Consider the following 115,343-nt stretch of genomic DNA (forward strand, 5'->3'; position numbering starts at 1 on the left):
CTCAGAGGTGAAACGCTGCTGCGGCCACGATAGTTTAGGGGTAGCCCTACGCAAAAATAGCTCGATGCCAGGTTTATTTTTACAAACTAAAACCCTTCTCAAATTATGAGGAGGGTTTTGTCATTTGAGAGATTTTTTGAGAACCTGCCAAAGCCTCTCAAACTCTCATTCCTATTCCTCCGTGGACTCTGTGGTTTGTTTTTCGTTACCTTTGCATATAGTCCTAATATTAAAGAAGATTGTAGCCAAATCTTAGCGCGACTAACTTTTTGAATTGAAATTGTAAAAGAATCCACTCAAATCAAATCTTGTAAGATTAAATAAATTTCTCATTTTTGATTTTCTGAAATGCCACTCGAATTACAAAACCTCACAGGTGGTTACACCTTAGTGCCAATTGTCCAAGATATTAACCTAACTCTGCAAACAGGAGAATGGTTAAGTTTAGTTGGTGCTAATGGCTCAGGTAAATCTACTTTACTCAAATTACTGAGTCGTATTCTCTCGCCACAACATGGAACAGTGCTACTGGATGGTAAAGCAATTCACTCTCAACCTCCAAATTTAGTTGCACAGAAGCTAGCATTATTACCGCAACAACAAACAGTTCCCGTTGGCTTAACAGTGCGACAATTAGTAAGTTTAGGACGCACACCCCATCAATCTTGGTGGCAATGGGAATTAAATGCCCAAGATTGGGTAAAAGTTGAAGCTGCAATTAAAAAGACGCAATTAGAAAAATTAAGCGATCGCTTAGTCGAACAACTCTCAGGTGGTGAAAGACAACGGGCTTTTTTAGCTCTGGCGCTGGCACAAGAACCGAAAGTTCTATTATTAGATGAACCGACAACTTTTTTAGATATCAACTATCAATTGCAATTATTGGAACTGCTCAAAGGACTAAATCAGCAGCAGGAATTAACTATTGTTACAGTTTTACACGAACTGAATTTAGCAGCCCGGTATAGTTCACGCATTGCATTATTAAAACAGGGTCATATTTGGCAAGTTGGTACACCTAAAGAAGTTCTGACACCAAATGCGATCGCACAAGTCTTCGGTGTAGAATCAGTGATTATTCACACACCTGTTGGATTACAAGTTTGTGCTATTTCTGCTGTTTAAGATTCTAGTCCTAAAGTTTTGATCGTAAAAAAGCCTTGAATACCCTGTTCTGTAAAGATATGGGATATCCAAGTGGGGAAATAACAAGATGACTGAACACTCATTCTAAGACTTGGTTTCTTGTGTTTGTGCGTCGATAATTACACTCCAGTCATCGTTTTTCACAGCACCTTCAAGTTGACGCTGACGTTCGGCTTGACTTGCATCTGTTGTTTCTAACTCTTTAGAAAGAGTTGTATCAGCCATTGCTTTCCGCAGTTTTAGCTTTTTATCCTCGTAGGCTTGACGTTCAGCCTCCGACATTACCGCCTTAGTCGCTTCGCCTACTGTACTAGCCCACATTGCGCCATCAGTTGCATTACCAGGTGGTGTACTTTCGAGTTCTGCTATCCATGCATCTCGTAAATCTTCCATTTCTTGACGCTTGGGGAACTTGAATGATTGCACACGCACAAAAGCACACTTTTCCTTACCATTTTGGCGAAGATGACTGTTTAGGGAAAGCAACACATTTCGAGAATAGCCAATGTACTGGCTGCGGCGTTCTGCATCCAATACTGCGTAAACACCAGCAATTTTTGCGTTCTGAGTAGCTGCACTCCAAGCTTCAAGGTCAATGATTTCAGTACCATTGTTTGCCAGTTCAGGAGTTATACTCACCTCAAGAGCAGCGTGTTCGTCTTCAGAACTGTACAAAAATTCATGTAGTCCACGGTGGTTTATGGGGACATTTTGATGTTCAATTGGTGGATTGTGCTGAGTTTCCATCGCAGTTTATCTCTGAATTATTAATTAGCAATGCATACGGCAAGCGCGAAGCGCTACGCAAGCAAATATATGCTCTTAAAATATTGAAGCTTAAATCTACTCACATCTCCGAATTCTTGTTCTGAAAAAGCAAAAAATAACTATTAAACTTCCGATGAATCAATTAACACCTAAGAATTGGATGTTCATCAAACAGCGTCTAACGCCTTATTTATTTTTACTACCCGCCTTGATTATTTTAGGGCTAACTGTCTTTTGGCCTGCATTGCAAGCGTTTTACCTCAGCTTTACCAGCTATGAAGATATTGCCCAGCCGCCAAAATGGATAGGTTTCGCCAACTTCCTCAAGCTTTGGAAGGATGCAGTTTTTTGGAAAACCTTGGAAAACACTTTTTTATATCTTGTGGGTGTAGTACCAATTTTAGTAATTGCTCCCTTAGTGCTAGCAATTTTGGTAAATCAAAAACTGCGGGGGATGAATTGGTTTAGAGCAGCATACTATACCCCAGTGGTAATTTCAATGGTGGTTGCGGGAATAGCTTGGAAATGGCTGTATGCAGAAAACGGATTACTTAATCAGTTATTTAAAGCTTTAGGTATTTTTCCAGAAGGTATTCCTTGGCTAACTAGCCCAGCAAAAATTTTTGGCATCGTACCAATTTCTCTTGCCAGCGTGATGGCTGTTACCGTTTGGAAAGGATTAGGCTACTACATGGTGATTTATTTAGCGGGGTTGCAATCAATTCCTGCTGATGTGTACGAAGCCGCAGCCATCGATGGCTCTGATGGTATCAGCAAACATTGGGATATTACCATACCTTTGATGAAGCCGTATTTAGCACTAGTGGCGGTGATTTCGGCTATTTCTGCGACCAAAGTGTTTGAAGAAGTCTACATTATGACTCAAGGAGGGCCACTCAATAGCTCAAAAACAATTGTTTATTATCTATATGAGCAAGCCTTTAACAACTTGGAAATTAGCTATGCTTGCACGATTGGGTTAGTGTTATTTTTGATAATTTTAGGGTTATCGATTTTGCGATTAGTTATTAATCAGCAAGGGGATGATAATATTACAATTTGATATTGCCTTAATTTAAGCTGAAATCTAAGCTTTTGCCAAAAAGCTAGGGTTTTGCCGTATAGAGGGAACCAGGTTCTTAATTTTGCATAAAGTGGAGCTTAGAAGAAAATGCAGTATTGAGATTAAGTCCATTATTTCCTATAATTAATACTAACCTTGAGAAATTTTTGTTAACTTAAACAATAAATATTAACTATGAAGCATAAGTACAAGCAGATGATCAAAAAGCCATTGGACAAGCTTTTAATTAAGCTGTTTGTTGATAACATACTTCTTTACAAATTTGTACGCTGCCATAGATTGAGTTCTAGGTCTTTCTTTGTGAAAAATAGGCAGTTTCATGTATGTGCAAGATGTACTGGACTATTAGTTGGTTATGCAATATCTCCTGCATTCCTACTAATAAAAAATTATCCTTCTACATTGTTCATATTATTTTTTTTAGCTCTAGTTTTAGATGGTACAACTCAGCTAATTGGATTAAGAGAGTCTAATAACACCCTTCGATTTGTTACAGGTATTGGTACGGGTGCAACATCTCTGTCCTTTCTCTGGTCAATTATTTACCACGTTCTAAGGTTAGGTTAATTTCTCCGTCTGTTGATCCTGCACAAAAAGCAAGGGGCAAACATATAACTGCTAAACAACAAGCATTGCCACCCTTGAAATTTCCAGGCGTTATAGTTTCACTGGCAACTCTCCAACCTTGTGCGCCATAGGTTTGCAAAGCTTCAAGCTTCATTCTCTGTCCTGTCGCATTATTGCGGAATTTCAGAGTAATATACTCTTTCATACTGCTATTCTCTACTTCAAGTAATTATGTTAGTCTAGCATTAAATATAACTTAAAACTGTAGTGTAATTACTGAAGTATTGTGGAAATTCAACACGAGGTAATAAATCTAGCAATTAAGAGATATTACAATTACTTGGCAATATTTAATGTGAGTCGTAGGGGCACAACATTGCTCATTGGTGTCAACTGAACGTGAAAACTAGTAGTCTGTCCCAAAAGTTTTGAGAGGTTAGTGGTGTTCAGATCCCCGACTTCGCAGAAGTTGTCGGGGATCTAGCAGCCGCACAAAAGTTATGGTTTTTTAGCAGAGAATTAACTTTTTGAGATTCCCTAAATATCTAACCCAACTACCATTAAATCAGGCGAATGTTCAACATTAAACTGATAATATATTTCTCGCCGCTCTTGGGGTGGAAGAGTTAATAGCCATTCTAAAATACCCATTTCACCAAGTTGAATTTGTGGGTTGCTGCGACTAAGACGCACTTTAATTTGCTCGTTGCGGCTAACTGGCAATTGTTCAGTTAATTTCAGATTTAGTTCTTTGTGGAGTAAGTTAGTAATTATCAACCGATAACTGTAAGTAGTCCGGCGCTGGCTGCTAATTAATCTTTTATCTACCAAACGCTCAACTAAGTCGCGCTCTATTTTTAAACCTTCATCAATTCCTAAATTCAGTTTGAATTCTTGCCCTGGTGCAATATTGTCTAACCCAGTAGTGCCCACAAAAACGTTGTCGCGAAAAATATTTGCTTTACCTGGTAACAAAGTCGCACCGTTGGGATTATTTTTTACATTCGCTTGTAGATAAGCAAAGCTTACCAAGCGTGGCATTGCTACATAATCGAAGCTACAAGGATAATCATCGTTGAAAATCGTAGTTTTATGAGGTGCGCCATCACTGGGAATGTTGCCGCCACTATTCAATTTAAAGGTAACTACATTCCCTTGTTTGGATACTTCTCCTATAACGGTTTCTGCTGGAATGAGACTATCCTCGGTAGCTTCGTCTTGTTCTTGCCAATCTGCTCTGGCGGCAGCAGCAGGCGGCTCTGGTATGCTAGGCAGCAGTGGTGGCTGGGCATCAAATTGTCGTCGGCGTAACATTTGGGGACGTGGTGCATCAATATACCAGGGTTCAAGTTTGGGTGGAAGTGTACCTAATCCTGGTTTAGCGGTAGAAAGGGTGAGATTTGCACCAATCCAATCTTCACCAGTGCTTTGAGTGATTTCTGCAAGGTAACTCAGATGTACAATATCGCTGGTAGTGCTAAACCGTAAGTCATAAAGCGGATTCCAGCTAGCGCGATTTACTATGTAGGATACCTCTAATTCAAATTCGCCTTCGCCTGCTACTTCAACTGCGACAACTAAGCTAAAACTCTCTTTCGGATGGGGTGTTTGGATTTTTTGCAATGAGGTGTGGAGTGCTTGCAGTTGTTTGTCTAATTCCTGCTGTTGAGTTTTGCACTCTCCAGATGCGATCGCATATTCACTATACTGGCTTCCGAGAAAGTTCAGGAAATCCAAAGTTTCGCTGAGGCTGAGATTTTTCCGAGACAAACTCTGGGAAAAGGGTTCTTCTGTTTTTTCACGTAAGCCGGCGATAAAACTAGATTGCAATGCTAAAGCATCCACTTGGGCTTGCAGGTGGCGTTTTTCTGCTTCTAGTTGCTGAATTTGCCTTGTTAAATGTGCTACTCGTTCTGCTATTGGTTCAGTAGTGTAAATGCGATCGCTACTAACTCCCAGTAAGCGTACCCCTACCGTACCTGTACCGCTAACCCTGACAGACTCAGTTTCTAGAGTTATTGGCACTGGGGTAATTACTAATTCCTGTTCAATTCCTGTTAAATCAACTACACCCCGCCGTGTAACCAATGCTCTATCAGCATACACGGTAACAGCGACAATCTCGCTTTGTACTGTTTTGCGCCAAGACGGTAGTTCCGGGTTAACCATTGCCAGTTTTCCCCCATTTTTAATGATTCTGCTGGTTAATTGTCAATGTTTCCCGGTCTAAGAGTCAACCCCCCTTTAGGTAATTCGTAATTAGGGTTTGCTGAAAAAGTCTTTTCGTGGGGGCTAAGAGGCAGGAGGCATAAGGGAAGTTACAAACTACCCCTAAATCTCTTGAATCCGAAAAAGTGATTGATTTTTTGTGACATCAAGTCTTTTTCCTTGCACCTTATTCACCTTTTATCCCACTCAAGGCATTGATTTATCAAGGCTTTCTGTTTATTCAGCAACCTCTAATTAGGGACTGACAAATAAAAAATATCCAATTAACTTTTGTGGGGTGGGCGTCTCGCCCGCCCTATAAACTGGGCGGGCAAGATGCCCACCCCACAAAATTGGATAATTTATTTCTTGAAGTTCCCTTACGAATTACGAATTACGAATTACCTATGAATTGGTTCGAGCGTACTAGAAGCAGTATCAGTATTTTGCTCGACAAAATTCTTTGCCGCAGCTAGTAGATACTCATAATAGGCACGAGCGACGATAGAGAGCTGCTTGCCAGATGGGTAAACCATGTACCAATGTCGCTGAATGGGGAAGTGTTGTACATCTAAAATGCTAAACTCTGAAGTGTCTGATAGTAAGGTATGACGAGATAAAACAGAAATACCTAAACCACCTGCGATCGCTTGTTTAATTGCTTCATTACTTCCCAATTCTAGCTTGACTTTTACCGTTACCCCTTGTTCTTCAAATAGCTTTTGGACGGCGCGGCGTGTTCCTGAACCAGGTTCCCGCATAATAAAAGGTTCGTGAGACAGGCGTTGGATAGGAATATTTTTTTCTTTGCATAACGGATGATTAGTTGGTGCAAATACTATCAAAGGGTTTTCTAGAAATGGTTCACAAGTTACATCTATATTGTCTGGAATTTGACTCATAATATATAAGTCATCCAAATTCTGACTCATCCGTTCTAAAATTTGTTCGTGATTTGTTACTTGTAGCGAGATATCAATCCCTGGATAAAGTTCGCAAAACGGCCCTAACAGACGTGGGATAAAATATTTTGCTGTTGTAATCACTGCCAAGCGTAATTGTCCCTGTTTTAGCCCTTTTAAATCTGCCACCTTCATTTCATACTGGGCTATATTGTGAAAAATCTGCCGACAAGTGGCAAATAACTCCCGTCCAGCTTCCGTCAGATACAATCGCTTCCCTACTTGCTCAAATAATGGCAGCCCTACCGTTTTTGTAAGTTGCTTGATCTGCATAGAAACAGTAGGTTGGGTGAGAAACAATTCCTCAGCAGCACGAGTAAAGCTACTGTGCCGTGCCGCCGCCTCGAACACCTTTAACTGGTGCAGCGTCGCTTGGTTCAAGGGTGATTCTCCTAATATATAGCGATTAATAGATATAAGACTAGTATTGCTGAACACTGGCAAATGATGTAGTGATGCTCACAGAAAGTTACGAGTTTCATCATAGATAAAACTCTATTGTTTATATTATAATAAGGGTATTTTATTTATGGATTCAAGAAGCTATTATCAGAACAGCTAAAGCGTAAGATGCCTTCCATCTCCTGATGAATGATGAATAAGGATTTTCCCAAATTCATCTATCATCATTCATCATTCCATAATTCTTCTGTAACTTTTGTCGGTAGCTTGGTTAAGTCTGGTAATCTTAATACTTCGATTTCAGCAACTTGTTCTTTAATATTCACTGGCAAGTTTAACGGTTCCCGTTCTTCTATCCAGCAGCTTGCTAAGGGCAAAGTTAACTCCATTTCATCAAGGGGTCGAGGAATTACCATCACAGCATTCAATTCCCCAATGCGTTCTGCTTCAAACATTCCCGCTTCCACTGCTACCGCCACATTTGCTACGGAACCACGGATAATGGCTGTACACAAACCCGCACCAATTTTTTCATAAGCTGCTAAATGAACATCAGCAGCTTTGAGCATGGCATCACACGCTCCCACCATCGCGGGAAATCCTCGCGTTTCTACCAAACCAATTGCTTGATTACTCAGACGGCTGTAATTGCCCTCTTGCATCAATTTCGTAAAACGGGTTGTGATGGGAAGTACTATATCTAGGTTGGCATAAGGTCGGGGAATCACCAAACTAGAAACTAACTGACCAAACTGTTCAGCCGTTTGCACACCCGATTCTACCGCCAGACGCACGTCAGCAATTCCACCCCGGACGATCGCAGTACAATGACCACTACCAGTTTTTTCATACCCAACGAGGTGAACTCCTGCCGATTTCAGCATCATATCTGCTGTCCCCACGATCGCGGGAAAGCTGCGGGTAGAAACTAAACCCAAGGCGGTATCCTGAAAGGTTTCTTGACTACTCGCCCCTTGGTTGCTGCGAGTAGACCGTTGATTATATGTTTCCATGATGAATTCTCCAAAATACGGAAAAAGCCGACACCTTACAATTAACACTTACTCGAACTAATCGTCAGAGTTTGGGTTGCTCAAGGATTGTCTATGAGGAAACAATGTAGTCAACAGTCTGCTGATGCTCCCTTGTCCATAAATTTGAGTCCCAAAACCATTAGGGGATTCTGTAGTTGGCTGACTGGGGTCTGAATGATATTCTGTAGACTCTTGGGCGGCTGACTCCAAGGTGGAGTTAGCATCATTGGTAGGTTCCTCCACCGGAGGAGACTGATTTTCGGGAGTGGCGGGAGATTTAAAATAAGAAATCGATTTGTTTTGTTTGAAATCTACAAAAGCCGCAGCTGAGAAGTTAGTTGAGGAAATTACCTTTTCCTTAACTTCACCTGAGCCATTTTCCTCTTCCTTTGGCGGTACTGCATTTGTAGAAGTAGGGTTATTTGTAGATGGTTCTGGTTCCTTGATTTCGCTAATCTGCCGACTGGTGTCTCCTAAAATTGAACCAGGTGGTACTACTTGTCCAGGTTCAACCGAATAGTTAAAAACTGTTGTTGCTGAACCAATACAAGCATTTGTTCCAATTTTGCCCTTGCCAACCATCAAAAAACCGGCTCCCAGGTTTGCACCTGCTTCTACCTCTAGAGTGCCTTCATGGACTTGGAGAATTGCTCCCATACCAATGCAGACCCCTGGCCCAATGATGATCTTGCTATTTACAGCCGCTTGGAGAATCACCCCAGGTGCAAGTACTGCGCTTGGATGAATAGTCACCTCACCACTAATGTAAGAATCAAAGTTATTGCTGAGGCGCAGTGGCGGCACAGACATGGAAATTTTAACCTCAGGTGGGGAGTGGGGAGTGGGGAGTGGGGAGTGGGGATAAGGGGTAATGGGGAGTCGGGGGTGGGTAGTGGGGAGTGGGGAAAGACTTGCTGCAACTTCTCCCCTACCTCCTCATCTCCCTCATCTCCCTCATCTCCCTCATCTCCCCCACTCCCTATTCCCTACTCCCTACTCCCTATTTCCTTTTACTACGGACGTTGAATAATCGTTTCTAATACTCGACGCTTGGCTTTGGGGTCAACACCAATTAAGCGTACATATTCCCCTGGATATTCGCCGAGTTGTCCTTCTACGGCTGCGATCGCTTCTCTTTCTGAGGAGGCTTGAATTTGACCTGTACTAGTCCAGGAACCTGTACGGAATCGCCGTTGATCTACATGCTCAACGCTAATTTTATACCCACCAGCTAATAGTTGCCGGAGTTGTTCTACTACTTCAGTACTCAAGCGGGTAGCGGTAGCTGTTGCTGTTGCTGTTGCAGAGGGTGTTGCACTAGTGGTAAATGATTTCTGACTGCCAGAGGAGGCTACTTGACCGTTTGGACGTTGGATAATAGTCTCTAATACTCGGCGTTTGGCTTTCGGGTCAATACCAATTAAGCGCACATACTCCCCTGGATATTCGCCGAGTTGTTTTTCTACGGCTGCGATGGCTTCTCTTTCTGAGGAGGCTTGAATTTGACCGGTACTAGTCCAGGAACCTGTACGGAAGCGGCGCTCATCTACGTGTTCTATGCTAATTTTAGAGCCGCCAGCCAATAATTGCCGGAGTTGGTCTACTACTTCTTTACTTAAGTGGCTACTGGTAGCTGTTGCTGTCGCAGAGCTAGCACTGGTATTAAATGATTTCTGACTACCAGAGGATACCACTTGACCATTTGGACGTTGGATAATGCTTTCTAATACCCGCCGTTTAGCTTTGGTATCAATGCCGATTAAACGCACATATTCGCCTGGATGGCTTTCTATACATTCTTCTAAGGCGGAGATGACTTGATTTGTGGAAGTTGCTTCAATTGGCTTGCAACTAGTCCAGGAACCAGTGCGGAAGCGCCGCTCATCTACGTGTTCTACGCCAATTTTATAACCACTCGCCAAAAGTTGACGGATTTGATCTAGAGTTTCGCCACTAACTTTGCCACTGCTAGAGCCATTACCGTTACCATTACTGCTGCTGTAGCTACCATTGCTATGGCTACTAGTCGGAGGCTTAAAACTGGTAGCTGGTTTCGCATCACCATCTGGACGTTGGATGATGCTCTCTAGCACACGCCGTCTACCTTTGTCAATGCCAAACAGGCGGACATACTCGCCGCTATGGTCATTTAGACAGCTTTCTAAGGCTGCGATCGCTTCACCGATTGATCTCGGTTCAATTGGTTGACAACTAGTCCAAGAACCTGTGCGGAATCGTCTTTGGTCTACGTGTTCCGTACCGATTTTATAACCTTGCTGTAATAGATACCGCAACTGATCTATTGTTTCTGCACCCAAGCTATTGCTCGCCACTTCACTACTCCTTTCCAACTCTAAAACAGTAATACCATTACCTGTATAAGATTTAGCGTTCTCATCCCGAATGGGTGCTATACATTTGCTATCCGCAGCACAGAGATAACCCGCCCGTAATGCCTGATTAATCCCAACCACATGATGAGCAAATTCCTTATCTTGATCTTGCACATCTGGCAAGCGGTCAGCTTGCTGCTGGCTGGTAATTATCGCTCCCGAAGGTATATATTTACCAGGGGGAATCTCTACGTCTTGAATCAAAGCGTGCATCATCACGATGCAACCTGCACCCACTCTGGCATTAAACACCGTCGAGCGAAAGCCAATGAAGGAATTATCCCCTACATAGGCTGGCCCGTGAATTAGAGCCATGTGGGTAATGCAAGTGTTTTTACCAATCCATACCGAGTATTTATTTTGGTCATCGCCAATTACTCGTCCTTGCTCCAACCCATGAATGACAACACCATCTTGAATATTGGTATTTTCACCAAGATAAAAGGGTGTACCTTCATCCGCTCTAATCGTAGTCCCCGGAGCAACGATTACATTTGCACCTATTCGTACATCCCCAATCAGATTGGAGAACGAATGTACAAAGGAAGTTTCATGGATTTGGGGTTCAGCTAAATTCCTTGACCACGGGGTTGGGGGTGCCGCCGTGCTGCGGACTGCCATCGCGAGATTCCTCCTGTATTTTCTGTCATTAGTCATTTGTCCTTTGTCGAGAACTAATGACTAATGACCAATGACTAATGACTATCGATATTGATCTTTTTTGCTGTAAATAAGGCGATCTTCAACGTAAATAGTATCTATGATCGCCACCACTGCTGCATCCAATGGACGCTGTTCATTGCCAACAACTTGACGAGCGGCACTACCACGAGTGATGAGTACCCACTCATCTACTCCTGCTCCTACAATATCTGCTGCTACTTCATACTCTGGTAGGATATTGCCGTTTTCATCTACTAATTGTAACAACAGTAGTTTCACACCTCTAAGACTTGGATCTTTTTGGGTGCTAACTACTGTGCCGCGAACTTTGGCAATTTGCATTACAAATTACGGTCTTCTACCGAAAGGACGAATTGCATTCACATTTTCCCGGAACTGCTCTACATCTTCGGTATAACGAATTGGTAGAACGTATTCTAAGTTTTCGTGAGGACGAGCAATGATGTGAGTAGACAGTACTTGTCCGCCATTGACTCGCTTTACAGATTCAACTCCTGCGGCCACAGAAGCTTGCACTTCGGAAACGTCACCCCGAACAATTACCGTTACCCGACCACTACCAATTTTTTCATAACCTACTAAAGTGACGCGAGCCGCTTTCACCATTGCGTCGGCAGCTTCTACCACTGCTGGAAAGCCTAGCGTTTCAACCATTCCCACTGCAATTGACATTAGTTTTAATCCCTTTTTTATTGTTTTTAGTCTTGGATAACAAAAGTGATGCTCTTTTCAAGTAAAGAGCGTTAATTACTTTGTTTAAACAGCTTTTAAGTACGGAATTGTTCTACCGCTTCTGTGTAACGTATCGGCAATACGTATTCCAGGTTTTCGTGAGGACGAGCAATGATGTGAGTGGATAACACTTCACCACCGAAGACTCTTTTCGCCGCTTCAACCCCAGCTGCTACAGAAGCTTGAACTTCCGATACATCTCCCCTAACTATGACGGTGACACGAGCGCTACCAATTTTTTCATAGCCCACTAAAGTGACACGGGCGGCTTTCACCATCGCATCAGCAGCTTCTACAACTGCTGGAAAGCCTTTCGTTTCAATCATCCCAACTGCAATTGGCATCGCAGAACTCCTACAAAATGAATCAGATCAGTACTGTTGTTTGAAATTTTTGACGGGGAGAGGTTTATCTTATAGCTAAGAAAACACTTCCAAATTAAGCATAGGAAAGCTTGGCGTCCCTGGCAATATAAATTACTATAATAGTTTATGATAAGAAAGTTTTAAAAAACTTAACAAAAAGTTATCTGTCCTTCTGGGCGATTTAAAGTTCACTAATTCTTAGAGAGGCCACTTATGCTTTATAATTTCTTTATTACATTGACAAAACGACATTCATAACCAAGGCTAATCCGATCTGTCGAGGGACAAGCATAGGCTGTAGCTTTTGCTGCATCTATCTTTTGTTAAAGATTGCTACATCTACAATGACTAGGTGAAAAATATATAACTTTTTCAAATATATTGTATAAAGTACTTTGCTTAAAGTAGAAATACAAATGTAAAAAGGTCGGTGATGTTAAGGCAAGTAAATGCTTTTGCTTATGTAAAGTTATATTTTACTTATGTTAAATAGGGTAAAGCTAGGTAAAAGTACTCGCCAGAATGTAGCTGAAACAATATTAAAAAAACATCAGTATTTTGGTAAATTAATTTTATTAAATAAATAATTGTTTTAGAGCTTTTTTTAAATCAAGGCTAAGTCGTCAAGGGAAATTTAAATGGATCAATTTCTATTTTCAACAAGTTGGTTTGTGCCTTTTTATAGCTTATTGGGCGCAATTTTGACCTTGCCGTGGGGAATAGGAATAATTAAGCGAACAGGGCCAAGACCTGCGGCATATATCAATTTGTTGACGACCGTTTTAGCTTTTATCCATAGCCTGTTTGTATTTAAAAGTATCTGGTATAGAGAACCAGAAACTTTACTAGTGAATTGGTTCAAAGTTGCGGATTTAGACTTATCTTTTGCCTTGGAACTGTCGCCAGTTAGTATTGGAGCAACAGTTTTAATTACAGGGTTAAGCTTACTGGCACAAGTTTACGCTCTGGGTTATATGGAAAAAGACTGGTCGTTGGCGCGTTTTTTTGCGCTGCTGGGATTTTTTGAAGCAGCGTTGAGTAGCCTAGCAATCAGTGATTCTTTGTTTCTCAGCTATGCCCTTTTGGAAGTGTTGACCCTTTCGACTTACTTGCTGGTGGGGTTCTGGTATGCTCAACCGTTAGTAGTGACGGCGGCGCGGGATGCGTTTTGGACTAAACGGGTGGGAGACTTGTTGCTGCTAATGGCTGTGGTAACGCTTTCTACCTTAGCCGGAAGTTTGAATTTTTCGGATTTATATGAATGGGCGCAAACAGCTAATTTAAGCCCAATGACATCAGCATTGCTGGGGTTGGCGTTAATTGCTGGGCCGGCTGGGAAATGTGCCCAATTTCCTCTGCACCTGTGGTTAGATGAGGCAATGGAAGGGCCAAACCCAGCTTCAGTAATGCGAAATTCGCTGGTAGTAGCTGGTGGTGCTTATTTACTGTATAAATTTCAACCATTGTTAGCCCTATCGCCAGTTGCGTTGAATGCCTTGGTAGTGATGGGGACGGTAACAGCGATTGGGGCGACATTAGTATCTATAGCTCAAATTGATATTAAGCGATCGCTATCTCATTCCACCAGTGCATACATGGGCTTAGTATTTTTGGCCGTAGGGTTGCAGCAAGGGGGCGTAGCCTTGATGTTGCTGTTAACTCATGCGATCGCTAAAGCATTATTATTCATGAGTTCTGGTTCAGTCATCTTGACTACCCAAAGCCAAGACTTAACAGAAATGGGCGGTTTGTGGTCACGGATGCCAGCCACCACCACTGCCTTTGTGGTCGGTTCAGCTGGGATGGTAACACTACTACCCTTGGGAAGCTTCTGGGCAATGTTAGCATGGGCTGACGGTTTCGTGAGTTTTAGCCCTTGGGTAATTGGGGTTTTAATATTAGTTAATGGTTTGACAGCATTAAACCTAACCAGAGTATTTAGATTAGTATTTTGGGGTAAACCGCAACAAAAAACCCGTCGCACCCCAGAAGTTGGTTGGCAGATGGCGCTACCAATGGTATTTCTGACAGTGCTGACTCTGCTTTTACCTTTAATGTTACAGCAATGGTACTTGTTACCCGATTGGGAAAGCATTAATTGGTATGTGGCGTTAGCGTTGTTTGGTTCTACCGTGGTGGGAGTAGGTGTAGGGTGTACAGTTCATCTGCACAAAGCTTGGTCACGATCTAGAATCTTGGCGTGGAGATTTGTGCAAGACTTGTTAGGTTATGATTTTTATATTGACCGAGTTTATCTTGTAACGGTGGTAAGCGCAGTCGCACTGCTATCTAAAATTTCTGCTTGGAGCGATCGCTACTTGGTTGATGGTTTTGTAAACTTGGTTGGGTTTGCAACAATTCTTGGCGGACAAACTTTAAAGTACAGCATTTCTGGGCAATCTCAGGGCTATATGTTGACCATCCTAGCAGTCGTCAGCGTCCTGGGTTTTTTCATCAGCTGGTCATTGGGTTTACTAGATAAATTGCCTTTTTAAAGATATTGTCATTGGTCATTGGTCATTTGTCATTTGTCATTTGTGATTGGGTAAGAGTTTTTTCCCAGTCCCCAGTCCCCAGTCCCCATTCCATACCTAGTTATGCTTAGTGTTTTAATTCTAGTGCCGTTAATCGGTGCAGCTTTAATTGGTTTCTCGCCCTCTGGCATCAGTGGGAAATTCGCCCGTGGGGTGGCTTTGGTCTTTGCCAGTATCACATTCTTGTGGACAATCGTACTAGCAATTCAGTTCCATCCAGGAGAAATCACTCAACAGTTTGCCGAGTCTCTCCCTTGGATAGATGCTTTAGGGTTGAATTATAACCTTGGGATAGATGGTTTATCTTTGCCATTGCTGGTTTTGAATGGATTGTTAACTGCCATTGCCATCTACAGCAGCGATGAATCCTTACAGCGTCCGAAATTTTATTACTCTTTGATCCTATTATTAAGCGCTGGGGTGACAGGAGCCTTTCTAGCACAGGATTTACTGCTATTTTTCCTATTTTACGAATTGGAACTAATTCCGCTGTATTTGTTGATAGCTATTTGGGGTGGCGCGAAACGGGGTTATGCGGCGACTAAATTTCTGATTTATACAGCCGTTTCGGGAATTCTGATTTTAGCAAGTTTCCTCGGCATGGTTTGGCTGAGTGGTTCCTCTAACTTTGCACTAGCAACCTTGAACGCGACAACTTTACCTCTAGCAACACAACTTTTATTGCTAGCGGGAATTTTGATCGGTTTTGGGATTAAAATTCCCTTGGTTCCCTTTCACACTTGGTTGCCAGATGCTCACGTTGAAGCTTCCACACCGATTTCAGTCTTGTTGGCTGGGGTGCTGTTGAAGTTGGGAACTTACGGCTTACTGCGATTTGGCATGAACTTGTTACCAGAAGCTTGGGCTTATCTGGCTCCTTGGTTGGCAACTTGGGCGGTGGTAAGTGTACTGTATGGTTCATCCTGCGCGATCGCTCAAACCGATATGAAAAAGATGGTAGCATACAGTTCCATTGGACACATGGGTTATGTACTGTTAGCGGCGGCGGCGGCCACACCTTTAAGTGTGTTGGGTGCTGTAATGCAAATGATTAGCCACGGCTTGATTTCGGCAATGCTGTTTTTGCTGGTGGGGGTTGTGTATAAAAAAGCTGGAAGCCGAGATTTAGAAGTCATCCAAGGATTGCTCAACCCAGAACGGGGTATGCCAGTAATCGGTAGCTTGATGATTGTCGGAGTCATGGCTAGCGCTGGTATACCGGGAATGGTTGGGTTTATTTCTGAATTCGTAGTTTATCGGGGGAGTTTTCCAGTTTTCCCAGTGCAAACCTTGCTATGTATGCTTGGTACTGGTTTAACAGCAGTTTACTTCTTAATACTCGTCAACCGCGCCTTTTTTGGCCGCTTGTCTGCACAAGTTACCAACTTACCACGAGTGTATTGGAGCGATCGCATCCCAGCAGTAATTTTAGCGGCGCTGATTGTGATTTTTGGCATTCAACCTGCTTGGTTAGTGCGCTGGACTGAACCAACAATTACAGCAATGGTAAATAGCCAAAACGTAGTAGTAGCAGTGTCTTTGGATAAAGCAATGGGGACTAGAGATTAGGGACTGGGGACTGGGGACTAGGGACTAGAGGAGATTTTTTTTAATACATAATACCCAATCCCCAGTACCCAATCCCCAGTACCCAATCCCCCAATCCCTAAACTTTTCGGAGAGATGGTAATGGTAACTATTAAAAAAAAAGCAACTCACAATCCCTTAGCTGAGTATATTGAACGCCTGCAAAAAGGAGATGCATTACTCCCCGATAGTCCAGAAAATGTGCTGGAAGTTGTTGGTATTCTTAAAAGCTATGGCGTAGTTTTAGATGCCTACTCAAAAAATCTGAACTACATTGCCGAGCATCAGTTTTTAGTATTTTTCCCATTTTTTAAATATTTTAATGGAGAGGTTTCTTTCCAGAAATTACTCCGTCACTGGTGGCATGACCGAATTAATTTTGAATATGCCGAGTATTGCATGAAAGCCATGATGTGGCACGGTGGCGGCGGACTAGATACTTATTTAGATACAACAGAATTTCAAGAAAGAGCGCAAGCCGTTATTACCGCAAAATTTAAAAATAATCCCTTCATTTTAAGTATAAACCAACTGTTTCCAGATTTCTTAACAGAACACTTGCGCGTCTCTGCTTACTACACTGGTTTAGGTCAATTCTGGCGAGTCATGGCTGATATCTTCCTCAGCTTATCAGACCTCTACGATCAAGGCAAAATCAAATCGATTCCCCAAGTTGTAGAACACATTAAAACTGGGTTAGTGACAAATGCATCAAACCCAATTACCTACACTGTGAAAATTCGGGGTGAAGTTTATGAAATCATTCCCAAAAGCGTTGGTTTGAATTTCTTAGCAGATACAGCAATACCTTATGTAGAAGCAGTATTCTTCCGAGGAACTCCTTTCCACGGTACAGTTTCATACAACGCCCAAGGATATCAAATTCCCCCAGATCAAACTCTATTTCAATATGGCGCATTGTATGCAGATCCTTTGCCTATCGGTGGCGCGGGTATTCCTCCTACCTTATTGATGCAGGATATGCGTCATTATCTTCCAGAGTATCTGCACGAAATTTATCGTCGTAGTCTTCGGGGTGAAGATGATTTGCGGGTACAAATTTGCATTAGTTTCCAAAAATCGATGTTTTGCGTGACGACAGCAACCATTTTGGGGCTGATGCCTCATCCTTTGGATACTAAAGATCCCAATGAGCAAAAAGTTAATCGAGTTTATTTAGAGAAGTGGATGAGTCGGTTACAAACTTCACGGTTGCTAGATGTGAATAAATAACTGAAAAATTGTAGGTTGGGTGGAGGCTTTGCGTAACCCAACATCCTGACAAGTTTTTTGGTTAGCTTCTGGAACATGAATATAGTAATCCTAAATGAGTTGTGAAAATCGAGAGACTAAGATCCCCGACTTCTTTAAGAAGTCGGGGATCTTATTGTTAACGAATGATTTAGGACTGCTATATATCAGCAGTAAGCTTATTTATTAAATTTAACCAATCCTTAAAGAATCAGTTGACTTTTTCGCCAAATAACTGTTTATTTACTATCTGATTAGATTTCTATACTTGCAGATATATATACAGATAAATACTCTATATATTTAGATATACAGGAGCGACCTGACTCATATATCTCAGTTTAAATATTAAGTTATACCTTGTATTCTGACAAAAAAAGTTCCATCATTGATATCAAAAGCACCTACTTACATCGTGAGTAGTGCTTTGAAGATAGGAGAAATTTGCGCGATTAACACCGATACTGAGTACTGATTCGGCAATTATTCAGATAAATTTGGCTCAATTGTTTGGCATCTAACATGCTAATATAATTCATTTTTTTGTGTGAATCATGAAAGTAAAATATCTAATAACCATCTCAAATTTACTCATATCGGAGTTGAACTAACTGATGCTACAAGGATGGATTCAAATTGCATTAACGTTACTAATTATAGTAGCGATTACTCCCTTCTTTGGGAAATATATAGCGCGTGTATTCCTAGATCAAAGAACTTTTCTCGACGTGATTCTGAATCCGATTGAGCGAGTGCTTTACTCTTTGGTTGGCGTTCAAACCCAAGAAAATATGACGGGTTGGCAGTATGCGCGAGCAATCCTGTACAGCAATGTAGTCATGGGGTTGCTGATTTTCTTCATCATCGCCAATCAGGGATGGCTACCGCTTAACCCAACCAAGATAAATGCCCCAACCTGGGACACCATTGTACATACCACCATTTCCTTTATTACTAACACCAACCAGCAGCATTATTCTGGTGAAACCTACTTGAGCTACGGTAGTCAAATGTTGGGGCTAGGCTACCACATGTTCACCTCGGCGGCAACAGGTATCGCAGTCGCGATCGCCTTTATTCGAGGGTTGACTGGTAGACCTTTGGGTAACTTTTATGTAGACCTAATTCGCTCGATTACCCGAATTTTGCTGCCGATTAGTATTGTCGGCGGCATCATCTTTATTGCCCTTGGTGTGCCAGAAACCTTAGCTGGGCCAGCAGTATTTCCGACCTTAGAAGATCCTAATATTAGTCAGGCGATCGCTCTTGGCCCAGTTGCCCACTTTGAGATTATCAAACAGCTAGGCGAGAATGGCGGCGGCTTTTTTGCCATCAACTCGGCACACCCCTTTGAAAATCCCAACGGCTTTTCTAATTTAATTCAGATTGTGGCCATGCTTTCGATTCCCACATCCCTGATTTATACCTATGGGTTGTTTGCAAATAACACCAAACAAGCCTGGTTACTCTACGGCATGGTGGGTATAATTTTTATCGGATTTCTGATTGTCACCGCCATTGGAGAATATAACGGCAATCCGGCTGTAAATACGCTTTTGGGCAGTCAGCAACCGAATTTAGAGGGGAAAGAAGTCCGCTTTGGTTGGGCAGAATCCGTGCTGTTTGCGGTAAGTACAACTGGTACTATGTGCGGCGCTGTCAACAGTTTCCACGACTCCTTCATGCCCGCAGGCGGTTTTATATTTCTCTCGAATATGTTCCTGCAAATCATGTGGGGTGGACAGGGTACTGGAACCGCTTACCTGTTTGCCTATAGCATCCTAGCGGTATTCGTCACAGGTCTGATGGTGGGACGCACCCCAGAATTTCTGGGACGCAAGATTGAAAAGCGTGAAGTTGTCCTGGCTAGTTTCCTGATTTTGCTGGTTCATCCCATCGCCATTTTGATTCCGGGGGGAATCGCCTTAGCTTTTCCTGATCAACTGGCAGGGATTAGCAATCCTGGCTTTCATGGCTTTTCTCAAGTTATCTATGAATATGCCTCAGCTGCGGCTAACAACGGTTCTGGGTTTGAAGGTTTAGGCGATTCACAACCCTCTCCCTTGGCGATCGCAACTGGTACAAAAACTACCGTAACCGCCCTTTGGTGGAACCTAAGCACCTGCTTCAGCCTCTTAGCCGGACGCTATGTACCAATCATCGGTCTGTTGCTGCTAGCAGATAGTATGTCCCGCAAGCAAGCTGTTCCCTACACAACTGGTACATTGCGAACCGACACCGGACTATTTACAGGCGTCACCGCAGGCGTAATTTTAATCTTGGGCGCACTCACATTCTTCCCAGTGCTGGCATTGGGGCCCATCGGTGAAGCCTTTTTTATCAGCAAAGGTATCGGGTAGAGAGAATTTTAGATTTTAGATTTTAGATTTTAGATTGAAATTTAATCCAAAATCTTCAATCTAAAATCCAAAATTGAATTGCCCAATTCCCAATTCCCAATCCCTAAAATTTAATCTATGCCAATTACTACTGATTCTCCTTCACCCCGTATTCCATCTGGAACTCGTGACTCGCGCAAGCATACTCCCAAAGCTGATTTGAAGGGACTTTACCAGAGAGCAATTCGAGAGTCATTTATCAAGCTCGATCCTCGAATTACTGTCAGAAACCCAGTTATGTTTGTTGTTTGGGTAGGGACAATTGTCACCTTGCTTGTCACCCTTAACCCAAATTTGTTTGGCACAATTCAGGCAGATGTCAACCAACAACGCTTGTTAAATGGGTTGATTACCTTCATTCTCTTTTTCACACTGGTTTTTGCAAACTTTGCCGAAGCCGTCGCGGAAGGGCGCGGTAAAGCACAGGCTGATTCACTGCGAACAACGCGATCGGACACGATCGCTAACAAAATCCTCCCTGATGGTTCCATAGTAAAAGTCAGTTCTACGGAACTGCGACGGGGCGATATAGTTCAGGTGGTGGCAAATAACATGATTCCCTCCGATGGGGATGTCATTAAAGGCATTGGCTCAGTGGATGAGTCTGCCATTACTGGGGAATCTGCCCCTGTACTAAAGCAACCAGGTACAGATATTGCCAGTTCGGTGACAGGAGGTACACGCTTACTTTCCGACGAGTTGACGATTCGCATTAGTGCCGATCCTGGTCAAGGCTTTATCGATCGCATGATTGCCCTGGTAGAAGGGGCACAACGCACTAAGACTCCCAACGAAATTGCCTTGACGGTATTGCTAGCAGTACTAACACAGGTGTTCTTGATTGTAGTGTCAACCATTCCCCCCTACGTGGGCTACATTGCCACCTTTATCAGCACAGCCTTTGGCCCTGAAGCGGGAAACAGTTTGCGTACAGGTGCTAGCGTTGCCATTCTCATCTCACTACTGGTAGCTTTGATTCCCACAACTATTGGTGGTTTGCTCAGTGCGATCGGTATTGCGGGGATGGACAGAGTTGCTCAATTTAATGTCATTGCGACCTCTGGTAGAGCGGTAGAAGCCTGCGGTGACATCAATACCCTGGTGTTAGATAAGACAGGCACTATCACACTAGGTAATCGGATGGCTGATGAATTTATTCCCTTGAATAACCACTCACTAATAGACGTGGCGCGAGTCTCTCTAGCTGCTAGCTTGTTTGACGAAACGCCAGAAGGCAAATCAATTGTGATACTAGCAGAAAAGTCCCAGGCTGGGGTAGATTTCAATATCGACAAAGCCGAAGGTGTGGAATTTTCGGCAAAAACCCGGATGAGTGGTACGAATTTACCTGATGGCAAACAAATTCGGAAAGGGGCGGTAGATGCCATTAAGGGATTTGTCCGTTCTCGTGGCGGCCAGGTTCCTGATGATATAGACGCAGCTTATGAGCGAGTTTCGCGGTTAGGAGGTACACCCTTAGCTGTCTGCCAAAATGACGATATTTATGGTGTCATCTACCTCAAAGATATTGTCAAACCTGGACTGCGGGAACGGTTTGACCAACTCCGCCGCATGGGTGTTCGCACCGTCATGCTGACAGGTGACAACCGCATTACGGCTTCGGTAATTGCTGAAGAGGCTGGGGTGGATGATTTCATTGCGGAAGCAACTCCAGAAGACAAAATTGAGGTGATTCGCTCGGAACAATCTCAGGGTAAGCTGGTAGCAATGACTGGAGATGGTACTAATGATGCACCTGCCCTCGCTCAAGCAAACGTGGGTGTGGCAATGAACTCTGGGACGCAAGCTGCCAAAGAAGCTGCTAACATGGTGGACTTAGATTCTGACCCCACAAAGTTAATTGACTTAGTAACCATAGGTAAACAGTTGCTAATTACTCGTGGCGCATTGACAACATTCTCCATCGCTAATGACATTGCCAAGTATTTTGCCATCATTCCCACGATCTTTGCTGCGGCTGGCATCGGCGCACTGAATATTATGGGATTAAAGAGTGCCCAATCTGCGATCATTTCGGCGCTGATTTACAACGCCCTGATTATTCCGGCATTAATTCCGCTAGCACTCAAAGGGGTAAAGTTTTTACCTTTAACAGCAGATCAACTGCTACGTCGCAACATCTTGATCTACGGACTTGGCGGCATCATTGCTCCCTTCATTGCCATCAAACTGATAGATATTATCCTACCTTTGTCTTAATTTACTATGAAACCCGTTCATCTCCGCCGCACTATCATTGCATCCCAAGTATTAGAAGAAATAACTGAAATCTGGTATCAATGGCGTAAACAAAAGCTACCACTGTATTTGTTCTTAGCGATGTGTTTCAACCTAGTGGTTGCGCCTATGGTCTATGCCGCTACTGGTGAAGAACTTTCCCGCAGTCAATCTTGGGGATTGGGATTGTTAGGACTGACGACACTAGGACTTTCCATCTATTTATTCTTTGTAATGTTTGTACCGGAGAAATTCTAATGAGTTTTGCACGCGAAGCTAGTAGAGCTATTCGTTCTACCTTGGTACTCTGGGTAATTGGAGCAATTATTTATCCTTTTGCGATGATTGCCATTGGGCAGATTGTGTTTCCGTTTCAAGCAAATGGTAGTCTACTGAAAAATAGCGCCGGTCAAGTTGTCGGTTCTGCCTTAATTGGTCAACCTTTTACTAGCGATCGCTATTTTAACAGCCGTCCCAGCACCACGAGCTATAGCACAGCCGATCCCAAAAAGGACGATGGGGGAGTTTTGAAAACCGGAGTTTCCGGTGCTAGTAACTTGGCTCCCAGTAATCCCGCATTACTGGAACGCATCAAAGGTAAAGATGACCCAGACCCCACCAAAAAAATTGAAGGTGACTTGCCTCGTCTGAAAAAAGCAGGTGTGCAACCCACTGGCGATTTAATCTACTCCTCTGCTTCCAGCCTTGACCCCCACATTACCCCGGAAGCTGCCACAGCGCAAATTGCACGAGTAGCCAAAGCGAGGGGAGTTCAACCGAACCAACTCGAAACTTTAATTTCCCAAAATACCGATGGTCGCTTTCTCGGCATCTTTGGCGAACCTGGAGTTAATGTTTTAAAGCTGAATTTAGCTCTCGATCAGATTAAGAAATAAACGCAGATTACTTACAGCTATTTTCAGTTAAATAGACCACGCGGTAGGGGCACAGCATTGCTGTGCCCCTACGACTGTTTTACATCTAGTAGTCCACCACATCAACATTGCAGGGTAAAATCCTTCTCTCTTGCTCTGTGTTCTCTGCGCCTCTGCGGTTCGTTATTTAACTAAAACCTCATAGTCTATATCATAACTATATCTCTAAATATATACCTAATTAACTAATCAATAAACATAGAGATATTCACTTAATACATTTTATATATCTTTAAAATATATCTACAGAAAAACATATTTTTCTTTAAAATATTGGACAATATTATTAGAGTTAAAAAATGTTTTGTGCTAGAAAACAAAAAAGTTTTAGATCCAAGCTTGCTTGGTGTTTTTATCGAAGATAATAGCGTCTACTGCGGTCTTCATTTAGCTGAAATCCAGTTACCTGAGCGATGCATTTTTGTAGGGATTTTAAGAGAAAGTCAAGTAATCTCAGCAACAGATAATCCTACTATTTTTGCTGGAGACTACGTTTTAGCAATAGCAACCCATCCGATGATGGTTCCCGCTCTCAAAGTAACTCTCAAGAAAATTCATTCTGTTTACTATTCCCTCAACTATTGCTTACTGGAAGCTCGACCAGTAGACAGGCAATCTGTTAATTCAGATGACTCAGATTTAACAACTAGTTTCAATTCCACATATTATTAGACAGATGAACATTAACTTCGGCAAATTTCCGACAAAATCTGGGATGGAAACTAAGCAAGGTAGTAGTTTCTCACGAGTTTCTGAAGATGTTTAATTTAGATGACCTTTACTAAATCTGAGTTCGACTGACTAAAGGTTTTTAATATGCCTACTTCAGAGTTTTTCCGACTTTATGTATCCACCCAACAAAGTGTTCATCACTCAACTCTACTTGAAGCGGACCTGGCGAAGCTAACACATAATGACACAAAACCACAGAACGGAGACATCCCCTTTGTCGCAGTGTTTTTGGCTCACATTTCCTTCATGATTGTTTGGGCAATGGTCGTTTATCTTGTTTCATCTGTCTGCAAAGCACTAGAAGATCCCCCAGAAAATGCAGCACAAGAGAAAAACGAAATAGTAAGCATCAAATATTTCCAGCAACATCCCTGTGAAAGGTGTCAATTTTTTAACAACAACCGTTATCTAAAGTGTGCAGTGCAGCCGGCTATTGCTCTCACAAAAGAAGCAATCAATTGCTCTGATTACTGTCCTAAATAGGTGAGTTTCTCGCTACACTATAGCGATCGCTTTATGTCACGCTTACCGATTATGCTCCAAGGTTTTGTGCAAATCTTCCTCACCCTGTTCCTAGTTGTGGCATCAGTACCCATCGTCGGACACTACCTAGCTGAAGTCTTTTTCATGGAAAGAACTTGGCTTGATGCAGTGATGAACCCATTGGAGAACTTAATTTATCTCCTCATTGGTATTGAACCACAAGAGAGCATGACTGGAAGAACTTATGCGATCGCTGTTCTACTCAGTAATACCGCAATGGCAGTTTTGGCGCTACTACTGCTGATGTTTCAAAGCTTACTACCGTTGAATCCTACCAATTTAGGAATGCCCACTTGGGACACAGCATTACACACCACCATTTCGTTCTTAGTTGCTGCCGATTTGCAACACTATGTCCCAGAAAGCACAATGTCCTACCTGAGCCAGATCACAGCCTTGGGTTTCTTAATGTTTGTTGCGCCAGCCACCGGATTAGCGGTGGGAATTGCCTTCATTCGCGGCTTAACAGGTAGACTATTGGGCAACTTTTACGTAGATTTGACTCGCTCGATAACGCGAGTCCTGCTACCCATCGCTATTGTCAGTACAGTGTTGTTGATGTTGGGTGGTGTGCCCGAAACCCTGAGCGGCCCTGTAAATATTACCACCTTAGAGGGAGCAACTCAGGCGATCGCTCGTGGCCCCATCGCCCACTTTGAAAGCATCAAAATGCTGGGTGAAAATGGCGGAGCCTTCTTTGGTGGCAACTCGGCTCATCCTTTTGAAAATCCCAATGGCGGTACAAATTTGCTGCAAGTGGTGGCAATGTTACTGGTTCCTACAGCATTACTTCATACCTACGGGATTTTCATCGGTAATTTAAAACAGAGTCGCCGACTATTGTGGATGGTGTTCGCTATTTTTGTAGTCTTAATTAGCGTAACTGCGATCGGTGAATATCAAGGCAATCCCGCCGTAAATGCCCTGCTAGGTAGTCAGCAGCCCAATTTGGAAGGTAAAGAAGTCCGGTTGGGCTGGGCGGAAACGGCGTTATTTGCCATCACTACAACGGCAACCATGACTGGTTCTGCTAACGGTGCCTTTGATTCGCTGATGCCCTCTGGTGGATTTTGTGCTTTGCTCAACCTGTTTTTGCAAGTGATTTGGGGAGCAATGGGCACTGGGGCAGCTTCTTTGGTGGTGTATATGTTTTTGGCAGTGTTCCTGACTGGCTTAATCGTAGGACGAACCCCAGAGTTTTTGGGGCGAAAAATCGAAAAACGGGAAATTACTTTAGCAAGCGTAATTATTCTGATCCACCCGCTATTAATTTTACTCCCTAGTGCCATTACCCTAGCTTTTCCTGAGCAACTTGCAGGTATGAGCAATCCTGGCTTTCATGGTTTTACCCAGGTGATTTATGAGTATGCCTCGGCAGCTGCGGGTAACGGTTCCGGCTTTGAAGGTTTAGCAGATACCCAACCCGCCCCGACAGCCTTGTGGTGGAACCTGACAACAGCATTTACCCTCTGGATGGGACGGTTTATTCCGATTATTGCTTTATTACTGCTAGCAGATAGCCTATCGTGCAAACAACTTATACCTACCTCAATTGCCACCCTAAATACAGATACCAGACTATTTACGAGCGTGACTGCTGCCACCATTTTGATTCTGGGAGCATTGACATTTTTTCCTGTTTTGGTTCTAGGGCCTGTTGCTGAAGCCTTCCAAATTGCTATAGGAAGATAATACCATTTTGAATTTTAGATTTTAGATTTTGGATTGGGAATTGCTTTCTATGTCTGGGTTTTATGAAACCATCTGTCACAATCATTTTTCAAATTTCTCATTTTTAAACTTGAGTTTTTGTTTATGAATCCCCTTTTTCGACTCCTGATTCCGATACCGTTGGTACTGACTCCCTCGTTGGTTAGCCAAGGTAATAATTTGCTTCAACAGCATGTAATTCAACAGCTTCAAGAAACAAGAAAATGTTTCAGTTGTAATTTATCGGCAGTGAATTTGTCAGGAGCGAACTTAGAACGAGTTGACTTGCGCTCGGCAAATCTTCAGCGAGCTAATCTTAAAAATGCTAATCTCCGGTATGCAAATTTAGAGTGGGCAGATATTCGGGAAGCAAATCTCCAAGGAGCCGATTTAACTGGAGCTATTCTTAAGAATACATTGCTAACTGATGCTGATTTACAAAAAGCAAATTTGTCAGCATCTAACTTAGAAGGAACTGATTTTAGGAATGCCAATCTTAGTTATGCAAATCTTATCAAAGCTTCAAAAAATAATGATATCCAAGGTCGTAATTCTGTCAATCTCTGCGAAACAGTATTACCAAATGGAATTAAATCAGGTCGCTGCAATCAGCCCAAAATAAATATAAATCCTAGCTTGTCATCAGGAGTAAATTAATGCTACAACCGAATTACGAAGATAAAAATAGCTTTCTCTATCCTCGCGATCGCTACCACGGTAAATTTCAGCCAAACAACCTAATATTTAATGCCAACCTCCAAGAATTTTCTCAAAGAGTTAGTTACATTACTAGCTTAGAAACTGGCGGTAAACTATCTCCAGAAGAAGCCTTCAGGCAAATTGAAGGACTATGGAAAAGGTTGGAGGATAGTAAAAATAAGCTGGGAATTGGTAGCGATTTATCGGTTTAATTTAGTTAACTAATTCTGGATGCAGTGAGTAGTTAACTGAGAGCTTTGAAATAGAGTTTGAATTTCTAAAATTTTACTTGGGAAACCTGAACAGATTTTATGAAACAGAAAGAAACGGTATTTGTTATCCCGACTCATCGACTGAGAGATGTAGCACAGACTATCGAAAAGTATGATGAGAATTTCCGGGCAAATGGTCATGCTGTAAAAATTATCGTCTTTGATGATTCTAGCATTGCCAACCATGAGAAATATTACCCGCTTTTAGAGCAGACTAAGACAGTCAATGATGTGTTTTATGTCGGCCCTCAACAGAAAGAGGAATTTATTACATTTTTAAACGAAAGACTGCGCGATCGCAAGCTAGAATCACTAGTCAAAAACCTATTCCGACCCAGCTATGGAGGAAATCGTAACTTCACGCTGATGTATACTCTTGGCCATTTAATGGTTAGTGCAGATGACGATATGCGGCCAGATGCCTTAATCGAAACTAGCCCAGAATCTTTATCAGGTGATGAAATATGTCGAGGGAAATTAATCAAGTCCAACCAACAAGGCGGCTACGTCCATAAATCTTTTGACTTACTCACAGCTTTTGGTGATGTTCTCGGTCAAAAAGCCAGTCATGTACCAGAAAACTTCGAGGCTGGAGAATTGGTTCTTGATACAGCAATGGATTTAGAAACTAACACAACCAAAGGTTACTTTCGAGAGAACAGCCTCTTATTACAACCAGGGAGAGTATTAAATAATGCCATCGTCAAGATTGCCCAAACTTTTCGCACAGGAACTAATGATATCGATACACTTGATTTTATTCACATGTATCTCAATGATGAGAACCAAATTAGTCCAAATGACCTAAATGATTTTTATATTCTTACTAATTTTCGACCTGTTATTACTAACAAAAACTGGAGAATGGATTGTGGAGTCGCTGGATATGACAATCAGCTAGGTTTACCACCATTTTTTCCAACTCGACTCAGATTTGAAGATTATATCTACAGGATTTGGATACAGCAAGAGGGGATTGTGGCTGCACACGTTGATGCTGTCCAAAACCATATTAGAAATAACTATATGCGTAATCCTCTCGCTAGTGAACTCTTTAACGAGGAAATATGTAGCCTCCTCAAAAGGAAGATTAAAAGCAGTGTTTATCATCTTGATGATCTGGGAATCAAGTTTGATTACTCTGGCGAGGTGACTTTACAAGATTCTGAGGAAATCCTGGAAAAAATCGCTGCTATCCACAGACAGGTAATCAAAGCCTCAATGTCTGCCCAGAATGAAGAACGTAAGCTATCCCTTCAATTATTTGCTGAGAATTTATCACGAGTATTTTATGGATTTGAACCAGACTTTTTCCAGCAAAACGTTTCCAGAATTATTGATGATGTCATTAGCCAATTTCACGGTTCTCTAGAAATATGGCCAACTCTAGTGGAAATCTGTTACTTTTACAAAGACAAAAAAGACTTACCACAAATCAGGGTTAAAAACAAGAAGATAAAATCTAGAAATGGCACAAAATCGAGCGAAATTCTCGTATAAATGTGACCTTTGGCAAACAAGCCATTATTCATGCGGGAAGATTTTCTTAAATCCTTTCTTTTTGAAGATGCGCCTATAGAACTTACGCCAAATTACAACATCCAGGGGCAATTCATGAATTGCCCCTAGATGAATAAAGGACAGCCTCACATAGAATTGGTATTATCTAGGTGCTATTCCAATACGGTTCGGTTAAGGTTTTTTGATGAAAATTCTAGATCACAAAGACGCGATTTATCGCGTCTCTTGCCTTAACAGAACAGTATTGGGTGCTATTCTAGATGCAAAAACCTTCTATGTGCTAGCTAATTGACTATGTATGCAAACGTTAATTATTGATAACTATGACTCTTATACCTTTAATCTTTACCAGATGATTGCCGAAGTAAATGGGGAACTACCTCTAGTAATTTATAACGATCAGCTTAACTGGGATGAATTGAAAGAAATTGCATTTGACAACATTGTGATTTCACCTGGCCCCGGTCGTCCAGAAAGATCAGAAGATTTTGGAGTCTGCCGGCAAATAATTGAGAATGTGGATGTACCCTTGTTGGGAGTTTGTCTGGGGCATCAAGGACTTGGCTACCTACATGGTGGAAGAGTGATTCACGCACCGGAAGTTAGACACGGTAGACTCAGTAAAATTTATCATAATAATTCGGAATTATTTCAAGGCATTCCTAATCAGTTTTCTGTGGTGCGTTATCACTCGTTGTTAGTTGCTGATGAACTACCTGAGTGTCTAGAAAAAATTGCTTGGACTGAAGAAGGATTGGTGATGGGATTGCGTCATCGGCATTTACCTTTTTGGGGTGTGCAGTTTCACCCAGAGTCTATTTGTACAGAATATGGACAAAAATTACTAGAAAACTTTCGAGATATTACACTGCAATTTCTAAAAAAATCGTCAAGAAGTCCAGAAAAACAATATTGGGTTGGATATGAATCTTTTACTCCTGGTATGAATCAACCCTGCCAAGAACAAGAAGAAAAATTTAAATTGTATACGCGCAAGTTAGATATCTGCCCAAATACAGAACAAATATTTGTACAGTTGTTTGAGAATGCACCGAATGCTTTTTGGCTAGATAGCAGCCGTGTGGAATTTGGTCTATCTCGCTTTTCGTTTATGGGTGATGGAAGTGGGATAAACAGTTTATTGGTGCGATACCATACCCAAACGCAAGAAATCATCATCACCCAGTCAGATACCGTGACTCGTCGCACCGAAAGTATTTTTGAGTATTTGAAGCGGGAAATAGACTGCCGATTTTGTCAATCCGATGAGTTACCTTTTGATTTTAACTGTGGATTTGTTGGCTATTTTGGCTATGAACTTAAGGCTGAATGTGGATCTTCATTGGTGCATTCTTCACCACTACCTGATGCAATTTTCTTACTCGCCGATCGCATGATTGCTATCGATCATCAAAAACAGTGTATTTATTTGTTGCAATTAATCAAAAAAGGACAAACAGAACAGGTAGAAACTTGGTTTGATACTATCCAACAAAAACTCGAAACTTTAAATCCTCTTTCTTCCGTTGTACCCCAAGAAAATTGTCAGCCAGTTAAGTTTCGTTTGAGTCGCAGTTATCAAAATTATATCCAAGATATTCGCCAATGCTTGGACGAAATTCACGAAGGGGAAACCTATCAAGTTTGCCTGACTAATCAGCTTTACACCGATGCAACCCCCGATCCATTGGCGTTCTATCGCACATTACGTAAAATCAATCCGGCTCCTTATTCTGCATTTTTACGCTTTGGTGAAATAGCGATCGCCTGTTCATCTCCAGAACGGTTTCTACACATCGATCGCCAAGGATGGATAGAAACTAAGCCCATCAAGGGAACTCTACCACGAGGAGAAACCCCCGAAGCCGATTTCATCCTCCGTGAGAAGCTACGCAACAGCGAAAAAGATCGGGCTGAAAATCTGATGATTGTGGATTTGTTACGCAATGATTTGGGACGAGTCTGTGAAGTTGGTAGCATCCACGTACCAAAATTAATGGATGTGGAAACTTACCCAACAGTACATCAATTGGTGACAACGGTACGCGGGCGATTACGTTCCGATTTACAAGCGGTGGATTGCATACAGGCTGCATTTCCCGGAGGATCGATGACCGGTGCGCCCAAAATCCGCACTATGCAAATTATCGATCGCCTAGAACAAGAAGCGCGAGGAGTGTATTCAGGTGCGATCGGCTTTTTGGGCTTAAATGGTTCAGCCGATTTGAATATTGTGATTCGCACTGCTGTTTTGACTCCCGATCAAACCTCCATTGGTATCGGTGGCGGAATTATAGCCCTTTCTGAGCCGGAAATGGAGTTTCAGGAAACGCTGCTAAAAGCCAAAGCTTTAATCGACGCTATGGTTCTGACGATGTATGGAACTTCTGATATTTATGAAAAATTAACTGCTTGAATAGGGAGCATCCCAAATGTGTGAAAACATATTTTGTCATTGCGAGCATAATGAAATGGAGCGTTCGCGTAGCGTCTCGAAGAGAAGCAATCGCAACACCTAGACCTTGCGATTGCTACCCTGCGGGAACGCCAAGGGCGAACATTCCGCTTTGCTTCATTCGCAATGACAATCTGTTATCTTAGTCAATTTGCAAAATTGGGATGCTCCCCTTGAATAAGAATTCAGGAGTCAGAATTCAGGAGTCAGAATAGTTAAAGAATAAGAAGAATATTTGATGAATCAATATACTAATTCTTCTATATTTTTTATAAATAGGACTTACGCAAAAGTACACGTTTAGGGGCAATTCATGAATTGCCCCTACCTGAAAATAAGGGTTTCGGCTATTGTTTGCGTAAGTCCTGATAAATTCTGACTGCTGGATAGTGCCTATCATAAATTCTTGTTTTTAACAAGAAGCTAAAGTCTCTAAATTGCAAAAAATAAAGCAAAAATCTCGGATAAATACGACCTGAGATAAATAAGCCATTTGCAATAGTTTACGATTCTTCATCAGGGAAAATTTTTTTATTAAATATAGCTGAGTTAACAGCAATCTGATAAGATTTCAAACAAGTAGAATAATTGCTTATTCTCTTTTTCTTGAACCAAGTGATTTCGGTTATTTTTTGGGAAAGGAAAATAAAAAATGTCTGATCTATTGTGGAAAACTTTGGTATTAAGTCCAGTAGTTTTGGGAGTAACGGTATTGGTTTCCGCTAGAGCTATGGCTACTGAAGTAGCAAGCTCTTTAGAAGATATAAAGGCAAAAGCTGCTCAAACAGAAGCACCAATAGCTTCTGCTACTCCAATATTCATTCAAACAGAGCAACCAAAATCTAATCAGCAATTGGTTGCCCAAAAAACTGATGATAAACAGGTTTTAGAAGAGGTTAACAGTTACAGCAGCGAAGGCAATAACCAAAATTCACTGTCTCAAGTTACATCAGTTTCTCAATTTTCTGACGTACAGCCGACTGATTGGGCATTCCAAGCTTTACAATCCCTAGTTGAGCGCTATGGTTGTATTGCGGGATATCCCAATAGTACTTATCGGGGCAATCGGGCACTGACTCGTTATGAGTTTGCCGCAGGTTTGAATGCTTGTTTAGATCGGGTTAATGAACTGATTGCCACAGCAACAGCTGACTTGGTATCAAAACAGGATTTGGCAACCCTCCAGCGTTTGCAAGAGGAATACTCAGCAGAACTAGCAACTCTGCGTGGTCGAGTAGATTCTCTAGAAACACGGACTGCTCAACTAGAAGCACATCAGTTTTCTACTACAACCAAGCTGGTTGGTGAAGCAATTTTTGCCGTCACCAACAACTTTGGCAACAACAGCAACAGCAACACTGTTTTCCAAGACAGGGTGCGTTTAGACTTGCAAACTAGCTTCACCGGTCAAGATACTTTGCATACTAGGCTTGCAGCTGGTAATGGACTCCCCTTGAATTTACGAAATGGCACATTTGAAGGGACTCAAACCTTTAACCTCTCCCCTACCACCAACAACGCTGTTTCTATAGACTGGTTGGCCTATTACTTCCCCCTTGGCAAATCCCAAGTTTACATAGCTGCTAGTGGAGGTATTCAGAGCGATTACGTTCCTACCGTCAGCCCATACTTTCAGGATTTTGATGGCGGTAACGGTGCTTTGTCTACCTTTGCCTCCGAAAGCCCCATCTATCGGATTGGTGGCGGTTCTGGTGCTGGCGTTAACTTAGTCTTTGGTAAAGGTAGTGGTGGTTTCCAACCTTCATTAACCTTGGGTTACTTGGGATCTCAAGCGAATAGCCCTGGTCTAAATACGGGTTTATTCGATGGTAACTATGCTGCTTTAGGACAGTTGAACTTAAATGTAGGCAATCACTTCTCTTTAGCTGCAACCTACGTCAACGCTTATAATGGTAGTGGTACTCTTTTATTCGATGGAGGCTCCGCCAATACAACTGCTGTAGTCGGTACTGCACAAGCTAACTTTTTAGGTGGTACCAATCCATATATAAGTAATTCCTACGGTTTGGAGGCTGCTTTTAAACCTAGTGACAAACTGTCGATTAGTGGCTTTGTACTTTACAGCGACATCACAGGCTTTGGTAATCGTGCTAATAATGGCTCTGAAGTTTGGAGTTATGGAGCTGGGATAGCTTTACCAGACTTAGGTAAAAAAGGCAACGTTTTAGGAATTTTCGCAGGTGTTGAACCTTATGTTGGAGGTACCCCTGGTGATAAGCCATACCACTTTGAAGGTTTCTATAAGTATCGTTTGAGTGACAACATTTCTATTACTCCTGGGGTAATTTGGTTAACTAATCCTGGTCAACTTAATGGCAACAACGATGATGCGATCATTGGTACGCTAAGAACTACCTTCACCTTCTAAAGGTGGGCGTAAATATTTGTCGTGGAGATAAGGCAGGAGTTAGTCTGTCCCAAAAGTTTTGAGAGGTTAGTGATGTTCAGATCCCCGACTTCTTCAAGAAGTCGGGGATCTAGCAGCCCCACAAAATTAATGGCGCAGACTACTAACTAGACATCTCCGAAAAAGAATTGTTTTGACGTAGCATTGCTACGTCTCTACAAGGGTTATGGATAAAGCACATTTAATTTCTGGAGATGTCTACTGTGTCAATTATTGCGCTTTGAGCCTATGATATATATCTGCGGTTTGTTATGCTGAGATGGCTGCCCCTGTAGTCGGCTTAGGAGGCTGAATCTGAGCGCTTATCCGCGCCCGATACAACTCTACTAATCGCTTTTCGGATTTCAATAAATCCTGATAAATTTCTTTGAAAATAGCAGTTGCAACTGGGTCGGTGAACATCGCAGACAAATTACCAATATCTCCAATACCCGTTTGCACATCCCCCAAAGCGGAACGTAATTGATAGATGTCATCACTTCCTGTCAAGGCAGTTTTCACCTTGGCATACTGATTGGCAATATTTGACCCTAAAGAGGGTTTCTCGCCTAGATGCTGAAGATAGGTTTCCAGTTTTGCAATGTGGCGTTGTTTATTAGCAATTATCTCTTGAAAGAGTGATTTTACTTCGCTATCTGATTCCTTTTCCAAGTACTTATTCAATGCTTCTAGTGAATAACGTTCACCAGTAAGGGCAGTATTTAAACCTCTGCCAATATCACCTTTAGTTGAGCCACCCCAAGCATCAGCGAGTTTCCACCATTCAGCAGTTGTGTCTTTTTCATTTGGCAATGCGACATCTTTGCCACCATAGCCTAAACGGCTCAAAATAGCGGTGGTGAAAATTGCCAAATCTCCAGGTTCACGAGATGTAATTAAATTACCATCAACTACCAAAGGCTCATCTAAATAATTTGCACCAGCGTTAATGATGTCTTTGGCAATAGCAATAAACCCAGTGACTTGTTTACCTTTGAGTAAGTCGCTTTCAATCAAAACTTGTGGGCCGTGGCAAACCGCAGCGACCAACTTTCCTTGTTGTATCGCCTCTTGTACAAAGCTTACTGTATTGGGGTTCCGTCGCATTTTATCGGGAGCCATACCGCCAGGAATCACTACCGCATCATATTCGGCTGCGATCGCTTCCGTTGTAGTACCATCAGCTTGGATGCTAAGTTTGCCGCGTTTACCCTTATATTTTTCATTGATTCGGGAACCAAGGATTACTACCTCGATTCCTGCTTGTTTTAGTCCATTATAAGGAACTGTAAATTCTGCATCCTCTACAGCTTGTTCAATGAGGATTGCAACTTTTTTCTTGCCGGAATGATTATTATTGTCAGTCATTGATGGTATTACCTATTTATTTCTAGTATTGAATATTTTGTTGTTTAGCATTTAAAGCATTTAGCTAGGCAATTTCAAAAAATAGTTATGAGCGAGAATTTAGCAACTGAATAATTTCAGTTTTATAACTCCTAACTCATAACCAAAAATTTCAACTACAAGTTGCTTGACCATGAATTTACATATACAATCTTATGGGGCGATCGCTAGTTTAGCTTCGTTCCCAGGGGATAGATTATTTTATCAGCTATACATCTCTAGTTAGACAAAATAGTGACAGGAAAACGTTATTGTAAGAATGCAGAAAAGAGGTAATATCATGGCAGAAAAAAATCATCCTGACAAAAAAAATAAACCCAAAGATTTGCCACAAGAAATTACCGAATCCTACGGGACTGGTGTGAAAGACTTGCCAGGATACAATATTGGTGGGCGCTCAATCAGAGCAGAAAGAGACGAGTATACAGAAACTAGTCCTGAACTCACTGGTGGGGATGTTGATGCTTATTGGCAAGATGCAGATGCCGTTGGGGATGAAGCTGTTGGTGGTAGTACAGCCACTCCCGATCAAAATGTTACTGAGGAGCTAGAAACAGCAGTGGGGCTAGAAATGGATGACTCTGAGTTTCTCCATACCAACGATATTTTAGAGCAACGTGACGGCGATCGCTGGGAATTAGATCCAAAGTCTTCTGAAGATTATCAAAACCGACGAGAATAAGCTTGCTACATCAGCCAGTTGTACATTCTTTGCATTCGATGGGCAGAACAGATAGTAAGCTGGCAATGCTTTGTAGCAAGCTTTCCCCTCAAGGTTCACGCTTTATTTCTAACGGCATCCGGTGTAATCGCTGCATACTCTTGGGTAGTTAGAATTGCCCCTCGAACATCAACCGGTTTCGGTACTACTTTCAGTTGATATAGAAGATCCGCCACCTTCTGTTGAGCGTTAATCACTTCTTCAGTAATTGGTTTCATATCATATTTTCTTCTCGCCAGTGTTAACTCCATAGTATCCACATCAGTCTTAACCTTCGGTGCGAGAATTTCGGCAGCAGCCCGCCTGTTTTTGTTTGCCCACTGCCCAACCTCGTAGTACTCTGACAAAATTTCTTTCAAGAGTTCAGCATTCTTAGTTGCAAAATCCCGTGAAGCTAGGTAATAACCTCCTGGCGTCTTAATTCCTTGTGCGTCTCGTAAAACCCGGATACTGCCTTCTCGTTGCAACTTGATCAGATTAGGATCGCCTTCTACAAAGGCATCAACTGTCTTGTTCAAAAACGCTGCTCGTCCATCTGCAACAGTTAAATTGACTGATTCAACATCACTGATTTTCAGACCTACCTCTTCCAAAGCTTTCACTACAAAAAATGTCTGAGCCGTCCCTCTAGAATAAGCAACTTTTTTACCTTTAAGACTTGCCAATGTCTGAAAAGGAGAATCCTTTAGCACAATAATTGCTGAACCTTCTCCACTACCAGGCGGGGTGTTAACTACATAAATCAGATTGGTACCAGCGGCCTGAGCAAAAATAGGTGGCGTTTCACCTGCCGGACCCAGGTCAATACTACCCACATTTAAGGCTTCCAAGAGCGGCGGCCCAGAAACAAATTGAGACCAAGTAACACCTATTCCTTGAGGAGCCAACCGTTTTTCGATCGTACCTTTTTCGTGGGTTAGATCCCCGGAAACTTGGTAGCCAAGTCGAATCAGCTTGGTAGCGGCTTTACTATTAGTGTTAGTGACATTAGTACTCAAGATTGTGCTGCTGTTATTTGCACTACCGTTGTTTGTTCCGCAACTGACTAAGGTAGTAAAAGACACTAACCCATAGAAAGCGTAAAGTAAGTCACGTCTGGATATCGAGTACTTTCCAATTTGCGGTCTGACCATGATTCTCCTCCTCATCTTGACGTTGATAGCATTTCGCAAAATCTCTGCAAGATCGCCAAGTAAATTACCCGCCACTGAATTGGGAGTAATTCAATGGCGAACTTACGCGTGCAGCAGTCAGAGCAATTGCTGTGTCTTAACTTAGGGACTTCCAAATAAAAAATACTCAATTCTTTCTTGTGGGGTGGGCGTCTCGCCCGCCTGTAGCCGAAGGCGGGCAAGATGCCCACCCCACAAGATTGGATAATTTATTTGTTGGAAGTCCCTTAGTGCCATTCGGATCTGAAATGAATGGCACTAAGAAAAGCCCAAAAGCATGTGTAGCCTCGTTCCCAGCCTGGAGGCTGGGAATGTATTCCGAGAGGCTCTGCCTCTCGTCAAGCTACTGGAGGCGGAGCCTCCCAGAATGGGTTCCCAGCCTCCAGGCTGGGAACCAGTGAGGGCAAGGGCTGTATCTTAACTTAGTGCCATTCGGATCTGAAATAATTCACAACCTTTAGCTAGCTGAACTTTAGAAAGGACGACTTCCTCGAATGCTAACCCGCTTCAAAATTCGGGTTGCATTAGCATCAAATTCTGGGCGGTAGTGAGCTGTTGCCTGATTATCCCAATAAAGCAAATCGCCTTTACTCCAGTGATGTTGATAAACATAGTGGGGTTGCTTAATGTGTTCCCGTAAGCGCTCGATTAGCTTTGCCCCTTCCACTGGGTCGTAATCAACAATATCCACTTCTCCAGCTGCATTTAGAAAGAGAACTTTCTTTCCAGTATCGGGGTGAGTACGAACTAGCGGATGGGTAGCTAAACGTTCACCAGGTTCAGCAGGACGACCGGCTGCGTAAATCGGCCCAGAGTATTCATCCTTATACAGCTTTGAAAAAGAACTAAAATGACGCACCTGCAAACTAGCGATTTGCTCTTTAGTAGCATCATCTAGTTCTTCATAAGCCTGAATCAAATTCACCCAATAGGTAGCGGGGCCATTTTCAGGCAGTTCTACACCATATAAAAAGGAACCACTAGATGGTGCAGGCAACCAGTCATGATCGATGTGGGGTAAAAGTTCACGATAGTTAGGTGCAAGATTGACGGAACTTTCTTCAGAGGCGGCATTTGCAAGGGTAAGGACAAGGGGCGGCAGGTACGGCTCGGTTTCTCCTTTACGGATATAGGCAGGTTGCTGGAGAATGTCGCCAAAGTAATTCGCAAACGCTAATAATTGGTCGTCAGTCAATTGTTGATTTTTGAAGATCAGGACGTGGTAATCGCGCCATGCCTGCTTGAGTTGCAGGATCACTTCTGGTTGCGCCGCAACGCTGGCATCAATACCAGTAACAACTGCTCCCAGAGGGGCTTGGGTGGGCGTAATCTGAATTTGTGTTGCAGTCAGTGTCATAAAAGTTCTCTTTGTTTACTTAACGCACACATACTACGGTAAATCGATAGAGGAAAAGTAGTATATGCACATAATACAGATTGTGTAAAGAATTAATCAAGTGATAGGCAATAAGTTTACATATCTGCAAGTACTGGGTAAATACTCAGAAAAAATTAATTTGCCTGTAAAAAATATTTCAATTAGTACAATAGCGATCGCGCCCCTCTTGTTTGGCATTGTACATAGCTCTATCGGCTAAAGCGATGAGTGTATCTGGTTTAACGTCCCAAGTGGGGATGAGAGAAGTAATACCTAAACTAAGTGTGACTATATTCTTGACATCAGACTTTGCATGGGGAATAGCTTGAGCGTGAATTACTTGCTGAATACTTTGTGCTACTTGGATTGCTCCTGCTAAGTCAGTTTTGGGGAGGAGTACCGAAAATTCTTCTCCGCCGTAACGCGCTACAAGATCAGCAGGATGATGAACTGTCTGTTGCACTGTTTGCGCTATCCTAATTAGACAATCATCGCCTGCAAGATGACCATAGTAATCGTTGTAAAGTTTGAATTTATCAACGTCGAATAAAATCAGTGACAGGGGTTGTTGTTCTCGTGCAAGGCGTTTCCATTCTGCTTGCAGTCGTCCATTAAAGCAGCGACGGTTAGCCACCTGAGTCAAACCATCTACATTTGCCAGTTGTTCTAGTTTCTGATTTGCATCTTTAAAAGCTAGTTCAATTTGTTTACGTCCTGTAATGTCACGTATGGTAATAGCAAACCCATCACCTAGCTTTACTGCCACAAAATGATACCAGCAAGAATTACCTAATGGATGGTAAAAATCTCGTTTTATCGGTTTCCCTGTTTCAACGAGATTAACGAAGTGATTAAAGAGTTCTGGTTTGAAACTGGTTAAGAATTTTTTGAGTGTGAATTTGCCAATCATCTCTTCATGATTACTGCCGAAGGCTCTAGCAATGACTGGGTTGACAACTAAGCAACGGAAATCTTCAATATCCCCGCTTGCAGGGTTACGAACAGCCTGCATAGCGGCAATACCATCAAGTGAACTATTCAAAATGCTGGCCAGCATTGCCCTCGACTGATACAGGATCTCTTCGGTTTCCCTGCGCTTAATATTTTCTTGTTCTAGAAGCCGTTGCTGGCGTTGAATAGTTAACTGATTTTCTATCCGCGCTACGACTTCTTCCATCTGAAAGGGTTTAGTAATGTAGTCTATTCCCCCTAACTCAAAGGCGGTGACTTTATCGAACACATCATCTAAAGTACTCACAAAAACGACGGGAATAGTGCGTAAATCCTCATCCGCTTTGAGGGTTTTACAAACTTGATAGCCATCCATTTCTGGCATCTTGATATCTAAAAGAATGATATCTGGTTGTTTCACCTTTACTGTTTTCAGTGCCATCCGCCCGCTAGTGACGCTGCGAACAGTGTAGCCAAGTTGGATCAGAGAATCGCTTAATAACTGTAAATTTTCGGGGAGGTCGTCTACTAGGAGAATGTTACCTTTATTTTCTTTGTAAGAATCAAAATTCATTGCTGATTATGGGTTTCGCTAAATCAATCAACTCCTCAAATTTAAATTATCAAGTAAGTTTTGTCATTAATTGGATCATAGGAGTAGGGACAATTTATCGTAAATTAAAAGGTTTAAGACCACTACATCTACATGTAGCACCCATTTCAGTTGGGATTTAAATCCCCCGAAGTTGCCACAACGCGGGGAACCCGCGCAAGGCACTTCTCTTCTCTACGAGACGCTACGCGAACGTTTGAAATGTCTTTAATTTTTAATTTTTAATTTTTAATTGTTAATAATTGTCCCTACATTAATAAAGGTTCTACTAAATTAACTAATTGTTCAAATTCAAATTTACGGACAAGTTTTGTTAAAGATTGGATTAGAAAAGTTTCTGTTTGAGAAATTTCTCTAATTAATTCCATTACCAGGTTGGTATTTGCTTCTAAAGCAGCTTCATAGAATTGATGAATCCATTCTTGAGACATACAAGTTAGGTTCTCAGACGTTAAATCATTTTTTTCTGTATATTCCAAATTTGCAGGATTATTTTCAGCAAATATATACCTTACAGCAAGATGCTTGGTGAGTGTATCAAAAATTGTGTGTTCAGCAAAGGGTTTACGCAGAAAGTCATCACAACCGGCTGAAAGCACGATCGCTTTTTCCTCCTCTAAAACGCTGGCTGTGAGCGCAATTATCGCCGTGGCATTGCCTTTTGTAGTTGATTTAATGTATTTGGTGGCTTCGTAACCATCCATCACAGGCATCCGCATATCCATCCAAATCAAATGCGGTTCCCATTCATCCCAAATAGTTATTGCTTCTTTGCCGTTACTGGCTTCTTTGATCTCAAAACCTAAAGGTTCTAAAAGTTGAATTATTAATTGTCGATTAATAGTTTTATCATCTACTATTAATATTTTATATATAGGTTGCCCTGGTGCAATTCCCAGTATTTTGGGATACAGTTCTAAAGCATTGCTGTTGATTTTATGACCTAATTTAGCTTGAATATTAAATTTAAAAGTTGTCCCTTTTCCTAATTGGCTTTTCGCCAAAATATCTCCCCCCATCAACTGCACAAACTTACGACTAATCGCTAAACCCAAACCCGTACCTTCTTGAGATTCTTTCCCGGCTTGTGCTTGAGAAAAAGCATTAAATATTTTAGGTAATTCTGCTGCCGCAATACCAACCCCTGTATCATAAACTTGAAAATCAAGACTTAAAATATCTGTGAATTCTTCACTGCTATTATTTACCGTTACAGTAATTTCTCCTTCTTCAGTAAATTTAATGCTGTTACTAATTAAATTAATTAATACCTGCCGGAGTTTTACGGCATCAGTGCAAATGTAACGTGGAACCTTTTCACTACATTGGAATGTTAATTTTAAGCCTTCATTACTTGCTTGGAGATGCAGCATATCTTCTAAATCATAGAGCAAGCGATAAAGATCAAAATCGCTGGGGTTGAGGGTCGTTTTGCCTGCTTCTATTTTCGATAAATCAAGAATATTATTAATTAATGTTAAGAGATAATCTCCACTACGATAGATAATTCCGGCATTGTCGTACTGTTTTGATGGTAAGTTTTTAGCGCGTAACATTAATTGAGAAAAACCCATAATTGCATTGAGTGGCGATCGCAATTCATGGCTCATGTTGGCAATAAATAAACTTTTAGCTTGATTTGCCACTTCAGCTTTTTCTTTAGCAATAGCTAACTCTGCTGTTCTCTCCTGTACCCGTTGTTCTAAAGTTTCAAAAGATGTTTGTAACTGAAGTGCCATGTTATTAAAAGATTTTGCCAGTTGGCCTATTTCGTCTTTTGAGTTGTTTTGGGCGCGAACATCTAAGTTACCTGCGGTAAATTGGGAAACTATATTGGTAAGGTGAATTATTGGCTTTGTTAGCAATTGCCCAACAGCACAAGCAATAATTGTCACTAGCCCAGCGATAAATGCAAATAGAAACATTGTGTCACTAATTTGCTTTTCTACAGGTGCTAAAGCCACAGCAAGGGGCTGGGCAAACAATACAGACCAAGGTTTATATTGCAAACTAGCGATCGCAATCAAATTAACCTGATTACCTGCTGCTGACAAAGATGCAATTAAATACGACTGTTTATTATCTAATGCTTGCTGAAGTTTTGAGTCATTAATTGCCAATTCTTTGACAGGAAAATTAGACAGGCGTTGTTCCTGTTGCAGTTTAATTAGAACATTGGCAGACAGAGGCACAATTGATTTAAACAGCAATTCTGGTGCAGTACTATGTGCCAGATAAATTTTATTTTCATCTAAAAGAATAGCAAAAGATTTTACCCCAGCCCGTTCAGTTTGTCGAGTTACCAACTGCTGAACAACAGTAGCATTGTATGAAACACGCAATACACCCAATACATCTCCCTTAGCGTTGCGAACCGGACTGCTAAAAAAGAGGGTAATAAGCTCAGGAATTTTTGGCGATCGCTTCATGCTAGAAACAAAGGATAACCCAGTTTCTAGCGGTTTTTTAAAATAATCTTGAACTGATTCATCTTTGCCAATGTTCAATGTATATGTATCTAATACATTTTTCCCGTTTAAGTCAAGCAAAGCATATGAGATAACATTGATCATATCTTTGCGACTAAGACGGATTAGTGTTTCTGTCGCCAATTGCATTTCGGGGCTGTCATCTCGCTGTTTTGGAGTTAGGCTGAGGTAGCGTGCAAAACCTGGTAAAATCGCCTCTACGCGCACAGCATTAAGATTTCCATGAATAAACGCATCTATTCTGTTAGCAGTTTCGTTAGCCGCCGCAGATAGGGCTTGTTTTGCGTTTTCAGTTAGTGCTTTTTCAGTTGTCTGTTTGTTGATAAATGCCAATAACAGCAACGGAATCAAAGCAACAACGAGAAATGAGGCGATCAGCTTTGTACGGATGCCGCCCAAAAGGGAATTCTGCATGGCTTTCAGAGGCTATTTATTTATAAAGTAAATCTTAAGTAGTAGGGTGGCAAGTAAAAAAATAGCGCATTAGACGTAGGTTCGGTGGAGCGGAGCGCAACCCAACACATATCAGGATGTTGGGTTATACTAAAAACGGATGATTGCTAGACTTTTGCCCAGGCAAAAATCTTTGTATATCAATACTTCTGGCGATTTTAAAACTAAAGCTGCAACCCGTCTTTAGTATATGCAAAGCCTCCAACGCCACTTGCTACAACGCGGGGAGCCCGCGCAACGCAGTGGCTCCCCAACCTACAATTTTTTTGCAACATTTTAGCCCTAATCCAAGCGTATTGCTTTATAAACAACCTCTAAACTAAGGGACTTCCAAGAAATAAATTATCCAATCTTCTGGGGTGGGCAACATGAGCGCCTTTGGTTACTGGGCTCTCGTGTCGCCCACCCGACAATAAATAGTTGGATATTTTTTTATTTGGAAGTCCCTAAGAGGAAGGATTTAAGAAAGAAGAATTGAACAAACTTTTTAGCTCGGGAATGCGCGTCACGTTTCCAGAGCGAATAAAAAAGTCTGCATATATCTTGGCAGTTTTGTAAATGGAGTGAGGGTTACTAGACTGAAAGAATTTTTGATTGTCACCTAAATCAGTTAGGTTTACTCCCTCCAAAGAGATTGTATTTTTAGGAATTTTTAACGCTTTGCTGATGATAGCGTTTCCTTCCTGAACATTTGCTTTCCAGTAGGTCGTGGCTTGCAACCATCCTCGGACAAATGCACGAATATCTTCGGGGCGATCGCGGATTGTCTCACCGCGAAAGACAATCATATCTGAAATTAAGCCAGGGGTTTGTTTGCTAGTAAATAGGATATGTCCCCCTAATTTTATCGCTTCAGAGAGATGGGGTTCCCAAGTGTGTCCAGCTTGAATAGCATTATTTTTCAGGCGTTTAGGAATTTCTGAAGCCTCTAATTTAACCAAGTTTACATCATCGCTGGTTAAGTTGGCAGTTTTCAACATCTCAGTCACGAAAACTTCGCTAAAACCGCCTAGATTTGCACCCAATTTTTTACCTTTCAAGTCAGCAACGGTTTTAATTGGTGATTGGGCAACTACCATATCTGCTCCTGTTGATTCATCTACAACCATCACGCCTTGTATATCTGGATTTGTGGCACTCAAGATTATAAAACTTCCCAAAGAAGACATAACACCATCATATTTACCCGCATTGAAATTTGCTTGTTCCAATTGGATGTATCGTTTATGAATTAGTTCCACATCTACCCCTTGGGCTTTGAAGAATCCTTTTTCTTGAGCAATGATACCTGGATACTCCCCAACAAAATATCCAGATGGTATTTTCAAGGGAGGGCGTTTTAACTGGGTCGGTGCTGAAGTATTACAAGCAAATAGCAAACAGGCAGTAATCAGAAAAATACTAAGGTATCTGAGTAGTTTAAACATTCGATAAATCAAAAATATTATTAATTAATATCAAAAGATAATTTCGACTACGAAAAATAATACCAACATTCTCGTATTGTTCTGATGGTAAATTTTGAGCGCATAACATTAATTGCGAAAAACCTAAAACTGCATTGAGAGGCGATCGCAATTGGGAGCATCTCAATGAGTGTAAAAACATGCCTATCCTGGCGAATGAAATGATTCCTCCGGCACGCCAAGGGCGATCGCAGCTATACAAACAAAAGCTACCGATCCTGGGTTTCAAATTCTTTGAGTCCGCGTAGGCGGACTCAAGATAGACAATTACGCGGCAGTGCTTCGCCAATAATTACGAATTACATTAGCGCAGCGTTAGCGTTAGCCAAGCGGTAGCGAGTAATCGAGCGTCCGTAGGAACGTCATTACGAATTAGTTAAAGCCAAGCTGAGAAATCCTTAGCAAACTGAGAAAGTGATAACAACTGAATTCGCGGATCATTTTGGGCAAATTCCCGTTCTGCTTGGGTATTATAGCCCCAGTCTGCAAGGAAAAGTTTCACATCCTCAAGGTCTGCTTGCTGTTGGACTAACTGTAATGCCTTGAGTCTATCTTCTACAAACCAGAGACTAACTAGCTTGTCACTTGCTGACTGGATTAATTCTCGTAAAATCTCATATTTGGGACGCTTGACTTCTTTACCAAAAATTGCTTCTGGTGGTAAATTTACCCCTTCTTGTTGCAACAACTGCTGCACAAAACGCGCTTCTTTAGTTGTCACAATGTATAGCTTAACTCCACTGTCAAGAGTTAATTTGATTTTTTCTACTACACCCGGATAAAATTTATGCAGACTCAGCCAACCAATTAAATCTGTAGTAATCCATTCATCTCGCTGCTGATCTAGTTTCGCAGCAATTTCTCTTGCTTGTAGCTTGTCATCTAATAAAAGTTGTGGGGCGATACTTGCCCATTGATGAAGAATATTTTCATCAGGAATTCCATCTATCAAGGCTTTGATTAAAACAGGCATTTCCCAACCAGTTTCAATTACAGGGCGTAAACGATAGAATCTCAAAGCTAAATCATCTGGTGGTGTATCGTTAGCAGACGACCAAATTTCAGAATAGGTACGCCATGCTACCTCAAAATATTCAATTAGTCCGTCGCAAATCACTCCATCAAAGTCCAGGGCTAAAATCGTGGGACTACTTGCGGTCATTGTTTTGAGGGTTAAAACTGCTGTTGTCAGCTTACCCGACAAATCCAAATCATGCAGTAATTTTTGTTAGCCTTTTATGATTTTTGACTTGCTTAGTGGCATTGTCCAATCTAATTTGATATTGGCTAGGTTAACGAGGATCTACAGCAGGTTTGCGATCGACTAAACGAATTTGATTTTGCTTGACTACTACAGTGATTAGTGGTAAAGAGCGTTTAGCTGGGCCTTGAACAACTCGCCCCTGAGAATCGTATTGAGATCCATGACAAGGACAAATAAAGTGATTCTTCTCAAGATCCCATGAGACTGTACATCCTAAATGGGTACAGATTGGATTGATAGCGTACTCAGCAATCTTTGGCCCATCTTGGATAATCAGATAATCAACGCTGCTATCTGGCAAGCCTTTTACGAGAATCGGAATTCCTGGCTTTGAAGTTGCTTATACTACGGCGCGATCGCACCATGATTAATGTACATTTGTGCTTTGCTTTTTTTAAGAGTTGTTCCGGCAACTTTAATTTTTAATTTTTATTTATTTCTGAAGTAAGAGGTTATTTATAAATCTGAGAGCTAGAGTCTAACTTAAGATATGCTCCTCATAAAATTTCTTTTCAAACTCTCTCCAGAGAAAGAACTCTTTATGCCTTTGATTTTTTAAGCTGTTGTTAGTCAATCAACATGTTTTAATAGCTGAAAGTGCCATGAGTGATAAAAATCAAGAAAACCAAATTAATCAACCAGTAAGCGAAGATCGGGATTCTCGTGAAAAACCAGATGTGAACGAAAGAAACTTAACCGCGAATCCAGGAGATAAAATTTCTGATCAGCCTCAATCAATTGAAGAGAAGGCTAAACAGAAAGCTGTCGATGATGTTGCAGACATTACAGGCGACAGAATCACAGTCCCGACTTACTTTGTTGTGGATGAACCCAACGGCGAAAAGAAGGCACTCCATCACATTAAAGATGCTGAAGAAATCTCTGACGTAATTCGGCAGGCACGACTTGATGAAAATGGAAATCGAATTTGGTAGTAGTTGTTTATGGAAGACGCAGGGATACAAGAAGTTATCATAAATTGAGAAAATCAAAAGTGTAGGGGTCTTTCAACAATTGCTGTGCTAATTCTGATTGTGGTTGAGGCAGAGTGTGGTTAAAGTTGGTGGTTGCTTTACCCTGACGGTGATACAACTTGCTTTCAATTTGGTGAACTAAAACATTCCGACTCCAGCCATGCTGGATAGTCTGTTGTACGTACCAAAGACGTTCCTCTGGAGACTTTAGCTTTTCCAACAAAGTGATGTTGTGATACCAACTAATTAGTGCAAGAGGCGCTTGCACTAATTGCTCATCTGGATAAGCTTCGGCAAATGCCCGCATATACTTAAGGTTCCGAAGCGAAAAGCCTTTCATCTCTGGAAAAGCTTTCTGCAAGTCAGCGGCCAGACTATTAATAACTTTTGCACCCCAACCCTGCTGCTGTTGGCGATTCAGAATATCTCGCCCAATTTGCCAGTAGAGTAATACTAATTCTTTATAAGAAGAATTCAGAACTCAGGAGCGGAGCCGGAGACGCTCCGCCTCCGGTCAGAATTCAGAATTGAATTCTGTACGACTGGGTAATGAATATTGGTTTAAAACCTTGCCCGCAAGTGGCGCGAAAAAAATTAAAATATTATTCCTAATCAAAACTCTATCCCTTTATGGGTAGAGTATTCACCTATGGGTAGAGTATTCACCAATTCTGAATTCTGAATTCTGACTCCTGTTTTATTTTGAATTTTGTTAGTGCAGCGTAAAGCCTTCTCTTTCAGAGACGCTAACGCGAACGGCATGGCTTCTCTTACGAGACGCTGCGCGAACGCTTAGAGCGAGTCCGCGTACCCTTTCAGGGAAGCAAGCTACGCTTTTAGCGATAAAAAAGAATTAACGCTACTTCTATTCTGCCAGCATTACACCAACTTTTGGTATTAAACCTCGTCCATGTTGAAACCTGGAGTTTTGAATTATTCTGTTGTGTCATTGCGACGTTCGCTCTTAGCGTTCCCGCAGGGTAGGAAGCAATCGCAAAATTTTGGTAAAAAACTACAGTTCTCAAGTTAGACGAGGTTTAGTTACAGAACAATTCAGCGTTATATCAGTATTTTTGCTGCATTGTTCAAAGAAGGATGTGAGTTAAATTTACCAGTATTTACGCAAGAGCGATCGCCACAACTTCAACATATTTTCATGAAAAATATTTTTTAGCGTCCAAATATTAAAGGTTCTAAGAATTCGCCACTTGCACATTTGACATAAGAGTATACAGCTTCAATAATATTCTTATGTAAAAATCCATACTTGTATAAAAATCTTGTTTCATTTCTGCTGAATATACTCAGATCCAAAACCCGATCCGGTTAGCTCTCAGTCTGTTTGGCTTTTACGAATCAAATGAGATTTTTATATAAACTGGTATTAGTAGGGTTGCATTATGCTTTTCTCGAATTCAAGAACCAGCTTAAAAACTCGTCCAAAAAATAATAAGATAGGTGCAGTTTTTTGGACTAAGAGTAACGTTATCCTGCTCACTGGATATTTAATAATTCTACCGATTTGCACACTGGTAACTTTATCCTTATTATTGCCCTTATTCACTGCTAGCTTATTCGCTGTCACTGGAAACTCGTACCACTCTACATCAATTCCTTGGATAGATGATGCATCCGAATGTGAACATACTGGCAGAAATTGGAGCGATCGCAAATGTTGGGATGATAAACACAATCCCCTGTTCTAGTCTGCAAACTCTTCTGACAAAACAGGCTACTTCTCTCTATCTAGCTTCTCTTGGATGGCTTGACGACAAAATTCTGGAGGGTCGTCTTTAGCTTTCACTTCTTCCTTCATTTCCTTGGTGACACGAAAGCTTAATTGGTCGGTTAATGGCTCATTTCCTTTTGGTTGCGCTGGTTCAAAATTTTGAGGATTACCTTTAGGATTGGGCACTGTTGAGAAATATAAATAAGGCTTGATACTAACGAAACCATTAGAATAGAGTTTTAATTCGGTGAGCATGTTGCCTGGAAAACTTCTAGCTCACCGATTCCCACTTTTACAATTTGAATTAGAAACATTGCTCGCCCAAGACAGCAGCAAATGGAAACATCAAGTACTACGGGAAATCCCCATCCCCAAAAAGGACGGGACTACCAGAATGCTTAAAATACCGACGATGTATTCATATTGCACCTTGATTTTAACTCAGCACTCAGCACGGGCTGAACGCCCCGCTACCGCTAACAGCACTCAGCACTCAACACTCTTCATCCACCGCCAGTACTAGATTCATTAGGAATCACCGAACCGAAGCCACCTGCACTGTTGCGTCTGAGAAACAGCAGCGTTAAGGCACGATACCAGAAATTTCTAAACCAACGAGGGCGACTGACGCTCAAAGGTACAGGTTGACCTGACACCGAGGGATTCTGCCTGAGTAATTGAATTCCCTGTTGTTGCCAGAGTAACAAGACGTGGGCGAGGTCGGACTCAGGTGTATTGTTTTTTTGTAGCAGCACTACCCTCTGGATACCCTGAGATAAAAGAAACTTGGCAGACGGAAAATCCTGGGGAAATAGTAACCAGCGATTGTCAAAATCCCCTGGAGAAGGTTTTGAAGTATCCCGCATTCGGTTGGCATCAATCAAAAATGCCGGGGGAGCAAGTAAAGGAAGCTGCAATTGTTGCAGTATCGGCGTTGCACTCACCAAGCTATCTATAATCACTCCCATTGGAATGATTGCATTAACACCTTCACAGCAATTATATAAAGGGACGGGTCGATAGCCCCGTTGGGCTAAAGCAACGCCTAACTCAACCGACTCTATCCCTGGTAAATTTACCAGTATAAATGTGCTGCGATCGGGTGTAGGAATGCCATCAGTATTCATGCTGAACTCATTTCTGGGAACGACAGCAGCAACACGACTCTGAGTCAATTGGCTAAAAACTACTGGTTTAGCCCAACGCGACCAAACTACTTCCTTAGGTGCCCAGATAGCAAAAAATTCTCTTGGTTGCATTATTCCCCTACTGCTTTTTGAGCTTGAGTTAGGATAGCCACATCCTGGGCAGTTGCGTCGATTAGTCTGCTACCCAAGCGACCATAAGCCCCAGCCGCACGACCATTAATTGTGTAGACTCCAATGCAAGGATAGAAATAGCCTTCTGCGGTCAACAAAGGTATTATTTCAAATCGACGCTGTGCCACCCATTTTTCTGGATGTTGTTTGGCGCTTTGTTGAATCTTTAGCCAATCCTTTTTTTCGGTTACTCCCAAAATACCGATGTTCTCTCCGATGCGACCCAGAGTCGGTTTGAGTACCCATGCTTCATCCTTCAGGTCGCGGACTTGTCGGGAGTCACGAGTTTCTGGCAATAGGGAACGCCAAGTTGGTAGTTGTGTTTTCAGGGCATCCCACACTAAGGGAAACCTCTTAGTCTGGGTAATTAAGGCAGAGGTAGGGTTGCACTGAGGGATTTGCACTAAACCAAATAGGTGCTGCCAGCCAGAGGCTTTGGGTAGATTGGGCAACCACTCCACAGGAAAAAATCGATACAGGAAATCAATTGATGTTGGGGACTGGTGGTTAAGTAACAACGGACACCCTCCCTCCCACCGGAGTTGGGCAGGACTAATTAGATAAGTTTGTAAGCCGACTTGCTGGAAATGCTGCGCCAGATAAGTCATCACTTGACGGTCATCAGTATAAGCAGTGGCATGGGCGAGAGCAACATGAGCGCCCTCACCAACAGATTCCCGAATGGCGGTAGCTAGGGCTAGGGCAGGGTTGCCCAAGGGGGTGGTGAATAGCATTGTGCTACTAAGTTAGTAAAGCCAGAAGCTTCAATGTAACCACTGGGAACATCCGAATTGGCCTCAGAAATCCGCCAGCCCTCAGTGGTGAAGTGAAAATCAAACCGAATCACCCGCACTCCTTTGGGCGATGTCTGGATAGATGGATGCTGCCATAATTTCTGAATCGCTGGCGGTAGATTTAAGTGTTTTTGCAGATGAGATTGGAGTAAAATTTCTTGTTCAGCAGCGAGGGTTTCCGCAGCTAATTTTTCCGCCAGTTGCGTCAATTCATGCCATGTTTCCCGGTTCAACACCAGGGGAAAGTTGGCTAGAGTTGCAACGTCTTCGACTTGGGGGTCCCATTTACAACAGTCAAAAATGGTCTGTAGCCGCACCCAAAGATTCCCATTCTCCGGCAACAGCCCAACCCAAAATTGCGCCAGATGCTACTAAAAAACCAGCCAGACGCAAACCGGATGCGCTGTCTCTGTCAATAGCGATCGCTTCAGAAATGTGCGTGAAAAATTCTAGAACCAGCCATAACAAAAACCATGCACCTGTAGATAGCATTGCCGAATAGACAACAGTCCACCAGCCAGGTCCATCTCCAATGTTTCCACCAGCAAAGCAGAGGGTAACACCAATTAAAGCACCGCTAATACCACAGGAAGCAGCTATGTTCTGCCTTTCTATCGCATCATCACGAACACTTAAGCCACAAAATAGAAAGGTTTCTACAGCTATTCCCAACCAACTAGTTCCCATCACTAGGTAGAAAATCAGATAGAAAGCATCATTGCGGACATCCTTTGATCCCAAAAATCGCAAAATCAAAAAAAGGATTCCCACACAGATAATAGGAGTTAGGAGTAGAACAAAGCGATACTTAAGAGTAGAAGCCAGTTTCGTGAACGATAGGATAGAAAAATACCATTTAGGCCATATTATCCAACTAGGTAGTGACAAGATCCCGAACAGTAAACCCTCCATTGAAACCTCTCCTACCTGTTATAGAGAGCATTGTCTTATAAACGATGACTCGACCTGCAAGGCGATCGCTATGAAAAAAGACAGGCATCTTGCCTGTCCTACAAATAATGATTTCGCCAAGAATTTAGAAATTCATCTCAGCAGCTTGAACTTTTTCAACCTGCTTCTTCTTCAGCACCAGCATAACTTGAGCCAACATCACAAGAGCGATGAACGCAATTAACCATTTGACTCTAGATGCGTCTTGCAATACGATTTCTGCATCTATTTGACCAAATCCACCAACATTTGGATTGCTGGTCAAAGCATCACCAGACTTAACTGTTTGCCCTTCGGAAACAAGCAATTCTGGCCCTAAAGGAATCGTATCAACAACAACATCACCAGATTCAGGTTGGATGTTAACTAGATATTTAACGTTACCATCTTCATCTTCCTCTTTGGCAATCTTGGTAATTGTGCCAGTAGCGGAAGCGTTGTAAACAGTGTTATTGCTCTTTTCGCCAGTGGGATAAACTTGTCCGCGTCCCCGATTACCACCTACGTGAACTGAATATTTACCGAAGTGGATGTTTTTGTCGGTTGCGGGGTTAGGAGAAAGAACTGGGAAGATGATTTCCTGATACTGTTCACCTGGTAAAGGACCGACGATGACGACGTTTTCTTTATCTTCGCTGTAGGGTTGGAAGGCAGTGTCGCCAATTTCTTCTTTAAGTTCCTCGGAAATACGGTCTTCAGGAGCAATCTTAAAGCCTTCAGGTAGCATCAGTACAGCACCGACGTTCAAGCCAACCTTGGAACCATCAGCACCAACTTGCTGGGCGCTCAAATCGTAGGGGATTTTCACTACAGCTTTGAATACAGTGTCAGGTAGCACCGATTGAGGAACTTCCACTTCTGTCGGCTTGGCGGCTAGGTGACAGTTGGCACAAACAATTCGCCCGGTTGGTTCGCGAGGGGTTTCGGGATAGGTTTGCTGTGCCCAAAATGGATAGGCGGCAGCTGATTGGGGAAGTGCTAAATCGCTGGTGAAGTAAAATGTCACAGTGGCGATCGCTATGAGCAATGTTTTTACAATCGCTCTAGCACTGCGAGTTAACCTCGCTGTTATGAAAACATTTCTCATCTCTAATAAGGGCGACGATTGAATTAGTAATTAGTTATTGGGCATTGGGCAATTCAATTTTGGATTTTAGATTGACGATAGCGCAGCGTTAGCAAGTCCGCGAGCGTCTTTTGGATTAAATTTCAATTCTTTAATCTAAAATCTAAAATCTAAAATCTAAAATTCTTACTCCCTCATCCCTTACTCAGCACTCAGCACTTTGCACTCAGCACTGATTAACCCCACCAAGGTGCATCACCTGTGCGGAAGTCGGTTTCAGTCCAAGGGGTTAAAACGATTTTGTCGTCGTTGACGTTGGTATGGGCTAAAGCCAGAGATAGAGGTGCTGGGCCCCGAACAACTTTACCAGTTTCGTCATACTGGGAACCGTGACAAGGACATTTGAATTTGTTCTCAGCAATGTTCCAGGGGACGACACAACCTAAGTGGGTACAGATGGCGTTAATGCCGTAATCTTTGATCGCCTCTTTGCTGTCTACCACAATATAGGTAGGATCTCCCTTTAGTCCTTGGACTAGGTTGCGATCGCCTGCATTCCGGTTTTCTAGAAATTTAGTGACACTAACATCGTTACCTAGCTCGTCTTTTGCCGTTACACCGCCACCAGCACCAGCAGCAGCGGGAGGAATAAAGTACTTGACAACGGGATACAATGCACCCAGAGCCACTCCGGTGACAGTCCCAAAAGTGAGCAGATTCATGAACTGACGACGCCCCATATCGGGCACGTCTGCTGATTCAGAAAATTGAGCCATAATCTACGCGCTCTTTGTGTATTTTGTTAAGCATTTTGACAAAAGTACTAGTACTTGAGCAACTCTTGTCTAAGTCGAAATGCTAGCGCTCACAACGATGCCATAATTCTTTGTTCCAAGATATATTTAGCATCTTTTCTGTTAGCATTACATTTCTTTATATCCTTATCATACTGGAGTCACGGAACTTAACATCATAACTAAATGTAAAATCTGATTGAGAAAAGCTATGACAGGACAGGAATTGCGTCAGATATTGCTTGATAAGTGGGGATATTCTTACGATGTCCAGTTTCGGCGGACACAGGGAAAGATATTTTTGCAAGTAATGTGGAAATATCTAGAGCAAGCTTCTTTTCCCTTGAGTGAGGCGGAGTACCAAGAACATCTCGATAGCATTGCCAATTATCTTCATGCCTTGGGTGGGTCAACACAGGTACAAACATTTATTTCCCAAACCCGCGATCGCCCCCGACTCGGCAAAGCTGTTAGCATTCCTCTAGATTTAGGCGAACGTTCTTCGGAATGGATATTGTGACCCGCTATTGCATTAACATTAATAATTTTCATAGTATTTTTTATCTGAAAATACCATAATATGCTTTATAATTCTTCTACTCATTGCTATGTAAAAAAATACACCTCCTCAAGGAAATAACTAATGGCTTTTATCTCAACATTTGAACTTCTTCTTAAGCCTCAACTTCCAAAGAAACTTACAGATTGAGAAACCAAGGGAAACTCATCTAAATTATCTTGACAAAATACAATCTTATTGAATCAACATAGAAGAGAATGCTTAATTTAATTCAAATGCTTATAAAATTTTTGATTAGTACCTGAAAAATTTCATAAATCTACAGTAATTATTTATTTTTCAGAATGTTTTATCGACTGGAGATGAACACACCAAACAGGAACGACAAAGTGCTGAACAACCAGAAAAACGCACCCAATTACTAGCAGAAAGGCTACTATGGGCGTAGATCCAGACACTCTATAGGATACTGGCTGTAAGGACGCAAAGCTTTTTTGCGTCTTTGCATGAGCCAAAAAATTATCCCGAACTTGTGCAACTTATAAACTCATTTATACGCTGCCAAATATTCTCTAATAAATCATGATCATCGGCATCAAACCATTCGATTTGTGGATATGCTCGAAACCAAGTGCGTTGTCGTTTGGCAAATTGTCGGGTATGCAAAACTGTTAATTCTTTCGCTTCATCCAAGGAAATATCCCCAGCCAAATATTGCTTGATTTCTTGATATCCTAAAGTATTCAACAAAGACAAATCAGCGCCATATTTTTGACAAAGATTCTCCACCTCTTTAACCAAACCATTTGCTATCATTTGTTCAGTACGCCGTTGAATCCGAGCATCTAACTTTTCGACGTTGCAATCTAAACCAATTTGCAAAATCGGATAATTCGGTGGATTCTCCCCTTGCTGTTCTGAAATTGGATATCCGGTTACGTAAAATACCTCTAATGCTCGTAAAGTTCGCACTGAATCATTGCCATGAATCTTTTGTGCGGCAACGGGATCAACTTGTTGTAACATAGCGTAGAGTTGTAGTTGGCCTAGAGATTCAAGCTGCGATCGCAATTCCGTTTGTGGTGCGACTCTCGGAATTTTCATCCCTCGAACAATAGAACGGATGTATAAACCAGTGCCACCAACTAGTAGAAGTGGAGGAGATGAGGAAGATGGGGGAGAATTAATTAAGGCTTGTGCTTGTAGTTGATAGTCTGCTACGGTCATTGTGTCTGTGGGAGCGCAGATATCTATTAAATAGTGCGGCACTAATTTTTGTTCCGCCACAGTTGGTTTTGCCGTCCCGATATCAAACTCACGGTAAACTTGACGAGAATCAGCACTGAGAATTACAGAACCCAACCGCATCGCCAAAGCCAAAGCCAAACCCGATTTACCCGTTGCCGTTGCCCCACAAATCACAATTAATTTAGTCATTAGTCATTGGTCATTGGTTGGTTATGGGGCATTGGGCATTGAAAAGAGGCAGAGGGGCAGGGTGCGAGGGGCGGAGGGGAAAATTCTCTCCCTTGCTCCCTTGCCTCCCCTCCTTTCCCTGCTCCCCCTGCCTCCGACTCCTCTGCCCTCTGCAACGGGACTGCAACCCCTGTATAAACTTCTCTTGAAAATGCCCTACAGACGCCAACAAGGCTTTTGTGTTACAATTTTGGAGTGTTTTTACTTTTATTTGCCTTTTGGCGAGTTCAACCCCACACATCAGGAGAGTTTACATGACGAGCAGTTACAGTGCCGATCAGATTCAAGTTCTGGAAGGTCTGGAAGCCGTCCGCAAAAGACCAGGAATGTACATCGGTACTACCGGCCCGCGAGGACTCCACCATTTAGTTTACGAGGTGGTGGACAATTCAGTTGATGAGGCTTTGGCGGGTTATTGCACTCATATAGAGGTGGATATCAACGCTGATGGTTCCGTTACTGTAACAGATGATGGTCGCGGTATTCCCATCGATACTCACTCGCGAACCGGGAAATCGGCTTTGGAAACCGTGATGACGGTACTGCACGCCGGTGGTAAGTTTGGCGGCGGTGGCTACAAAGTTTCGGGAGGATTGCACGGGGTTGGTATTTCTGTTGTTAATGCCTTATCTGAAGTTGTAGAAGTTACAGTTTGGCGAGATAAAAAAGTTCATATCCAGCGCTATGAACGAGGCGTACCAGTTACCGAATTACAAGTCAAGCCTTACAAAGAAGCGAGAACCGGAACTTCTGTTACTTTTAAACCAGATACCCAAATATTCACTACTAGTATTGAGTTTGATTACATCACTTTATCAGGTCGCCTACGGGAATTGGCGTATCTGAATGCAGGTGTCAAAATTACCTTTACTGACCACCGCCTGGAATTACTAAAAAGCGATATATCTAAGGTAGAATCCTACGAGTATAAGGGTGGTATTAAAGAATATATCGCCTACATGAACCGCGAGAAGCAACCACTGCATGAAGAAATTATCTATGTGCAGGGAGAACGGAATAACGTGCAAGTGGAAGTTTCATTGCAATGGTGTACTGATGCTTATACGGATAATGTGCTAGGTTTTGCTAATAATATTCGCACAGTGGATGGTGGTACCCACTTAGAAGGGTTAAAAGCGGTTCTGACTCGGACATTAAATGCGATCGCTCGCAAGCGCAATAAAATTAAAGAGAATGAACCTAACCTCAGTGGCGAACACGTCCGCGAAGGTTTGACAGCCGTAATTTCGGTTAAAGTCCCAGATCCAGAATTTGAAGGACAAACCAAAACCAAACTCGGTAATACCGAAGTTCGGGGAATTGTCGATTCTTTAGTGGGAGAAGTCCTCACTGAGTATCTAGAATTTCATCCTGCCATAGCCGACTCAATTTTAGATAAAGCTATCCAAGCCTTCAAAGCCGCAGAAGCAGCCCGTCATGCACGGGAATTAGTTCGGCGCAAATCGGTGCTGGAATCTTCGCCATTACCTGGTAAATTGGCTGATTGTAGTTCTCGTGACCCTAGCGAATCTGAGATTTTCATCGTGGAAGGGGACTCAGCAGGTGGGAGTGCCAAACAAGGACGCGATCGCCGCACTCAAGCAATCTTGCCTCTACGTGGTAAAATTCTCAACATTGAAAAAACCGACGACGCTAAAATCTATAAAAACAACGAAGTTCAATCGTTAATTACAGCCCTTGGTTTAGGTGTCAAAGGTGATGAATTCGATTCTACTCAACTGCGTTATCACCGGATAGTCATCATGACTGACGCTGACGTAGATGGAGCGCACATTCGGACTTTGCTGTTAACATTCTTCTATCGATATCAGCGATCGCTCATTGAACAAGGCTTTATTTATATTGCTTGTCCCCCACTGTTTAAAGTAGAACGGGGACGTAATCATGAGTATTGCTATAGCGATCGCGAAAAAAATCAAGCGATCGCTAAATTCCCTGCTAACGCCAACTACACCATCCAACGCTTCAAAGGTTTGGGTGAAATGATGCCACAACAACTCTGGGACACCACCATGAACCCAGAAACTCGTAAAATGAAGCAAGTCGAAATTGAGGATGCTGCTGAAGCTGATCGCATCTTCACAATTTTAATGGGCGATCGGGTCGCACCCAGACGAGAATTCATCGAAACCTATGGTTCTAAGCTCAACTTCACCGATCTAGATATCTAATATCAGTATTCCTAAGTCATTCCTCAAAAACAAGATCCCCGACTTCGTAAAAGTTGTCGGGGATCTGTTGCATTGAAGTAAGCTGTTGCGCCTTTAATTTGCACTAATATTTTTCCAATATGATTGTGGGGTGGGCAAGATGCCCACCCCACAAGAGTTAATTGGATATTTTTTTATTTGTCAGTCCCTAACTTTAAACTAGACGCTAACAATAATTAAAAAAAATTTAGGTTGACTTGTCACACAAATAGTAGTATTTCAACACTACATAACTACAAAAATTCTAAATCTACGTTAGCCCAAAACACATAATTTGCATATTGTCAATATTTACCAAAAAATTAATGTTTGAGCGCTAGCAAAATTACCAACTTCGTTAGAAGCCTAAGTCTAGACAATACTCTTTGCTCTGACTCACTGATTAATTTCGCCTAAACTAGAAACACGTTTCTTATAACCCCAGAAAATAACTGAATATCGTCTATCAAACAGCAATTAATAAGTAATTTGAGGATTTCTGATCATAAGATGACAGAAACTCACCGAAATAAAAGTATTTAAATTTACAATTAAGTTACGTAAAAAAGCTTTGTAACTAAAATCATCAAGTAATCTTCTGGGTTCTGTATGATGGCTGGTGGAAGTACACACCAGAAGTCTGAAAACTTGTTAATATCTTCATGTAGAGTCATAGCGATCGCGATTGTATCGTATGTATCTAATGTACTTTTGCCTAAGATAGGACTATATTGCCGAATTCGCAGGACAAAATGTTTTTGAATTGATTAAAATATCCTTGTATACAATAAGAAGAGTTTGTCAACTTTCATAGGGCTGAAATCGCCACAGTGCGCTAACGTGTGAATAAGGCCGAATTAGTGAAACCTAAATTGATCTCCGATCAGGTCGATTCTGTCACCGCCTTAACTCCTCAGTTAAGGTAGTTAGTACGCACAAGGTTACTGCTTTCAGGCAAACACCACCACCGTTGTTGTATTTACCCAAGGTCAAGACCCACTTGAGTCTAAGGGATGCGTAATTTATGAAGGAAATGTAAAAATGGGTAGGTTAAGATTAATAGTCTGAGTTAACATAAAATGCACTCTTCCTCAGTAATTAATGTTGTGTAAAATACATGAAATTCGGCAAAAGCAAACATACTTACTTCGTCATGTAATAAGAACGTCACTGCAATTCCGAAAAGTGGAAAAAAAATTTCAGGGTATTAATCCCGTTTTTAATGTCTTTTTGGTGAAAGTGGCTAACAGTTGCTTAATGAATTCATGATTAATACACAAAAAGAGTGCAATTTCTGTGAAACAGGCTACAATCGGAAGAGTCTTTATACGAAAATCTGCCAACAGTCTGAACTCATTTGTATAGAGTGGCAAATTTTTTGAAAAAGGCAAGTCTTTATTTGACCAGCTAGTTGAAAGCAATATGTGATAGCAACACATATAACATTTACGAAAGTGAGCAAGTCACCTTTAGTAATTGCTGAAACTAAAGTAAAAACCCTCCTACCGGAGGAGTAAAACGTCCGAAAATATCTCTGGCAAATCTGCCAAAAAGCTTATTTTCGGTTGGCAATTGGCTCGTTTAAAAGAGCAGTAAACACATCTTGAGTAATTGATTCTGCAAGGAGCATGAGGAACGCGGCATGAACCAGGCTAACAACGTACTCGAAAGCATATATCAGCCTGACCTAGAAATCATAAATCAGCCTGAGCTCGAGTTAGAAGAACTCTTAATAGACGATGAAGAGGACTTGCTGATCATCGATGAAGGTGACGAGGAATTTTTAGAGCCTCAGTCTGATGAGGACGACGCAAAGTCTGGAAAAGCCGCTAAATCGCGTCGTCGGACACAAAGCAAGAAAAAGCATTACACAGAAGATTCAATTCGGCTTTACTTGCAAGAAATTGGTAGAATTCGGCTGTTGCGGGCAGACGAAGAAATCGAATTGGCGCGTAAAATCGCCGATTTGCTCGAATTAGAGAGGGTACGCGAAAGACTCTGTGAACAGTTAGATCGCGATCCTCGAGATAGTGAATGGGCAGAAGCAGTACAACTGCCACTACCAGCCTTTCGTTATCGCCTCCATGTTGGTCGTCGGGCGAAAGACAAGATGGTGCAATCTAACCTCCGTCTTGTAGTTTCAATTGCTAAAAAATACATGAATCGTGGTTTGTCGTTCCAGGACTTAATTCAGGAAGGCAGTCTCGGTTTGATTCGTGCCGCTGAAAAGTTTGACCACGAAAAAGGTTATAAGTTCTCCACTTATGCTACATGGTGGATTCGTCAAGCAATTACCCGTGCGATCGCAGATCAATCCCGCACCATTCGTCTTCCAGTTCACCTTTACGAAACCATTTCTCGGATTAAGAAAACTACCAAGTTACTATCTCAAGAGATGGGTCGCAAACCCACTGAAGAAGAAATCGCCACTCGCATGGAAATGACCATTGAGAAGTTGCGGTTCATTGCAAAATCGGCTCAGTTACCAATTTCATTAGAAACGCCAATTGGTAAAGAAGAAGATTCTCGATTGGGCGATTTTATTGAATCCGACGGTGAGACACCAGAAGACCAAGTTTCCAAAAATCTTTTGCGCGAAGACCTTGAAAAAGTCCTCGACAGTCTTAGCCCACGTGAACGTGATGTTCTCAGACTGCGTTACGGCTTGGATGATGGTCGGATGAAAACCCTTGAGGAAATCGGCCAGATTTTCAACGTCACCCGCGAACGAATTCGTCAAATTGAGGCGAAGGCACTTCGCAAGTTGCGTCATCCAAATCGCAACAGCGTTCTCAAGGAATATATTCGGTAGTAATTAAGTCAATAGTCATTAGTCATTATCCTTAAACAAATGACTAAGGACAAATGACAAATGACAAACAAATAAAAAACCTGGTAGTGAATTAGCACTCCAGGTTTTTTTATTTATAGGTCATCTTAGATATTAAAACTTACAGGATGCCCCAAAAATGTAGGAAGCCTTGACCAGAAAAAGCCTCTACCAAAATGGCTGCTGAAAAGCCAATCATTGCCAAGCGACCATTCCAAACTTCTGCTTGTGGGGTAAAGCCCCAACGCCAAGCGTTGCGATCTTCAATTACAGGAGTAGTCACTTTTGTTGTGCTTACATTTGTCATGGTTAGGACTCCAAACTTAATTTTTAAGGTTTATTGCCTTATGTAAACTAATATAACAAAGATTTTGAGAAAGACAACATTTTTTATACTTTTGTCTTCATAGCTTGACATAAATAGAAATAGCTATTTATACAGATTTAAGCATCTGCCTTCAGTGAGATTTACTGAGGTAGAAGAGATGTTATTCAAACTTTTACAGTAATCATCTCTAATTTTATTGAAATTATTATCAAGTAATTTATTTATATGGCTTGATTTATAAAGACTTTGTTATTTTAAGATAAAAATATATTGAAAATTTAAGTCATTAGTAGACAATTTCCATTTCTTTTGAAGTCGAGACAAAACCAAGCTTCTCATAGATACGTTTACCATCCTCAGTGGTGTGAAGCCAGAGGCGTTTTGCCTCAGTTGCTCTCACAAAGCTGATAATTTCCTTTAACAATGCTGTAGCAATTCCTTGTCCTCGCCACATCGGAATTGTATAAACGTTCATAATGTAGGCTTCTAAGCCAGAGAAATTCCCGTTGTAGGGGGGTCGTTGAAAAAATACCAAGCTGCTAGTGGCAACAATTTGACTATCAACTTCAGCTACCCAAGCTAAAAACTCACCCAACGGCATTTTTTCGCCAAGATATTTTCGAGTTGCTTCTGCTAGGTTTGTGGTGTCAGAGTCACCTTTAATATCGCCAGCCTCCCGCAGGAGTTCAAGACGCAGTTGGATTAGCGCCTCTAAGTCCTGCAAGTTGGCTTGTCGGAAGTTGAACATCACTTTAATTTACGATCGCACTTCAGCAACAGTGATGATTTTTTCATCGCGGCTGAGTTGGAGGATGCTTTCACCTTTGACATCTCTACCTAAGAGCGGCACTGTTTCCACAGGTATTCGCACTACCCGTTCCTTATTCGTCACTAAGGCTACCTCGCCAGATGCGTTGGCGTAGCCCGCCGTACCACTTCGTGGAAGCAAGCTACGCGTAGCGTCTCCAAGAGTTGGCATCGCCATCACCATACCAGCTAAGTTGTCAGTTTTGCTAGCAAATTTCAGCGCTTGCGTGCCTAAATCGCCGCGATTAGCCGCTCTTAACTGACTTGCAGCTATCCGCTTGGCATATCCTTCTTGAGTAACTAGCAGCAGTTGGTCATCTTTCCCGACAGTCACACAGCCAACCATTTGCTGATTTTTCAGTAACCGAAATGCTTGTAAACCCATCGCAGAGCGGCCCATGACCGGCAATTGTTCATCATTAACTGCAAAACGCAACACTCGCCCACCGGAACTAGCTAAAATCAGATGCTCTCCTGGAGCGGTGAATTGGGTAAATGACAACTCATCATCGTCTTTGAGCTTCAAAATCGTGATGCCGCGCCGAGTCAGGTTAGTAAATTCTTCCAAAGACAGACGCTTAATTCGTCCTTGTTTTGTTAGGAGAATCATCTGCCTATTTTCAAGATTTTCCGGCAGCAAAAAGCGGCTGACTACAGCTTCTTGAGCGCCTTGAGCAGTACTACTGAGCATCGTAATCAAAGGTTTTCCGCGTGGAGAACGTCCAGTAGTTGGGGGAATTTCTCCCACATTCACCGGATACACTTTGCCCCCACCAGTTAGTATTAGCAAATCTTTCCCGGTGTCGGTCAACACAGTTTGGATAATGAAGTCATTATCATGTAGACCATTTTCAGCTTTTGACTTTCTCCCAGATGGCTGAGTGCGGCGGACATAACCCCGTTGGGTAAATTCTAAAATCGCTTCTTCTACTGGCTCTTCTAATTTTGGATTTTGGATTTTGGATTTTGGATTGTCTTCATCATCTTCTGATCCTTTGTTCTTCTGCTCGTCTGCTTTAGACTTCTGCTCCTCTCCGATTTTCGTCCGTCGGGGATCGTTGTACTTGCGCTTGAGCGATCGCAAATCTTTTTTCAGCGCCTTCAATAATTCGCGGCGATCGTTGAGTAATTGTTCCAACAAGCTAATTTGTCCGCTGATCTGCTCAAATTCTTGCTGCAAATTTTGCTGTTCTAAACTAGTGAGGCGGCGCAACGGCATCGCTAGAATTGCATCTCCTTGTACCTCACTTAAATCTAGTTGGCTACAAAGGTTAATTTTTGCCGTACTCCCATCGGGAGCTTGCCGTAAAATTTGAATTACCTCATCCAAATTAGACAGCGCTTTCAGCAAACCTTCCACCAAATGCACACGACTTTGAGCCTTACCCAACTCGTAATTGTAGCGACGGTTCAGCGTCTCTTCCCGGAAACTCAAAAACTCCTGCAACAGTTGACGCAAACTTAATTGGCGGGGTTGTCCATCCACTATTGCCAGAAGAATGGCCCCAAAAGTCATCTGTAAAGCAGTTTGGTGATATAAATGCTGGAGAATTTCTTGGGGATTGGTATCGCGTTTGAGTTCAATTACTACCCGCATCCCTTCGCGATCGCTCTCATCCCGGAGATCGGAAATTCCTTGCAAGCGTCCTTGATTTACTAAGTCCGCGACCTTCTCAATCCAGGCAGCCTTATTCACTTGATAAGGCAATTCTGTAATGATAATTGCCGTCCGGCGCTTGCTTCCCCTGCTGGCTGGAATTTCTTCCAGAGTTGCGACTCCCCGCAGCAAAATTCCACCTTTACCTGTGGTGTATGCTTCCCGAATTCCTGCCTCACCAATTATTTCTCCACCAGTGGGAAAATCTGGCCCTGGAATTAGCTCAAATAATTTTTCATCTGGCAAATCTGGGTTGTCGATTAAGGCAATTAACCCATCGACAACTTCCCCCAAGTTATGGGGTGGTACATTTGTCGCCATGCCTACGGCAATACCAGAACAGCCATTAAGCAACAGAAACGGCAACTGAGCAGGTAACACTGTTGGTTCTTGCTGGGAATTATCAAAGTTCCCGACAAATTCCACAGTTTCTTCCCCAATTTCTGTCAGCATTCCCTCATGGCTGATGGGTGCAAGGCGCGTTTCTGTGTAGCGCATCGCTGCCGGCGGGTCATTATCGACGCTGCCAAAGTTACCGTGTCCTGCTAGTAAGGGATAGCGGCTAGAAAAGTCTTGCACCAGCCTGACTAAAGCATCGTAAACTGATTGGTCGCCGTGGGGATGGTATTTACCCAACACATCACCCACTACACGGGCACATTTTCGATAGGGTCTATCTGGTACTAAACCAAGTTCGTGCATTGCATACAAAATGCGGCGATGCACTGGTTTTAAGCCATCACGCACGTCTGGTAGCGCTCGCCCGACAATCACGCTCATGGCATATTCTAGATAAGACCGCTGCATCTCGGTATGCAGGGCTGTTGGAATTACCTGTCCCGTTGAGAGAAGGTTTAACTGTTTTGCCATGAGTTTTTTCCCTGAAATTTAACTACACAAAAGCCGATGGAACTCAACACTGCGGCAACCACAGCATAACGGATGAAATGAGGTTCATAACAAAATTTTGATAGTCACAGAAAAAAAGCAGTAGTATCATCCTTGATGACGAGGATGTAAAAGGGATTGGGGACTGGGGATTAGGGATTGGGTAATCAGCGGAAAAATTATGGAATTTGCTCTGAACCCTCCCAGATTTTGGAATGTTTTCTTAGTCCTGAGTACCCAGTCCCGGAGCGGCGTTCCTGCTGCCCCTAACATATAGGTATAGCAGGGTACTCCGACGCTCGAATACTTCCTATCACCGCGACCAGTTAAAAAGGATGCACACGAGTATAATCTACATAAACTTAGTAGCCATGATACTTACAATGATTACATTTGTTAATTTTGAATTCTGGAATTCTTGAATCTCCTCACCTCTATAACTAAAATTCTCATGAAAACTGTTTTAATTGTCGAAGACGATCTAATTAATGCTCGTGTTTTTTCCAAAATTTTGTCCAAGCGTGGCGGCTTGGGTGTGAAACACACTGAAAATGTCGAAGAAGTCATAAAAATTGCCCAATCAGGAGAAGCCGACCTGATTTTGATGGATGTTTCTCTGTCCAGAAGTGTTTACCAAGGTAAGTCTGTCGATGGAATCAAGATTACACAGATGTTAAAATCCGATCCAAAAACAGCAAACTTACCTGTGATTTTGGTGACGGCACATGCTATGGAAGGCGATCGCGAGAACTTTCTCAAGCAAAGCGGTGCTGATGGCTACATTTCTAAGCCAGTTGTTGACCATCAACTGTTTGTTGACCAAATCATCGCACTTTTACCCACAGACTAACACTGAGAATTAACGACTTATTTCAGGAATACTCGCCCGACAATGTTTTTGGGCGAATGGTTCCTGTGTTTTGTTAGTATATATGTACTACGAAAAGGTACTGTTAAGCAAGAGGGGAATGGGGAATGGGGAATGGGGAATGGGGAGTGGGGAATGGGGAGAATGAAAAATTACCTCTTTCCCATCTACTCCCTACTCCCTACTCCTATTGAGTAGGCTGTTTTCTAGGCGTAGGCGCTGATGATGAGTTTTCTCTTTGCTGTAGGGCTGCTTGAATACGGGGTAATTCTAGGAATTTTTTCGTATCAGACAGGAGGCGATCGCCCCAAAGATTTTCTTTGAGGAAATTCAAATTAGCATAGCGCGAATCGATACGGAGTGCAGCTTCTCCCAAGGTTAGTCCTTGTTGGTGATCGCCTTTAGTATAGAGTGCCACTGCCAAGGCTAATAGAGGTTCTGCGGCTTGCTTCTCAAGGCTTATAGCCGATTGCCATCGCTTAATCGCTTCGGGGATATTACCCTGTTCGTAGTTGATTAAGCCAATATTGTTAAGCGCTGGCCAGAATTTTTTATCATGGGAGACTGCTTTATCGTACTGGGCGATCGCATCTGGTAATCGACCCAGCAAATAGTAGGCATTACCCAAATCAAATAAACCCTCTGGATCATTGGGTTTTAACTTCAAACCATCTTGGTAATTGACAACAGCAGCTTGGTAATTTTTCTGTTGAAAATTAGCTGAACCCAAGGCAAACAAAATATCACCATTTTTGGGGTTGATAGATTGCGCTTTTTTTAGACTAGCGATCGCCCCGTCAAACTCTTTAGTTTGCAGTTGCAATCCACCTAACAGCAACCACACCTTATCATTCCCAGGAGCCAGCTGACTAGCCAGCCGCGCTCGTGGCAAAGCTAAGTCAACCTGTTGAAACTGAGCTAGTTGAGCCGCCTCTTGTGCCAAGCTCAACCCCTGCTTCTCTAACTTTGTCGCATCTAGTTGCAGTGTATGGGGTATTAATGCCTGCGCGTTAGCGGCTTTTGGCATACTCCACAAACTACAGATCATTAGAAAAGAAATCAAACGTACATGTTTAGGCACACTACCGCCTTTAAGCCACTAATCAAAGAATCTTTCAGCTAGCTTAAACGATCTGCGCTGTTGACGGTAGCAAAATCTTACCAATCTTGGGGAAAGGGAGGCGGGAGAAATCAATTCAAAATTCAAAATTCAAAATTCAAAATTCAAAATTGAAGAACTTCTACCTCCTCTTTCCCAATAGACATCTCCAGAAATTAAATATGCGTTATCCAAAACCCTTGTAGAGACGTAGCACTGCTACGTCTCTACATTCATTTTCACCAGATGTCTAATAAGCTGTTGCGCCTGCAAATTGCATCACTTGCATGATTAGGCAAAACCTGTAGATCCTCTCCCTTGCTCCCTGCACCCTGCTCCCCTGCCGCCTCAATGTGCAAACTATAATCACAACACCTTACCCAATGCCCATTAGAAAAACTTATGACTTTAGTCATACACCAGTCTGGAATTACTAATGACTTTGGTCATACATCGGTTTAGAGTTTTTGAGTAATAATTAATATGTATGAATTTATACGATGAGGTAAATATTAGACATCTTGATGCCAAAACAAAAGCAACTGTCTAAATTGCTGAATCGGAACCTAAGTACAATAGAACTTGAATCTAAATAAGGAGTCAATTGTATGTTGAAACCAAACCGTGTATCGATAGTCTTAGCTGCTGCTGCCTTGATCATTGTTCCCACTCTCTTGACTGCGCCTGCAAATGCCCAGACGAAAGTCCAGGTTGTTGCTCAAAGGGAGCAAGATCGCGATCGCGACGGCAGATCCGATCCTGGAGATCGGAACCGCGACGGCAGAACCAATTCTGGAGACTGGAACCGCAACGGCAGAACCAATTCTGGAGACTGGAACCGCGACGGCAGAACCAATTCTAGAGAAGTCAGAAACCTTAGAGATCGGGATAATTGGAACCGTGACAATCAATACAGTAGCAGACCAGCCAGACTTCGTAATGGTGATCTCAGATTGGCTAATGGGAGAATTATTCCTGCTAGAGACGTAGTTAGACTTCGTAATGGTTACTCCAGACTTCCTGATGGAGTTATTCTTGGTCCCCATCTGGAATTTTTTGCTCCTGGCTACGTAATTCCTGCTCCTAGACCGCTAATCCAAATAAATCTTTAAAGTGTTGCGATTTTGCCCTTAAACTCTTTTTTGTGAAAACACTAAAAACCCAAGAAATTGCCAGTATATGGCTACCAGGCTATAGTTTTAGGCGTAAATAACTAGCTTGGTAGCCGTTCTTTATAGAAAGCATGGACATGAACGTTGATACACCAAATACCGTAGATTCCCCAGTTCCACTTCCAGAGGTAAAGAAAAAAAAAGGCAGACGTAATTGGCTTTCTTGGTTAATAGCTCTTTGCCTGTTGGGTGGAATTGGCTATGCCGTTTATTACCAAGTAACGGTTGTTCCCCGTCAAGAAGCTAGACGCCGGGTACTGACAAAGCCTGTAGAAAGGCAGAGTTTAACAATTACAGTTTCAGCGAACGGAACGATCAAACCTGAGCGATCAATTAACCTCAGTCCGAAAAATTCCGGTATCTTGAAAAGCCTACTCGCTAAAGAAGGGGATCTCGTCAAACAAGGACAGATTGTCGCTTATATGGATGATTCCAACCTGCGGGGGCAACTTACCTCTGCTCAAGGACAATTGGCACAAGCCGAGGCGAATTTGCAAAAAGCGATCGCAGGTAATCGTCCTCAAGATATTGCTCAATCACAGGGAGCATTAGACGAAGCCCAGGCCAATCTGCAAAAAGTACAAGCAGGTAATCGCTCTCAAGATATTGCCCAAGCACAGGCACAGTTACAAAATACTCAAGCTGCTCTAAGTAAAGCAGAAGATAATTTTCTCCGCAATCAACAAGTTTACAAAGCAGGCGGTATTTCCCTTCAGACTCTCAACCAAAGCCGTGCCGATCGTGATAGCGCCCAAGCCAATGTAAATGCTGCACAGCAAGCACTGGGGTTACAAAAAGCTGGGTCACGTCCAGAAGACATTGACCAAGCACAAGCTGTAGTCAAACAGAGACAGCAAGCTTTGGCACTTGTGAAAGCCGGAACGCGCCAAGAAGATATTGACGCAGCCCGCGCCCAGGTAACATCTGCTCGTGGCTCCTTGCAAAACATCCAAGCCGAAATCAGTGATACGGTGATTCGCGCACCTTTTGATGGTGTGGTGACAAAGAAGTATGCCGATCCAGGTGCTTTCGTGACCCCCACAACCGCCAGCAGTGATGTAGCTTCTTCTTCTTCTTCTTCAATTTTGTCTTTAGCTTCCACAAATGAAGTTGTCGCCAATTTAGCAGAAACAAATATTTCCAAAATCAGCCTTGGTCAAAAAGTCTCGATTCAAGCAGATGCCTACCCAGGAAAGACCTTTGAAGGTAAAGTCAGCCAAATTGCTGCCCAAGCAATAGTAGAGCAAAACGTTACCAGTTTTGAAGTGAGAGTATCACTTTCAGACCCTCAAAGACTACTGCGGTCTGGGATGAATGCAGAAGTAGATTTTCAAGTCGGTCAAGTTGAAAATGCTCTAGTAGTACCAACGGCCTCAGTGGTACGCCAAGAAAATGCCACAGGTGTGTTTGTGGCAGGAAAGAATAACAGACCTGTGTTTACTCCCATTGAGACTGGTGTCACTGCGAATAACTTTACCGAAGTTAAGTCTGGATTGACAGGAGACGAAAGGGTATTGCTCAGTTTCCCACCAGGATCGCGCCCGCAATCAACACCAAGAGGAGGGGTTTTCCCTGGTCTGGGTGGAGGTGGTGGCGGCGGCGGAAGAGGAGCTGGTGGCGGCGGAGGTCGTTCTGGCGGTGGTTCCCCTTAAAGTTAGTTTTAACAATAAAGAATTCAGGAGTCAGGAGTCAGAATTCAGTATGAATAGTATGAATTCAAGTTTGACTAGCGGATAAATATGTGGGTTTAATTCCTCCACTAATTGATTCTGAATTCTGGATTCTGAATTCTGCATTCTTCTTTAAATAAAACCTTATGTTTAAGATATTTAAGGGCTTTTCCAAAACTAAGAATACCCGCACAGTACCGTTTCTGGAAATCTTGACAATGGCGGCAGAGACTCTGTGGAGTAATAAATTACGCACAAGTCTAACTATGTTGGGCGTGATTATTGGGATTTCTTCAGTTATTGCCATTACTTCTGTCGGTCAAGGGGTACAAAAGGGGGTTGAGCAACAGATACAAGCATTGGGTACAGATGTCATCCAAATCTTGGCGGGTGCGGCTAGAAGTGGGAATGTCCGTCAAGGAGTCGGTTCTAGCAGTACCTTGACTTGGGAAGATGCTAAAGCGATCGCTACACAAGCGCCATCAGCACAGATGGTTTCTGCTTATCTCCAACGCAGCGCCCAAGTTGTCTATGCTGGACAGAATACCTCAACAACCATTTATGGCACAGATTTAAACTACCCAGAAGTCAGAAATACTCACCCCCAACAAGGGAGATATTTTACTCAAGAAGAACTAGATACTGCCGCACAGCTGGCTATTCTTGGCCCCACAGTCCAAAAAACACTCTTTGACCAAGGAGCCAATGTCATTGGCGAGAAAATTCGGATTCAGGGAGAGGCTTATGAAGTGATTGGGGTGATGGAACCTAAAGGTTCTCAGGGACCGATGGATCGAGATGACCAGATTTTCATCCCTCTCACTACTATGTCAAAGAGACTAGTTGGGAACAATGCCCTAGTAGGCGTTTCTGTAAATGGAATTTTAGTCAAAGGCGCTAATCAGGAGCAGTTAGAAGCTGCTCAGTTTCAAGTTACCAATCTCTTACGCCTGCGTCATAACATTTATCCGCCACAAGCTGATGATTTTCGGCTGACTAATCAAGCTGATATTGTTAGTACCTTCACTAGTGTTGTGGGTTTATTTACAGTAATGGTGGTAGCGATCGCGGGAATTTCTCTGGTGGTTGGTGGCATTGGTATTGCTAACATTATGCTAGTTTCTGTGGTTGAGCGGACACGAGAAATCGGGATTCGCAAAGCCGTAGGAGCAACTAATTCAGCTATTCTCAATCAATTTTTAGCCGAAGCGATCGTGATTTCCATTGTCGGCGGATGTATTGGTATGACAGTTGGTATTTTATTAGCCTTTATAGCTTCAAGCATTTTCAAATTTCCGTTTATAATTTCTTTCTTGTCGATTATTGCTGGCTTTGGACTCTCGTTAACCGTTGGCTTAATCGCCGGGGTAATTCCAGCAAGGAATGCATCTAAATTAGATCCAATTAACGCTTTAAGAAGCGACTGAGTAATTCGTAATTCGGGGAGCATCCAATTTTGCTTAAATCTTTTCCCTCACCCCCAGCCCCTCTCCCATCTTTGGGAGAGGGGAGACATTAACTCTAGTTCTCCTTCTCCCATCTTTGGGAGAAGGGGTTAGGGGATGAGGGCTATCAAGGTTTTTGCACATTTGGGATGCTCCCGTAATTCGTAACTCCTAACTCCAAACTCCTAACTTTTAACTTTTAACCCTTATGCCAACAATGATTTGGATGGAATCTATTACTAAAACTTACCACTTGGGAGAAGTTAGTGTTCCAATACTCAAGGGAATTCAACTCTCTATTGAAGAAGGGGAATACGTCTCGATTATGGGTGCGTCAGGTTCTGGTAAGTCCACGCTCATGAATATTTTGGGATGTCTGGATCGTCCCACAACTGGAGACTATATTTTTGAAGGCAGAAACCTGACAACTTTTGATGATGATGAATTAGCCTATATCCGCAACCAAAGAATCGGTTTTGTTTTCCAACAATTTAACCTATTGGCGCGGGCGACAGCATTGGAAAACGTGATGTTACCAATGGTTTACGCTAACTTGCCCAAGCCAAAACGCCGGGAAAGGGCATTAGAAGCCCTAGAAAAGGTAGGACTAGGGGGACGCATAAGTAACCGTCCTAGTCAACTCTCTGGCGGACAACAACAACGAGTAGCGATCGCTCGTGCTTTGGTCAACCGACCTGCATTAGTTTTGGCAGATGAGCCAACAGGAGCTTTAGATACTGAAACTTCCCATGAGGTGATGAGTTTGCTGACTGAACTTAATGACCAAGGAATCACGATTGTGATTGTTACTCATGAGCCAGATATTGCTGCTCAAACCAGAAGGATTATTCGAGTTCAGGATGGTTTGATTGTCAGCTAATTTGTTAAGATAAACCCTCTGAGGAGGAAGTTCAAATTTAAACCTCTGTAGGTCAATCAGGATGAAAACTTTTGATTGTATCCTCAAAGAAACCCGATTCATGACCATATCTAGATTATGAATTTCAGCTTATTATTCGTGCATTCTACCTGGGTTAGGGTAGCGTTGGCGGTAGCCTTACCATCAGGCATCGCTATTCTTTTTCCAACTTTAGCAGGTGCAGCAACTCCCCTAAAACCGCAGAATTCCCCAACCTCTGTACAGGTTCCCGATTACCTCAACCCCAATCCCAATCCTCTGCAATTTCCTACCAAACCGGAAGAAGTGAAAATTCAGAAAACTGTATCAATCAGTTTGGCACAAGCTTTGGAACTAGCACAGCGCAACAATCGAGACTTACAGGTAGCCATATTACAGCTAGAAGGCAGTCGTTCAGCCTTACGTCAGTCTCAAGCTGCCTTATTTCCGACTCTGGGAATCAGCAGTAATGTGACTAATAGTGGTAATGGTTTTACTAGCAATTCATCTCCAGCTAGCACTTCTTTTAATGCTTCAGCACAACTGAATTATAATCTCTATACGTCGGGGAATCGACAATCAATAATCCAAGCGGCTGAAGAACAAGTACTTGTGAATCAATTTAATGTTGAAACTCAGTATTTGACAGCTAGGTTGAATGCCGCGACTCAATACTACAATTTGCAACAAGCAGATGAACAAGTAAGAATTAGTCAGTCTGCTGTGGACAGTGCCCAGGCTAGTTTCCGGGATACTCAAGCCAGAGAAGAAGCTGGAGTGGGTACGCACTTTGATGTGCTACAAGCTCAGGTAAATTTAGCAAATGCCCAACAAACCCTGACTAATGCTATCTCGCAGCAGCAAATTGCCCGTCGTCAGCTTGCAACTACGTTAAGTTTGTCACAGTCAGTTAATATCACCGCCGGAGATCCTGTAGAGTTAGCAGGTCTTTGGCAGCCAACAATGGAAGAAACTATTATCCAAGCGTTTCAAAATCGTCCAGAATTGCAACAATATTTAGCACAACGTAATATTTACGAGCAACAGCGACGACAGGCACTTTCACAGCTAGGGCCGCAAATTAGTGTGGTAAGTGCCTACAATCTGCTAGATCGGTTTAATGATGGCATGAGCATTACTGATGGCTATTCAGCAGGAATTCAAGCAAGTCTAACTTTGTTTGATGGGGGCGCAGCCAGAGCAAGTGCAGATCAATCGAAAGCGAATATTGCGATCGCAGAGACTCAATTTGCTAGCCAGCGCGACCAAATTCGCTTTAATGTAGAACAGTACTACTTTCAATTACAATCCAATTTAAAGAATGTGCAAACTTCTACTCTGGCTTTAAGTGAAGCTAAAGAAGCTCTGGATATAGCAAGGTTGAGCTACGAAGCTGGTGTGAACACTCAAACAGATGTGATTGCTGCTGAAAGTGCCCTGACAACAGCAGAAGGTAATCGAGTTACAGCTATTGTGAATTACAATCTCGCTCTCGCTAATTTACAAATATTAGTCACTGACAGAGCTTTGCGTTAAGGTCACGTCGCTTCTCTACGAGACGCCAAGGGCGAACGCTCCGAATTCAAAATTCAAAATGACGCTCTCTACGAGACGCTAAAAGCGTAGCTTGCTTCCCTGAAAGGGTACGCGGACTCGCTCTAAGCCAAGCCATGCCGTTCGCGTAGCGTCTCGTAGAGAAGGCTTTACGCTACGCTAACAAAATTCAAAATTAATGATCCCCATAAATAAATTTAGGGGCTTGTATCATGAGTCGTTTTCGGTCAAATCACTAGACATCTGGTGAAATTAAATATGCGTTATCCAGAACCTTTGTAGAGACATAGCACTGCTACGTCTCTACATTCTTTTTTACTACCCCTTCGGGGCGGGAGTAGGGAGTAGGGGAAGAAACTAGCCCTCGATTTAGGTTTAAAGCCGTACAACTCTTAGAGACGCTACCGCGTAGCAAGATCCCCGTAGGGGTACGTCCCGCTACACGCTAACGCCTGCAAGTGGCGCGAACGCGAACAGCATCTCGTCAGAGAAAAAATCCTTGTATCGCATATTGGTTGAAACCCCGCTTTTCGGAAAAGCTTTCTTAGTTTCCCTACTCCCCACTCCCTACTCCCCACTCCCTTTCATAGCCTTGAAGCAACTGGGTTTATACTCAAAACTCAGCACTCAGCACTCTTATGGCACTGTAATAACTGCTACTGGGCAATGGGCTTTACTCAAAATTGCATCCACTCTGTGACCGAAGAAAACGCGACCTGTAACCATGCGGATGTTACTTCCGAGAATAATTAGGTCAACTTCTTGGGTTTGGGCAAACTTGAGGATTTCCCTTTCGGGGCTGGTTCCTTGAAGAATATAGGTTTTGACATCAGCACCCAGATTACGGCCAATTGCTGCTTGCTGTTCGAGCAGATCGTGGGCAATTTCCTTGACTGGATTTAGCGATCGCTGTTCGTAAAGAATATACTCAACTTGTGGTAAATTAATCACGTTAACAATCATCACTAATGCCCCGGTTTGAGCTGCGATCGTGCTTGCCATCTCTACGGCATTTTTACTATATTCTGTCCCCACCGTTGGCACGAGAATTTTTTTCAGTTGTTGTTGAGGGATTTTGCATATCTCGCCTTTGGGTTGCGGTAAGTGCGACTTCACCACCATCGTTGCACAAGGCGCTTCTTGGACAACCCGGTCAACAAGCAAGTTAAATAATGCTTTCTGGGGGCTTATCTGTTCAGAAGCTCCCAATACAATTAAGTCATAATTTTTGTTCGCTTCATTGAGAATTACCTCGGCTTTATTACGCCCAGACTCCGTTTTTGTTTGCAGGTTGGTATTAGCCGGGAGCTGCATTTCCTCAGTGACAGAAGCTAGAGCTTGCTCGGCGGCAGTATCTTTAACCTGGGTTGCCTCCGTCCGGCGGGCTTTGCTTTGAGGTTGCTTATCACTCAGGGCATATAGAGAGGTAACTTCTATTGAGTTTTGGTGAGCCATGTAACCGACTAATTGCGCCGCCAGTTGAATGTTGGGGCCACCACTAGTAGGTATTAAAACACGCTGAATTTGTTTGATAAAGCTGCGGCTATCCTGTTCTTCTTGTTCCAAACGTCGAGCTTCCTCTTCACCCATAACTACTTTTGACAAAGACCAGCGCAAAAGGGGTGGAGCCATTAAGGAAGTGACGATCGCTACCATGACAATAATCGAGTACATTTGGGGATTCAGCACTCCCAAAGATAAACCAATGGTGGCAACGACAATTTCCATCGCCCCGCGAGCATTCATCCCGGAACCCATCGCCAAGCCTTCCCAGTGACTCAAGCCGCCGACGCGAGAACCAATGTAAGCACCTGTAAATTTGCCAACACAGGCGACAGTGAGAACAATTAAGCCAAATATCAATGTTTGGGGGACTAACAAGGTTAGCAAGTTAACTTTTAAGCCAGCTGAGGCAAAGAAAATTGGCGCTAGAAAGGCTGCTGTGAAGACTTCTAGCATGTGTCCGGCTTCATTGCTAAAGCGGCGGGATTGACCTGCTAGAATCCCCAGTACGAAAGCACCTAATGCTGCTTCTAAACCTAATGCGTGGGTAAGTGCTGCGGCTGAGAGCGAAAGAATCAGCACAACCGAAATACTAGCGGCGATGCCACCAACGTAGTCATCAACCCAGCGTAAAATCTGATCTACAATAGTACGCCCGATTGTGAAGGCGATCGCGAGAAACAATATAGCCGCACTCACGGAATGAAAAATTGTCCCAAAATCAAATTTGCCGCTACTAGCTAGACCTGAAACCACAGAAAGTAAAATCCAGCCGATGGTGTCGTCAGTCATCCCCGCAGCTAAGGTGACTTGACCAATGTCACGGCGAATCAGGTTTAAGTCCATCAGCACCTTTGCAATCACTGGTACTGCTGAAATACTCATTGCTGTGGCGATGAACAGACTAAATACCAATCGCTTTTCTGGGTCGGCTAAAAAACTATTTGGCAATAGCCAGCCCAATCCAAATCCGGTGATAAAGGGGACAATAATTCCGCCCAGCGAGATGAGTAGAGCCGTTTTACCTTTACGAAGAATCAGCTTGAGATCCGTTTCCAACCCAGTTACAATCAGCAAAAATAACACACCTAACCAAGAAATCACCGAAAGTAAATCAGATTGTTCTTGACTTTTGGGAAAGATTTGTGCTTGTAAGTCGGGAAGGAGCAAACCAAATAGAGAAGGGCCAAGCAACACACCTGCCAGTAATTCTCCAACAACAGGCGGTAGGTTAATCCGGCGCATCAACTCACCTAATCCCCGCGCTACCAGAAGCAACAGTGACAGTTGTACTAGCACCAACAGCAACTCATGATGACCGAGAGGTTTAATTACACCATCACCTACTACTTTCTGTGCAGCGAGTACAGGTACTAATATCAGGGACAGGTTTTGCATAATGTCCAAAGGTTGGTTTAAAGGGGTTGCTTAAGTAAATCCTGAAAATGTTTACTTTCACATCGGCCTATAAGATTAAACTGTCATTATCAAATGGCACTAAGAAAAGCCCAAAAGCCTGTGTAGCCTAGTTTACAGGCTGGAGGCTTGTGAATGTATTCCGAGAGGCTCCGCCTCTGGTCAAGAAAGAGGAGGCGGCAGCCCCCCCAGAATGGGTTCCCAGCCTCCAGGCTTGTTCCAGTCAACGCAAGGGCTGTATCTTAACTTAGTGCCATTCCTCCCTACTCCCTTTCATTTTATAAATGGTTTCTTAGGTTTTGATTTTTGCCGAAGCGATCGCAATCCTCAGCCCAATTATTGCGTCTAAGGAAACTCGCCATACATTACGCTGTATTCATTTTTAATTTTCAATTTTTAATTTTTAATTCCGCCTTGCGGTACTAGCCACTCACCAATGACACCAGCACGCCATTAGGATCGCGGACACGAGCGATCGTTTGTCACTAAGGCTGGGCTTTAGGAGCATCTAATGCTTTTGCACCAGAGCCGATCGCTCTCATGTAAGCACTGCCAATTTATTTCTTGGAGTTCTCATATTTAACCGAGTACCGTGGGTTTAAATCCCCCGGTTCAATAACCGGCAAGTTTTGGGTCGGGGTCTGTCTTGCAAAGTTGCTCCTCTTTGGGAGACCCCAAGACCGCAATGCAGCGCTAAATCCCCGGACGCGACGCTCGAGTACTCGCTAACGCTGCGCTATCGCAGACTCGCTACCGCAACGCTTTCACAAAACTTAATTACGAATTACGAATTACGAATTACGAATTATTTAACTTTCTAGTATGTAAGGGGCTGTTGCTAGAGTTTGGGCCCCTGTTTGCATCATTTCTATATCTGATGGCGACCAAGAATGAGGCCCTTGACAGTGATGTGCTGCTAGCAATCCCCATAATCCTCTGGGAATCAAAATTGGTACAACCAGATTAGCGCGAACCTGCATATTGCGGAGAAAATCTCGATGACAAGATTCAATTGGCTCTAATTTAATATCAGCGATCGCCTTTACCCGTCCTGCCAAGTATAAAGCAGCATACTCGTCATTAAAACAACCATCTGGGCCAGTGGAACCAAGTATGGAAAATTCTTGAGAACTCAAAGATTCAAAAGTCACTTGACCTTGCCACTGCCCGTAAAAATAATACAACACCACGCGATTAACCTGAAGCGATTCTCTGAGTTGATTGGTTGTTTGCCGCACTAACTCATCGCGCTGCATTGTTTTAACAAGGCGATCGAGCAAAACTTGCAAACCCTGTTCACGGCGATCGCGACTATGGTTAAATTCGGAGTGAGAATGAATTTGCACGGTTCTAAAATTACGACTAAGTAAATGCTGCCGGATTTATATAGTAATTTATTAGACCTTATTTAAATACATTTTTGTATTTATAGCAGCAATTCCATTTTAACGGAAGTTAATACTAGTACCGCAAGGCGGAATTCAAAATTCAAAATCCAAAATGAATACAGCGTAAGGTTTTCAGGGATTTAGAATGGTATATCTATTTACGCCGTGCTGTACTAGTCAACCTGTTCGCTGAATTTAAACTAAATTCTTAAGAAATTATAATTTTTAATTTGCACCAAAAAAAATTCCCAATTTTTATTCAGGTTACAGAGTATTACACTTATGATTTGCAAAAACATTTTTTGGAATAATTGCAGCAATTAAACTTCGTTCATTTGTATTAGCTGCTATTTCACGAAATGCTAGTCTATATTTCTGGTAACTTAATATTTGTTTAACATGTTCTTTTTTGGACAGTACAGCGCTTCCGGCTATTATGCAATACAGTTTTCTGCTTGCCCCTCTCCTATCATTGCTTTCAGCTTTTAGGATGTACCTCATAGCTGCCGGAAGTGCTGTAATTGTTGACGCACTTCATGAACTAAGGGAATATGACGGACAACACCCCTAGTTGCAAACCAAACAGTACCCCATTATCCAGCAACTTGTGCATCGTGTAACAGTGCGTTAGAAATAGACTCTTATGCAAAGCCCTACATGGGCTATTACGTATTGGAACTAGAAAAGCTAGAGTCTGGAATCGAGGTAAAGTGTACACATACGAACTGGTCACTACCAGATGCAGTCAAACTCAAAGAAAGAAGCTATGAATATAGTGGCACATCTACATCTATAGCCGGAAATAAACCAATAACCGTAGGACAGATGTATAGCACAATTGCCTGGATACCAGAAAAAAGTCTCTGATTAACTCAGCCCTGCTGGGTCATTTTGCATGGCTTAGTCTAAACTCCAGTCAACTACTTTTAGAAACAAAGAAGGCGACTATAATCAAGCCTACAACCAAAGCTGTAGCGGCAATTCCTAGTAGGAGATAAGTCCGCTTTTGCGCTTCTGTGGGAGGTTCTGCTTGATAAATTTTTGGTTCACGAGCAAAATTATTCAGAAGGCCGCCTTCTTCATTGGTATAGGGCATGAATTAATTCCTTTATCTTTATCGTTAATTTAATGTTACATAAATGCTAAATCTGCTCTTAAACTGCTAGATAAATCGTTACATTGGGGATTAGGGATTAGGGATTGGGGATTGGGGATTGGGAATTGGGGATTAGGTATTTTGAGCTATTTGACACTAGTAAACTCAACGAGGTTGTCACCAACCCCGTTGGTCTTCAAAACCGTGCTTAATAGTTTCCCATTACACGGCTCCTCAATGAATCGGCACATTGTCATGTGTACTTCACAACTGAACCATCCTCAGTTGTCTTTTCATCGTGGCAGTGTCGATGTAATATCTGAAGATTTTTATATTCGTCTTTGCCGGACATACTCTTGGGGGTTATGTGGTCAATCTCCAGTACATCTTCTTCTCGAAAATACATTCCGCAGTGGGTACACTTCCCTTTTTGTTTCTTTAAGAGTGTTGCCACTCTCGTAGTCGTTTCGGGGTGTTTTCCCAATCTAGTACTCCAGTAAATTAGATTGCCATCGTAGGGACTGGCATCGCCTTCAACTTTCACATGACGGATAATCTTTGTTTGCGTGTGTGACCGTAGTTTCCTTTGGAGTCACCCTCATGGTTATTCAGTTATCATCTGAGAGAGATTAAAAAGTGCGAACTCCACCCACTAAGTACAGCTTTGCATTAATTCGTAGCGAATTTCTCCATCATCTGTGCCACTGTATATGACCATTTTATTGGTTGTGCAGAATCATTGTGGCGGATAATAAAATCGGTGATGCGTTGCTGCAATGTATTAAGATCAGGAAAATCATTCGGAGTTAGTAGTTTTCGCTGTAGGATGCTGAACCAAATTTCAATTTGGTCTAACCAAGAAGCGTATTTTGGCAGCCAAACAACTTCGACTGCAAAGTTCCAATCTTCTTCTTTTTGTTTCTGATTCAACCAAGTCTGTAATTGTTTTGGGGCATGAGTGAATGGCACTAAGAAAAGATATAGCCCTTGCCCTGACTGGTTCCCAGCCTCCAGGCTGGGAACGGATTCTGGGAGGCTCCGCCTCCAGAGGGTTGACGAGAGGCAGAGCCTCTTTGAATACATTCCCAGCCTAGAGGCTGGGAACGAGGTAACACAAGCCTTTGGGCTTTTCTTAGTGCCATTCGGGCATGAGTAGAACCATTGTCAAGAATTAAATAGATATGGCGTACACCACGACCAATGGCTTCTGGGATTAATACGGATATTATAAATGCCTGGAAATCGAGAAATGTTTTTGTGGGACTACAACAACCATAAATCAAACCTTCGGCAACACTTAAAGCCGCAAAAAGATGTGTTGCTCCTTCCCTGACATATCGGGCTGCAGAATGAACTGGTTGGTTTACACCTGCTGCTTTATTCGGATGTAAGCCTCTTCGTGCTTGGATTGAAGTTTTCTCATCTACGCACACTACCCAAAATCCAGCAGAAAGTAAAAATTTAGCTTGGGCATATAATCTGAGTACGGGTGTTGCTTTTTCAACGAAATTATCATCAATCCGGTGCATCCAAGTATGAAAGCGCCAAGGCTTTATCCTTTCAGATTTTAGCCATCGCCAAACTGTTGAAGTTGCGATGGAAACTACAATACCCAGTGTGACTAGATGTGCGGCAATATCGCTACAACTCCACCTCGCTAACGGTATATCAAAATCTGTTGGTTTGCTGCAAGCGATGCCTGCGGCAACGCGAAGCGCGAACGCTGTAGCTTGTGCTTTTACGATCGCTTGAAACAAACAAGGACGACCCGGACGTGGTGCTTCTTCCAAACTACGGGTTTGACACCAACGCTTACGCCACTTACGTACAAGACCCGATGAACATCCTATTTCTCCAGCGATTTGAGCATCTGTCCAATCTGGATTTTCCTCAACTTTTATGATAATTTTTGCTCGTCTGGCTTTGCTTTGACCTGTTTTACGCGCCAGTGCTTGTTGTTGCAACAGCTTTTTTTCTTCTTCCGTCAGTTGCACCCTGTAAGTTTTTTGCCGACCAATCATAGTACTGAATGGTTAATGGATGTGTGTATATGCCTACCCTACACCTAAAAAATTTCCCTTGTCAATTCGCTACGAACTTGTGCAAACCTGTACTTAGCAAGATGAAAGGGAGTAGGGAGTGGGGAGTGGGGAAACTAAGAAAGCTTTTCATCAGGCGGAATATATAAATTTTGATTAAGTTGACACAAATTTCATTGGTGTCAACTTAAGCTAAAACTCCTTTAAAACCTCGTTTCCAGCCTCCGGCTGGAAATGCAACTCAAAAGTGGCTCTGCCGCCAGCAAGAGAGGCGGAGCCTCTAGGACGGCATTCCCAGTCTCCGACTGGGAACGAGGCAATCTAAAAGCTAGTTCTAGACTTGCTATCACGTTAATGCCGCGATCGCCTTAGCAAGATGAGAAGTGATGAGTTGAAAGATAATTTTCGCATATCAGAATATAAAATATAAAACTGTAACAAAAACTACAAAAATCTTGTTTTTCTCAAAAAAAGGGATAAGCTTAAGTACAGATGATATCCGGTTCGTAAAGATACCGTGATTAGGAGAAAATTTATGATTTCAAAATCATCGTTGCTGGCAGAACCTGCTTCTCCAGCGCATATATGCCCATTTGACCAAGCCTGTAGCTACTTAGAAGCGGCAGCTAAAGAATTAAATTTAAATCAGGGTTTACTAGAAATTCTCAGCCACCCGCGTAAGGTTGTCACAGTTTCCATACCCGTGAAACTAGATGATGGGGAAATACAAGTTCTCGCTGGACATCGAGTACAGCACTCTGATGTTTTAGGCCCATACAAGGGTGGAATTCGTTTCCATCCGGCTGTAACATTGCGCGAGGTATCCGCTCTAGCAATGCTGATGACCTGGAAATGTGCCTTGTTAGGTATTCCTTATGGTGGTGGCAAGGGTGGCATTGCTATAGATCCCAAACACTACAGCGTTGGCGAATTAGAGCGAATCAGCCGTCGTTATATCAGCGAGTTGATAAAAGATATTGGGCCTTCCGTAGATATTCCTGCGCCAGATATGGGTACTTCTGCCCGTGAGATGGCTTGGATGATGGATACTTACTCTGTAAATGTTGGTCATGCTGTACCAGGAGTTGTAACTGGGAAACCCCTTTCAATTGGTGGTTCTCTGGGAAGAGAAATGGCAACTGGACGTGGCACGATGATTATTGTCCGTGAGGCGTTAGCAGATCGAGGTAAATCCTTGGTAGGAGTGCGAGTAGCGATTCAGGGTTTCGGTAACGTCGGCTGTGCCGCAGCAGAATTACTATATGAAGCAGGCGCAAAAATTATCGCTGTTTCAACTGGTGCTGGGGGAATATTCTCTGAAGTTGGTCTTGATATTCCAGCGTTAAAAGTCTACGCCGCTGAAAATCGCAAGAGTATTGCGGGTTTCCCCCAATCTGTACCAATTAGCAATGCAGATTTATTAACTTTACCTTGCGATGTCTTAATACCAGCGGCTTTAGAAAACCAAATCACTGAAGAAAATGTGAATCAAGTACAGGCGCAAATTGTCGCAGAAGCAGCTAACGGCCCGGTTACTCTTGAGGCTAACTTGGCATTAGAGGCGCGGGGTGTGACAGTGCTACCGGACATTTTGGCAAATGCTGGCGGTGTAGTAGTCAGTTATTTGGAATGGGTGCAGGGTCTTTCTTACGTATTTTGGGATGAGGAGCGCGTCAACCGCGAAATGGAGCATTTGATGGTACAAGCCTACCGCAAGGTGATTCATCAGTCGGAGGTGCGCCAAATTTCTTTAAGGTTAGCAGCTTACACTTTAGGGGTGGGTAGAGTGGCTCAGGCACTAACTGACAGGGGTCTTTATCCTTAATTGTTGATAGAGTTTTGATGTATTTGAACCACATCTGTCGTAAGGGCACAGCATTGCTGTGCCCCTACCGCGTGGTCTAAGCTAAAAAACATCTAATTTGGATAATCGAATTAGAGATAACTCTTGTGCGGTGGGCATCTTGCCCACCCAGCTTAGGCAATTTAAATATGAAACCTGAAAATAGCTGTAAGTCAGTATTATTTACGCCGCTATACTTAAATTTGTTGTGAAAGCCAATACGAGCAAAAATTAACCAGGATTTTTACGAGATATCTATAAATATGAATATGTGGCTAGTAGTAGCTTTTATCTGTTTTGGTTGGATATTGTCTTTATGTTTGCATGAGTTTGGTCATGCAATAGCAGCATATTGGGGTGGTGATATTTCTGTCAAAGATAAGGGGTATTTGACATTGAACCCACTCAAATATACCGAACCGAGTTTGAGTTTGATGATGCCGTTATTTTTTCTCCTCATTGGCGGTATTGCTCTACCTGGGGGAGCAGTTTATATTAATCACAGTCGATTACGCGATCGCAAATGGAAAAGTGCGGTTTCGGCTGCTGGCCCAATTGCCAATTTGATTGTAGCTTACCTGCTATCACTGCCTTTTCAATTGGGTTGGGATTCTTTAGCTCTCGAAAATCCAAATTCAGTTTTATTTGCTTTGATTACTGCCCTAACTTATATCATTTCTCTAAATATCTATGTCGTTTTGATTAATTTATTACCTATTCCTGGACTAGATGGTTATGGAATTATCGAGCCGTGGCTGCCAAAAGCAATTCAACAGCAAATCAATAAGGTTGCTAAATATGGAATTTGGATATTGATTGGTTTGTTATGGTTTGCCAGACCTTTTAATCAATTTTTATGGAATTTCACTCATACAATTAGCGAATATCTTCATCTTCCAGAAAATTTAACTGTTTTTGCAAATGCAATATTTAGAGAGAATTCGCGGTATTTAGTTATCGGATTGGTTTTAGTTTTATGGATATTTAGAGATCAAAACCAAGAGTTACAAAAAAAAGGTGATAAATTAGTCTCATCGCGACAATACGAGCAGGCGATCGCTTGCTATGACAAAATAATTAAAAATAAACCCAAAAATGCTGATGCTTGGTATTGGCGAGGTTATGCGCTTTATTCTTTAAACAAACATGATGAAGCGATCGCCTCTTTCGATCGAGTAATTAAAATTCAACCAGACTACGTTAATGCTTGGTATTCACGGGGTTATTCCCTTTATTTTTTGCAAAGATATGTAGAAGCAGTTGATTCCTATAAAAAAGCTTTGGAAATCAAATCTGATGATTCAAAAACTTGGTACTATCAGGGCATTGCTCTTACAGATTTAGGACGCGATGAAGAAGCTTTAGCAGCATATAAACAAGCGATCGCCATTCAGTTAGATTTTTACCAAGCTTGGTATAAACAAGGTGAAACCTTGGCAAAATTACAGCGTTATGAACAAGCGATCGCAGCCTACGATAAAGTAATAGAAATTAGACCAGAAGATAGCAATACTTGGTGGTTACGAGGACAATCTTTAGCAGCACAGAAAAATTATCAAGCAGCCCTAGACTCATACAATCAAGCAATTACAATCTATTCTGACTTTTATGGTTTCTGGTTAGAGCGTGGCAATGCACTATATTATTTACAACAATATGAAGAGGCGATCGCCTCTTACGAAAAAGTTATTGAATTAAAGCCAGATAACATCAATGGTTGGAATAACAAAGGTGGCAGTTTGATAAAATTGCAACGTTATGAAGAGGCATTAATTGTCTACGATAGAGCAATTGAAATTAAATCCGACAGTGCTGATTGCTGGTATAACAAAGCCTGTTGTTACGCACTACAAAACAATGTCACTCTAGCAATAGAAAACCTACAACAATCAATCAAACTTGAATCAAATAGATTGGAAATTGCTAAAACTGATCCTGATTTTGATGCGATTAGAGAATATGAGATGTTCCAAATTTTAGTTGACGAATATAGTTAAGCTGTTGCGCCTTTAATTTGCACTCTTGCTGGCGGTAGCCCCAATGACCGAACAAGGCAAAAGTAAAAAGTAAAAAGTAAAAAGGCAAAAGATAGGACTTACGCGCTGTACAAATTTATCGTGATGTGTATTAACGGAAATGGGTGCTTTCTTAGTTTCCCTACTTCCCACTCCCTACTTCCCACTCCCTACTTCCCACTCCCTACTCCCTTTCATTAACAGTTTATCTGCTGGATAGCTACCATGTAGCTACGTAATTTCCATGAATATCTCCTTTTGGGGGTAACATAGTGAAACAGCGGTGCTGATTTTTACTGTTTTACCTAGTCAAGTTTCGTTTCACAGTTTTGGGAATATGAGTAAACTAATTCCAGCTATCAGAGTCAAAAACTTCAGCTTCTATTACGACACTCAAAAGATAGTTGAAGGTGTGTCAATGGATATTTACCAAAACCAAATCACGGCAATTATTGGTTCTAGTGGTTGTGGCAAGTCTACTTTTCTTAAATCGTTAAATCGCATGAGTGAATTAGAAGCAGAAGTGAGAGTTGAAGGAAAAGTAGAATTTTTTGGACAGAGTATTTATGAGCGTCGTGTTAATATCAATCGCTTACGTCGCCAAGTTAGTATGGTTTTTCCCAAGCCAAATCTTTTTCCTATGAGCGTTTATGATAATGTTGCTTATGGGGTGAAATTAGTTGGATGGCATCCGAAAGTAGAATTAGATGGAATTGTTGAATCTGCCATCAAAGCTGCCGAACTTTGGGATGAAGTTAAAAATAAGCTGCACAAATCTGCCTTAGAGCTTTCTGGCGGTCAACAACAAAAACTATGTATTGCTCGTGCTTTAGCAGTCAAGCCGAACGTCCTGTTGATGGATGAACCTTGTTCAGGTCTTGATCTTACGAGTAGCATGAAAATTGAGAATTTGATTCATAATTTACGTTCTGAATTAACAATTGTGATTGTTACTCACAATATGCAGCAAGTTACTCGCCTATCTGATTTTACAGCTTTCTTTTGTAATAATGAAAATCGGATTACTCAAATGGTTGAATTTGGTACTACAAATAAAATGTTTACTAACCCGATGGATTCTCGTACCCGCGACTATGTTTTCGCCCGCGTCAGTTGAAGTGTTTCTAGAATTCTAGCTATTTAGAAGGTTGCTAAGGGACTTCCAAATAAAAAAATATTCAATTAACTCTTGTGGGGTGGGCGTCTCGCCCGCCCTATGGACTTGGGGGGAAAGATGCCCACCCCACAATATTGGATAATTTATTTCTTGGAGTTCCCTAAATGGAGCAAGCGGAAATTAGAGGTTAAATTTAATTTCCTCTTGCCTTGAATTTTTCTTGTGTTGGGCAATACGAACTGACATTTACAGTATTTTTTTATACTATATATTTAAAGACAAGTATCTGCTCTAGACCACCTGAATCATAAAATGAAATGTCCCCGGTGTGAATCTACTTTATATCGTAAAAATGGTCGTCGGAATGATAAGCAGAATTACCTCTGCAAAAATTGTGGTAAACAATTCCTTGAGCCTGTATTTCCTGGTTCGCTAGAAACTGACTTGGTTACTAACAGCAACGGCCATACAAAAGTATCTACAGATGAAGTGACGGAACTTTCTTTAGTAAAAAACTTACAAGAAGAAAAAATCACAGAGAAAAGTCTTGACTCTTTTAGTTTGAGATTAGCTGAAGAATTGGTGCAAGTTATCTTATCGGCTGATTGGCTAGAATCTGCTGTATTCAGCCAATTTATCCAAAAAATTCAACAAAAGTCTGAAGTTAAACATCAATTAGAAACAGGAATTGCACTTCTGCTTTTGGATGCAGAAAACTTAAAATTAGATTTAAATTCAGAATTATTTTTAGCCAGTATTTGTAAGTATCCTCTCCAATTTAAAATGGCATTTGCTAACTGGAGAAATCCCAGTATTGGGAAACAAGATATTGAATTATATAATCGTGGGTATCAACTTGTCCATGTGCCAGAGGGTAAGGATAGTGCTGATGCAAAAATGATCGCATTTGGTGCTTGTGTTTTACGCTCTTATCCAACAGTTAAAGAAATTTTGGTCTGTTCTAGCGATGGAATTTTAATTCACCTCTGTAACGAACTCCAAAACCAGGGATTGATTGTTTATTGGGTACGTAGACAAGGACAAACTTTGCATATAGAAAACCGAAATACTGGCAAATTAACTCATTATTCTTTAGCAATGGCAACAGAAGTTCCATCTTTGGAAAAAGTGGTTGAGCAAATTCAAGATTTAATTAAAAATGAACAAAATTCAATCAATGCTCGATTAAATAGTTTAGCAACGATAGCAAGCTTATTTCAAGAAAGAGCCAATATCAATATTAAACATAATTCCAAGCAATCAGAAGTTGAGGAAATAAGCCCGATTTTAGATAACTTATCTGCACAATCTATTCAAGAAGAAAATCCCTTGGTAATTTCTAATGGAAAAACATTAGATAAATTACTATTAAAAATTATTCAAGATATACAACTCAAGTCACCCAAAACTAAACTATCTGTGTCTAAATTAGGTTCCGAATTACAGAAAATAACCGGAGAATCCCCTAATTCAATTATTAAAAAATTAAAGTTAGGTTCCAATTTTACTAAATATTTAGAATCATCTCCTACATTTACATTAAAGGCGAGTGGCAAGGAATATGAGGTAATACCGCTACTCTGTGAGTAAATACTTTCTGGATATTTACCTACAACCTGAGCCTGTAATTCTGTATTATGTAAAAAGATGTAAAGAAATGTAAATAATAAGATGCAAGATAAAGTTGTTGTTGTCGTCGGTGCTACTGGTGGTATTGGTTCAGCTTTAACATACAAACTTGCGCCTACAGGAGTTCGATTGGTACTGGCTGCGAGAGATGCCGGTCGTTTAACAACACTGGCAAATGATTTACCAGGGCAAGTTTTGAGCGTTCCTACAGATATTACTGACCCTCAACAAGTAGACACTTTAATAGAAAAGACCATCGCTAAGTTTGGTCAAATCGATATTTTAGTGAATGCAGCTGGTGCTGGTATACTCAAGCCTTACAACAGCCTAGAACCTGCTGATTTAGACAAGATGCTAGATGTTAACTTAAAAGGCAGCTTCTACACCACTCAAGCGGCTGCTGAAGAGATGCAAAAGCGCAAGTCTGGTCATATCTGTAATGTGGTTGGAATTCTGGGCAAGCATTCGATGGGGATGGCAGCGGCTTATTCTGCTTCTAAATTTGGTGTTGTCGGTTTCAGCAAGTGCATGGCAGAAGAACTGAAGCGTTTTGGTATCAAGTTCACGCTATTCTACTTTGGTGGGGTAGATTCTCCTTTCTGGGATAACGTCAACCTAAAAGTAGACCGGAAAAAAATGCTTAGTCCTGAAACTGCTGCCAATGCGATTTTCTTTGCCCTTTCTGCCGAACCGCAAGCTGTACCAATGGAAATTAATATTCAACCTGATAGTCATCTGTTCTTTTAAAGTGGGAGTACGCCTAGATAATTCTTGCTTAGGAAGGACGTAAAAATGTAGCAAAAATGGCAAAATTTACAGGGATATAAGCTGTTATGCTGTATTTTTAGTATCTATGAAAATTGATCACGTTCATTTCTATGTAGAAGACGCGAAAGTGTGGCGGGATTGGTTTGTAAACCATCTTGGTTTTCAACCAGTAGCCGATCGCATCAGTTCATTTCATACTTGTACAGAAGTGGTGAAAAGTGGTGATGTCTGCTTTTTTCTGTCTTCACCACTGTTGCCTACCAGTCCAGTAGCCGAGTTTCTGCGTCAATATCCCCCTGGTGTGGCAGATGTCGCTTTTGTTGTTGAAGATATTGAAGGCGCGATCGCACTAGCTCAAATACACGGTGCTACAATTCTACAATCCATCCAAGAACGCCGCATAGGTACGGCATTTCTCAAATGTGGCAAAATTGCCGCTTGGGGTGGACTGACTCATACTTTGATAGAAAGGTCATTAGTCAATAGTCATCCGTCATTAGTTTTTGACAAAGGACAAATGACCAATGACAACACTTTTACCGCCATAGATCATATAGTGCTGAACGTAGCAGTTGGGGAATTAGAAAGTGCTGTGGCTTGGTACGAAAACATCCTCAATTTTCAACCCCAGCAAGCATTTAAAATTAAAACCAATCGTTCTGCTTTACACAGCCAGGTGATGGTTTCGCGTAACGGTAGCGTCCAATTGCCAATTAATGAACCGGCTTCTAGGAATTCTCAAATTCAGGAGTTTCTCGATGTCAACCGGGGGCCAGGAATTCAACATATTGCCTTGCGGACGAATAATCTTGTAAGTGTGATCGCTAAATTTCGTGCTAATGGTTTATCCTTACTCTCGGTTCCCCAAACCTATTACACCCAGCTAAAACAGCGTCCAGGACTTCCATTATCAGTTTTAGAACTAGAAGCGATCGCTCAACAAGAAATTCTCGTGGACTGGCAAGAATATACTCCCGTAGAGGCACAACAAACCGCGCCCCTACTACTGCAAATTTTCACCCAGCCCATTTTTGAACAGCCGACATTTTTCTTTGAGTTTATTGAACGTCGTTTCCAAGCTAAAGGTTTTGGTGAAGGTAACTTTCGCGCCTTATTTGAAGCCATTGAAAGCGAACAAATCAAACGCGGTACTTTGCAATGATGCCTGAGTACAAAATATCAATTGAAAGTCAGCCAGACTCCAAACAAGTTGATTTTGTAAATAAGCAACTTCACCAATTCAATGTCAACAAAATTGGAGATTATCAATATACACCACTGTTTCTATTGCTTCGTGATTCAGAAGAAAATGTAGTGGGCGGCTTGGAGGGTTTTATCGGCTTGGGATGGCTTCATATCGGTACTCTTTGGATTGCAGAGGAGTTAAGAGGTAATGGATATGGAAAAGCACTACTTTTGGTGGCAGAACAGGAGGCTGTTAATAGTGGCTGCTTAAACGTATATGTTTTTACTTACAGCTTCCAAGCTCCTGAATTTTATCAGCATTTAGGGTATGAAGTTTTTGGAGAGTTAGAAGATTTTCCTCCAGGTCATCGTCGATATTTTCTTAAAAAGAGTTTACAAAAAACCCTTAGCTAAACTTGATAGTCTCGAAAAATAGTCATACATCTGAGATAATTTTAATAAAAATTAACATTTTCCGCCGATGCTAAGACTGATTACTGACTTCGACGGCCCAATTATTGATGTTTCCGAACGGTACTACCGTGTTTATCAATTCTGCTTGGAGAAAACCCGTCGTCCAGACCAAGTGGTGCAAGAACTTCCGAAAGCGGAATTTTGGCAGTTAAAGCGATCGCGCATTCCTGAAAAACAAATCGCCTTAAATTCAGGGTTAGACGAAGCCCAAGCCCAAGAATTTGCCCAGTTACGGCGGCAAACTGTGCATACAGAACATTATTTCAACTATGATACTCTCGCGCCTGGTGCTGTGGATGCACTGTTAAAAATTCAACAAGCTGGAATTGATTTAGCAGTGATGACTATGCGCCGAGTTCGAGAACTAGATTATGCTTTCAAAAAATACGATTTGGGGAGATTTTTCCCGGAAAATCGTTGTTATTGCCTAAGTAACGACTACGTGAAAACTCGTGATATTGAAGATAAGCCCTTGTTAATGGCTAGGGCATTAAAAGAACTGCCCCCCGCAGCTGATACCTGGATGGTGGGAGATACAGAAGCCGATATTACTGCTGCGAAAAATTATAATATTAAAGTGATGGCTGTAGAGTGTGGGATTCGCGATCGCACCCAATTGGAACTTTACCAGCCCGAGTTAATAGTTAAAGATTTTAGCACTGCTGTAGATTTAGTCCTAGAATCTCAACGCCTTGTCTAGCAACACTCTTTAGGCTGCAACAGCTTGAATCAATATCATATCCAGATAATTAGCACTTCCCTTAATATCTTCCTCGCTTACGGGGCGGGGGAGTTCTTGGGGTTTAATTAAGTAATTAAGCGGAGATGATATAAAACAGGAGTCAGAATTCAGAATTCAGAATTGGTGAATACTCTACCCATAAAGGGATAGAGTTTTGATTAGGAAGAATATTTTAATTTTTTTCGCGCCACTTGCGGGCAAGGTTTTAAACCAATATTCATTACCCAGTCGTACAGAATTCAATTCTGAATTCTGACTCCTGAGTTCTGAATTCTTCTTATAACACACAAATCATGTATTCTTTTTAGAAGTTTCTAGAAGCTTTCTTACAGCTATCGATTTAGCGTAGAAAGCTACTAACCAACCAAAAGAATATAAACGTCAGTACAGTAGAGAACTGATTCGATGACAGATTGAGGAATGGTATTTGTGGTAAAAGCCAGATAGCAATTAGTCCCCCAGCGATTAAGCCAATTATTAAACTAGCCAGGGTGAGTAAAACTGCCCGGCCAAATTTGCCTTCCTTACGATTGAGAAAGTAAATACTAGTGCCTACACCAACCACCAATGCCAATTGTAAAACCTGCTCGCCTCCCTGTGGATAGAACAGGCTAAGAGAACTCAAACCAAGAAACCAAGCTCCTGGTAAGAGTATATCCGCAGGTGATGGCTCATCGAGCAGCCGTTGTAGCCATGCAGGTGACTGCTGGCGAGGGATTGGACTTTCTTTAGGAGGCGATTGCACTCGCAACTCTGGAAACCGGATGCGTTCAGGGACTTTAATTTTACCTTCCTGGCGCATCCGTAGGCGATCCATTAAAATCGCATCGTAAGCCGCTTCAATTACTTCTAAATGCTTGGCATCGCCATTGTGTTGCTCGAATAGGCGATTACGAGCATCCTGAATTTCATCGAAGCTAGCCTCTTCTGATACCCCAAGTTTTTCGTAGGGATTTTGATCGCTCATGGGAGTTTATTACTTCAGCCTCAGTCAGCGGCAGTCTTTATCTCGAAGAAAAAACAGCTTTAGGTTTTATTTTGATCGAAACTAAAGTCTCGATCTACTTTATGCCCTATCAGGATAGTAGCACGGGTTAGTTTGATCGACTTTCTAATTTCAACTATAGTCACTTTAACATATCGCTATAACTCCGTGTATACCCTCATGCCGTTGCTTAATTCTGGCTTTAATCTAGAATTTGATCGGAGAGTACCTAAAAATGCATAGTTTTTATGAAAAAATCAACTTTCCTATTTCAAATTTGGCAACTTACAGTGCCCTAATAGATTTTTTTTAACTATACTGAATAATCGCTTGTGGTATATATCCGCATATCGATTTAAAATTAAAACGTTTTAAGTTACCACCTAACTGGGATCAAGGAGGTGTCTTGGTATCAAGAACTGTTGCGACTAAAGTCAGAGCGTTTATATACTGTGCCTAACAGAAATTTCGCGTTCTCATCGCCCACAATCCTGATTAGAGTATTTATTTTTGAATGATCGGGATTCTTATACCGTAGCCTTGTAGATTCTTAGTTAGTGCCAAAGTGGCAACTGCGTTTTTACGCAACTCTCTTGTTAATCTTACGAATTTTTGTGCAAAGTAATGGTCATGGCTCCCGCCAAGATTCTTGTAGTTGACGACGACCCTGCGGTTCGGAATTTAATCCAACGCTTTTTGATTAAGCAGAACTATCAGGTGGAGGCTGCCGAAGATGGAAAGACAGCCTTAACTCTATTTGAGCAATTTAACCCTGATTTGGTGATTCTAGATGTGAATTTACCAGATGTCACAGGGTTTAACCTCTGCCAAGAGATGCAAAGTCGTAATGGTGTTTTTGTTCTGATGTTGACTAGCCGTGCTGACGAAGCTGACAAAATTCGTGGCTTTGCTAAAGGTGCTGACGACTATCTCACCAAGCCTTTTGGGCTAGGAGAGCTAGAAGTCAGAGTTGGAGCTATTTTGAGGCGTCAGCGAGTGATAACTACGGCCGAGCAGAAACGCTTGGTATTTGAAAAACTTATGATTGATCCCGTGCGACGGGAGGTAGCACTTAATAATCAACCAGTACCTTTAACTGCTCTGGAATTTGACTTGTTGCATTTTTTAGCCAGTCATCCCGGCCGAGTTTGGCGGCGCGCAGAACTTATCCAAGAGGTCTGGGATTATGAATATGTCGGCGACCAGAGGGTTGTAGATGTACATATTGGCCAAATTCGCAAGAAGATTGAAATTGATGCTAGTCAGCCGGCATTAATTCAAACTGTACGCGGCGTAGGCTATAAGTTTGAATCACCTGCCCACCCCCAGCAATTGGAAGCCAAGTCCTGAGTTTTATTGATCGAGCGTAAAACCCCATCCCTTTATGGGTGGGTATGTAAGCTAGCCAGAGTCTCTGGTAAGATAAGAATATCTATCTGAGACATGACATTTCTTAACTGCAACTCGCTATGTTGCAGAACAAGAAAAAGTGGTTTGTCTGTGACGGTAGAAATAGGCTGAATCATCCCAATTTTGCTTAAATCTTTTCCCTCACCCCCAGCCCCTCTCCCAAAGATGGGAGAGGGGAGACATAATTCTAGTTCCCCTTCTCCCAAAGATGGGAGAAGGGGTTAGGGGATGAGGGCTATCAAGGTTTTTGCACATTTGGGATGCTCCCGTCTAAGAGGATGTTTGAATGCGCTCCGCTCCACCCAACCTACGTCTAATGCACTTTTTACTTCTTAACAATAATCCCCACCGAACTCACGAGTTGAGGGTGGGGAATTGTGCTATACCGTTAACCCAAGGCGGATTTTAAATCACTTTCCGCTTGTTCTAACGCATCTGGTAATTTACTGGCATCGCGTCCACCGGCTTGGGCTAAGTTCGGTCTTCCACCGCCGCCACCACCGCAAATTTTAGCGATCGCACCTACAAATTTACCAGCTTGCAGTCCTTTTTTGTTCACTTCTGGACTAAAAGCTGCAACTATACTAACTTTCCCTGCTTCCGGAACAGAACCCAGCACCACTGCACCGTTACCGATTTTTTGCAATAAGCGTTCGGCTGCGGTTTTCAATGATTCTGGATCAACATCTTCTAATTGGGCGACAATAATTTTATGTTCGCCTACTGATTCTGCTGTTTGTAGCAAGCTGTCAGATTTAGCGATCGCTAATTGTACCTTTAAGGTTTCTAATTCTTTCTGGCTATTTCTCAGTTCGCTTTGCAGACTTGTGATTCTGTCTGGTAATTCTTCGGGTTTAACTTTAAAGCGATCGCTCAAATCTTTAACTACTTTATCCCGCAGATTGAGATAATCTAGGATTGCTGGCCCTGATACGGCTTCAATGCGCCGCACCCCAGAAGCCACACCAGCTTCGGAAATAATCTTGAACACACCAATTTCAGCCGTGTTACTCACATGAGTTCCACCGCATAGTTCCATTGAGACGCTAGGGAAGTCAATCACCCGCACTTCTTCGCCGTATTTTTCGCCAAACATCGCAACAGCACCCCTAGCTTTCGCCTCTGCTAAAGGTAATACTTCCACTTTTGCAGCGTGTGCTTCAGCAATCCAAGTGTTTACCTGTTCCTCAACTTGTTGGACTTCTTCTGCTGTCAACGCGCGGGGACAATTGAAGTCAAAGCGCAATCTGTCAAAGGAAACTAGGGAACCTGCTTGAGATATGCCCTCATCTACAATTTTCTTCAATGCCGCTTGTAATAGGTGTGTTGCGGTATGGTTAGCTTGGGCGCGACGGCGACAAGCGGGATCGATTTGGGCGGTGATGCGATCGCCTACGCGCAGTGTACCGCGTTCGATGCGTCCGAAGTGAACAAAGAAATCAGATTCTTTCTTCACGTCTTCCACTCGTACTACGATGCCATCACCAGAGATATAACCGCGATCGCCGATTTGTCCCCCAGATTCAGCATAAAATGGTGTTTTGTCAAGGACAATTTGTACCTGTGTCCCCGCTTCTGCTTCTTCTTGGGAAACACCTTCTACCAAAATCGCTTCAACTTTTGCCGTTGCAGCAGGTTGAGTATAGCCGATAAATTCGGTGACTTTAATGTGTTCTGCTAGTTTGTCGAGGGAACCTTGCACAGTTAAATCGATGGTTTCATGTGCTGCTTTGGCACGTTCCACCTGCTTTTGCATTTCGGCATCAAATCCCGCTTCATCAACTGTCAGATTATTTTCCTCGGCAACTTCTTGAGTCAGTTCGAGAGGAAATCCGTAGGTATCATAGAGGGTAAATGCGCTTTCACCGCTAATTTGAGTTTCCCCTCGCTGTTTCACCTCTTGGATGATTTCTTCTAGCAGTTTTTCGCCTCTATCCAGAGTTCTGAGGAAATTCGATTCTTCCCGTTGCAACTCAGCTTTAATTGCTGCTTCCCGTTGGCGCACATTGGGGTAAGCTGATTCTGAAAGAGCGATCGCAGTTTCAGCAACTTGGGTAGTAAATTCGCCAGAAATCCCAATTAATCGCCCATGACGCACCACCCGCCGAATTAATCGCCGCAGCACATAACCTCGTCCCACATTGGAAGCGCGAATTTCATCAGCAATCATGTGGATAACAGCCCGAATATGATCACCAATGACTTTTAGGGAAGTTTTAGTTTTTTCATCACTGCTGTGGTAATCAACACCAGCAATTTGCCCTGCTGTTTGGATAATTGGGAAAATCAGGTCAGTTTCATAGTTATTGGGTACTTTTTGGAGAATTTGCGCCATTCGATCCAAACCCATACCGGTGTCGATGTTCTTGTTTTGCAGTGGCGTTAAATTCCCGGCAGCATCTCGGTTATACTGCATGAAGACAAGGTTGTAAAACTCGATAAATCGGGTATCGTCTTCTAAATCGATATTTTCCTCACCGCGTTCCGGGTGGAAGTCGTAATAAATTTCCGAACAAGGGCCACAAGGTCCAGTGGGGCCAGATACCCAAAAGTTATCATCTTCACCCAAGCGTTTAATTCTCGCTACCGACACACCGATTTGATCGCGCCAAATTTCAAAGGCTTCATCATCATCTTCAAAAACGCTGACGACAAGATTTTGAGGGGAAAAGCCAAAGACTTGCGTAGAGATTTCCCAACCCCAAGCGATCGCTTGTTCTTTAAAATAATCACCAAAGCTGAAATTACCCAACATCTCAAAAAACGTGTGATGCCGTTTGGTGCGTCCGACATTTTCGATGTCGTTGGTACGGATACACTTTTGCGAAGTCGTAGCCCGCTTAAATTCTGGTGTGCGCTGCCCCAAGAATATTGGTTTAAATGGTAGCATCCCCGCGATCGTCAGCAGCACGGTTGGGTCTTCTGGCACGAGGGAGGCACTTGGGAGAATTTGGTGTTCCCGTTGGGCAAAGAAGTCGAGAAATATGTTGCGAATTTCGTTACCGCTTAGGTACTGGGGATTTGAAGACATAAGTGTTTTTAACTTCAGACTTAGGCGTAGCGGCACTAAGTAAGTGTATTTTCATAAATAGCTTTATATATTCTTGCATTTTGTTTCCTCTTACTGCCAGCGAATTTTGCCAGTCAGTAAGCAAAATGCAGCTATTGGGATGCTTTTACAGCATAATCTGACTCTGGTGGGATGCACAAATTGGATTTATATAGTTAAGATTAATCCTTAAGAAATACTTTAATTTTTCCATACAGAGGTAACAAATGGCACTAAAACTGAAGGTATCAAATATTGCTTGTGAGGGATGTGCAGACACAATTACTGAGTCCATCCATATTATGGAACCTGATGCCAAGGTGGATGTGGATGTTAACGCTAAAACTGTTACGGTGGAATCCGCAGCTTCTGAGGAGTCAATCAAACAGGTAATTGTTGCTGCTGGTTACACTGTTGAAGGTTATTGATCGGGTTCTAACTTTTGGCAGAGGTTTAGATTTTAATATCTTAGGCGACGCTAACAAAATTTTTTTATGTTTAGTCCGTCCTTTCTATGGGCGGAATGTAAGCAATTTACCCACAAGTTTTTTATTTAGCTTTGTTTTCCAGATTTATGATGTTGCAGTGAATAAAAATGTGAATTACAGCAGTAAGCACAGCCCCGGCGAATGGAATTCGCGGCTACACAGGCAAAGTCCGCCTCCGCGGACTAAAGTCAAATTTAAAACTCCGTTTTCAGCCGGAGGCTGGAAATGCTGCTCCTGGTGCCTCTGCCGCCAGTAAGAGAGGCAGCAGCCCCAACGACGAGCATTCCCAGTCTCCGACTGGGAACGAGACAATCTAAAAGCAAGTCTAGAACTAGCTTTCACGTTAAGTTGACACCAATGAACATTCCTGTGCCCCTACCGCATCTTCTATTTATCTGAAAATAGCTGTAAATAAACAAACAAACAAACACAGATAACGCGTAGGCAGAGATATTTTCTTTCTCCTGCTTAAACATCGTGCAACTTGAGTTCACAATCTCTTTTCATTGTGAATTTTTACCCTAAAAATTCAGTCTGTAATTTTAGATCATGTTAGTCCCGCAAAGCTACTATCCAGAGCAGGAGTTAGTTCTGCTGTCTATTTGATTTACATTTTTATGCAATTCAGCTTCTATCTTAATAGTTGATCAAAGCCTATTTCTTCAAGGAAAAGGCTGAGTTAGTTTATGGGAAATAACATTTGTAATTCCATGAAAAAATTCTGGCTTTGATACTTCAATTAAAAAACTTTATAATTTCTTTATTTTTCTACCTGAGAAGAAATTTAACTACCTGATCTAACGGTTATTATGAACCATTTGTTTTGGTATTTTTCTCATGAAAATAGCACTTGAGAAACTACATAAATAGCTTTTGTACCTCAAAATAATATTCAGTATTTTTACTGTTTTAAAAACAAACTGTAAAGAAGACATTAGTTGTCAGAAGAGGATATTTCAGAAACCGTAATAGTAAAAATACAGCCTTAAAAGGAGATTAAGCTTGAAAAATCACCGTAAAATCGGCGTTCAAAAAATCATATATCAAAAAATATAACTAAGCCTGAAACATTATATTTAGTATTAGGCAACAAGAGCAGTAACAAGAACAGCGAGTTACTCAAGTTAATCTATTGACAATTTAAATAGGATAAAAAACAAACCAATGAATATCTCTATTCTGGTCTTTGGAAAAAATAATTTTATCGCCACACTTCCAGATCAGATCCGTTATGCGACTGCTTTTAATGTAGAAGTTATAGACAATTTGAATCAGGCAGTGTCACGAATTAAAATGACCCCTCCCGATGTCATACTGGTGCAGGCTAGCCTAGATGACAGTATGGAATTGTGTAATTGGTTGAAAGATCAGACAAAACTTTCGTGGATATACTGTATTCTCTTCGAGGATCGTTCCCAGCAGCTTATTGATAGAAACAAGGGTTGGCATCGGGAATTAGAGATGAGTGCAGCAGCACTAAAGCAAGGAGCCGATGCTTATATTTGGCATCTGATTGAAGATAAAACAGACCATAGCTTGGCAGAGTTGACTGCTAATCATGGCCTAATACTTGCTCAATTGACCGTTGGCTTACGGAAAGCCCAAAAATACCGAGATTTGATTCGGACAAATGATATGTTATCTGCGATCGCTTTAGCCGACTCCTTGACAGAATTAAATAATCGTCGTGCTTTAGAATGGGATTTACCCAGACAAATTCAAAGAGCCAGGACTCAAAAAACTTCCCTAAGTTTAATTATTCTGGATGTAGATCATTTCAAGAAAGTTAACGATACTCATGGGCATTTAGTAGGCGATCGCATTTTGCAAATATTATGCCAGCGTTTGCGCCACAATCTGCGCTGTCAAGATACAGCATTCCGCTATGGTGGCGAAGAATTTGTGGTTCTTCTGGCTAACACTAGCGATGACGAAGCACTATTAGTAGCCCGTCGTCTCAATCGCGTAGTCAGCGACGAACCATTTGCACTCAATAATAAATTGACAATTAATATCACCATTAGTCTAGGCACAGCCTCTCTACAAGCTGAGGATGATGAGCAAGGAGAGAGTCTCCTGTATCGTGCCGATCAATGTCTGTTACAGGCTAAAACTTCTGGGCGTAATCGGGTGATTAACTCCAGCTACCTGTCTCATCATGGCTCACATTTGAAAGCTGTTTCTTCTTAAAATGAGGAGCCTTTAATCAGACATTGAGTGATGAAAGGTTCAGATTCCTAATTTCTTTCAAGAAGTTGGGAATCTTATTGCACACTAATCGTACTTTCAAAAGTGCGATCGCCTGAATTAAAGTCTTTATTCATACATTTAATTCTATATAAATATCCTGGTAACTAGTTAGACAGCACATAGGTTTGGGAATACTGGCAATTAGGGTAATGGATTTCTGTAATCCGTTGATTTAGCCATAGTTCCAGCCTTTCCCCTAAAGCACTGTCTTTCTCACAAGACCTACAGCGTCTACAATATTAATGACACAAATGATAGGGCGGGCTTTGCGTGGGCAAAAAGCAGGCGGTACAGAAAAAGCTTATGTAGTTAGCTTTATTGATGACTGGGAAGACAAAATTAACTGGGTTAATCCAGAAAAGCTTCATTTTGAAGATGATGCAGAATTTATTGAGAAAGATATTCCATCAGGTAATAGAACTGCTCGGCTAATCTCTATTGAGATGATCGAAGAATTCGCCCGCATCATGGATGAATCAATTGATACTACTGGATTAGAAAAATTAGTGTTTTTGAAAAGAATTCCTCTTGGAATTTATCGTTTTTCCATTCTTGAACCGTCTGAAGGATATGAGCCTAAACCTACTAATTATGATGTGTTGTTATATGACGACACAGAAGAGGCATACGATAACTTTGTACAGGATTTGAAAGTTTTATTTCAAAGTATTGATTTACAAGACAGGGAAATATTAACCCAATTAGAACTTGAATTTCTTTTGAAAATTGCAAAGGAAATTTATTTTCCTGACTATCAAACTTTACTAGGCTATAGAGATGAAGATGTAAAAAACATTTTGCGTTTCTATGCTCACAAAGAACAAAAACCAGAATTTCTAGCCTTTAGCGAGAGAAGAAAGTGTGATTTATCTATTGTAGCAAGACATATCTACGACAATTCATTAGGCGGTAGAGCAGAGGCTGACTATATCAAATCACTTTGGAATGATGAAAAGTCTTTTTGGCAAGTGCTATTCAGTTACAAAAAGCTATATTTCATGAAGCAGTTAGCTATTGAAATTATGAAGATTGCAGATCCAGACATATATGGTGATCATGTAGTCGGATCAATACCAACTGTAATTCCTGATACTGTACCAATAGAGAAGTTAACTCTATATGAAATAAAAGAGCGAGATATTCTTGAATACAGAAAAATTAAAAATGCTGTATTCGCCAAATACACAGATGCAAAAGGGTTTATATCTTGTGCAATCAGTGGAGTTAAAAGCCAGATGCGGAGAGATTTTCAAATTGATCATATTAAACCTATGTCTCAGGGTGGTTTAACTACCATAGATAACCTGCAATTGCTGACACGTAAAGCCCATGTGGAGAAAACCCGTAGAGAGAACACAAGATGATAGTCTTTCAGGGATATCTCTGTATTCGTAGGTAATTTGAATTTTTCTGGTTTGGCAGGTTTAAAATATATGGTGTCACTCAAAAGAGACTTATAACCCTAACCCTGAACTTGCCACCAGAATTAGAACAGTATCTTGCACAACAACCTAAACAGCAAGGCCTTTCTGTTGAAACATATACTGTGCAGATTTTGCAAGAATATATTCTGCCAAAACATAAACAGTCTAAATTGGACAACTCAAAAATCTATTGATCGTCCACATCTGTAAATATAGATTTTAAATCCCGATAACCGCTAATTACCCGCACAATCACAACACTATCTTCAAAAACTCGATAAAAAATAATGTAGCTATCTAAGGGTATTCCTCTAAGGCTTGGATCAAAATTGGCGTAGCTTCGTCCTATATTTGGGAATTGAGCTATGTTTTGGCACTTCTTATTAAATCCTTGAATAAATCTTTCCCCTACGTTGATATTGCGAACTAGAAAATAATCCAAAATTTCATCTAAATCTTGGCTTGCTTCTTTAGCAATAAAATATTCCATTACCCTTGAGTCTCACGCGCTTTGCGTAATTTTTCTGACAGTCGCTCCATCACCACTTCACCATCTATTACGTCTCCACGTTCAATAGAAGCAAGCCCAACAGCTATTTTTTTCTGGGTTTCTTCTTCCCATTCCTGATAACCCTTCTCCCATTCTTCCAGCAGTTTCAATGCTTTAGCAATCACATCTTCAGCATTTTCATATCTACCTGTAGCAATTCTGGTTTGTATAAATTGCTCGTATTCCGCTTTAAGTTGGATATTCATAATTGTTATTCCTAGTTAGTTAAGAGCATTTCCTAAACTATGCTCTAAAATTTATCTAAATTCATTAAAGCCTTAACTTATGCTTCTTACCGAACTCATCCCGCTAGTTAAAGAATTATCCCACACTGATAAACTCTTACTAATGCATTTACTGGCAGCCGAATTGTTAAAGGAATCAAGTTTAGTTCCATTGGATGCTCAGGATAAAGTAGCTAGTCTTGGCTTATATGATTCTTTTGAAGCTGCTGCTGTTTTAGCGAAGGCATTAGCAGAAGAAAAAGCGGCAACACATGGTTGATAAAGTTAGATTTGCATTTACTGAAGTAAATCCAGAACTCGGTGCATTAAGTACGCTGCCTTATCTACCGCTAATTCTCACTTATCAGAATCGTTCGGTAAGTGTATCAGGCTTGCTAGATACTGGTTCTACTATCAACGTATTGCCCTACGAAATCGGGTTAAGGCTGGGGGCAGTTTGGGAGCGTCAAAGACTTTCCGTTCCATTGGGTGGTAATCTGGCTAGGTTTGAGGCGAAGGCATTGGTGTTGATGGCGAATGTTGAACAATTTCCGACAGTAGAGTTAGTTTTTGCTTGGACAAGAGATAGAAACGCCCCATTGATTTTAGGACACATGAATTTCTTTTTAGCGTTTGATGTGTGCTTCTATCGTTCTGAATTAGCGTTTGAAATTAGCCCTAAACCCTAAAATAGTCTGATGGAAATAGTGAAACCCAACATCATATTAGGTTGATGTTGGGTTTCACAGCATTCAACTACCTTAATTAGGCGGTATTTGTTCCGGTGGCGTTTCTGCTGGGGGAGCGAGTACCGCATCTGGAGCAATTTCTTCTACGGGAATCGGTTGCTTATCTTCAATTTCAAAATCTGGTTGCGCTGCTTCCACCAATTCAGGAGATGGGGGATGTGGGGGAATCGCTTCCGGTACAATCTCAGTTTTTGCTTCGGTGTCGGTAGTAACTGTCTCCTCTGCTGGTGGTTCTGGTATGACAATAGTTTTGTCAATAATCTCAATAGCAGGTTGCTCTGACAGTACAGAAGTAATATCTTCAGGTTTGGGGGTTGTGGGTGTTTTTTTACTCACAGTCTGTTGCACCTTGTCTTTCGCGCCACCGAAGGTGCTACCCAGACCTTTTTGCAACTGGCCCAGCCGTTCCTGAAGGGACAACTTATTCACCTGTTCTTGAATGCCAGTTTTTACCGACTCAGCACTGGGTACTTGGGTTTGTTGTGCCTGCGGGGTCAATTGCCGACGTAATGATAGAGTTTGCCAGCCAAACCAGACCAAAAGAGCCACACTAGCCACATGACCCAGCAACAAACCTCCAGTAATGCGTGGTGCAAACACCCATAAGACTAAAGCGTAGAATAATCCTACGCCACTCCAGATAAAGTCATTCTTACGATGGATTTCTGGGAAAAAGAAAGCTGCTATGTAAATGGCTAAACTACCAAGACCCACTACCAAAGCTAGGACAAATGCCAGCATTATTTGGTTACTCCTTACTGCGTCCTTTAATTATTTCAATTTTGCAAATTTTGCAAGTCAATTGTTGATTTAGATACAATTTAAAATTAATTATCCATGTTAGTTGTGGATTTTTGTCATTTATATCAAGTCTTAAGGTCTTCTTTAGGGGAGAACGGAAAATATCGGACTACCCTTATAGGTAAAGGATCTGCAAGAGTTAGCCAGAAATTTTTTATGACACTACAAAGCTTTGGTGTGATTGGATTAGCCGTTATGGGTGAGAACATCGCTCTCAACGTGGAGCGCAATGGCTTCCCAATTGCAGTTTACAACCGCTCCCGCGAAAAAACGGATGCGTTTATGGCGCAGCGCGCGCCAGGAAGGAACGTCAAAGCCGCCTTTACTCTAGAAGAATTCGTTGCCTTATTGGAACGTCCCCGCAAAATTCTAGTAATGGTGCAAGCTGGTAAGCCAGTGGATGCGGTGATTGCTCAACTCAAACCCTTGTTAGAAGAAGGCGATATCATTATCGACGGTGGCAACTCTTGGTTTGAAGATACGGAACGCCGCACTCAGGAATTAGAACCTACTGGGCTTCGGTATCTTGGTATGGGTGTCAGTGGCGGTGAAGAAGGGGCGCTAAATGGCCCATCTCTGATGCCTGGGGGTACAAGAAGCTCTTACGAGTTTCTATCGCCAATTTTCAACAAAATTGCTGCCCAAGTCGATGATGGCCCTTGTGTAACCTACATTGGCCCTGGTGGTTCTGGCCACTATGTAAAAATGGTACACAACGGCATTGAGTATGGCGATATGCAGCTAATTGCTGAAGCCTACGACTTGCTGAAAAATGTTGTTGGGTTAAATCCTAGTCAGCTACATGATGTGTTTGCTGAATGGAACACCACCGATGAACTCGATTCATTTTTGATCGAGATTACGAAGAATATCTTTCCATATATTGACCCAGACACAAATAAACCCCTGGTGGATTTGATTGTTGACGCAGCAGGTCAAAAGGGAACTGGACGCTGGACTGTGCAAACTGCATTGGAATTGGGAGTCTCTATTCCTACAATTACAGCAGCAGTTAATGCCCGGATTATCTCTTCGATTAAAGAAGAGCGGGTAGCAGCATCGAAAGTCCTCACAGGCCCCACTGTCAAGTATGATGGGCAAACTAAGGACTTTATCAATAAAGTACGCGATGCTCTCTATTGCTCAAAAATCTGTTCTTATGCTCAAGGGATGGCGTTGCTATCCACAGCTTCCAAAACATATAACTGGAATTTGGATCTGGGCGAAATGGCGCGGATTTGGAAAGGTGGTTGTATTATTCGCGCTCGCTTTTTGAATAAGATTAAGAAGGCTTTTAGCGAAAATCCAGCATTACCTAACCTGTTGTTAGCTCCTGAATTTAAGCAGACAATTCTTGACAGACAAACAGCTTGGCGGGAAGTGATTGCAACCGCTGCAACAGTGGGAATTCCAGTACCCGCATTTAGCGCCTCCTTGGATTATTTTGACAGCTATCGCCGCGATCGCTTGCCTCAAAACTTGACTCAAGCACAACGCGACTACTTCGGCGCACACACTTACCAGCGTCTCGATAAGCCCGGAACTTTCCATACTGAATGGGTTCCTATTGCTGAAGCCGAGAAGTAAGGTTTCGCACGTCTAAATTCTCAATTGATTGGAAAAATTTAGACTGTTTCAGAATAAATATTACAGGTGACTCTGAAATTCAGAGTCACTTTTTTTGGTATTGAGGTTTTCGAGACGCGATAAATCGCCGTCTCTACAAGTGTTTTGTTGCTTATTCTGAACTGTATTGAGATAAATAATAATATCCGTTGCTACCATACTTAGTAGCAACGGATATTAACGTTAAATCTGCTTGGTCTGGGAATAGGATCTACTTATCTTTTGGTTTCTCAAAGCGAGGGGGTTCGCGAAATGCGATCGCAAAAAAGAGAGTACCTATACACAGAGTAAAAATCAAGATGTACGCAACGCTTTCCATATTACGATTTCCTCTTTATCCAGCTAGTTAATGAGGGATTAGGGATTGGGTACTGGGTATTGGGGATTGGGTATTGAAAAGAGTCAGAGGGGAAGGGTGCGAGGAGTAGAGGGGAAAAACTCTTCTCCCTTGCTTCTTCCCCAGTCCCCAGTCCCTTAAAGGGCTTCCTTCCGGCGGGTTGACTTGTCACCCACTTTCTGGAATAGACCCCACTCAACTTGCTCTTCTAGATCCGCATCAACACCGGCAAATACGTCTCGGTAGATTGTCCGAGAACCATGCCAGAGATGACCAAAGAAGAACAGCAGAGCAAATACGGCGTGTCCAAAGGTAAACCAACCTCTAGGACTGGTGCGGAATACACCATCAGAGTTCAAGGTTTCTCGGTCAAATTCAAAGATTTCACCGCCTTGAGCCTTACGGGCATACTTCTTCACATCAGCTGGTTCTGTAAAGGTCTTGCCATTCAGATTGCCGCCGTAGAAACTAACGGTGACACCAGATTGCTCGAAGCTATACTTAGATTCTGCCCGACGGAAGGGAATGTCAGCGCGGACAATTCCATCTGCATCAGTCAAAATCACTGGGAAGGTTTCAAAGAAGTTGGGGAGACGACGCACGGTCAATTCCCGTCCTTCAGAATCTTTGAATACGGCGTGACCTTGCCAAGATTGGGCAATGCCATCACCCTTCACCATCGGCCCTGTACGGAATAGACCGCCTTTCGCGGGGCTATTACCGACGTAATCGTAGAAAGCCAGTTTTTCGGGAATTTGCGACCAAGCTTGGTCAAGGGTTGCACCTTGAGCAACGCTAGTTTGAACGCGGCGCTGAATTTCTTGACGGAAGTAGCTTTGATCCCATTGATAACGGGTAGGGCCAAACAATTCGATGGGTGTGGCGGCGTTACCGTACCACATAGTACCAGCAACCACGAAAGCAGCGAAGAAGACTGCTGCAATACTGCTAGAAAGTACTGTTTCAATGTTCCCCATCCGTAGGGCTTTGTAGAGCCGTTCGGGGGGTCTAACTGTGAGGTGGAATAAGCCTGCAATAATACCAACAACACCAGCAGCAATGTGGTGAGCCGCAATGCCACCAGGGTTATAGGGGTTAAAACCATCTGGTCCCCATTCTGGTGCTACTGCCTGTGCTGCGCCAGTTATACCATAGGCGTCAGAAACCCATATCCCCGGACCAAATAGTCCGGTGACGTGAAAAGCACCAAATCCAAAACAAAGTAGACCAGATAAGAACAGGTGAATGCCAAACATCTTTGGCAAGTCTAAGGCGGGTTCACCAGTGCGGGGATCTCTAAAGAGTTCCAAATCCCAGTAAACCCAGTGCCATACGGCGGCTAAGAACAGCAGACCGGAAAGAACAATGTGAGCCGCAGCAACGCCTTCAAATGACCAGAAGCCAGGATCAGTTGATGGGCCACCAGTAACGTTCCAACCACCCCAAGATTGGGTAACGCCCAAACGTGACATGAAGGGCAAGACGAACATCCCTTGACGCCACATCGGGTTGAGAACCGGATCGCTAGGATCAAAAACAGCTAGTTCGTAGAGTGCCATCGAACCAGCCCAGCCTGCTACTAAGGCTGTGTGCATTAGGTGTACAGAAATCAGTCGCCCTGGATCATTCAGAACGACTGTATGTACTCGGTACCAGGGTAGTCCCATCGACTACGCTCCTCCTCGATGAGTTAGTTTACAAAGCAATTTTCTTACTGAGGTTATGAGAGACGAAAAACGCCACTCATAAAACTCTCTCTTGTTTTTTGTTATTGCCAGAGCCAGAGTACTACCACAGCTTAGTCTTAAGAAGTCATACACCGTGGGTGCTTTGGCAATGCTTACTCGCTTCGGGAGGTTTACCTATATAGGGTAGCCATCGCCAAGCAAAAATGAGAATGTTTTAAAAAGTGTAACTATTGATGGAATTGTTTGCAAGCGTGTAAATTGATGCGATCGCGTAGCATCTCAAAGTTTTTTCGCTACCAATACCCGTCGGGGATTAAATTTTCTTATCTTTATGTGGGGAGTGGGGACTGGGGATTGGGGGGAACAAGAGGAGGGGACAACAATAAATTATGTTGTTATGTTACGCATTAGTCTATTCCCTATTCCCTACTCCCTATTCCCTACTCCCTACTCCCCACGATTTACTGAACCACCAACTGGATATTTTGCAGTTGACACTTCGCCTCAGCTGTACCCAGGCGTTCGATTACCTGTTCGGCGCTCATCAGACGCTTGAGTACTACTTGGCCGATGGGTTGACTGGAAATTACTGGTGTTGTTGGCTTCACTTCTACAGTTAAAACGGCTTCTTCAACTCGATAAAGCCAGAGCAATTCATTTTCTTCGACTAAACAAATATTCATTCGCTGAATATCTGGTTGGCGTCGCCATGCAGTTATTTGCCAGAGTCCATCAGATGCCCAGACTCTGGCAACTGCCCATCCCTCAGATAGAAAGAAATACTTCACGGTCTTAGTCTCACTATTTCGACTTTCAATCTGCTGTTAACAATATCGCGATCGCTTTAGTCGCTGATGTTCAAACACTCTTATTTTTGACAATACAGCCGAACTTAACGATAAAATGCTCTGTCGATGTCTGTTCCCAAGCAGCAACAGGTAAAATCTCAACCTACACTACTTAGGCTAAGTCGAATGGCACTAAGTTAAGATACAGCCCTTGCGCTGACTGGTTCCTAGCCTCCAGGCTGGGAACCCATTCTGGGAGGCTCCGCCTTCTCTTTCTTGACCAGAGGCGGCAGCCCCTTTGAATACATTCCCAGCCTGGAGGCTGGGAACGAGGCTAAGTCTTTACATACGCTACTTAGGCTAAGGTCAAAGCTTAAGTTCCTTGTAACTATGAATCTACGACAAATTCAACCAATGTTGAAAATCTTAATTAAATAAAAATTTTTCAGTACGCAAGAAACTCTCTTAATGTATTTTTGTCAATGTATTTTTGTAACAAATCAATATAGTGTGTAAATGTAGCCCATTGTATATATTATCACAGTAGCAATAAACTTAACCTTAGGCGTAGATATTGCTAACCAAAGCGCGTGCTGCATCCAAAAAGAACCAATATAATCACTATCTTCTAGATTTATGAAGATTTAGCACAATAGTCACAAATGTAGTAAAATTACTGACCGCTGATATCAAATATATTATTGCTATGTCCTGGTTTTCCTTGTCCGTGAAACGGTGGGGTCGGATTACACAATTCCTATCTTTGTTTTGTCTATGTTTATTTTTAGTTGTTAGTTGCGCTCCTCGTCCGCAGCAAACTACGCCGCCATCTGGTTCTGTAAATAGCCCTACAGGTGATGGTCGGATTACTATCGGTACAACAGCCAAGCCCAGAACCCTTGATCCGGCTGATGCTTATGAGTTAGCATCTTTAGGCTTGGTGTTTAATATGAGCGATCGCCTCTACAACTACGAATCAGGAAGCACCGAAATTAAGCCCCAGCTAGCTACAGCATTACCCAAAGTCAGTCAAGACGGCTTAACTTATACCATCCCCTTACGTCAGGGAGTCGTTTTTCACGATGGAACTCCCTTCAACGCTCAAGCAATGGCCTTTACCATCAACCGCTTTATTCAAAATAAAGGAAAACCCTCATTTTTACTAGCTGATATAGTAGATTCGATCAAACCGACAAGCGAGTATGAGTTGACAATTAAGCTGAAAAAGCCCTTTGCAGCATTTCCCTCACTGCTGGCGTTTCCTGGGGTGTGTGCAGTTTCACCAAAAGCTTACGAACTCGGTGCTGGTAAATTCAAGCCGAATATTTTTGTGGGGACTGGCCCTTACAAATTAGGACAGTATGGTACTGATTCCATCAGATTTGATGTGTTTGATAAATATTGGGGAGAAAAACCAGCTAACAAGGGTGTTAACCTGCAAATTCAAACTAGTCCGGTTAATTTGTTTAATGCTTTCCGTACAGGCGCAGTGGATGTAGCTTATCTGTCGCTACAGCCAGATCAAAATCGCAGTTTAGAAGAAGGTGGTAAAAAAGGGGATTGGCAAGCGATCGCAGCTGAAGGTAGTGTAGTAAGTTATCTGGTATTAAACCGGAATCAAAAGCCTTTAGATAAATTAGAGGTAAGACAAGCGATCGCTTCTATCATTGACCGTCCACTTTTAAACGAGCGAGTGTTACTTGGTCAAGCAGATCCGCTTTATAGCATGATTCCCACAACGTTTAAAGTTTCTGTGCCATTATTCAAAGATAAATATGGCGATGCTAACTTTGATCAAGCTAAAAAATTACTAACTACTGCTGGCTTCTCTAAAGAAAATCCTGCAAAAGTGCAAGTTTGGTATCCATCTAGTTCACCGACTCGTAGTTTGGCAGCACAGACACTCAAATCCCTTGTGGATGTCAAAATGGATGGAATACTCCAATTTGAAGTCACCCCCGCCGAAGGGCCAGCCTTCTTTAAAGACATTGCTAAGGGTTTGTATCCAGCAGCTTTACTTGATTGGTATCCAGATTTTTTAGATCCAGATAATTACGTCCAGCCATTTTTGGCTTGTGACAAAGGTTCAGTTGCTAAAGGATGCGAAGATGGAGGCAGTCAAATTCAGGGTTCGTTCTACTATAACGAAGCCATCAATAAACTGATTGATCAACAACGCAAAGAACAAAACCCCGAAGCGCGTCAGAAAATTTTTACAGAAATTCAAACGCAAGTAACTACTGATGTCCCTTACGTTCCCTTATGGCAAAGCAAAGACTATGTATTTGCCCAAAAGGGTGTTAGTAGCGTACAACTTAATCCTACTCAAATTCTGGTTTACCAGACACTTAAAAAGTAGTCATTAGTCATTAGTCGAATGGCACTAAGTTAAGATACAGCCCTTGCGCTGACTGGTTCCTAGCCTCCAGGCTGGGAACCCATTCTGGGAGGCTCCGCCTCCTCTTTCTTGACCAGAGGCGGAGCCTCTCGGAATACATTCCCAGCCTGGACGCTGGGAACGAGGCTACACAGGCTTTTGGGCTTTTCTTAGTGCCATTCAGTCATTAGTCATTGGTCATCTCCGAAAAAGAATGTAGAGACGTAGCAGTGCTACGTCTCTACAAGGGTTCTGGGTGACGGATATTTAATTTCTGGAGAAGTCTATTAGTAATAACTGTTGACCGTTGGCTTTTGACTATTCAATAAAATATTTCATGTTCAACATATATCTAGTTAATAGCTAAGATAGTTACAAAAACTGCATTTTTAATTTTAAACTTTGAATTGCTTATGTCTCGTTCTAAAGCTTTACAATATTACATTGTTTCTCGGTTGCTTCTTGCGCCACTTCAACTATTAACGATTATCACCATTGTATTTCTTTTACTAAGAGCAACACCAGGAGATCCAGCAGATGCAATTCTAGGCGGACGTGCGCCGGAAGCTGCTAAAGAGGAATTACGAAAACAACTCGGTTTAAACCTTCCCCTGTGGCTACAATATCTCAATTATTTGGGAAGCATACTGCGCTTTGACTTGGGAACCTCTTTAATGAGTCGCGGACAAAATGTCTGGGACATAATCGGGCAATACTTCCCGGCGACGGTGGAGTTAGCAGTATGTAGTATGGCGGTTGCACTTATTGTCGGAATTGCAGTTGGGACTCTTTCGGCTTCTCGTCCTGGGACATATTTTGATGTCGGTGGGCGCTTATTTGGGATCATCACCTACGCACTCCCCATGTTTTGGGCGGGAATGCTTTTGCAGTTGATTTTCTCAGTCCAATTGGGTTGGTTTCCTAATTCCAACCGCTTTCCGCCCAATCTGCCAGCGCCCGCTACTATCACTGGATTGTATACAGTTGATAGCTTACTCGCTGGAAACTTCACCCAGTTTTTCACATCTTTGCACCATCTGGCTCTACCGAGTCTCACACTAGGAATTTTGCTCAGTGGGATTTTTGAGCGAATTGTGCGAGTGAATTTAAAGCAAACCTTGCAAGCAGATTATGTAGAAGCCGCTAGAGCTAGAGGTATTGGTGAAAATAAGATTTTAGCCTCTCATGCCTTAAAGAATGCCCTAATCCCAGTAATTACAGTGTTGGGATTAACCTTTGCATCTCTGTTGGGTGGGGCAATTTTGACAGAGGTAACATTTTCTTGGCCTGGGTTAGCTAATCGACTGTATCAGGCCATTGCCGATCGCGATTATCCCACAGTCCAGGGAGTGCTAGTATTTTTTGGTGCGATCGTTGTCAGTGCCAGCATTTTAATTGATATTTTAAATGCTTATGTAGATCCTCGAATTCGATATTAAGTAGAGTATTCTGACTCCTGTTAGCGGTAGCGGGGCGTTTAGCCCATTCTGACTCCTGACTTCTTCTCATATTTTGTTAAATTTCTTGAGAAATACCATTGGCTAAAATCCCAAGAATTTTATTCACATCTTTGAGATAATACTCGCTTAAATCAATGGTCAATGTTTTTGCTTCTAGTTTGAGGAATTGCCAAATACTGCCCGTTGTGACTGCTCCGTAAATTGTTTTAATCTCACTTGCAGCTTGCTCATTAAAAATTTGGGCTGCTACCATTTCCGCCGCACACTGACCCAAACCCCCATTAATATTTTCTTTTTTAGCTTCTACAACTGTAATTACTGGTGCTGTCAAAATTAGAATTTCTGGAGATTTGGTAATAATAAAATCGCAAGTGCCATTTAATCCTTTGCTATTATCAACAGTAAAATCTACCCCAGAAAATAAACTAACTTGTTCGTGTAGTTGTCGGCGTAAATCAACTAAAATGGGAGCAATAATTAACTCAGAACGAGCTTTTTCACTATTACTGCCTAAAGCGATATCCAGGTTATAATTGAGTGTTTCTACAAGTAAATTACTCGCTGTTAATTCAGAAACACTAGCGAAAATATTGCGTTTTTCTAATGTGGTTAAACTAAACTCTTGTTTCGCTTTAGCTAAACTAAACTCGCTGTAAGCCATAAAACTATTACTCGCTTTCGCTTTTAAATACTTTGAAGCGTCATGATGTCGTTGAGGAAACTCAGGGAAGCTGCCGGATTATGGTAGAACTTTTTCGCCGTTGGGTTTTGCAGTAGTAGCGAATAGAATTCGTGGCTACATAGGCGAAGTCCGCGAAGGCGGACTTAATTTCGGCGATCGCATTTGTTATTTCGGCATTCGCATTTGCTATTTCGGCGACAGCATTTGCTATTTCAGCGACAGCATTTGCTATTTCGACGATCGCATTTGCTATTTCGACGATCGCATTTGCTATTTCGACGATCGCATTTGCTATGTCAGCGACAGCATTTGCTATTTCGACGATCGCATTTGCTATTTCAGCGATCGCATTTGCTATTTCAGCGATCGCATTTGCTATTTCAGCGATCGCATTTACTATTATTGAGGGCTTATCTTCTTAAACTGCGGGGGTCGAGTGCATCTCTCAGCCCATCACCGAGTAAGTTGAATGCCAGCACTGTGAGGATAATCAGCACAGCCGGCGGCCAAATTAACCAAGGCTGCAACACCAAAATTGAAGCATTGCTAGCCAGAGAAAGCATATTTCCCCAAGAGGGGTCTGGTTGTTGAATTCCCAAGCCGATGAGACTCAGTATCGCTTCTGAACCAATAAAGCTGGGAATTGCAAGAGTTGCAGAGATAACTACATAACTAGCCGTTTGCGGCAAAACGTGGCGGAGGATGATATAAAGTGGGTTCGCGCCCATTGCCCGCGCGGCTTGGACAAATTCTCGCTCTTTAAGTGATAGTACCTGTCCCCGAATGACCCGTGCTAAACCAGCCCAGCTAATCACCGAAGTAATCACCACAATCAGTAAAAAGCGCTGGGTACTACTTAAACCTGCTGGTAAGACTGCGCCCAATGTCACCAAAAGATAAATACTGGGGAAAGTCATTAGCACTTCTGCCAAACGCATAATGACACTATCGGTAACACCGCCGAAATAGCCAGAAATTCCCCCAATGAGCAAACCGAGGGGATAGGTAATGATAATGCCAAAAATCCCGATAAACATACTGATGCGACCGCCATGCAGCAAGCGGCTGAATTGGTCTCGGCCTTGGTCATCAGTGCCCAAAATATTGACTTTTGCGCCAGTTTTTGTGCCAAATAAATGCCAATTTAAGGGAATACCACCAAAGATTGTGACTTCATCCCACTTCGGCGGCAGTGGCAAACTCATCCGCAACAATCGGTATTCTGCCCCGGAGACAAATAGATGTAGGGGTGAGGGCTTTGTCGAGTCTACAATGAGTTTGCGATCGCCTGTATCTAAATTCGTATCTCCCTGAGTTGTCGGATAAACATAAGGCCCGACAAACTGCCCTGATTGAGAAACCCAGCGTATCTTAGTTGGTGGTAGCAGTGAACCATTAGGCTGTGAAGCATAGGGATCATAAGGAGCTACGAAATCAGCGGCAATTACTCCTATATAGAAAATTAACAGCAAAATTGCCCCAAATCGTGCCAAAGGATTTTTCTTCAGTCTTCGCCACCAATCCATAGTAGTTAGGAGTTATAAGTTATGAGTTATTAAGCTTTTATCTTAATTCATAACTCATGATTAATAATTTTCAACTCTGCAAATTTTGGATTTTTAATTTTAAATTGAAGGAAAAATCTAAAATCTAAAATCTAAAATCCAAAATTGAATAACTCCTAACTCTTAACTGCTAACTTCTCTAAATAGCGCTGCTGTTCTTCCTGTTGTTTTTCATGTTCTACCACAAACACGTTTGAGTAAAGATTAGCGAGAATTTGTTTTCCCTGCTGTGTCAGCGATAGGTAATGTAGTCCCTCTTGAATATAGGGATAGACGCCATTCCAGTAAAACTTAGCGTAGTTATTACGTAAATCAGCAGGGGTTTGATAGCCCAAAACTTTATTTACACCAGTTTCTTCAAATTCGTAAAATAAAGAAGTAATTTTCTTCAGGTAACGCGGGTCACTTAGTTGACCAATCAAGTCAGCAGCCCGGACTAATCCTGCAAAGCACTTTGTATCTTGATGATCTTCTGCCGCAGGTACAGGAAATCGAGTCAATTCAATATTGCTCTTAATTGCCTCAGCATCGATTAACTTGTGACCTCCAAAACGCTCATCAATAAAGAGCTTGGCTCGATCAACATGATACGGTGTCAGACTGGCATCAGAAGCGCCAGGAGCTACAGAAATCATTCTGCCATTTTTACCTGTGGCATATAAGCCTGCTGTTTCTCGGTCTTGTCGGCAAACTCCCTTAACGTAGCCAATATCATGACTCACTAGGGAAATAATACAATGCAACCAGTCTTCACTAGAAACACCGCCTTCTCTGATGTGTTTGCCACGTAAGATTTCTTGTCCTACGAGGGTGACTAAGACAGTGTGTTCAACATTGTGGTATAGGGCATCGCTATTGGCAATGTTTTCCAAAGCCATGTTACCAGCCCAGGCGATAATGTCCTGATAATCATTTTTGAAGCAGCCATAAGTGCGACGGTAGCCTTCTCGAATTTCATTTACAAAGGCATCAATTAAAATTTCAGTTGCATTGAACATATCTGGTTACTCTCGTAAATACCAATGATTTATTGATTTGATTGATTTCAAAATTCTCTAATCTGGGCCACCCTTCCTGGAATTTAGGGAAATGGAGTTTGCTCCTTTGTAACTCACGTGTAGCTGTAGACGCTAGCTTCATCTATGCCTGGATTACATGGTATTGCATGGTTTCCTGACAATGCAAAGGCTTTAGAGGAATTATAGGTTGCGTAGAAAAAAATTTGCTAGTGTTCCGAAATACATAAATAGTTATGATTTTAATTTAGATAAGTCTAGATTAGTTTTATCAGTTTTTCATATCTAAGCCTTATTGACGGTGATCTAAACACTTGTAGTGCGTGACTTAGATTAGCTAGATCGGATTAAGCGATGAAAGTGTTTCAGAAGTCGGGGTGGAAGAACCTGTAACCTCTGAAGATGCTAGCTTTTTGAGCAAATCAGAGCAGAAATCAAATAGGGTCTGGTTGAAGCGATTATTCTTGGGTGCTGGTTTAGGAATTGCGATCGCCTTGGCTGGGATGGGTGTATTAAATCGTCTTTCATCTCGTCAACAAAGTGTGGTAGCAGATAAAAAAATCGGCGTTGCATAATAGAGGGATGAATTGAGGTGACCTACTGTGCAATGTCCATACTGTGATGCTATTCTAAATCAGTAGATATGCTTAAATATTCAATTAGACATCTCCGAAAAAGAATTGTTTTGACGTAGCAGTGCTACGTCTCTACAAGTGTTATGGGTAACGCATATTTAATTTTTGGAGATGTCTATTAGATTATTACTTCATTACTTGAAGTATAGAGAAATACCTGTGTTTAACTGATTCATCCCGCATTTATGCAACGCCGATAATTTATTAGCCAAAAATCAATACATTTCTATTCTCTAGCAATGACAATATCGTTAGACTTAATAACTGCATAAGCTTCTTTTCCCTCAGATAGTTCCAACTCTTCTGCGGAAGCTCTGGTGATAATTGAGGTTAATTCTACTTTATGAATAATCTCTAGAGTTACCTCACTATTAACTGCTCCATAAACAACTCGTTTAACGACACCTTTAAGAATATTGCGAGAGCTAACTTTTAGTGATTTCTTTTGAATATTACTTTCTCTGTCAGGTTTTTGAGTGTAAATATTTTCCTGTTCTTCCTGCTGAGTTGATGGTGATATTGGTGCTGAAGATTGCTGAGTAAGACTACGCACGAGTTCCCGCAGAATCTCAGTCTTGGTACGTTGAGACTGTTCACAGAACTCCTCTAGAATCTTGCGCTCGTCCTCTGAGGTTTGAAATGTAACCCATCCTTGTTCTTTTCTTGGCATAATAATATTATTAGTTTTGGTTATCTTGGTAATTTGGTTATCTTGGTAGAATTTTACCAAGTATCAATTTGATATGTCGTTTTAGTAGTAACATTTTTTTGTCAGGCTTTTCGACATTTTTATCGCAAATTAATTAATCTCATATAGTTAATTACATATATATTTATTTTTTTCTAAATGCGAAATATTTTGTTACTTGAAATTGTCTCAATCATCACTAAGATATTACCAACTAAGATGGTAGGCTTAAAACTCTATCCCTTTATGGGTAGAGTATTCTGAATTCTGTATTCTGTATTCTGACTCCTGTTTTATCGTGAGTTCACAGCCAGGGGATGAAACACCTAAAATCGCGTTCTCAAGACCTGCGGAGTTTATTTGAGAACAATATTACCATTGAATATGTGGCAGAACCCCTGAAAGCGATGCCAGCTGATGCAGAGGTAAAAGAAGTGCTGCATTGGATGCAGGCACAAAATTTTGATGTTATCGGTGTTGAGACGGGAGATATTATTAGCGGTTATATAGAACGCTCTAGTTTGATTCCAGGCAAAGAAGGCAAATGTAGTGACTATCAACGGGTGTTTCATCCCAAAGAACTAATTGCTATTTCTACCCCACTGATAAAGTTGCTACCCATTTTGCAACAAACTCCGCGATTGTTTGTTTTGGATTGCAATCAGGTAAGTGGTATTGTTACCTGTGGTGACTTGCAAAAAGCACCTGTGCGAATGCTACTGTTTGGCTTGGTAACGCTGTTAGA

Annotated in this window: 103 protein-coding genes and 1 pseudogene (1 of these 104 running past the window's edge); 52 read left to right on the forward strand and 52 right to left on the reverse strand. The window is 42.1% G+C overall.

Annotated features, from left to right (window positions below; genetic code table 11):
• Positions 1–348 precede the first annotated feature (348 nt).
• Positions 349–1,125, forward strand: coding sequence for an ABC transporter ATP-binding protein (locus tag V7K76_RS25855; protein WP_334777393.1), 777 nt, complete (start codon positions 349–351; stop codon positions 1,123–1,125).
• A gap of 105 nt (positions 1,126–1,230) precedes the next feature.
• On the opposite strand, the gene V7K76_RS25860 is transcribed toward V7K76_RS25855, so the two are convergent.
• The gene (locus V7K76_RS25860) at positions 1,231–1,893 is read right to left on the reverse strand and encodes a GIY-YIG nuclease family protein (RefSeq protein WP_334777394.1); all 663 of its coding nucleotides are present in this window, start codon (positions 1,891–1,893) and stop codon (positions 1,231–1,233) included.
• A gap of 154 nt (positions 1,894–2,047) precedes the next feature.
• On the opposite strand from V7K76_RS25860, the gene V7K76_RS25865 reads away from it, so the two are divergent.
• Positions 2,048–2,977, forward strand: a complete 930-nt coding sequence (locus V7K76_RS25865; protein WP_334777395.1) for a carbohydrate ABC transporter permease — start codon at positions 2,048–2,050, stop codon at positions 2,975–2,977.
• A 216-nt stretch (positions 2,978–3,193) separates the two neighbouring features.
• Positions 3,194–3,565 (forward strand): DUF2085 domain-containing protein, encoded by a 372-nt coding sequence (locus tag V7K76_RS34670; protein ID WP_442936794.1) that lies wholly within the window; start codon positions 3,194–3,196, stop codon positions 3,563–3,565.
• On the opposite strand, the gene V7K76_RS25870 is transcribed toward V7K76_RS34670, so the two are convergent.
• From V7K76_RS25870 to V7K76_RS25910, 9 genes are all read right to left on the reverse strand, one after another.
• Positions 3,537–3,770 carry a hypothetical protein gene (locus V7K76_RS25870; RefSeq protein ID WP_335030205.1) on the reverse strand — a complete coding sequence of 78 codons (234 nt, stop codon included), beginning with the start codon at positions 3,768–3,770 and terminating at the stop codon, positions 3,537–3,539. The two genes, V7K76_RS34670 and V7K76_RS25870, sit on opposite strands and share 29 nt — an antisense overlap.
• Positions 3,771–4,102: 332 nt before the next feature.
• On the reverse strand, positions 4,103–5,734 hold the full coding sequence (locus tag V7K76_RS25875) for a mucoidy inhibitor MuiA family protein (RefSeq protein WP_335030206.1): 1,632 nt from the start codon (positions 5,732–5,734) through the stop codon (positions 4,103–4,105).
• 440 nt (positions 5,735–6,174) lie between these two features.
• Positions 6,175–7,116, reverse strand: a complete 942-nt coding sequence (locus V7K76_RS25880; RefSeq protein ID WP_334777397.1) for a LysR family transcriptional regulator — start codon at positions 7,114–7,116, stop codon at positions 6,175–6,177.
• Between the two features lie 245 nt (positions 7,117–7,361).
• Positions 7,362–8,150 (reverse strand): BMC domain-containing protein, encoded by a 789-nt coding sequence (locus tag V7K76_RS25885; RefSeq protein WP_334777398.1) that lies wholly within the window; start codon positions 8,148–8,150, stop codon positions 7,362–7,364.
• Positions 8,151–8,207: 57 nt separating this feature from the next.
• Positions 8,208–8,981 (reverse strand): transferase, encoded by a 774-nt coding sequence (locus V7K76_RS25890; RefSeq protein WP_334777399.1) that lies wholly within the window; start codon positions 8,979–8,981, stop codon positions 8,208–8,210.
• A 203-nt stretch (positions 8,982–9,184) separates the two neighbouring features.
• On the reverse strand, positions 9,185–11,185 hold the full coding sequence (locus tag V7K76_RS25895) for a ribulose bisphosphate carboxylase small subunit (protein WP_335030207.1): 2,001 nt from the start codon (positions 11,183–11,185) through the stop codon (positions 9,185–9,187).
• 81 nt (positions 11,186–11,266) lie between these two features.
• Complete coding sequence (locus V7K76_RS25900) at positions 11,267–11,569, reverse strand: EutN/CcmL family microcompartment protein (protein ID WP_179068922.1); 303 nt, start codon at positions 11,567–11,569, stop codon at positions 11,267–11,269.
• 6 nt (positions 11,570–11,575) lie between these two features.
• Positions 11,576–11,920 carry a carbon dioxide-concentrating mechanism protein CcmK gene (locus tag V7K76_RS25905; protein WP_010995041.1) on the reverse strand — a complete coding sequence of 115 codons (345 nt, stop codon included), beginning with the start codon at positions 11,918–11,920 and terminating at the stop codon, positions 11,576–11,578.
• 95 nt (positions 11,921–12,015) lie between these two features.
• Positions 12,016–12,324, reverse strand: coding sequence for a carbon dioxide-concentrating mechanism protein CcmK (locus tag V7K76_RS25910; RefSeq protein ID WP_012410633.1), 309 nt, complete (start codon positions 12,322–12,324; stop codon positions 12,016–12,018).
• Positions 12,325–12,983: 659 nt separating this feature from the next.
• Between V7K76_RS25910 and V7K76_RS25915 the strand changes: the two genes are divergently transcribed.
• The 15 genes from V7K76_RS25915 to V7K76_RS25985 all read left to right on the forward strand — a co-directional run bounded on the left by V7K76_RS25915 (position 12,984) and on the right by V7K76_RS25985 (position 33,610).
• Positions 12,984–14,840, forward strand: coding sequence for an NAD(P)H-quinone oxidoreductase subunit F (locus V7K76_RS25915; protein ID WP_335030208.1), 1,857 nt, complete (start codon positions 12,984–12,986; stop codon positions 14,838–14,840).
• 102 nt (positions 14,841–14,942) lie between these two features.
• Positions 14,943–16,448 (forward strand): NADH-quinone oxidoreductase subunit M, encoded by a 1,506-nt coding sequence (locus V7K76_RS25920; protein WP_334777402.1) that lies wholly within the window; start codon positions 14,943–14,945, stop codon positions 16,446–16,448.
• Between the two features lie 120 nt (positions 16,449–16,568).
• Positions 16,569–17,699 (forward strand): CO2 hydration protein, encoded by a 1,131-nt coding sequence (locus V7K76_RS25925; protein WP_334777403.1) that lies wholly within the window; start codon positions 16,569–16,571, stop codon positions 17,697–17,699.
• A gap of 632 nt (positions 17,700–18,331) precedes the next feature.
• The gene (kdpA, locus tag V7K76_RS25930; RefSeq protein WP_334777404.1) at positions 18,332–20,077 is read left to right on the forward strand and encodes a potassium-transporting ATPase subunit KdpA; all 1,746 of its coding nucleotides are present in this window, start codon (positions 18,332–18,334) and stop codon (positions 20,075–20,077) included.
• 117 nt (positions 20,078–20,194) lie between these two features.
• Positions 20,195–22,336 carry a potassium-transporting ATPase subunit KdpB gene (kdpB, locus tag V7K76_RS25935; RefSeq protein ID WP_334777405.1) on the forward strand — a complete coding sequence of 714 codons (2,142 nt, stop codon included), beginning with the start codon at positions 20,195–20,197 and terminating at the stop codon, positions 22,334–22,336.
• A 6-nt stretch (positions 22,337–22,342) separates the two neighbouring features.
• On the forward strand, positions 22,343–22,612 hold the full coding sequence (locus V7K76_RS25940; RefSeq protein WP_334951225.1) for a potassium-transporting ATPase subunit F: 270 nt from the start codon (positions 22,343–22,345) through the stop codon (positions 22,610–22,612).
• The gene (gene kdpC / locus V7K76_RS25945; protein WP_334777406.1) at positions 22,612–23,250 is read left to right on the forward strand and encodes a K(+)-transporting ATPase subunit C; all 639 of its coding nucleotides are present in this window, start codon (positions 22,612–22,614) and stop codon (positions 23,248–23,250) included. Before V7K76_RS25940 ends, kdpC begins: the two co-directional genes overlap by 1 nt.
• Before the next feature lie 345 nt (positions 23,251–23,595).
• Positions 23,596–23,961, forward strand: coding sequence for a TrkA C-terminal domain-containing protein (locus V7K76_RS25950; RefSeq protein WP_334777407.1), 366 nt, complete (start codon positions 23,596–23,598; stop codon positions 23,959–23,961).
• Between the two features lie 144 nt (positions 23,962–24,105).
• Complete coding sequence (locus V7K76_RS25955; RefSeq protein WP_334951228.1) at positions 24,106–24,504, forward strand: hypothetical protein; 399 nt, start codon at positions 24,106–24,108, stop codon at positions 24,502–24,504.
• A gap of 51 nt (positions 24,505–24,555) precedes the next feature.
• Positions 24,556–26,256 (forward strand): potassium-transporting ATPase subunit KdpA, encoded by a 1,701-nt coding sequence (gene kdpA, locus V7K76_RS25960; protein ID WP_334951254.1) that lies wholly within the window; start codon positions 24,556–24,558, stop codon positions 26,254–26,256.
• Positions 26,257–26,379: 123 nt separating this feature from the next.
• Positions 26,380–26,931, forward strand: a complete 552-nt coding sequence (locus tag V7K76_RS25965) for a pentapeptide repeat-containing protein (RefSeq protein ID WP_334951230.1) — start codon at positions 26,380–26,382, stop codon at positions 26,929–26,931.
• Entirely contained in the window at positions 26,931–27,185 is a 255-nt protein-coding gene (locus V7K76_RS25970) for a DUF7219 family protein (protein ID WP_334777410.1), read from the forward strand. Before V7K76_RS25965 ends, V7K76_RS25970 begins: the two co-directional genes overlap by 1 nt.
• A gap of 99 nt (positions 27,186–27,284) precedes the next feature.
• Complete coding sequence (locus tag V7K76_RS25975) at positions 27,285–28,745, forward strand: hypothetical protein (RefSeq protein WP_334777411.1); 1,461 nt, start codon at positions 27,285–27,287, stop codon at positions 28,743–28,745.
• Positions 28,746–29,064: 319 nt separating this feature from the next.
• Positions 29,065–31,182, forward strand: coding sequence for an aminodeoxychorismate synthase component I (gene pabB, locus V7K76_RS25980; RefSeq protein WP_334777412.1), 2,118 nt, complete (start codon positions 29,065–29,067; stop codon positions 31,180–31,182).
• Between the two features lie 691 nt (positions 31,183–31,873).
• Entirely contained in the window at positions 31,874–33,610 is a 1,737-nt protein-coding gene (locus tag V7K76_RS25985; RefSeq protein WP_334777413.1) for an iron uptake porin, read from the forward strand.
• Between the two features lie 288 nt (positions 33,611–33,898).
• Here V7K76_RS25985 and V7K76_RS25990 read toward each other — a convergent pair whose 3' ends face one another.
• Positions 33,899–34,996, reverse strand: a complete 1,098-nt coding sequence (locus V7K76_RS25990; protein WP_334777414.1) for a DJ-1/PfpI/YhbO family deglycase/protease — start codon at positions 34,994–34,996, stop codon at positions 33,899–33,901.
• A 319-nt stretch (positions 34,997–35,315) separates the two neighbouring features.
• On the opposite strand from V7K76_RS25990, the gene V7K76_RS25995 reads away from it, so the two are divergent.
• Positions 35,316–35,717, forward strand: a complete 402-nt coding sequence (locus tag V7K76_RS25995) for a DUF6335 family protein (RefSeq protein WP_334777415.1) — start codon at positions 35,316–35,318, stop codon at positions 35,715–35,717.
• Between the two features lie 95 nt (positions 35,718–35,812).
• Here the strand turns inward: V7K76_RS25995 and V7K76_RS26000 are convergent, their stop codons facing one another.
• From V7K76_RS26000 to V7K76_RS26035, 8 genes are all read right to left on the reverse strand, one after another.
• On the reverse strand, positions 35,813–36,889 hold the full coding sequence (locus V7K76_RS26000; RefSeq protein ID WP_334777416.1) for an aliphatic sulfonate ABC transporter substrate-binding protein: 1,077 nt from the start codon (positions 36,887–36,889) through the stop codon (positions 35,813–35,815).
• A 511-nt stretch (positions 36,890–37,400) separates the two neighbouring features.
• The gene (locus V7K76_RS26005) at positions 37,401–38,285 is read right to left on the reverse strand and encodes a TauD/TfdA dioxygenase family protein (protein WP_334777417.1); all 885 of its coding nucleotides are present in this window, start codon (positions 38,283–38,285) and stop codon (positions 37,401–37,403) included.
• 178 nt (positions 38,286–38,463) lie between these two features.
• The gene (locus V7K76_RS26010) at positions 38,464–39,831 is read right to left on the reverse strand and encodes a diguanylate cyclase domain-containing protein (RefSeq protein ID WP_334777418.1); all 1,368 of its coding nucleotides are present in this window, start codon (positions 39,829–39,831) and stop codon (positions 38,464–38,466) included.
• 287 nt (positions 39,832–40,118) lie between these two features.
• Positions 40,119–42,773, reverse strand: a complete 2,655-nt coding sequence (locus V7K76_RS26015; RefSeq protein ID WP_334777419.1) for a hybrid sensor histidine kinase/response regulator — start codon at positions 42,771–42,773, stop codon at positions 40,119–40,121.
• 485 nt (positions 42,774–43,258) lie between these two features.
• Positions 43,259–44,239, reverse strand: a complete 981-nt coding sequence (locus tag V7K76_RS26020; protein ID WP_334777420.1) for an ABC transporter substrate-binding protein — start codon at positions 44,237–44,239, stop codon at positions 43,259–43,261.
• Positions 44,232–44,507 (reverse strand): histidine kinase dimerization/phospho-acceptor domain-containing protein, encoded by a 276-nt coding sequence (locus V7K76_RS26025; protein WP_334777421.1) that lies wholly within the window; start codon positions 44,505–44,507, stop codon positions 44,232–44,234. The genes V7K76_RS26020 and V7K76_RS26025 overlap by 8 nt, the downstream gene beginning before the upstream one ends.
• A 147-nt stretch (positions 44,508–44,654) precedes the next feature.
• Positions 44,655–45,440: an HAD family hydrolase gene (locus tag V7K76_RS26030; RefSeq protein ID WP_334777422.1), complete on the reverse strand. Its 786-nt coding sequence runs from the start codon at positions 45,438–45,440 to the stop codon at positions 44,655–44,657.
• Positions 45,441–45,570: 130 nt separating this feature from the next.
• Positions 45,571–45,843 carry a Rieske 2Fe-2S domain-containing protein gene (locus V7K76_RS26035; protein WP_334777423.1) on the reverse strand — a complete coding sequence of 91 codons (273 nt, stop codon included), beginning with the start codon at positions 45,841–45,843 and terminating at the stop codon, positions 45,571–45,573.
• 301 nt (positions 45,844–46,144) lie between these two features.
• Here V7K76_RS26035 and V7K76_RS26040 point away from each other — a divergent pair, with 301 nt between their 5' ends.
• Positions 46,145–46,477, forward strand: a complete 333-nt coding sequence (locus V7K76_RS26040; RefSeq protein ID WP_334777424.1) for a hypothetical protein — start codon at positions 46,145–46,147, stop codon at positions 46,475–46,477.
• A 37-nt stretch (positions 46,478–46,514) separates the two neighbouring features.
• Here the strand turns inward: V7K76_RS26040 and V7K76_RS26045 are convergent, their stop codons facing one another.
• The gene (locus V7K76_RS26045) at positions 46,515–46,994 is read right to left on the reverse strand and encodes a DUF1016 N-terminal domain-containing protein (protein ID WP_334777454.1); all 480 of its coding nucleotides are present in this window, start codon (positions 46,992–46,994) and stop codon (positions 46,515–46,517) included.
• A 922-nt stretch (positions 46,995–47,916) separates the two neighbouring features.
• Here V7K76_RS26045 and V7K76_RS26050 point away from each other — a divergent pair.
• Positions 47,917–48,222: a hypothetical protein gene (locus tag V7K76_RS26050; protein ID WP_334777425.1), complete on the forward strand. Its 306-nt coding sequence runs from the start codon at positions 47,917–47,919 to the stop codon at positions 48,220–48,222.
• 26 nt (positions 48,223–48,248) lie between these two features.
• On the opposite strand, the gene V7K76_RS26055 is transcribed toward V7K76_RS26050, so the two are convergent.
• The 8 genes from V7K76_RS26055 to petC form a co-directional block, all read right to left on the reverse strand.
• The gene (locus V7K76_RS26055) at positions 48,249–48,500 is read right to left on the reverse strand and encodes a hypothetical protein (RefSeq protein ID WP_334777426.1); all 252 of its coding nucleotides are present in this window, start codon (positions 48,498–48,500) and stop codon (positions 48,249–48,251) included.
• Positions 48,501–48,748: 248 nt separating this feature from the next.
• Positions 48,749–49,504: a hypothetical protein gene (locus V7K76_RS26060; protein ID WP_334951237.1), complete on the reverse strand. Its 756-nt coding sequence runs from the start codon at positions 49,502–49,504 to the stop codon at positions 48,749–48,751.
• Entirely contained in the window at positions 49,504–50,298 is a 795-nt protein-coding gene (locus tag V7K76_RS26065; RefSeq protein ID WP_334951239.1) for a glutathionylspermidine synthase family protein, read from the reverse strand. The genes V7K76_RS26060 and V7K76_RS26065 overlap by 1 nt, the downstream gene beginning before the upstream one ends.
• A complete protein-coding gene (locus V7K76_RS26070; RefSeq protein WP_334951241.1) occupies positions 50,262–50,675 on the reverse strand; it encodes a hypothetical protein in 414 nt (137 codons plus the stop codon). Before V7K76_RS26070 ends, V7K76_RS26065 begins: the two co-directional genes overlap by 37 nt.
• Positions 50,653–51,129, reverse strand: coding sequence for a DUF350 domain-containing protein (locus V7K76_RS26075; protein ID WP_334951243.1), 477 nt, complete (start codon positions 51,127–51,129; stop codon positions 50,653–50,655). Before V7K76_RS26075 ends, V7K76_RS26070 begins: the two co-directional genes overlap by 23 nt.
• 103 nt (positions 51,130–51,232) lie before the next feature.
• The gene (locus tag V7K76_RS26080; protein ID WP_334777431.1) at positions 51,233–51,358 is read right to left on the reverse strand and encodes a hypothetical protein; all 126 of its coding nucleotides are present in this window, start codon (positions 51,356–51,358) and stop codon (positions 51,233–51,235) included.
• Positions 51,359–51,394: 36 nt separating this feature from the next.
• Complete coding sequence (petA, locus tag V7K76_RS26085) at positions 51,395–52,396, reverse strand: cytochrome f (protein WP_334777432.1); 1,002 nt, start codon at positions 52,394–52,396, stop codon at positions 51,395–51,397.
• Between the two features lie 215 nt (positions 52,397–52,611).
• Positions 52,612–53,151, reverse strand: coding sequence for a cytochrome b6-f complex iron-sulfur subunit (gene petC / locus V7K76_RS26090; protein WP_334777433.1), 540 nt, complete (start codon positions 53,149–53,151; stop codon positions 52,612–52,614).
• Between the two features lie 229 nt (positions 53,152–53,380).
• On the opposite strand from petC, the gene V7K76_RS26095 reads away from it, so the two are divergent.
• Positions 53,381–53,689, forward strand: coding sequence for a DUF3067 family protein (locus V7K76_RS26095; RefSeq protein WP_334777434.1), 309 nt, complete (start codon positions 53,381–53,383; stop codon positions 53,687–53,689).
• A gap of 519 nt (positions 53,690–54,208) precedes the next feature.
• On the opposite strand, the gene miaA is transcribed toward V7K76_RS26095, so the two are convergent.
• Positions 54,209–55,126 (reverse strand): tRNA (adenosine(37)-N6)-dimethylallyltransferase MiaA, encoded by a 918-nt coding sequence (gene miaA, locus V7K76_RS26100; RefSeq protein WP_334777435.1) that lies wholly within the window; start codon positions 55,124–55,126, stop codon positions 54,209–54,211.
• Positions 55,127–55,419: 293 nt separating this feature from the next.
• Here miaA and gyrB point away from each other — a divergent pair, with 293 nt between their 5' ends.
• Together gyrB and rpoD are read left to right on the forward strand one after the other, a co-directional pair.
• Positions 55,420–57,357, forward strand: coding sequence for a DNA topoisomerase (ATP-hydrolyzing) subunit B (gene gyrB / locus V7K76_RS26105; protein WP_334777436.1), 1,938 nt, complete (start codon positions 55,420–55,422; stop codon positions 57,355–57,357).
• Between the two features lie 1,660 nt (positions 57,358–59,017).
• Positions 59,018–60,187: an RNA polymerase sigma factor RpoD gene (rpoD, locus tag V7K76_RS26110; protein WP_069073375.1), complete on the forward strand. Its 1,170-nt coding sequence runs from the start codon at positions 59,018–59,020 to the stop codon at positions 60,185–60,187.
• A gap of 139 nt (positions 60,188–60,326) precedes the next feature.
• Here the strand turns inward: rpoD and V7K76_RS26115 are convergent, their stop codons facing one another.
• From V7K76_RS26115 to gyrA, 3 genes are all read right to left on the reverse strand, one after another.
• Positions 60,327–60,512, reverse strand: a complete 186-nt coding sequence (locus V7K76_RS26115; protein WP_334777438.1) for a chlorophyll a/b-binding protein — start codon at positions 60,510–60,512, stop codon at positions 60,327–60,329.
• 307 nt (positions 60,513–60,819) lie between these two features.
• A complete protein-coding gene (locus V7K76_RS26120) occupies positions 60,820–61,281 on the reverse strand; it encodes a GNAT family N-acetyltransferase (protein ID WP_334777439.1) in 462 nt (153 codons plus the stop codon).
• A 9-nt stretch (positions 61,282–61,290) separates the two neighbouring features.
• Positions 61,291–63,867: a DNA topoisomerase (ATP-hydrolyzing) subunit A gene (gene gyrA, locus V7K76_RS26125; protein ID WP_334777440.1), complete on the reverse strand. Its 2,577-nt coding sequence runs from the start codon at positions 63,865–63,867 to the stop codon at positions 61,291–61,293.
• Between the two features lie 469 nt (positions 63,868–64,336).
• Between gyrA and V7K76_RS26130 the strand changes: the two genes are divergently transcribed.
• On the forward strand, positions 64,337–64,735 hold the full coding sequence (locus V7K76_RS26130; RefSeq protein ID WP_292847718.1) for a response regulator: 399 nt from the start codon (positions 64,337–64,339) through the stop codon (positions 64,733–64,735).
• Between the two features lie 205 nt (positions 64,736–64,940).
• Here the strand turns inward: V7K76_RS26130 and V7K76_RS26135 are convergent, their stop codons facing one another.
• The gene (locus V7K76_RS26135) at positions 64,941–65,834 is read right to left on the reverse strand and encodes a tetratricopeptide repeat protein (protein WP_334777441.1); all 894 of its coding nucleotides are present in this window, start codon (positions 65,832–65,834) and stop codon (positions 64,941–64,943) included.
• A gap of 626 nt (positions 65,835–66,460) precedes the next feature.
• Here V7K76_RS26135 and V7K76_RS26140 point away from each other — a divergent pair.
• The 5 genes from V7K76_RS26140 (at position 66,461) to V7K76_RS26160 (ending at position 72,573) form a co-directional block, all read left to right on the forward strand.
• Positions 66,461–66,964, forward strand: coding sequence for a hypothetical protein (locus V7K76_RS26140; RefSeq protein ID WP_334777442.1), 504 nt, complete (start codon positions 66,461–66,463; stop codon positions 66,962–66,964).
• 137 nt (positions 66,965–67,101) lie between these two features.
• Positions 67,102–68,676 (forward strand): efflux RND transporter periplasmic adaptor subunit, encoded by a 1,575-nt coding sequence (locus V7K76_RS26145; protein WP_334777443.1) that lies wholly within the window; start codon positions 67,102–67,104, stop codon positions 68,674–68,676.
• Positions 68,677–68,840: 164 nt separating this feature from the next.
• A complete protein-coding gene (locus V7K76_RS26150) occupies positions 68,841–70,121 on the forward strand; it encodes an ABC transporter permease (RefSeq protein WP_334777444.1) in 1,281 nt (426 codons plus the stop codon).
• A 226-nt stretch (positions 70,122–70,347) separates the two neighbouring features.
• Entirely contained in the window at positions 70,348–71,019 is a 672-nt protein-coding gene (locus V7K76_RS26155) for an ABC transporter ATP-binding protein (RefSeq protein WP_334777445.1), read from the forward strand.
• Positions 71,020–71,136: 117 nt separating this feature from the next.
• Positions 71,137–72,573, forward strand: coding sequence for a TolC family protein (locus V7K76_RS26160; RefSeq protein WP_334777446.1), 1,437 nt, complete (start codon positions 71,137–71,139; stop codon positions 72,571–72,573).
• A gap of 654 nt (positions 72,574–73,227) precedes the next feature.
• Here V7K76_RS26160 and V7K76_RS26165 read toward each other — a convergent pair.
• Positions 73,228–75,492 carry a cation:proton antiporter domain-containing protein gene (locus tag V7K76_RS26165; protein ID WP_334777447.1) on the reverse strand — a complete coding sequence of 755 codons (2,265 nt, stop codon included), beginning with the start codon at positions 75,490–75,492 and terminating at the stop codon, positions 73,228–73,230.
• Positions 75,493–76,319: 827 nt separating this feature from the next.
• Complete coding sequence (locus V7K76_RS26170; protein ID WP_334777448.1) at positions 76,320–76,856, reverse strand: GAF domain-containing protein; 537 nt, start codon at positions 76,854–76,856, stop codon at positions 76,320–76,322.
• Between the two features lie 756 nt (positions 76,857–77,612).
• Here V7K76_RS26170 and V7K76_RS26175 point away from each other — a divergent pair.
• Positions 77,613–77,756 (forward strand): annotated as a pseudogene (locus V7K76_RS26175) (NF041680 family putative transposase); the annotation flags it as partial.
• Positions 77,757–77,814: 58 nt separating this feature from the next.
• Here V7K76_RS26175 and psb34 read toward each other — a convergent pair.
• The 4 genes from psb34 to V7K76_RS26195 all read right to left on the reverse strand — a co-directional run bounded on the left by psb34 (position 77,815) and on the right by V7K76_RS26195 (position 80,015).
• A complete protein-coding gene (psb34, locus tag V7K76_RS26180) occupies positions 77,815–77,994 on the reverse strand; it encodes a photosystem II assembly protein Psb34 (RefSeq protein ID WP_334777449.1) in 180 nt (59 codons plus the stop codon).
• A gap of 253 nt (positions 77,995–78,247) precedes the next feature.
• On the reverse strand, positions 78,248–78,400 hold the full coding sequence (locus V7K76_RS34675) for an HNH endonuclease (protein WP_442936183.1): 153 nt from the start codon (positions 78,398–78,400) through the stop codon (positions 78,248–78,250).
• 263 nt (positions 78,401–78,663) lie between these two features.
• On the reverse strand, positions 78,664–79,077 hold the full coding sequence (locus V7K76_RS26190) for a transposase (protein ID WP_334777451.1): 414 nt from the start codon (positions 79,075–79,077) through the stop codon (positions 78,664–78,666).
• Entirely contained in the window at positions 78,963–80,015 is a 1,053-nt protein-coding gene (locus tag V7K76_RS26195) for an IS630 family transposase (RefSeq protein ID WP_335030209.1), read from the reverse strand. The genes V7K76_RS26190 and V7K76_RS26195 overlap by 115 nt, the downstream gene beginning before the upstream one ends.
• A 252-nt stretch (positions 80,016–80,267) precedes the next feature.
• On the opposite strand from V7K76_RS26195, the gene V7K76_RS26200 reads away from it, so the two are divergent.
• The 9 genes from V7K76_RS26200 to V7K76_RS26240 all read left to right on the forward strand — a co-directional run bounded on the left by V7K76_RS26200 (position 80,268) and on the right by V7K76_RS26240 (position 89,764).
• A complete protein-coding gene (locus tag V7K76_RS26200) occupies positions 80,268–80,405 on the forward strand; it encodes a hypothetical protein (protein WP_334774632.1) in 138 nt (45 codons plus the stop codon).
• Positions 80,406–80,568: 163 nt separating this feature from the next.
• The gene (locus V7K76_RS26205) at positions 80,569–81,858 is read left to right on the forward strand and encodes a Glu/Leu/Phe/Val family dehydrogenase (RefSeq protein ID WP_334774633.1); all 1,290 of its coding nucleotides are present in this window, start codon (positions 80,569–80,571) and stop codon (positions 81,856–81,858) included.
• A gap of 281 nt (positions 81,859–82,139) precedes the next feature.
• Entirely contained in the window at positions 82,140–83,873 is a 1,734-nt protein-coding gene (locus V7K76_RS26210) for a tetratricopeptide repeat protein (RefSeq protein WP_334774634.1), read from the forward strand.
• Between the two features lie 355 nt (positions 83,874–84,228).
• Complete coding sequence (locus V7K76_RS26215) at positions 84,229–85,008, forward strand: phosphate ABC transporter ATP-binding protein (RefSeq protein WP_334774635.1); 780 nt, start codon at positions 84,229–84,231, stop codon at positions 85,006–85,008.
• Positions 85,009–85,320: 312 nt separating this feature from the next.
• On the forward strand, positions 85,321–86,598 hold the full coding sequence (locus tag V7K76_RS26220) for an IS1/IS1595 family N-terminal zinc-binding domain-containing protein (protein ID WP_442936242.1): 1,278 nt from the start codon (positions 85,321–85,323) through the stop codon (positions 86,596–86,598).
• Between the two features lie 81 nt (positions 86,599–86,679).
• Complete coding sequence (locus V7K76_RS26225) at positions 86,680–87,384, forward strand: SDR family oxidoreductase (protein WP_334774637.1); 705 nt, start codon at positions 86,680–86,682, stop codon at positions 87,382–87,384.
• Between the two features lie 106 nt (positions 87,385–87,490).
• Positions 87,491–88,567, forward strand: a complete 1,077-nt coding sequence (hppD, locus tag V7K76_RS26230) for a 4-hydroxyphenylpyruvate dioxygenase (RefSeq protein WP_334774638.1) — start codon at positions 87,491–87,493, stop codon at positions 88,565–88,567.
• The gene (locus V7K76_RS26235; protein WP_334774639.1) at positions 88,564–89,004 is read left to right on the forward strand and encodes a GNAT family N-acetyltransferase; all 441 of its coding nucleotides are present in this window, start codon (positions 88,564–88,566) and stop codon (positions 89,002–89,004) included. The genes hppD and V7K76_RS26235 overlap by 4 nt, the downstream gene beginning before the upstream one ends.
• Before the next feature lie 67 nt (positions 89,005–89,071).
• Complete coding sequence (locus tag V7K76_RS26240; RefSeq protein ID WP_334774640.1) at positions 89,072–89,764, forward strand: HAD family hydrolase; 693 nt, start codon at positions 89,072–89,074, stop codon at positions 89,762–89,764.
• A gap of 382 nt (positions 89,765–90,146) precedes the next feature.
• On the opposite strand, the gene V7K76_RS26245 is transcribed toward V7K76_RS26240, so the two are convergent.
• Positions 90,147–90,773 carry a CPP1-like family protein gene (locus tag V7K76_RS26245; protein WP_334774641.1) on the reverse strand — a complete coding sequence of 209 codons (627 nt, stop codon included), beginning with the start codon at positions 90,771–90,773 and terminating at the stop codon, positions 90,147–90,149.
• Positions 90,774–91,421: 648 nt separating this feature from the next.
• On the opposite strand from V7K76_RS26245, the gene V7K76_RS26250 reads away from it, so the two are divergent.
• On the forward strand, positions 91,422–92,141 hold the full coding sequence (locus V7K76_RS26250; protein WP_334698265.1) for a response regulator transcription factor: 720 nt from the start codon (positions 91,422–91,424) through the stop codon (positions 92,139–92,141).
• Positions 92,142–92,173: 32 nt separating this feature from the next.
• Here the strand turns inward: V7K76_RS26250 and V7K76_RS26255 are convergent, their stop codons facing one another.
• Together V7K76_RS26255 and alaS are read right to left on the reverse strand one after the other, a co-directional pair.
• Entirely contained in the window at positions 92,174–92,317 is a 144-nt protein-coding gene (locus V7K76_RS26255; RefSeq protein ID WP_334774642.1) for a hypothetical protein, read from the reverse strand.
• Between the two features lie 272 nt (positions 92,318–92,589).
• Entirely contained in the window at positions 92,590–95,232 is a 2,643-nt protein-coding gene (gene alaS, locus V7K76_RS26260; protein WP_334774643.1) for an alanine--tRNA ligase, read from the reverse strand.
• Positions 95,233–95,477: 245 nt separating this feature from the next.
• Here alaS and V7K76_RS26265 point away from each other — a divergent pair, with 245 nt between their 5' ends.
• From V7K76_RS26265 to V7K76_RS26275, 3 genes are all read left to right on the forward strand, one after another.
• The gene (locus V7K76_RS26265; RefSeq protein ID WP_334774644.1) at positions 95,478–95,678 is read left to right on the forward strand and encodes a heavy-metal-associated domain-containing protein; all 201 of its coding nucleotides are present in this window, start codon (positions 95,478–95,480) and stop codon (positions 95,676–95,678) included.
• Between the two features lie 1,224 nt (positions 95,679–96,902).
• The gene (locus V7K76_RS26270; protein WP_334774646.1) at positions 96,903–97,928 is read left to right on the forward strand and encodes a GGDEF domain-containing protein; all 1,026 of its coding nucleotides are present in this window, start codon (positions 96,903–96,905) and stop codon (positions 97,926–97,928) included.
• Between the two features lie 302 nt (positions 97,929–98,230).
• A complete protein-coding gene (locus tag V7K76_RS26275) occupies positions 98,231–99,352 on the forward strand; it encodes an HNH endonuclease signature motif containing protein (protein ID WP_334774647.1) in 1,122 nt (373 codons plus the stop codon).
• Positions 99,353–99,599: 247 nt separating this feature from the next.
• On the opposite strand, the gene V7K76_RS26280 is transcribed toward V7K76_RS26275, so the two are convergent.
• Both V7K76_RS26280 and V7K76_RS26285 read right to left on the reverse strand, forming a co-directional pair.
• On the reverse strand, positions 99,600–99,902 hold the full coding sequence (locus V7K76_RS26280) for a type II toxin-antitoxin system RelE/ParE family toxin (protein WP_334774648.1): 303 nt from the start codon (positions 99,900–99,902) through the stop codon (positions 99,600–99,602).
• Complete coding sequence (locus V7K76_RS26285) at positions 99,902–100,168, reverse strand: type II toxin-antitoxin system ParD family antitoxin (protein ID WP_334774649.1); 267 nt, start codon at positions 100,166–100,168, stop codon at positions 99,902–99,904. The genes V7K76_RS26280 and V7K76_RS26285 overlap by 1 nt, the downstream gene beginning before the upstream one ends.
• 79 nt (positions 100,169–100,247) lie before the next feature.
• Here V7K76_RS26285 and V7K76_RS26290 point away from each other — a divergent pair, with 79 nt between their 5' ends.
• On the forward strand, positions 100,248–100,466 hold the full coding sequence (locus V7K76_RS26290; RefSeq protein ID WP_334774650.1) for a hypothetical protein: 219 nt from the start codon (positions 100,248–100,250) through the stop codon (positions 100,464–100,466).
• Positions 100,459–100,875 carry a hypothetical protein gene (locus V7K76_RS26295; protein ID WP_334774651.1) on the forward strand — a complete coding sequence of 139 codons (417 nt, stop codon included), beginning with the start codon at positions 100,459–100,461 and terminating at the stop codon, positions 100,873–100,875. Before V7K76_RS26290 ends, V7K76_RS26295 begins: the two co-directional genes overlap by 8 nt.
• Before the next feature lie 72 nt (positions 100,876–100,947).
• On the opposite strand, the gene V7K76_RS26300 is transcribed toward V7K76_RS26295, so the two are convergent.
• Entirely contained in the window at positions 100,948–101,676 is a 729-nt protein-coding gene (locus V7K76_RS26300; RefSeq protein WP_334774652.1) for a Ycf66 family protein, read from the reverse strand.
• Between the two features lie 216 nt (positions 101,677–101,892).
• Between V7K76_RS26300 and gndA the strand changes: the two genes are divergently transcribed.
• Positions 101,893–103,323 carry an NADP-dependent phosphogluconate dehydrogenase gene (gndA, locus tag V7K76_RS26305; RefSeq protein WP_334774653.1) on the forward strand — a complete coding sequence of 477 codons (1,431 nt, stop codon included), beginning with the start codon at positions 101,893–101,895 and terminating at the stop codon, positions 103,321–103,323.
• Positions 103,324–103,573: 250 nt separating this feature from the next.
• Here the strand turns inward: gndA and V7K76_RS26310 are convergent, their stop codons facing one another.
• The 3 genes from V7K76_RS26310 to V7K76_RS26320 all read right to left on the reverse strand — a co-directional run bounded on the left by V7K76_RS26310 (position 103,574) and on the right by V7K76_RS26320 (position 106,175).
• Positions 103,574–103,681: a photosystem II reaction center protein T gene (locus tag V7K76_RS26310; protein ID WP_084227385.1), complete on the reverse strand. Its 108-nt coding sequence runs from the start codon at positions 103,679–103,681 to the stop codon at positions 103,574–103,576.
• Positions 103,682–103,836: 155 nt separating this feature from the next.
• Positions 103,837–105,366, reverse strand: coding sequence for a photosystem II chlorophyll-binding protein CP47 (psbB, locus tag V7K76_RS26315; protein WP_334774654.1), 1,530 nt, complete (start codon positions 105,364–105,366; stop codon positions 103,837–103,839).
• A 482-nt stretch (positions 105,367–105,848) separates the two neighbouring features.
• Complete coding sequence (locus V7K76_RS26320; protein ID WP_334774655.1) at positions 105,849–106,175, reverse strand: hypothetical protein; 327 nt, start codon at positions 106,173–106,175, stop codon at positions 105,849–105,851.
• 706 nt (positions 106,176–106,881) lie between these two features.
• Between V7K76_RS26320 and V7K76_RS26325 the strand changes: the two genes are divergently transcribed.
• A complete protein-coding gene (locus tag V7K76_RS26325; RefSeq protein WP_334774656.1) occupies positions 106,882–108,534 on the forward strand; it encodes an ABC transporter substrate-binding protein in 1,653 nt (550 codons plus the stop codon).
• Positions 108,535–108,965: 431 nt separating this feature from the next.
• A complete protein-coding gene (locus V7K76_RS26330) occupies positions 108,966–109,991 on the forward strand; it encodes an ABC transporter permease (protein ID WP_334774657.1) in 1,026 nt (341 codons plus the stop codon).
• A 76-nt stretch (positions 109,992–110,067) separates the two neighbouring features.
• Here V7K76_RS26330 and V7K76_RS26335 read toward each other — a convergent pair whose 3' ends face one another.
• Positions 110,068–110,673, reverse strand: coding sequence for a hypothetical protein (locus tag V7K76_RS26335; RefSeq protein ID WP_334774658.1), 606 nt, complete (start codon positions 110,671–110,673; stop codon positions 110,068–110,070).
• A 100-nt stretch (positions 110,674–110,773) separates the two neighbouring features.
• On the opposite strand from V7K76_RS26335, the gene V7K76_RS26340 reads away from it, so the two are divergent.
• Positions 110,774–111,100, forward strand: coding sequence for a hypothetical protein (locus tag V7K76_RS26340; RefSeq protein WP_334774659.1), 327 nt, complete (start codon positions 110,774–110,776; stop codon positions 111,098–111,100).
• Positions 111,101–111,104: 4 nt separating this feature from the next.
• Here V7K76_RS26340 and V7K76_RS26345 read toward each other — a convergent pair whose 3' ends face one another.
• Positions 111,105–112,220: an ABC transporter permease gene (locus V7K76_RS26345; RefSeq protein WP_334774660.1), complete on the reverse strand. Its 1,116-nt coding sequence runs from the start codon at positions 112,218–112,220 to the stop codon at positions 111,105–111,107.
• Positions 112,221–112,375: 155 nt separating this feature from the next.
• Positions 112,376–113,257 (reverse strand): Npun_R2479 family HD domain-containing metalloprotein, encoded by an 882-nt coding sequence (locus V7K76_RS26350; protein WP_334774661.1) that lies wholly within the window; start codon positions 113,255–113,257, stop codon positions 112,376–112,378.
• 395 nt (positions 113,258–113,652) lie between these two features.
• Here V7K76_RS26350 and V7K76_RS26355 point away from each other — a divergent pair, with 395 nt between their 5' ends.
• Positions 113,653–113,850, forward strand: coding sequence for a hypothetical protein (locus V7K76_RS26355; RefSeq protein WP_334774662.1), 198 nt, complete (start codon positions 113,653–113,655; stop codon positions 113,848–113,850).
• Between the two features lie 286 nt (positions 113,851–114,136).
• Here V7K76_RS26355 and V7K76_RS26360 read toward each other — a convergent pair whose 3' ends face one another.
• Positions 114,137–114,580, reverse strand: a complete 444-nt coding sequence (locus V7K76_RS26360) for a TOBE domain-containing protein (protein WP_334774663.1) — start codon at positions 114,578–114,580, stop codon at positions 114,137–114,139.
• Between the two features lie 335 nt (positions 114,581–114,915).
• Here V7K76_RS26360 and V7K76_RS26365 point away from each other — a divergent pair, with 335 nt between their 5' ends.
• A protein-coding gene (locus tag V7K76_RS26365; RefSeq protein WP_334774664.1) for a hypothetical protein crosses the window boundary here: on the forward strand, positions 114,916–115,343 show its 5' portion. Its footprint extends 370 nt past the window's final position; 428 of the gene's 798 nt are visible here — the first part of the coding sequence; the start codon lies at positions 114,916–114,918; the stop codon falls past the right edge of the window.

Origin of the sequence: Nostoc sp. (assembly GCF_036917975.1) — a bacterium.
Lineage (GTDB): Bacteria > Cyanobacteriota > Cyanobacteriia > Cyanobacteriales > Nostocaceae > Nostoc.

Excerpts from the sequence above, each read along its gene's own strand:
- V7K76_RS26055 (WP_334777426.1), bottom strand. The coding sequence starts at position 48,500 with ATGCTCACCGAATTAAAACTCTATTCTAATGGTTTCGTTAGTATCAAG.
- petC (WP_334777433.1), bottom strand. The coding sequence starts at position 53,151 with ATGGCTCAATTTTCTGAATCAGCAGACGTGCCCGATATGGGGCGTCGT.
- V7K76_RS26285 (WP_334774649.1), bottom strand. The coding sequence starts at position 100,168 with ATGAATATCCAACTTAAAGCGGAATACGAGCAATTTATACAAACCAGA.
- V7K76_RS26245 (WP_334774641.1), bottom strand. The coding sequence starts at position 90,773 with ATGAGCGATCAAAATCCCTACGAAAAACTTGGGGTATCAGAAGAGGCT.
- kdpC (WP_334777406.1), top strand. The coding sequence starts at position 22,612 with ATGAGTTTTGCACGCGAAGCTAGTAGAGCTATTCGTTCTACCTTGGTA.
- V7K76_RS26040 (WP_334777424.1), top strand. The coding sequence starts at position 46,145 with ATGAGTGATAAAAATCAAGAAAACCAAATTAATCAACCAGTAAGCGAA.
- V7K76_RS26240 (WP_334774640.1), top strand. The coding sequence starts at position 89,072 with ATGCTAAGACTGATTACTGACTTCGACGGCCCAATTATTGATGTTTCC.
- V7K76_RS25860 (WP_334777394.1), bottom strand. The coding sequence starts at position 1,893 with ATGGAAACTCAGCACAATCCACCAATTGAACATCAAAATGTCCCCATA.
- V7K76_RS26140 (WP_334777442.1), top strand. The coding sequence starts at position 66,461 with ATGTTGAAACCAAACCGTGTATCGATAGTCTTAGCTGCTGCTGCCTTG.
- miaA (WP_334777435.1), bottom strand. The coding sequence starts at position 55,126 with ATGACTAAATTAATTGTGATTTGTGGGGCAACGGCAACGGGTAAATCG.
- hppD (WP_334774638.1), top strand. The coding sequence starts at position 87,491 with ATGAAAATTGATCACGTTCATTTCTATGTAGAAGACGCGAAAGTGTGG.
- kdpA (WP_334777404.1), top strand. The coding sequence starts at position 18,332 with ATGCTACAAGGATGGATTCAAATTGCATTAACGTTACTAATTATAGTA.
- V7K76_RS26015 (WP_334777419.1), bottom strand. The coding sequence starts at position 42,773 with ATGCAGAATTCCCTTTTGGGCGGCATCCGTACAAAGCTGATCGCCTCA.
- V7K76_RS26330 (WP_334774657.1), top strand. The coding sequence starts at position 108,966 with ATGTCTCGTTCTAAAGCTTTACAATATTACATTGTTTCTCGGTTGCTT.
- V7K76_RS26000 (WP_334777416.1), bottom strand. The coding sequence starts at position 36,889 with ATGGTCAGACCGCAAATTGGAAAGTACTCGATATCCAGACGTGACTTA.
- V7K76_RS26225 (WP_334774637.1), top strand. The coding sequence starts at position 86,680 with ATGCAAGATAAAGTTGTTGTTGTCGTCGGTGCTACTGGTGGTATTGGT.
- V7K76_RS26145 (WP_334777443.1), top strand. The coding sequence starts at position 67,102 with ATGAACGTTGATACACCAAATACCGTAGATTCCCCAGTTCCACTTCCA.
- V7K76_RS26275 (WP_334774647.1), top strand. The coding sequence starts at position 98,231 with ATGACACAAATGATAGGGCGGGCTTTGCGTGGGCAAAAAGCAGGCGGT.
- V7K76_RS26115 (WP_334777438.1), bottom strand. The coding sequence starts at position 60,512 with ATGACAAATGTAAGCACAACAAAAGTGACTACTCCTGTAATTGAAGAT.
- V7K76_RS26255 (WP_334774642.1), bottom strand. The coding sequence starts at position 92,317 with ATGATTCAGCCTATTTCTACCGTCACAGACAAACCACTTTTTCTTGTT.
- V7K76_RS26050 (WP_334777425.1), top strand. The coding sequence starts at position 47,917 with ATGCTTTTCTCGAATTCAAGAACCAGCTTAAAAACTCGTCCAAAAAAT.
- pabB (WP_334777412.1), top strand. The coding sequence starts at position 29,065 with ATGCAAACGTTAATTATTGATAACTATGACTCTTATACCTTTAATCTT.
- V7K76_RS25995 (WP_334777415.1), top strand. The coding sequence starts at position 35,316 with ATGGCAGAAAAAAATCATCCTGACAAAAAAAATAAACCCAAAGATTTG.
- V7K76_RS26335 (WP_334774658.1), bottom strand. The coding sequence starts at position 110,673 with ATGGCTTACAGCGAGTTTAGTTTAGCTAAAGCGAAACAAGAGTTTAGT.
- V7K76_RS25865 (WP_334777395.1), top strand. The coding sequence starts at position 2,048 with ATGAATCAATTAACACCTAAGAATTGGATGTTCATCAAACAGCGTCTA.
- V7K76_RS26065 (WP_334951239.1), bottom strand. The coding sequence starts at position 50,298 with ATGCTATTCACCACCCCCTTGGGCAACCCTGCCCTAGCCCTAGCTACC.
- V7K76_RS25920 (WP_334777402.1), top strand. The coding sequence starts at position 14,943 with ATGCTTAGTGTTTTAATTCTAGTGCCGTTAATCGGTGCAGCTTTAATT.
- V7K76_RS26010 (WP_334777418.1), bottom strand. The coding sequence starts at position 39,831 with ATGAATTTTGATTCTTACAAAGAAAATAAAGGTAACATTCTCCTAGTA.
- V7K76_RS26195 (WP_335030209.1), bottom strand. The coding sequence starts at position 80,015 with ATGATTGGTCGGCAAAAAACTTACAGGGTGCAACTGACGGAAGAAGAA.
- V7K76_RS26350 (WP_334774661.1), bottom strand. The coding sequence starts at position 113,257 with ATGTTCAATGCAACTGAAATTTTAATTGATGCCTTTGTAAATGAAATT.
- V7K76_RS34675 (WP_442936183.1), bottom strand. The coding sequence starts at position 78,400 with ATGTATTTTCGAGAAGAAGATGTACTGGAGATTGACCACATAACCCCC.
- V7K76_RS26005 (WP_334777417.1), bottom strand. The coding sequence starts at position 38,285 with ATGACACTGACTGCAACACAAATTCAGATTACGCCCACCCAAGCCCCT.
- V7K76_RS25900 (WP_179068922.1), bottom strand. The coding sequence starts at position 11,569 with ATGCAAATTGCCAAAGTTCGCGGCACAGTAGTTAGCACCCAAAAAGAT.
- V7K76_RS26325 (WP_334774656.1), top strand. The coding sequence starts at position 106,882 with ATGTCCTGGTTTTCCTTGTCCGTGAAACGGTGGGGTCGGATTACACAA.
- kdpA (WP_334951254.1), top strand. The coding sequence starts at position 24,556 with ATGCTCCAAGGTTTTGTGCAAATCTTCCTCACCCTGTTCCTAGTTGTG.
- V7K76_RS25925 (WP_334777403.1), top strand. The coding sequence starts at position 16,569 with ATGGTAACTATTAAAAAAAAAGCAACTCACAATCCCTTAGCTGAGTAT.
- V7K76_RS25885 (WP_334777398.1), bottom strand. The coding sequence starts at position 8,150 with ATGGAAACATATAATCAACGGTCTACTCGCAGCAACCAAGGGGCGAGT.
- kdpB (WP_334777405.1), top strand. The coding sequence starts at position 20,195 with ATGCCAATTACTACTGATTCTCCTTCACCCCGTATTCCATCTGGAACT.
- V7K76_RS25870 (WP_335030205.1), bottom strand. The coding sequence starts at position 3,770 with ATGAAAGAGTATATTACTCTGAAATTCCGCAATAATGCGACAGGACAG.
- V7K76_RS26295 (WP_334774651.1), top strand. The coding sequence starts at position 100,459 with ATGGTTGATAAAGTTAGATTTGCATTTACTGAAGTAAATCCAGAACTC.
- psbB (WP_334774654.1), bottom strand. The coding sequence starts at position 105,366 with ATGGGACTACCCTGGTACCGAGTACATACAGTCGTTCTGAATGATCCA.
- V7K76_RS26265 (WP_334774644.1), top strand. The coding sequence starts at position 95,478 with ATGGCACTAAAACTGAAGGTATCAAATATTGCTTGTGAGGGATGTGCA.
- V7K76_RS26165 (WP_334777447.1), bottom strand. The coding sequence starts at position 75,492 with ATGCAAAACCTGTCCCTGATATTAGTACCTGTACTCGCTGCACAGAAA.
- V7K76_RS25915 (WP_335030208.1), top strand. The coding sequence starts at position 12,984 with ATGGATCAATTTCTATTTTCAACAAGTTGGTTTGTGCCTTTTTATAGC.
- V7K76_RS25890 (WP_334777399.1), bottom strand. The coding sequence starts at position 8,981 with ATGTCTGTGCCGCCACTGCGCCTCAGCAATAACTTTGATTCTTACATT.
- V7K76_RS26020 (WP_334777420.1), bottom strand. The coding sequence starts at position 44,239 with ATGTTTAAACTACTCAGATACCTTAGTATTTTTCTGATTACTGCCTGT.
- V7K76_RS26030 (WP_334777422.1), bottom strand. The coding sequence starts at position 45,440 with ATGACCGCAAGTAGTCCCACGATTTTAGCCCTGGACTTTGATGGAGTG.
- V7K76_RS26190 (WP_334777451.1), bottom strand. The coding sequence starts at position 79,077 with ATGTATTCAAAGAGGCTCTGCCTCTCGTCAACCCTCTGGAGGCGGAGC.
- V7K76_RS34670 (WP_442936794.1), top strand. The coding sequence starts at position 3,194 with ATGATCAAAAAGCCATTGGACAAGCTTTTAATTAAGCTGTTTGTTGAT.
- V7K76_RS26150 (WP_334777444.1), top strand. The coding sequence starts at position 68,841 with ATGTTTAAGATATTTAAGGGCTTTTCCAAAACTAAGAATACCCGCACA.
- V7K76_RS26205 (WP_334774633.1), top strand. The coding sequence starts at position 80,569 with ATGATTTCAAAATCATCGTTGCTGGCAGAACCTGCTTCTCCAGCGCAT.
- gyrA (WP_334777440.1), bottom strand. The coding sequence starts at position 63,867 with ATGGCAAAACAGTTAAACCTTCTCTCAACGGGACAGGTAATTCCAACA.
- V7K76_RS25910 (WP_012410633.1), bottom strand. The coding sequence starts at position 12,324 with ATGCCAATTGCAGTTGGGATGATTGAAACGAAAGGCTTTCCAGCAGTT.
- V7K76_RS25975 (WP_334777411.1), top strand. The coding sequence starts at position 27,285 with ATGAAACAGAAAGAAACGGTATTTGTTATCCCGACTCATCGACTGAGA.
- V7K76_RS25905 (WP_010995041.1), bottom strand. The coding sequence starts at position 11,920 with ATGTCAATTGCAGTGGGAATGGTTGAAACGCTAGGCTTTCCAGCAGTG.
- rpoD (WP_069073375.1), top strand. The coding sequence starts at position 59,018 with ATGAACCAGGCTAACAACGTACTCGAAAGCATATATCAGCCTGACCTA.
- V7K76_RS26155 (WP_334777445.1), top strand. The coding sequence starts at position 70,348 with ATGCCAACAATGATTTGGATGGAATCTATTACTAAAACTTACCACTTG.
- V7K76_RS26270 (WP_334774646.1), top strand. The coding sequence starts at position 96,903 with ATGAATATCTCTATTCTGGTCTTTGGAAAAAATAATTTTATCGCCACA.
- V7K76_RS26215 (WP_334774635.1), top strand. The coding sequence starts at position 84,229 with ATGAGTAAACTAATTCCAGCTATCAGAGTCAAAAACTTCAGCTTCTAT.
- V7K76_RS25875 (WP_335030206.1), bottom strand. The coding sequence starts at position 5,734 with ATGGTTAACCCGGAACTACCGTCTTGGCGCAAAACAGTACAAAGCGAG.
- V7K76_RS26300 (WP_334774652.1), bottom strand. The coding sequence starts at position 101,676 with ATGCTGGCATTTGTCCTAGCTTTGGTAGTGGGTCTTGGTAGTTTAGCC.
- V7K76_RS25990 (WP_334777414.1), bottom strand. The coding sequence starts at position 34,996 with ATGACTGACAATAATAATCATTCCGGCAAGAAAAAAGTTGCAATCCTC.
- V7K76_RS26200 (WP_334774632.1), top strand. The coding sequence starts at position 80,268 with ATGCAACTCAAAAGTGGCTCTGCCGCCAGCAAGAGAGGCGGAGCCTCT.
- V7K76_RS26160 (WP_334777446.1), top strand. The coding sequence starts at position 71,137 with ATGAATTTCAGCTTATTATTCGTGCATTCTACCTGGGTTAGGGTAGCG.
- V7K76_RS25855 (WP_334777393.1), top strand. The coding sequence starts at position 349 with ATGCCACTCGAATTACAAAACCTCACAGGTGGTTACACCTTAGTGCCA.
- V7K76_RS26360 (WP_334774663.1), bottom strand. The coding sequence starts at position 114,580 with ATGCCAAGAAAAGAACAAGGATGGGTTACATTTCAAACCTCAGAGGAC.
- V7K76_RS25955 (WP_334951228.1), top strand. The coding sequence starts at position 24,106 with ATGCCTACTTCAGAGTTTTTCCGACTTTATGTATCCACCCAACAAAGT.
- V7K76_RS25985 (WP_334777413.1), top strand. The coding sequence starts at position 31,874 with ATGTCTGATCTATTGTGGAAAACTTTGGTATTAAGTCCAGTAGTTTTG.
- V7K76_RS25965 (WP_334951230.1), top strand. The coding sequence starts at position 26,380 with ATGAATCCCCTTTTTCGACTCCTGATTCCGATACCGTTGGTACTGACT.
- V7K76_RS26210 (WP_334774634.1), top strand. The coding sequence starts at position 82,140 with ATGAATATGTGGCTAGTAGTAGCTTTTATCTGTTTTGGTTGGATATTG.
- V7K76_RS26220 (WP_442936242.1), top strand. The coding sequence starts at position 85,321 with ATGAAATGTCCCCGGTGTGAATCTACTTTATATCGTAAAAATGGTCGT.
- gndA (WP_334774653.1), top strand. The coding sequence starts at position 101,893 with ATGACACTACAAAGCTTTGGTGTGATTGGATTAGCCGTTATGGGTGAG.
- V7K76_RS26345 (WP_334774660.1), bottom strand. The coding sequence starts at position 112,220 with ATGGATTGGTGGCGAAGACTGAAGAAAAATCCTTTGGCACGATTTGGG.
- gyrB (WP_334777436.1), top strand. The coding sequence starts at position 55,420 with ATGACGAGCAGTTACAGTGCCGATCAGATTCAAGTTCTGGAAGGTCTG.
- V7K76_RS26120 (WP_334777439.1), bottom strand. The coding sequence starts at position 61,281 with ATGTTCAACTTCCGACAAGCCAACTTGCAGGACTTAGAGGCGCTAATC.
- V7K76_RS25970 (WP_334777410.1), top strand. The coding sequence starts at position 26,931 with ATGCTACAACCGAATTACGAAGATAAAAATAGCTTTCTCTATCCTCGC.
- V7K76_RS26280 (WP_334774648.1), bottom strand. The coding sequence starts at position 99,902 with ATGGAATATTTTATTGCTAAAGAAGCAAGCCAAGATTTAGATGAAATT.
- V7K76_RS26310 (WP_084227385.1), bottom strand. The coding sequence starts at position 103,681 with ATGGAAAGCGTTGCGTACATCTTGATTTTTACTCTGTGTATAGGTACT.
- alaS (WP_334774643.1), bottom strand. The coding sequence starts at position 95,232 with ATGTCTTCAAATCCCCAGTACCTAAGCGGTAACGAAATTCGCAACATA.
- V7K76_RS26235 (WP_334774639.1), top strand. The coding sequence starts at position 88,564 with ATGATGCCTGAGTACAAAATATCAATTGAAAGTCAGCCAGACTCCAAA.
- petA (WP_334777432.1), bottom strand. The coding sequence starts at position 52,396 with ATGAGAAATGTTTTCATAACAGCGAGGTTAACTCGCAGTGCTAGAGCG.
- V7K76_RS26290 (WP_334774650.1), top strand. The coding sequence starts at position 100,248 with ATGCTTCTTACCGAACTCATCCCGCTAGTTAAAGAATTATCCCACACT.
- V7K76_RS26095 (WP_334777434.1), top strand. The coding sequence starts at position 53,381 with ATGACAGGACAGGAATTGCGTCAGATATTGCTTGATAAGTGGGGATAT.
- V7K76_RS25895 (WP_335030207.1), bottom strand. The coding sequence starts at position 11,185 with ATGGCAGTCCGCAGCACGGCGGCACCCCCAACCCCGTGGTCAAGGAAT.
- V7K76_RS26130 (WP_292847718.1), top strand. The coding sequence starts at position 64,337 with ATGAAAACTGTTTTAATTGTCGAAGACGATCTAATTAATGCTCGTGTT.
- V7K76_RS26060 (WP_334951237.1), bottom strand. The coding sequence starts at position 49,504 with ATGCAACCAAGAGAATTTTTTGCTATCTGGGCACCTAAGGAAGTAGTT.
- V7K76_RS25940 (WP_334951225.1), top strand. The coding sequence starts at position 22,343 with ATGAAACCCGTTCATCTCCGCCGCACTATCATTGCATCCCAAGTATTA.
- V7K76_RS26250 (WP_334698265.1), top strand. The coding sequence starts at position 91,422 with ATGGCTCCCGCCAAGATTCTTGTAGTTGACGACGACCCTGCGGTTCGG.
- V7K76_RS26080 (WP_334777431.1), bottom strand. The coding sequence starts at position 51,358 with ATGCCTGTCTTTTTTCATAGCGATCGCCTTGCAGGTCGAGTCATCGTT.
- psb34 (WP_334777449.1), bottom strand. The coding sequence starts at position 77,994 with ATGCCCTATACCAATGAAGAAGGCGGCCTTCTGAATAATTTTGCTCGT.